The sequence below is a fragment of the Akkermansia muciniphila genome (assembly GCF_030848305.1).
In the GTDB taxonomy this organism is placed as follows: domain Bacteria; phylum Verrucomicrobiota; class Verrucomicrobiia; order Verrucomicrobiales; family Akkermansiaceae; genus Akkermansia; species Akkermansia muciniphila_A.
On the sequence record NZ_CP114598.1, the window covers coordinates 57,672 to 173,014 of the forward strand.

Consider the following 115,343-nt stretch of genomic DNA (forward strand, 5'->3'; position numbering starts at 1 on the left):
GCCCAAATGCTGGATTATTTCTCATCCGCGGGACAACAGGCCGTCCCCCTGGCAGCATTCGGCGCCGGAGCCCTGAACGTTGCCCGCAGCCTGGAAGCCAAAGGCTTCATCTCCCTGAAGGAAGAGGCCGTGCACCGGGACCCCAGCACCGGGGAGCAATTCGTCCCCACCCAGCCCATGAAGCTGAACAGCCAGCAGCAGAAAGCGCTGGAAGAAATCACGGCCATGTGCGCGGCAGAGCACAAAAAACCGATCCTGCTGCAAGGGGTTACCGGTTCCGGCAAGACGGAGGTTTATTTACAGGCCGTTTCCCAAATAGTAACATCCGGAAAATCCGCCCTGATCATGGTGCCGGAAATTTCCCTGACGCCCCAGACGGTTCAGCGTTTCAAATCCCGTTTCGCGGAACTGCCTTCCTCCGTGGCAGTGCTGCACAGCCTCCTTTCGGACGGAGAGCGCTTTGACGAATGGCATGCCATCCGTTCCGGAAAGGCCCGCATCGTCATCGGCCCCCGTTCCGCCGTCTTCGCCCCCCTCCAAAATCTGGGCCTGGTGATTGTGGATGAAGAACACGACGCCTCTTACAAACAGGAAAGTTCCCCCCGCTACCACGGGAGGGATCTGGCCGTGCTGCGCGCCCATCTGGAAAACTGCACCGTGCTTCTTGGCTCCGCCACTCCCTCCCTGGAAAGCATCCATAACGCCCTGATTGGAAAGTATTCCCTGGTAAAACTGACGGAAAGGGCGGACGGCCAGCAGCTGCCGCTCATTCGCATCCTGGACATGAAAACGGAAGGGAAAAATAAATCCGGTCCCAACGTTATCTCCGAACGCCTCAGGATGTCCATTGACCGGCGTCTGGACAAAGGGGAACAGGTTATCCTGCTGCTCAACAGGCGCGGATTCGCACGCTCCATCCAATGCCCGGACTGCGGCCACGTAGTCACGTGCATGCACTGTTCCCTGCCCCTGACCTACCACCGTACGGAAGACCGCCTCATGTGCCACCTGTGCGGATTCAAAGCCCTTCCGCCCCGTTCCTGCCCGGAATGCCGGTCCGCCAACATTCTGCTCCAGGGGTACGGAACCCAGAAGGTGGAAGAAATCCTGCGCCGCACTTTTCCTGCGGCGCGCATCACGCGCGTGGATGCGGACGTGGCCCGGCGGAAAAACGCTGTCCGGACCATTCTGAACCAGTTCCGCGCCCATAAGATAGATATTCTCCTGGGCACCCAGATGATCGCCAAAGGGCTGGACTTTCCCAACGTGACGCTGGTAGGCGTGCTGAATGCGGACCTGGGGCTCCACATCCCGGATCCTCGTGCAGGGGAGCGCACATTCCAGCTCCTGACGCAGGTAGCGGGCCGCGCCGGCCGCGGTGACCTTTCCGGAGAAGTCATTATCCAGACTTTTACGCCCCAGTCCCCCTCCCTGCAATACGCCCGGCACCATGATACGGACGGCTTCGCAGCTCAGGAACTGGAAATGCGGCGCGCGTTCGACCTCCCCCCCTTCACCCATATCGCCGTATTGACCATACGGTCCCAGCATGAAAGCATGGCGGAATTCGCCACGCAAACCCTCGCGTCCCGCCTGCGCGGCATGCTTCCCCCTCCCGCCACGATGACCGACCCCATGCCCGCCCCCATTCCCCGCGCGCACGGACAGTTCAGATTCCAGATTACGGTCAAGGGACCTTCCGCCCGCATCCTCTCCCGCACCCTACGGAAACTGGTGCAGGAAGCCGGACTGGGGGAAGACCTGACGGCCGTAATCGACGTGGATGCCATGTCATTCATGTAAGCCGCCTTGCCAAAACCGGCCGGGAACATTAGAATTCCAGCACAACACAACTTACTATTATGCTGCTTCATTTCTACAAAATGACGGGAGCCGGCAACGACTTTGTCATGGTGGACAATCGTGACCTGAGCCTTTCCTCCGTGCTGGACAAAGAAACCATAGAAGCCCTGTGCGACCGCCGCTTCGGCATTGGGGCGGACGGGTTGATCGCCGCGGAACCTTCCCAGGGCAAGGGGGGAATTGTCCGGATGCGTTATTACAATGCGGACGGGGGAGAGGCGGAAATGTGCGGCAATGGGGCCCGCTGCTTCGGCAACTTTGCCGCCGCCCTGCTTCATCACGACAAGACAACGCCTCTTCCTTTTGAAACAATGGCCGGCGTCGTCACCGCCACCTTTGAAAAAGACGGCAACGTCACCGTCAACCTGACCAATCCCCACTCCATGCAGCTCTTCGTGCTGAATGCCGACCCGGCTGTGGGAGCGGATGTCCATTTCCTGAACACGGGCGTTCCCCACGCCGTAGCATTTCTGGACAAGCTGGACGGCCTGGACATTGCCAAACTGGGGGCCTATCTGCGTTACCATGATGCCTTTTCACCCAAAGGCACCAACGCCAACTTTGCAAGAGTCCTGTCTCCGGGGCACATTGCCATACGCACTTACGAACGCGGCGTAGAAGATGAAACGCTTGCCTGCGGAACGGGGATGACCGCCTGTGCGCTGCTGCATGCCGTATTGACGGACGCTCCCTCCCCCATTCAGGTGGACGTGGCGGGTGGAAACACGCTTAAAGTCGGATTCCAACGCACAGGGGACCGTTTCACTGACGTGACGCTGACCGGACCGGCAGACCTTGTGTTCACCGGAGACATTCAGATCTAGATCTGAGCCTCCCCGGCCAGAAAAAACAGCCTCTCACCCATCAGCGGGACTGCCTGTTCAGCAGGGAACATTCCGCCCTAACGTAACCGCCGTAATTATTGCAGAACGCCTTGTACACGGCAGGGCCCATATTCGTTTCGCAATAATATTTCACGGTAATACAGCCGTTTTCACGCTCCATATTCAGAAAATGGCTGGACAGAAGAACCAGATTATTCTGGTAATTCCACAGGGCCATGTCACGCGCCATTTCCTCATGAATCCTCTCACATATAAAACTCTCCGGAGGGGGAAACAGAACGGCGCAGACAATACTGATCAGGCAGATTCCCGGGATGACCCCTACGGCAAGCCCCCTGTGGCATTTTCTGATCAAGGGGAGGTGATTCCTGAATTTCCGAAAAACGGTAAAACGGAACAAATACCCCGCCAGCAACGCCACCGGAAAGAAGACATTGACGTATTCGAAAGCCAGGCTCATTCCTCCAAGAACAAAAAACCCGATTCCCTTCCACACCTTCCGGTAAACCGGAATGCAGGCGCAAAGGAACACGTACAGAATATAGCCCAGCAGACAGAGGAAAGGCAGAAGCGTTCCCGTAAAAACATGCTCCATCATGCGGTCCCACGGATATTCCCGGCTGGGAGAGCTGGCCTCCTGAAAAAACATGCATACCATGATCATCAACACCAGCCCGACAAGAAGAAAAGCCTTTGATTTTCTTGACTCGTACAAAAGCCACAGCAAAACAGCCCCTAACGGCAATAAATAGCAACCTATACTGTTGAATACAGTAGACAGCATGGGAATATGAGGAAAGAAATTCATAGATCGGATACAGATGAGAGGCCGGTTAACAACTAAAATGCAGCAACGACTGCGGAAACAGTAATTGGAAATAAAATAAATTCAAACATTCGTTTTCAAACAACTCATAAAAAATCATGTCCTTTTCACAAAAATCCGCTTATCCGGACTCTCCAACTTGACAAAACAACTCTCCGGAAAGGATAATAATATCCTTGTGAAGCCCTCCCTTTTCATCCAGACCGTCCTCCTTCCGGTTCTTTTCTTCTTCCCCCAATGCGGCCGCAAACCGCTCCTTCCGGAATATACGCCGCTGTGTTCGGGAATGATACCGGGAGAGCACGCTTCTCACCGAGCCCTCCGGGCGCGGGAAAACAGGACCTACCGGGTCGGCCCGAAAGGCGGCGTATACTACATCAATCCCCATAATAAAAAAGTTTACATCAAATCCAGGAGGGTGCAATAGAAGATCACACAGTTTCTCCGCAATTTTCCAAAGAGGAAACAAATAACCGCCCCGGCATGCTCTTATTGTATTATTGAGAAAATATTCCATTCAAAAAAACTCATTAAACTTATTTTCTTCTTGCCAAAATGGAAGAGAGCGGGTAATGTCTGCCGCACCACAACACTAAATGGTGTCGGTAGTTCAATGGTAGAGCCCCAGATTGTGATTCTGGTTGTTGCGGGTTCGAGCCCCGTCCGACACCCCATCCCTTTCCTTTATAAAAAGAGCACTTACGGTGCTCTTTTTTACTATCCCCAGCCCTTTCCGCATGCGTAATCCAGAATTCGTCAAAGCCGCTTTTTCCGCTATTGCACCGCGCTATGTGGCTACCAACCATGTGCTGAGCATGGGCGTGGACCTGCTATGGCGCCGGCGCGTCGTTCAGCTTGTCTCCGAATGGAAGCCGGAGAACCTTCTGGATCTCGCGACCGGAACGGGAGACCTGGCCCTGGCCATCCTGAACGCGATGCCGGAAATCCGCCTCACCGGGTCCGACTTCTGCCAGCCCATGCTGGACATAGCGGCCAGACGTGGGCTGGATCATCTGGTTTGCGCAGACGCCATGAACCTGCCCTTCCCCTCCGCCTCCTATGATGCGGTCACTGTCGCCTTTGGCCTGAGGAACATGGCCAGTTATCCGGACGCCCTGCGGGAAATGGGCCGAATGCTGCGCCCGGGGGGCCATCTGCTCATTCTGGATTTTTCCCTTCCTGAAAGCCTGTTGAAAAGACCTTACCGGTTTTATCTGCACCGCATCCTTCCCGTCATTGCGGGCTGGATGACCGGCCACCGGGAAGCATACGACTACCTGGCGGACAGCATTGAAGCCTTTCCCTGCGGGCAGGCCATGAAGGCCCTGCTGCGGGAATGCGGCTACAGCAACATCACGGCGGAACCTCTGAACGGGGGAATTGCCAGCATTTACACGGCTCAGCGATGAGTGCGGGGGACGCAAGAGAAGGAATCATACGCGGCAAGGCGGCACGCGCCCGCCTGGGCGGCAAACTTGCCGGACTGTCCCTGCCCCGGCAAATCGCCGTCATTGCTTTCTGGCCTTTCCTGGAGCAGCTGTTGAGCTTTTTCGTCACTTCTTCCGACCTTTTCATCGCCACTAAGATAGGGGTGGACGCCCAGGACACCATCAACATCTCTGACGGCATGGGCGCCGTCGTCTTCATCATGTGGTTCGGCTTCGTTATCCAGGGGGCCATCATGATGGGAGCCACAGCCATCGTTTCCCGCATGACGGGCGCCAGAGACTATCCCCAGGCGCAGCATGGCCTGCACCAGGCCACCATGCTGGGGCTCCTGGCCGGCGTCGTTTCCTGCGGCCTTCTCTTCACCTGCAGCGATTTCCTGGTCACACACGTATTGACCATGAATGAAGCCGCCCGGGCCTACGCCCTGCAATATGTTTATATGGCCGCCTTTGCCGCCCCGTTCAGCGGCGTGGTCTTTGCTATCAATGCCGCACTGCGAGGCTCCGGAGACACGCGGCTGCCCTTCTGGATTATGATGAGCGTAGGCATCCTCAATGTCATCTTCAGCGTCATCTTCGTCTTTGCGGACGCTCCTTTGGGCGGCTGGCGCATTGGAGGAATTGCGGCGGGAACAGTCTGCGGCTACGGCATCAGCATGAGCATCCTCCTGTTCATCATGCTGCGGCGCAGAAAAAAAATCTTCACGGGCAGGAACAATGAATCCCTGGAAGAACTCGTCCGGGAACGGGGAGAGCACTATGCTCCGCCCCTGTACCTCAGCTTTTCCCATCTGCGGCCGGACATGGGCATGCAGAAGCGCATCCTGAAAATCGGGCTGCCGCAGGCCGTGGAAGTCTTCGGAATGTGGGGCATTCAGATGTTCTGCCTTTCCATCATCAGCGAACTGCCTGTTCAAGGCGTGCTGGGCGTCCACAACATCGCCGTCCGCATTGAATCGCTCAGTTTCCTGCCAGGCTTCGCCATCGGCATGGCCGCTTCCACGCTCGTGGGGCAATACCTGGGCGCCCGGAACGCGCTTATGGCCCGCATCACCATCTGGAAATGCATGCGGTACGCCATCATATTCATGACGGGCCTGGGAGTGCTCTTCTGCGCCTTTCCCGCCCTGTTCATGGAGATATTTTCCAACGGCAGCATGACTCTCATTGATACCGGAATCCCCGTGCTGCGCACCATGCTGGTGGTGGAGCCCTTCTTCGCCGCCTGCATCGTGATGAAAATGTCCCTGCGCGGCGCGGGAGATACCCGGAGAGTCATGCTCATTTCCTACGGCATTATGGGCTTTTTCCGTGTCGTCTGCACCTGGGTATGGTTCAGGCTGGCACCGGAAACCATGACCCTGTGGGGCATCTGGCTACTCTTCGCCTTTGAAATGGCCGTCCAATCCGCCATCCTCTATAAAATCGTCAAGGGGCGGAGCTGGACGAAACTGCAAGTCTGAATCTTCCCGTTTTTTCCTGCTTCCCGCACCCGTTCGCCAATCCAAAACGTTTACTGCAGGATAAAAACTTTGCTTTCCTCCTCCAATTCTGCTAGCATTTTTCCACGTTGTTCTGCAACGGGCTCGTAGCTCAGCGGTTAGAGCAGGGGACTCATAATCCCTTGGTCGTAGGTTCGAACCCTACCGGGCCTACCAGATAATCCCCTGCAAGTTTCTAACTTGCAGGGGATTTCCTTTTTCAGTGCAGAAGAAAAAGGCTTCTGTTGAAGATGCCTCTGCTTCCCCATACAAATACAACAATCATCCGGAAATTCCGTGGGGAACTTCCGGACAGCGGAAATTCATTCTTAAAGGGAGTCCACGAGGGCGGCTAAATCATCATCATACACGAACTTGCATTGGTCCCCCTGTTTCTTGAACAGTTCAAACAGGCGCGGCATATCCGTATCCGGAACGGAGAGGCCCAACGCACGCAGGCGCATGTTCACGGCATGCCTGCCGGAATGTTTGGTCAGGGGAAGTTCCGTGGTTCCCCAGCCTATTTCCTCCGGATCCAGGACTTCGTAAGTGCTCCGGTTCTTCAAAACGCCGTCCTGGTGAATGCCGGAACCGTGGGCAAAGGCGTTCGCCCCCACTACGGCCTTGGAACGAGGAACGGCCAGGCCGCTCATGGCGGCCACCATGCGGCTGGTGCGCACCAGTTCATTCGTTCGTATTCCGGTCCACACTTCGGAAAAGAAATCCCGCCGGGCATGCAACGCCATAATGACTTCCTCCAGGGCGGTATTTCCGGCCCGTTCCCCGATTCCGTTGATGGTTCCCTCTACCTGCCGCGCCCCGGCCCGGATGGCCGCCAGCGAGTTGGCCACGGCCATCCCCATGTCATCATGGCAATGGACGGACAGCCGGACGCGGTCCACATTGGGAACATGTGACTTCAGATAGGAAATCAGGCGAAAATATTCCTCCGGCATCGTGTACCCCACCGTATCCGGAATATTGATGACGGCGGCGCCCGCGTCAATGACAGACTCTACAATCTCCGCCAGGAATTCCGGCTCCGTGCGGGAAGCGTCCTCTGCGGAAAACTGCACTTCCCCGCACAAATCGGAAGCCATGGCAACGGATTTTACGGCCATGTTCCTGATTTGTTCCCGGCTTTTTCCCAGCTTGTATTTCCGGTGGATGGGGGAGGTAGCCACCACCAGATGGATGCGCTCCCGTTCCCCGGCGGCCTTCAACGCTTCATGGGCGGCAATGATATCCTTTTCCACGCAGCGGGCCAGTCCGCAAACGCGGCTTTTTTCCGTGCATTCCGCCACGGCCCGGACGGCTCGGAAATCGCCGTCCGAAATAACGGGGAAGCCCGCTTCAATAATATCCACTCCCAGCGTTTCCAGCTGCATGGCCACATGTATTTTCTGCTCCACGTTCATTGCCGCGCCGGGGCACTGTTCCCCGTCTCTCAGCGTCGTATCAAAAATGTGTATATGTTCTTTCATTACAATAATCATGTTAAGGGTTCGTTCCTCAGGAAACTGCGCGCGGAAAAATATTCCGATGAAGGAGCCATTCCTTCTGCGCACAACTATCAAGACCAGCCGTTTACTTCCCTCGCGCCGGAACGGCCCGCCGGCGCATATCAAGAATCTTCTCGGACTACCGTCCGAGAAGCAGCAATAGACGACCTTGAAGGAACAGGGTGTTCATCTTGCTTGTTTCAACATAACTTCACCGCAACCGGAGAAGATGGAATAAACGATGCCCTGCTGACACGGTTTTGTCAAGAGCGGCGGAATGCATAGGCTTACCCCGAAAAAGGAATGCTGATGCCCCCGGTCACGTTCCTGCAAAACCGGCTACATTTCCCGGTGGGAACGTATTTCCTGAATGGAAATGGACAGGGAGGCGCGGCCGCGGTACACGTTGCGGTCAATCGTAAAAGCGATATCCCAGGGGGGATTGGGAAGTTCCCGTTGCGCTCCGTTGAAGAAAATAGCGTCGCGCTCCACGATGCCCTGACGCATGAAAAGCTTCAGATGATTGGTTCCCACGCGCTTGGGCGGTTCCGTGGGAAAAACGTCGGAACTCATGAAAAGAGGCTGGGGATTGGAGTTGCCGAAGGGTTCCAGCTTTTCATAGCTGTCCAGCAAATCCAGAGTCAGCGCCTGGAAGGATACTTCCATGTCAATGTTGAGTACGGGGCAGCGCTGTTCCTCCGTCGTGGTCTCGGACACATAACGGTTGAATGCCCGGCGGAAGTCGTCCATGCGGGATTCTTCAATCACCAGCCCCGCCGCCATATCATGGCCGCCGCCGGAAACCAGCGTATCCGCGCAGTGGTGGATGGCCTGCACCAGGGACACGCCGGGAATGGAACGGCCGGAGCCCTTCCCCACGCCGCTTTCATCAAAGGCGATGACGAAAGTCGGCTTGTGGTACCGCCTCATCAGCTGGGAGGCCACAATGCCCACCACGCCGGGATGCCACGCGCGGGAACCCAGCACAATAACGTTGTCCCGCTCCGGATCAAAGGAGTTGTGAAGCATTTCCACCGCATCCGTCCGGATGGCCTCCTCTTCCTCCTGCCGCTTGCGGTTGTGGGAATCCAGCATTTGGGCAAGCTGCACGGCCCTCCTGGCATCCATGGTCAGCAGGAGTTCCAACGCATCCATAGGGGAATCCATGCGCCCGGCGGCATTAATGCGCGGGCCTATCCTGAACCCCACGTGGGCGGCGTTCAGGAAGCCCGCGTGGTTGACGGAGTCGGAAGGGCGGATGCCCGCTATTTCCGTCAGGGTTTTGAGCCCCGTATGGCGGCTGTGAGCCAGCCTTCCCAGGCCGTGGCGAACCAGAATCCTGTTTTCCGCCACCAGGGGAACGATGTCCGCCACGGTAGCCACGGCCACCAGGTCCAGATAAAGTTTCAGGTCAAAGGTTTTCAGCTTCCGCTCCTTCAGGAGGGCATGCGCCAGCTTGAAGACGACGCCTGCGCTGCACAGATAAGTATACGGGCTGTTTTCCTCAATTTTGGCATTGACCACCGCCGCCGCGTCCGGCCGCCCCAAAGGGCCCGCCTCATGGTGGTCCAGAATGATGACGTCTATCCCCAGGCCGTTGAGCATGTCCACCTCTTTCACGGAGGAAGTGCCGCAGTCCACCGTAATGAGCAGGCTGGGAGGGTCCGCACATTCGCAAAGGCAGCGCTTGATGCCGGCCTCGCTGAGGCCGTAGCCTTCCCGGGAACGAACGGGAATAAAATACTGGGGATCCAGGTCATAAGCCATCAAAATGGCCCGAAGAAGCGCCACGGAGGTAACTCCGTCCACATCATAGTCCCCATAAATGCACACGGTTTCCCCTTCATCCACGGCCCGGAAAATGCGGTCCACGGCTACCCTCATTTCCCCCATCAGGAAAGGGTCGCTCAGGTGGGAAAGCCTGGGTTCCAGAAAGAGTTCCGTTTCCGTTCCCCCGGTGAACCCGCGCTGCAGCAGAAGCTGCTTGACCAGCAGAGGCAGTTCCGCAGGAAACGCTTTCAAGACCGGATCATCCTCCTTCACGGAAGGGCGTAGAGTCCAATGAAAACCCGGTGTCATGGCAGTATTTTAGCCCCGCATCCAACAGGGTCAAGGTTGTTTCCACAGCAGACGGCCAAAGCGGAGAAAAGAGGTTTCCGCTTCCGTTTCCGGGAAACGGTCTGCACGCAGCGCACCCGTCCCTTTCAAAATAAAACTCCGTCCGGAACGTACCGGACGGAGTAAGATGCCAGCGGCGTCTGAGACGGTTATTTCCGGGAGGAAAAAATGACTTCATTAATGATCGCCTCCGGCTGGGGAGCCTTATAGGTCAGGCGCACGGCAGAAGTTCCGGCAGGGATGGCAAATTCAGAAACACCGGGGCCGGCATTCCGCTTGCCGACCGGCGTCCAGGCGCCTTCTCCGCGGCGGGCCTGAATGGCGAAGGCGGCGGATCCCACCACGATTACTTTGGTTGCCTTGGGATTGTCCAGGTTGGGAACGACTACGTCCAGCGGCTTGTCGGCACGGTAAACCGTTTTCAGGTTTCTGTCGCTCAGGGAAACCAGGCTGGTGCCGGGGTCAGCGGGAGGAACGTCAAATTTGAACATGTTCAGAACAATATCCTGCTCACTGCCGCTCTTATTAACCAGCTTCATCCCCTTGATTCCCTTGGGAAGCTGGTTGCCCCTGGCAATGAAGTTTTTGCCCTGTTTGTCCAGCTTCTGGACTACGGGCTTGGAAGAGCCTTCCACGTCCAGCACCACTTCCGCCCAGGAGTTGACGTCATCCCGTTCCAGGTTGACTTCCAGCCAGGTAGCGTCCGTGGGTCCATCCAGCTGCAGAGAAATAAATTCCCCGGGTTTCATCTTATGCGTTTCCATCACGCGGTTGATCCGCACGATTTTATCGGATTTTTGCACGGAAACGCCCTCCAGCCCCGCCACATTGGAGGAAGCCATAGCGGAAGGAGGCGTATTGACGGCTATTTCCCGCACGGCAGTCCAGACAGACCGGCCGTTGCCTGTTTTTTTCGGTTCAATGACGCGGTAGCGCACGGCACGGAGCAAAACCGGCTTGGGAGCCTTCCAGACCACCTGCATGCCGGAAGTTTCCGGCCCCAGCGGTTTCCAGGTTTCGAGGTCGCGGGAGCCTTCCAGCTGCCCTTTTTCTACATAGTCGCCGTCCTTGTCATTGCGGCCCATCAGCACTTCCACGCTCCGCACGGGGATGGGCATTCCGTAGTCCACGCCATACCAGTCGCCCGGCTGGCCGTAGGCGCCGGAGTGCCAGAAAGAGCCGCGATCCCCGTCACAGAAGAGTTCCGCCTTATCCATGCTGCCCCCCTTGACCAGGGGCTTGGGAGAAAGGGCCGGAGCGCCGGCAATGGCCGGAAAAACTTTTTTGGAGACAATATCCGCCAGTTCATTGACGGCGGGGGCCATCACACGGGAACCGGTCTTTACCGCAGAACGGTACAACTGCCCTTCCTGGTTATGGCGGCGGGAAATTCCATCCATGGCCGCCAGAGCCTGCGTAGCCTGCACCAGCCGGGTCACGGCTTCTCTGGCGTTGTTTTCCTCCAGCGCCGCTACAGCGTGCTGACCGGCATGCCCCAGCTGCTCAAAGGCATCCACCCACGCGCCTATTTCCTTCATCAGCCGCGGATTGTTCGCCCTGGCACGGATGACGGGCGCAGCGGCGGCCATACGGGCAAATTCCTTTTTGAGCAGGGCTGTATCCTTCTTCTCAATCTTGCCTTCCCGGGCGGCTTCCAGCACGCGCTTGACTACGGGTTCTATTTCCACGGATTCCTCACGCCGGTAACCGTGACCGTTAGGACCCTGGTCGGAGTTGTGGTTCACAAAAACCTGCATGGCTTCCGCCGCTTTCGGGAACAGGCGCCGGACTCCCTCCTTCCAGGATTCATCAGACTTGAACCCGTTGATATTCCAAGAGTAATCCGCAAGGCCGAAGAGGGAGACCTTGGAGGCCTCCGGCTTATCCATGGGGTTGGAGACGAAACCACCCATGGATTCCTTCGCCCCCGGTTCCGTGGCAAGGCCATATACGCGGCCCATGCAGAGGTTGGAACGGCAGTAGTCCGTGACGGGGAAGTTCCACCAGACGTAGGAAGGGCGCTTGATTCTCCTGTTCACCCATTGCTGGCCTTCCAGCGTAATGTCGTGGCAAACGGAGTTCCCCGTCCACATGACGTGGATGGAGGGGTCCAGACGGTCTCCCAGAATGTCCAGATAGGTTCCCGGCTTGGGATCGGCCCAGCCGCGGTTGTACTCTGTGGGGCACATGACCAGGGGGGTGACGTCTTTCTTCACCTTGACAAATTCGTCATTGATCTTGTTCAGCAGAAGGGCCTGCATGTCCCCGCGCTTGCCTTCGCCGAAGATATCGTCAAAAAACACGGCAAAGGAACGGACGCCCAGCTTGTACATCATCTCAAACTTTTTGATGACGTTGTTCATGTCTTCTTCCGTCCACTTGATATCTTTGCCGGGATGGATGGCCCACACAAAATCCACGTGGTTTTCCTTCGCCACCTTCACCAGTTCCCTGATCTGGGTAGCCTGGTCCGCAGGATAAGGATCCCGCCAGTGGGGGGAGGAATGGTAGGGATCATCCTTAGGCCCGTAGATGTATGTGTTCATCTTGTTCTGGCCGTAAAAGCGCAACTGGCTCAAACGGGCTTCATGGCTCCAGGGGGTGCCGTAAAAACCTTCCACCGTTCCGCGGAATTCAATGTCCGGCCAGTCTATGATTTCCCCAACGGGCAAAATCACGCCTTCTCCGCCGGCCTTCGTTCCCAGCTGCCGCAGCGTCTGCATGGCGTAAAACGCCCCCCGTTCGTCATGGGCTCCTATGCCTACCTTTCCCTGCGGAGAAATCACCAGTTTGTAGGCTCCGGATTTTTCCGGAACCCCATCCAGCAGCTTGCTGCCGCCCGTCTTGGCGGAACGTATGGTCACGGAAGGCTTCCCGGAGAAAGCAACCGTCTGGGAGGTGAATTTGGACTGTTGGGGAGACGGATATACGGCAGGAGTCGCCGCCAGGGAGGAACCGGCCAGAAAGGCCGCCACGCTCAAGCCACATTGGAGAAGTTGAAAACCATTCATGATGATGCGCGATAATGGAACCAGAAAACACTTTCCACCTCAAGAAAAAACCTCTCTCCGCCATCAGACCGTCGTCACCGGTGGAAGAAAGCCCCCGGAGCCCGCACGGGAACCCCGGCCGGGCTGGACGCCAAGGGCGCCGCATCCCCCTTCCCCTGCCAGGAGTTCACCACAACGCTGAAAAACAAAAAAAGAGCCGTGCGGACTCCCTGAAAAGTCAGCGTCATCCTGCTTTAGAAGACAAATTTGACCATTGCATCACTTGAAGGGAAGGTTCATCATGCGGAACATGCTCCGGCGCATGTTGATTCCTTTTCTGTGTCTTCTGGGCCTGTTCTGTTCTCTTCAGGCCCAGGATGCCCCAATATTGAAAATCGCGGCTCTGCACCCCGTTCTGGGAGACATGGCCCGCTCCATTGGCGGCAGCCGCGTGCAGGTGGCGGACCTGCTGCGCCCCAACGGCAACCTGCACAGTTTTGAACCCGCGCCGCAGGATATTGCCGCCGCGGGACAGGCGCGCCTGGTGCTGGCCTCCGGCAAAAACCTGGAGCCGTACCTTCCCAAATTAAAGGACGCCCTGGGAGGCAATGTGCAAATTCTGGATCTTGGAGCCTCCGTTCCGGACGTTCCCGTGGAAGAAGACACCGCAGACCATGACCACGAACACGACGGAGACTGCTGCGCCCACGGCCCCAACGACCCCCACTGGTGGCACACCCCGGCCAATATGAAACGCGCCGCCCGCACCCTGGCCGCAACGCTCACGCGGCTGGACCCGGCCCATGAACAGGACTACAAAGCCGGCCTGGCCCGGTGGAACAGAAAGATGGACCAGCTTTCCTCCTGGGCCAGAAAGGAGCTTGCGGACATTCCGGAAAAGGACCGCGTCCTGGTTACGGGGCATGCGGCCATGAACCATTTCTGCCGGGAATTCGGCTTCCGCAGCATCAGCATCCAGGGAATAAGCCGTGAAGACGAAGGCAACTCCGCCCAGCTGGCCTCCACGCTGAACAAGCTGAGGTCCGCCGAGGTCAAGGCCCTGTTCCCGGAATACTCATCCAACCCCAAGAGCCTTACGGAAATCGCCAAATCCCTGAACATCCCCGTTGCCAGGCCAATCAATACCGACGGGCTGGCCCCTGAAGGCCACACGTTCGAATCCATGTTCAGACAAAACACAGGCATCATCAAGGAAGCCCTTGCCCCGTCTCCCAGACCATGACCAGCACTCCCCTGCGGCAGTTTTTTCCCACTCTGGGAGTCGTCATCCTGCTGGGATTCTTCCTTTACAACATGACGGCGCCTTCCCCGGGAACACAGGGAACGGCGCATTCCGCCCCTGCGGCGCCAACCGGGGATGTTCCCACGGTCATCACGGTCAGATGCGCCCACCGTCCGGAAGCCCTTTCCATATCCTGCGGCGGCCGCCTTCTCTGGCAGCCAGAAACGCCCGGGCTGCATGAAGAAACGGAATGCGGCCTGCCGTTGAAAGACGGCTCCGTGATCCTCACCGTTTCCGCCCGCTGGCCGGAAAACACGCTGGACACCCCCGTCACGCTGGAACTGGAACCGGAGGGGAAACCTACCGTCTCCGCCACCCGCTGGTCCTTCGGCCCTACCCTGAACGACAGCTACTCCTTCTCATGGAAATGAACAGCCCAGCCCCACCCTGCACCCGGGATCACATCTGCTGGGGCGCGCACGCCATCCACCCGGACCGCCATCGCCTGGAAGTGGACAGCCTCAGCGTTTATTATGGTAGTCTTCTTGCGCTCAACGGCATCAGCTTTTCCATCACCTGCGGACACACGCTGGCTCTGATGGGTCCCAACGGCGCAGGAAAATCCACGCTGATCAAGGCTCTGGCCGGGCTGATCCGCCCCGATTCCGGAAAAATCCTGTGGAACGGACGCCCCCTGCACGACACGCCGGGAGAAATAGCCTACCTGCCCCAACGTTCCGACGTTGACTGGTCCTTCCCCATCACCGTCCGCGCGCTGGTGGAAATGGGGCGTTATCCTTCCCTGGGCCTGTGGAAAAAATTCGGGAGGCATGACCGGGATATTGTGGAAAAGTCCCTTCACGCTCTCGGTATGGAATCCCTGGCGGACCGCCAGATTTCAGAACTTTCCGGCGGCCAGCAGCAGCGGGCCTTTCTGGCGCGGGCTCTGGCGCAGGAGGCCCATGTCCTCCTGCTGGACGAACCCTTCACGGGCCTGGACGCTCCCGCCAGCCAGTCCCTGGGAAGGCTGCTGGATTCCCTGGCGGCGGAAGGGCGTCTGGTCATCGCCTCCCATCACGACTTGAATACGGCGGCGGATATCTTCGATGCCATCCTGCTGATGAACCGGGAGCTGGCCGCTTTCGGCCCCCCGAAGGAAGTGCTTTCCCCCGCACGCATCCGGGAGATATACGGAATGGACCCCCAACCGGAAACCCAAGCTTCATGATGGACGATTTTCTCCAATTCCTCCGCGAACCCATCGCGCAGCGGTCCCTGCTGGCCTGCGTCATGATCGGCTTCGCCAACGGCTTCGTCAGCGGGCTGGTAATCCTGAAAAAATCCGCCCTCCAAATCGGTACGCTTTCCTGCGCCCTGCTGCCGGGCATTGCGGTGGCGGTGCTCCTCTTCGGCCTTACCCGCTGGAGCCTGCTGACGGGGGCTGTGGTGGCCGCCCTGCTGGTGGGTCTGGGTTCCCTCTTCGTTTCCCGAACATCCCGGCTGAACCAGGACACCGCCCTCTCCATCCTGCATACCACGGCTTTCGCTACGGGCTTCATCGTGCTGGTCAGGCTGGGCCTGCAACAGAAAATTGACGACTGGCTGTTTGGCTCCATCATGAGCCTGTCCGACTCCGACCTGTGGATCGCCTTCGCCATCAGCTCCGTCAGCGTCCTGCTCCTGCTGCTCTTCCGCCGCCCCATCCTGATCTGTCTCTTTGACCCGGACATCGCCACCACGCTGGGAATCCCCTCCCGCCTCATCAGCTACGGCATCTTCACCCTGATCATTCTGGTGCTCGTTTCCTCCCTGCAGGCCGTGGGAGCGTTCCTGACACTGGGGCTGCTTGTCGGCCCCGCCGCCACGGTGTACCTGCTTACCAACAAGCCGGCCCATCTCTTCTGGGGGGGAGGAATCATCGGAGGGCTGGGTTCCCTGCTGGCTTTTTACCTGTCCTTCCCCCTGGGCTGGCATCTGGGCGCCACCATCATTCTGGTTCTGGGCGTCATTTTTTGCACAGCCTATTTGTATTCATCACGGTGCGGACGTTTGAAACAACGCGGAAAGAATTCTTCCCAAGTACAATAACAAAGCCCATTTTCATGACAATCCATGACACGCAGACTACTAGTCCGCCACAGGGAGCGCCATTATAATGCGGGTTGTGAAAAAATGTGAGATATGCTCTGCACCGGCAACGGTGTTCCTGACACAGATCATCAACGGGAAGTCCACCAAATTCTGCCTTTGCGCCAAATGCGCCCAGGAGCGGGGTCTGCTGGATCCAGATGCCTTCGATCTGGCGGAGAAACTGTTCCCGAACCTTCAGGGCCAATTCGGCAAGGAAGGCGCGGCGAGCCCCTCCGCCCTCATTCCGGCCCTGCAATCCCTGCCCCTCACAAGCTGTCCAATCTGCTCCTTCACCCTTCAGGATTACAAAAACGTAGGACGTCTGGGCTGCAGTGAATGCTACAACGTCTTTGAAGAAGAAATCCTCCCGCTTCTTACCCAGATCCAGCCTGATTCCCACCATCACGGGAAAACGCCGGAACGGGCCGAAAAACGCGAAACGGAAACCCAAACCATCAGTGATCTGGAACAACAGCTTTCCCTGGCAGTGGCAAGAGAGGACTATGAACGCGCCGCCGAACTCCGCGATCAAATCAACCAATTGCGCACGCCGACCAATTAACATACATGCTCTTTGACGACTTACTCAACAACCCCGCCAAATGGATGGTGGAATCACGGGATGAGCACGACATCGTCCTCACCTCCCGCATCCGCCTGGCGCGCAATCTGACCGCCACGCCCTTTCCCGGCTGGGCCACTCGCCAGCAGAGGGAGGAAACGCTGAAGCTCACTTCCGGAGAAGCGCGCCAAATCCCCGTCATGAAAGGAGGCTATTATGCGGAGCTTTCCGGGCTTACCCAGCAGCAGAAACAGTTGCTGGTGGAACGCCACCTCATTTCCCGGGAACTGGCGGCCCGTTCGGAAGGCTGCGCCGTCCTCATCTCCCGCAGCCAGAATGCCAGCATCCTCTTTAATGAGGAGGACCATCTGCGCCTGCAGTATATCCTGCCCGGCATCCAGCTTAAAAAAGCATGGGGGGCCATTTCCAAAATAGACTCCGAACTGGAAGCCAGGCTCCCGTACGCCTACAATACGCGGCTGGGCTATCTCACCGCCTGCCCCACCAATCTGGGCACGGGCATGAGGGCCTCCGTGATGATGCATCTGCCGGGCCTCGTCATCTCCGAACAGATGCAGCAGGTCGTTCAGGCGGCCGTGCAGCTCAACATCACCGTCCGCGGCCTTTACGGGGAAGGGACGGAAGCCACCGGCAACCTTTTCCAGATATCCAACCAGTCCACGCTGGGAGACAGTGAAGACCGGATTGTGGAACGCATGACCCGCTTCACTTCAGACCTGGCCCACCAGGAATGGAACGCGCGCAGGCGGCTGCTCCAGTCATCCTCCCTGCAGGTGAAAGACCGCGTTTCCCGCGCTTACGGACTCCTGACCAACGCCACTCTGCTTTCCACGCAGGAGGCGCTGGCGCTGCTCTCCTTCCTCCGGATGGGAGCGTCTCTGGACATCTTTTCCCGCCAGGCATTAAAAAACGTCAACAAAACCATCATGAACATCCAGCCGGCCCATCTGGCGCGCCTGTCCACCACGGACCAGACCACCTCGGAACACAGGGACCAGATCCGCGCTGATATGATCCGGAAGGAACTTTCCGGCAATTAATGCAACCATACCAATTTTTTAATCATCCATGAATAATTTTACGCCTAGGGCGCAACAAGTGCTGGCGCATGCGCGCCGGGAAGCGGACCGCTTCAATCATCATTACATAGGAACCGAACACCTTCTGCTCGGCCTGCTCAAACTGGGCAAGGGCGTGGCCGTCACCATCCTGGAAAATCTGGGCGTGGAACTTTCCGCCGTGCGCAAACAGGTGGAGGAACAAATAGGCCGGGGCACGGAACCCCAGGCGGAAGGCAACATTCCGTACACCCCCAGGGTGCGCAAAGTCCTGGCAATGGCAAACAGGGAAGCCCAGGAACTCAACCACACGTATGTGGGCACGGAACACCTGCTCCTGGGCCTCATCCGTGACGGAGACGGCGTGGCCGGACAGATTCTGCGCCACTTCGGCGTGGATTTGGAACAGGCGCGGCGCGAACTGCTGGACGTGCTGACCCCCAAATACCAGATGGACGCGGATGAAGACAACATCATCCCGGACGACGATGACGACGAAGAGGAAAATGAATCCCCCGCCATCCCGACGGACGAGCCTTCCTCCCCCTCCTATTCCAGGCAGCAGAAATCCAAGACTCCCGCGCTTCAGGCTTTCGGCCGGGACATGACCCAGCTGGCCCGGGACGGCAAGCTGGACCCCGTCATTGGCCGCGCCTCCGAAATTGAGCGCGTCATCCAGATCCTGTGCCGCAGGAATAAAAACAACCCCGTCCTGCTCGGTGAAGCCGGGGTAGGCAAGACCGCCATCGTGGAAGGGCTGGCCCAGGAAATAGCCCAGGGCCACGTTCCGGAGCTCCTGCGCAACAAGAGGGTCATCTCCCTGGATCTGGCGCTGATGGTGGCCGGCACCAAATACCGCGGCCAGTTTGAAGAACGGCTCAAGGCCGTGATGGATGAAATACGCCGGGAAGGCAACGTCATCCTTTTCATTGACGAACTGCACACCATCGTGGGCGCTGGCTCCGCGGAAGGCTCCATGGACGCCTCCAACATCATCAAGCCCGCCCTCTCCCGGGGTGAGCTCCAGGCCATAGGCGCCACCACGCTCAACGAATACAGGAAACACATTGAGAAGGACGCCGCCCTGGAACGCCGCTTCCAGCAGGTGCAGGTAGGGGAACCCTCCGTGGAGGACACCATCCGGATTCTTGCCGGCATTCAGCCCAAGTATGAAGAACATCACAAGGTGCACTATACGACGGAAGCCATTGAAGCCGCAGCCAGGCTCTCCCACCGCTATCTGACGGGCCGTTTCCTGCCGGACAAGGCCATCGACATCCTGGATGAAGCGGGCGCGCGCAAGCGCGTCTCCCAAATGACCCGCCCGGACCACATCAGCGACATGGAAACCCGCATTGCGGAAATCAAGGAACGCAAGGACAAGGCTGTGGAAACCCAGATTTTTGAGGAAGCAGCCCGCCTCCGCGACGAGGAAAAACAAGCCAGGGCGGAACTTCAGAACATGCTGGAAACCTGGCGCAATTCCTATGAGAACAATTACGTTCCCGTAACGGATGAAGACGTGATGAGCGTGCTCGCCAAATGGACGGGCATCCCTCTGGCCCGGATGGAGGAAAAGGAAACCGCCAAGCTTTTGCGGATGGAAGAAGAGTTGAAAAGCAAAGTCATCGGCCAGGATGAAGCGGCCTCCGCCATCGCCCGCGCCCTGCGGCGCAGCCGCGCGGACATCAAGGATCCGCGCCGCCCGATCGGCTCATTCCTCTTCCTGGGCCCCACCGGCGTGGGCAAAACCTATCTGGCCCGCAACCTGGCGGAAATCATGTTCGGCACCGCGGACGCCCTGATTCAGGTGGACATGAGCGAATACATGGAAAAACACACCACGTCCCGTCTCATCGGTTCTCCTCCCGGCTACGTAGGCCATGACGAAGGCGGCCAGCTCACGGAAGCCGTCCGGCGCAGGCCCTACTCCGTCATCCTCTTTGATGAAGTGGAAAAGGCCCATCCGGACGTCATGAACCTGCTTCTACAGATTCTGGAAGAAGGAAGCGTGACGGACTCCCTGGGACGCAAGATCAACTTCCGCAACACCATCATCATCCTGACCTCCAACGTGGGGGCCGCCTCCGCCAAGCGGCAGAGCGCCATGGGCTTTGGCGCCATGGCCGCCGACAACGCGGACTACGCCGCCATGAAGGGAAAGATTCTGGAAGAAGCGCGCAGGCAATTCCGCCCGGAATTCCTGAACCGCTTTGATGACATTTCCGTCTTCCGCATGCTGGAACGGGATGACCTGGAACGCATCGTGCATCTGGAAGCGGACAAGCTCATCTCCCGTCTCAAGGCCAAGAACATCACGCTGGCCCTGAGTCCGGAAGCCCTGAACCTGATCATCAAGAACGGCTACGACCCGCAGTACGGCGCACGCCCGATGCGCCGCGCCATCGAACGCCTGCTGGAAGACCCGCTGGCGGAATCCCTGCTGAGGGGAGACGTGAAACCCGGCGATAAAATTGAAGCCGTGGAAACGGACGGGACGGAGACACTCACCTTCCTGCACATCCAGGACACCCCCCCGGCAAAGCCCAAAGCGCCGCGCAAGAGAACGCCGCGGAAGCCCAAGGTGGAATAAAAGCTTTCAGGCTTTTCAACCGAGGCCCCTGCATGCTGGCATGCAGGGGCTTTTTCTTTGACGGATTACGCAAATATCCGTTTTTCGCTGAAAGAACCATTTACCAGCCTGTGATATATTATAAATATGACCTTTTACTTCTCAAAAATTCTATTCCTTTTCATGCTAACAAATCTGTTTGTCTTCGCAGAAGATATACAGAAAAACAGAGAGCGGGAAGCAGCGCGTTCAGTAATCATGCGGACCGTTCCGTCCCTGGCCAAAGCCCCGGAAAAACTGCAACTGGAAATTATTGAAAAAGAAGACGGGCACGATGTTTTTGAAACGAAAGCCTCCGGCGGAATACTGAATATCCGGGGAAGCAGCGGCACAGCCCTCTGCCGGGGATTCTATGATTTTCTGAAGACAAACCGTCTGGGAATGGTTTCCTGGGATAATAAAGATATCCGCTGGCCGGCGCAACTGCCGGATGCCGCGCCGCGCCGCATCGTTTCCCCTTTCCGCAACCACTATTACTTCAATGTGGTCACCTATGGCTATACGATGCCTTACTGGACCTGGGAACGCTGGGAAAAAGAAATAGATTGGATGGCTCTGCACGGCATAGATATGCCTCTGGCCCTGGTTGCCACGGAGGGAATCGCCGTCCGGGTATGGAAACAGCTGGGACTGACGGAGAAAGAAATAGAAGAATTTTATACGGGACCGGCACACCTTCCCTGGCAGCGGATGGGGAACATCGTCAATCATGACGGCCCCCTGCCCGCCAGCTGGCACAAGGAACAAATCGCCCTGCAGCACCGCATCCTGCACAGGATGAAATCCCTGGGCATGACCCCCATTTGTCCCGCTTTTTCCGGTTTCGTTCCCCGGGGAATCCTCCGCCTTTATCCGGAAGCGAAGCTTCACCGGCTGGGGTGGGGAGGCTGGCCTCAAAAAAACCACGCCCATTTTCTTTCTCCGGAAGAGCCCCTTTTCCTTAAAATAGGACGCCTGTACATGCAGGAATGGCAGAAGGAATTCGGGAAAAACACCTATTTTCTTGCGGACTCCTTCAATGAAATGGAACTTCCCGAAAACAAAGGAGGCGCCGAAGCCCGCAACAATATGCTCAGCTCCCTCGGGGAACAAATCTACCGCTCCATTTCCTCCACCAACCCGGATGCGGTATGGGTCATGCAGGGATGGATGTTCGGATACCAGCGCAATATCTGGAACGCAGATACTCTGAAGGCTTTGCTCAGCAAGGTTCCGGACGATAAGATGCTCCTTCTGGACCTGGCGGCGGATTACAACAAGACTTTCTGGCGCAACGGCATGAACTGGGACGTCTTCAAGGGTTTTTTCAATAAACCGTGGGTTTACAGCGTGGTTCCCAACATGGGCGGCAAATGCGCCATGACCGGGGTAATGGATTTTTACGCCAACGGCCATCTGGAAGCCTTGAACTCTTCATCCAGGGGGCGCCTCTCCGGAATGGGCATGGCCCCGGAAGGGATAGAAAACAATGACGTTATCTACGAACTGGTTACGGACGCCGCATGGAGGGACCGCCAGGAGGACGTGGAACAATATCTGGAAAATTATTGCCGTGCCCGATACGGAAATTATCCGGACAGCATGAAGGAAGCCTGGAATCTGTTCCGCCGCACAGCCTATTCCAACTTAAAGGACCATCCCCGTTTCAACTGGCAAATGAAACCCGGCACCCGCGGCTGTTCCGTAAACACAAGCGAAGATTTTCTGAAAGGCCTCTCCCTGTTCGTCAACACTCGCGGCCTGGAACAGTCCCCCCTGTTCCGCCAGGATGCCGTTGAGATGACCGCCCATTACCTTGGCATACGCATGAATGAAGCCATCCTGGCCGCTCTGGAAGCCCTGGATGAACAAGACATGGAGAATACGAAAAAATGCATGGAATATTTCCGCAAATACGCCCTTCGGGCGGATTCCCTTCTGGAAGGGCATCCCACCTGGAGACTGTCGCGCTGGTTATCATTTGCCCGGTCTCACGGAACTTCTCCGGAGGAAAAAAACAAGTATGAACAAAACGCCAGAAGGCTGGTGACCAGATGGGGGCCTCCCGTAGACGACTACGCCGCCAAAATATGGAGCGGCCTTATCAGGGATTACTATCTGCCGCGCTGGGAACACTTTATTCAGAGCCGTCTTTCCGAAAAAAATCCGGATATGGGAGCATGGGAGGAAAAATGGGTCCGTTCCACTGGCGTAAGCGCGGCGCACGCTCCCGGAGATCTGGTCAACGCCTGCCGCCAGGCTATCCGGGAGGCGCCGCCCCTGCCTTCTTCCCTGAAAAGAAAAGCAGCCGGGTCAATTATAGGGAACTGGACCTCCGCGACGGTATCCACGGAATGGAGTTATTTGGACTGGCCCGTTTCTTCCGCTGATCTTGAAAAACTCCGGGGGGTGCGCTTCGTCTTCACTTCCGGCAGCCATGCCCTGGAAATAGACGGCGTCGAACTCCTGGAAAACGGCAAAGTAATCGCCCGCGACCGGCACGCCGGATTGGCAGGCAAGCCTTCCCGCGGGAATTTCTACAAACTTTCCCTTCCCAAGGGAATCCATGCCAACAACGGATGCTCCCTCAGAGCCAGGGTCCGCTCCGTGGGCGGAAAATCCTCCAATGGGAAACTGGAACTGATTAAAGAATGAACGGCTTAAATTCCAGTTGCTTTCCGGAAAGAGCCATATGAATCCGTTCCTGTGCCGTTTCCTGACTGAGTCAGGAAACGGCATGCCCGGCGCCCCGCGGAATCCCCGCACGGAACAATCGGGATGAAAGCTACATTTCAGACCGGTACAGGTTTTCCACATGGGAATATCCCATCTTCCTGAGCACTTCCAGCGCCTTGTCCGCCCTCTTGCCCGTACGGCAATACAGCAAAATCACGGCATTCTTATCCGGAAGAAGCTGCGCGGCCCGTTGTTCCACCTCATCTGCCGGAATATTCAAGGCCCCCTCCTTATGTCCCGTGCGGTACTCCTCCGGAGTTCGGACATCCACCAGCACAATAGGGCGCGCCATGCCGCTTTCCGGAGACACCACCATGGCGGCGGGAGCAGGGGCGCGTTCCGTATTCCTGCTTTTCAGCCAGACGAAGAGGGCAGTCAGCCCGGTCACCATGACCACGTACAAAACCACATTTTTCACGCGGCCACTTCACTAAACCGCGGCGAAGTAATCAAGAGAAAATAACGCCCAGCCCCCGCACGCAGGCGTCATCTGCCGTCCGGTCCGCTCCGGCGGCCCCGTTCCACGGGAAAATAACGCTCCGTCCGCAGAAGCGGGAAGGGAAAGAACTTTCCCTTCCCCTCCATATTCGGAAAGGCCGGAGAATTGTCTCCCTACCCCTCATCATCAATCACCACAGCCTGGGAGGCGAAACCAAAAGCGGGGCTTCCCCATTCCACGACATCCCCGGGTTTCAAATATACCGGAGGCTTCATCCCCATCCCCACGCCTCCCGGAGTGCCGGTGGAAACCACATCTCCGGGCCATAAGGTCATGAACCGGGAAACATAGGCAATCAGGCGCGGAACAGGCCAGATCAAGCCGTCCGTATTGCCGTTCTGGCGCACTTCCCCGTTCACCTTCAATTCCAGGGGAATGCCGGCACCGTCCCCAAGTTCATCAGCGGAAATGAACGTGGGGCCCATTGGGGCAAAGCTGTCATAACTCTTTCCCTTGGTCCACTGTCCGCCATGTTCCAGCTGGTTGGCCCTTTCCGAATAGTCGCACATCAGCGTATAGCCGCTGATAGCCCGCGCGGCCTCCTCCGGGGAAGCGTTTTTCAACATCTCCTTAATCACTACGGCCAATTCAATCTCATAATCCAGCTTGTCGCAGCCGGGCGGATACAAAACGACATCGCTGCAGGAAGTAATGGCGGAAGGCGATTTCAGGAAAACAGCCGGCTCCTGCACGGAATCCCCATCAAACTCCTTCGCATGGTCCGCATAACTCTTTCCCAGGCACACCAGCTTGGAAGGAGAACAGGGCAGCGCGGTATCAATCATCCATTCAGGGTTGACAGCTTTGGCGGCGGCACTATCCAAAAACGCGGCAATACGCTTCATTTCCTCTCCGCAGGACCCCGTTTCCCCGCAAATGCAGGCATCCACCTCGGCAAGCACGGAATCCGCCGCCAGGTATTCTCCGCGGCTTTCGCTCCACAGAGCCATGACGCGCTCCGCCCGGTCATTCAGGTAAAATCTGATCTTCACCCTTCCATCCTACAAAGCTCTTCCTTTTAGGCAAAGGGCGGTTCCGTCATTCTTCGCTCCGGCGGTTCTCTTCCGCCGCCCGGACGCTCTGTGAAAGCATGCAGCGCGTAGGGCTTGCGTTACCGGAGCAAAACATTATCATGCCACCGCTTAACATCATTAACCTATGTCCGATCAAATCTACTTTTTTGACACTACCCTGCGCGATGGAGAACAATGCCCCGGAGCATCCATGAACCTACGCGAAAAGCTGGAAGTGGCGCGGCAAATGGAACGGCTGGGCATGGACGTGATTGAAGCCGGCTTTCCCTGCATCTCCGACGGCGACTTTGAAGCCGTGCACACCATCGCCCGCGAAATCAAAAAATGCCGCATCGCAGGCCTGGCCCGCTGCGTGAAGGCGGATATTGAAGCGGCGGCCAGGGCCCTGGAACCCGCCGGGGAACGCGCCCGCATCCACATCTTCCTGGCAACCAGCAAGCTGCACATGCAGTTCAAATTGAAAAAAGCGGAATCCGAAATCCTGCGCATGGCGGCGGAAGGCGTATCCTATGCCAGGCAATTCGTACAGGACGTGGAATTTTCCCCGGAGGACGCTTCCCGCACAGACCTGGATTTTCTGACCAAAGTCGTGGAAACGGTCATCGACGCAGGCGCCACGACCGTCAACATTCCGGATACCGTAGGCTACACTACTCCGGACGAGTTCTACCGCATTATCCGCCACCTGAAGGAACATGTGCCGAACATCGGCAAAGCCGTCATCTCCGTGCATTGCCACAATGACCTTGGCCTGGCCGTAGCCAACTCCCTGGCAGCCGTCCGCGCCGGAGCCCGCCAGGTGGAAGGAACCATTAACGGCATCGGCGAACGCGCCGGAAATGTGGCTCTGGAAGAAGTCATCATGGCCCTGCGCACCCGCGCCGGGCAATTCGGAGACGTCACGGACAACATCAACACGAAGGAAATCGTCCGCACTTCCCGCATTGTGGCCCGCATGAGCGGCATGCAGGTGCAGCGGTCCAAAGCCATCGTGGGGGAAAACGCTTTCGCCCACTCTTCAGGCATCCACCAGCACGGCATCCTTAACTGCCGGGAAACCTATGAAGTCATGGACCCGCAGGCGGTCGGCTGGGGCGCCACGGAACTCCCGCTCACCAAGCATTCCGGACGCGCCGCCGTCAAATCCAGGCTGGAACAGCTGGGCCATGTCCTCACGGAAGAGGAAGTCAACACCGTCTTTGAACGCTTCAAGAAAGTGGGCGACTCCAAAAAATTCGTTTATGATGATGATCTTTCCGCCATTGTGGACGACTCCCTGCATGCCTCCACCGGCCTATGGGAACTGGACTTCCTGCAATTCGTGGCGGGCAGCCACGCGCGGCCTACGGCTACGGTGGGACTGCTCAAGGAAGGCAAGAAATTTGAAGACAGCTCTACAGGCAACGGCGCCGTGGATGCCGTCATCAAGGCTATTGAACGCATCACTAAGCGCAAAGGCACGCTGAAAGGCTACAGCGTCAACGCCGCTTCCGAAGGAAAGGACGCGCTGGGAGAAGTCACGGTTCATGTGGACTTCGGCCAGCCCAAGCCCATTGTGGGCAAGGGAGCCTCCACAGACGTCATTGAGGCCTCCGCCCGCGCCTACCTGAACGCGGTCAACCGCTCCATCCGCATGGAAAACATGCCCCGGCCCAACAACCTGGATTCAGGAACCATCTAACACGGAAAGCGCCCCGTTCGCCCGAACGGGGCGCGACTCTGCCCGGCAGCCTATCATCCTCTACAGGGCTTGCATTTCCATTGCTCCCATGTCATAAGGATCAAGACTCCTATACCGCACCACCCCATGAAAGCGACACCACTCCTTCTCTGCCTGGCGTGCAGCGCGCTGGCCGCACCGCCAACAAAAAAACAGCCGGACCCCGCCGAACCGCTGCCCGCCCTGGAAAAAAACACCATTGCCATTGACGGCCATCCGGAAAGCGTGGCGGCGGATGCCGAGGGCAATATCTATTTCACCTGCATCGGCTCCAGGCTCACGCCTACGGAAAAAGACAAGGACGGCTATCTGGGCGTCATTCCGCACGGTTCCACAGAGCCGAAAAAAATCACGGACGTAGATACCCTGGACGCGCCGAAGGGGTTACTGTATCAGGACGGCTTTCTTTACTGCACGGATGTGGACATGGTCTTCAAGATAAACGCCAAGACCGGCGCTATTGAAGGATACGTGGACTTGTCCCCGTCCCGCATGAAATTCCTCAATGACCTGGCATTCATCAATGGCAGGCTCATGGTTTCCTCCACGGATACCAACCAGATTTTCTATGTGGACACGAATACCAGCTCCTATGGGGAACTGGTCACCAAACAGCCCATCTACAAGCCGAACGGCCTGGCCTGGGACCCGGAAAGAAAGGTCATTTACCTCTGCGAATACGCAACGGATGAAAAGGGCAAACCCAGCGGACGCCTGCTCTCCATCAACCCCGTTTCCCGGGAGGTCACGGAACTTTCCAAGGAACGGGGACAGTACGATGGGCTGGTGTACCGTGACAACGCCCTTTACTACAGCGACTGGTCCAAGGATAAAAAACCGGAAGCTGTCCGCAGGCTGGATCTGAAAACGGGACGTTCCGCCCCGGTAGCCACCGGCCCTGTTGAAGGAGCGGCGGACTTTATCCTGTATGACTCCATGATGGTGGTTCCGGGCATGACGGAAAAGAAAATCCACATCATGCCCATTGGCGGGAAAAAATAAACACGGCTGTTCCGCTTTTATTCCCCTTATCCGGGCCGCCGCGGCATTTCCTGCGCTGGCGGCCTTTTTCAATTTACGGCTTGAAGTACACCTGGGGATGCGCTTAGTTAATGGAAATATGAACAAGATTTCCGACCAAATCATGGAGGGGATGAAAACCGCCATGAAAGCAAAAGACACCGTTACCCTCAATACCCTGCGCGCCCTCAAGACGGCCCTCACGAACACGGCCATCGCCAAGGGAGGCCTGGGAACCCCGCTGGAAGAAGCGGAAGAACTGGCCGTAGTCCGCAAGCAAATCAAGCAGCGTGAGGACTCTGCGGAGCAATTCCGCTCCGCCGGACGCCCGGAACTGGCGGAAAAGGAAGAAGCTGAAATCGCCGTGCTCAAACAGTTCATGCCCGCGGAACTCACAGCAGAAGAAACGGCAGCCATTCTGGAAACCGTGATGAAGGAAACGGGAGCCTCTACCAAAAAAGACATGGGGCAGGTCATGAAACTCATGCAGGAACGCACGGCCGGCAGAGTCAACGGCAAGGAGCTGGCCCGCATGGTGTCAGCCAGACTGTCATGAAATGCTGCGCCGCCATCATCGTTGCGGCCGGGTCCTCCCGGCGCGCCGGATTTGACAAGCTGCTGGCCCCCCTGCACGGAGTCAAGGTGCTGGAACGCAGCATCCGCGCCTTTGCCAGCTGCCGGGAAATCACGGAAATCGTAGTCGTCTGCCCGGAAGAACGTTTTCATGCCATTAACGGCGCGGACCTGGAAACGGAAATACCCGTTACCCGTGTGGACGGAGGGGCGGAACGGCATGAATCCGTGCAGAACGGACTGGCAGCCCTGCTTTATACCCCGGAATTCGTGGCCGTGCACGATGGAGCCCGCCCGCTCATTACGGCGGAGCAAATCTCCCGCTGCATTCAAACCACCAGGGAATATGGGGCGGCAGCTTCCGCACATCCCGTAACGGATACCCTGAAGCGTGCGGACAAAGAACGCTTTACGATTCCGGAACAGGTGGAACGGGACGGCCTGTGGTGCATGGAAACCCCGCAGGTCTTCCAATATCCTCTTCTGCTGGATGCCTATGTGGAAGTCACAGAACGGAATATCCAGGTAACGGATGAAGTCACCGCCCTGCAGCTCATCGGCCATCCTACGCGCCTGGTGCATAATCATGAGCCCAATCCCAAAATCACATGGCCGGAAGACATTTCCCGCGCTGAAATGCTAATGGACCTCAAGCACCTCCGCAATGACTCATGACCAGCTTTCTGTGTAAAAACCCCCGCGTCATTCTCATTCTGGGCACAGGGTATCTGGGAAAAGCCCTGGCGGAAAGTCTGCGGAAAGCGGGACATACGGCCCTGACGGCGGATATTGACCCGCAAAAAGCTATTTACGAAGCCGATGTCGCAGACCGGGCCTCCATGCAGGGGCTGGCCGCCCGCATCCCCTCCCCCCAGATCATCGTCATGTGCGCCAGCACGAGAGGAGGCGGAGAGGAAGCCTACCGCAACCTTTACGCCAATGGAACGCGGAACACGCTGGAAGCCTTTCCCGGAACGCCGCTCATCTTCTGTTCCAGCACCGCCGTCTATGGAATCACGGACGGACGCTGGATTACGGAGGAACACAACGTCTATCCCTCCTCCGTGAAAAACGGTCTGTTGATTCGGGCGGAACAGGCGGTTCTGGCGGCGGGGGGCACGGTCGTCCGGCTGGGAGCCCTGTACGGGCCGGACCGCTGCGTTCTCGTCTCCCAATACTTCACGAAGGGCACGGCCCTCCCCGGAGCCATGGACAGATGGCTCAATTACATCCACCGGGACGATGCCGCAGCCGCCCTGCACCTGCTCTGCACCCTGCGGGAACCTCCCGCCGGCATTTACAACCTGACGGACCGCACCCCCATGCAAATGGGAGAAATCTACTCCTACCTTTCCAATTTGCTGGGGAAACCCGCTCCGCAGCCTGAACCGCTCCCGGCGGAAGCGCGCCGGGGCTTCTCCAACCAGAGGATTTCCTGCTCCCGCCTTCTGGCCCTGGGCTGGGAACCGCTCTACCCAAGCTTTGCGGACGGTGTGCATAACGTACTGGAGGCGCTGGAAGAGTAAATCTCACACCCATCCTTTTCCACGCTGTCCGGCTCTTTCCCGACGTTCCCTGAACAGGAGGAGGCAAACCTTCCGAACGCGTCTCGTGAGGCAGGAACATGCCGGAAAAAATCCAGCCAGCGCCCCCGCCTGCCTGTGACTCTCCCCTTTCTTGACTTGCCGGGCGCGAACAGGCAAAATCCTGCGCGCAATGCGTATCATCACAGGTCTTCAACCCAGCGGCAAGCTGCATGTCGGCAACTACTTCGGAGCCATGGAACCGGCTGTCCGCATGCAGGAAAGCGGGGAATCTTTCTACTTCCTGGCGGACTATCACGCCATGAGCACCGTTCACGACGCGAACACACTGAGGGAAAACTGCAACAGCCTCGCTACGGACTTTCTGGCCGTGGGCCTGGATCCCGAAAAATGCGTCTTTTTCCGCCAGTCCGCCGTGCCGGAAGTCAATGAACTGGCCTGGATACTCAGCACCGTCTGTCCGATGGGCCTGCTGGAACGCTGCCATTCCTATAAAGATAAAATCGCCAAGGGGTTCTCCCCCAGCAACGCCCTGTTCACCTACCCCGTGCTGATGGCGGCTGACATCCTGATGTATGACTCCGACCTGGTGCCCGTAGGCAAGGACCAAAAGCAGCATCTGGAAGTCACACGCGACCTGGCGGGCAAAATGAACGAACAATTCGGAGAAGGCACCTGCAAACTGCCGGATGCGCTCATTGCGGAAAGCACAGCCATTGTACCGGGGCTGGACGGGCAGAAAATGAGTAAAAGCTATAACAACACGCTCCCTATTTTCGGAGAGGAAAAAGCCGTCCGCAAACTCATTATGAGAATCCCCACGGATTCCACTCCCGTGGAAGATCCCAAACCGACGGAAGGGTCCGTCATCCTGCAGCTTTACAAACTTTTTGCCTCCGCGCAGGGTTATGAAGACATGGTGCGCGGTTTCCAGAACGGGGGATGCGGCTATGGAGATTTCAAAAAGCGCCTCTTTGACGCTTACTGGGAATACTTCCGGCCCGCGCGCGAACGCAGGGCGGAACTGGAAGCCAATCAGGACTATGTGCGCCGGACGCTGGAAGAAGGCGCCCGCAAGGCGCGCGAGACGGCCTCTGTCGTGCTGGACAGAGTGCGCCGCGCCGTGGGGCTGGCCTGAAACGGAATAAAACGGGACACCCAGGAAAGCCGGGGCAGCACACGTTTTTTGGTGGCATGGAAAAGTACGGAATGTTATACAGAAAGATATGAAGAATATTCTGGTAGCTATTGATTTCTCCAACGCCACGGACGCCGTCATCCATCAAATCGGCAAACTGGCCTGCCCCAACGACAGCATCATCCATTTGCTCCACATTGTGGAACCCAGCATTTGCTATGAAGTCTCCGGCGTTCTGCCGGATGAAGTGCCCGTTCCCGTGATGGACCAGACGGAAGAAAACGAAGTCATTTCCATCGCCAAAAACCATTTGAAGCAAACGGCGGAAAAACTCTCCCGGCTGACGGACGCCACGATCATCCAGGCGGTGGAAGATGAATTTGAAATCAGCGAAGCAGTCATCAATTATGCTGAAAAACACCACATTGACATGATCGTGGTGGGCAAGCATAACCACGGCTTCCTCTCCACCGTCTTTCTGGGCAGCGTAGCAAGCTCCGTGATGCGGAAATCCCCCGTGCCCGTTCTGGTAGTGCCCGTCACCAGGGAAGAACAGTAAAACCCGCCGTCTGCGCCAGCCCCGTTCCAATTCATGATTACCATACTCTTTATAGGCGATGTGGTCGGCGAACCCGGCCGCACCGCCGTGAAACACATGTTGCCGGAACTCAAACGGGAACACGGGGCGGACTTCGTCATCGTCAACGGGGAAAACGCGGCTGCCGGGAGAGGCATCACGCCCCGTCTGGCACAGGAACTGCTGCACGCCGGAGTGGATGTCATCACAACAGGAGACCATGTCTGGGACCAGGCGGAGCTGGCTCCGTGGATGGAATCCGAACCGCGGGTGCTGCGCCCCGTCAACTATCCGCAGGGAACACCTGGACACGGAAGCGTAGTCGTGGAAACTCCCAAAGGGAACATAGCCGTCATGCAGGTGCAGGGACGCTCATTCATTCAGCCGCCGCTGGAAAACCCCTTTCTCATCTCGGAAGCGGAAGCTAAAAGACTCAGGGAAGAAAAAGGCGTGCAGGTTATCTTTGTGGACATGCACGCGGAAACGACCAGTGAAAAAATCTCCACCGGCTACAATCTGGACGGACTGGTTTCCGCCGTCGTCGGGACACATACCCATGTGCAGACAGCGGATGAAACCATTCTGGAGCGCGGCACGGCCTACCTGACGGACGCAGGCATGTGCGGTCCGGCCGTCGGGGTGCTGGGACGGGAACGGGAACCTATTCTCCAGCGTTTCCGCACCTCCATGCCGGCCAAATTCCCCGTAGCGAACTGGCCCGTGCGCCTCTGCGGAGCCGTCGTGCAAATAGATGAAGCCACGGGCAGGGCGCTCAACATCGCCCGCATCAGCAAAATCGTGGAAAAACCGGCCTCCTGACATGCATGCTTCAGCAGCATTCCTCTTCCCGTGCCCGGTGACGGCGCCCTGCGGATGTTCCGGACCTAGTGGGAGCCTCGTGAAGCGCGGCCAGAATGCGGATCATAAGAAAAACCTGTTTCAGCGGGCGCCCTTCATCACACTCGCGGAAGGAAAAGACTGCCGGCGGCCTGCACTCCTTTCCTGGAATAACGGAAAATTAGCGCCCTTATTCTCCTTAAGCCCATACTCCGGAACAAACACGTGGTCATGAACTATGAAGCCAGATTCGGCGGCATAGGCCGCCTGTACGGAAACAGCGGACTATCTCTTCTCAGAAGCGCCCGCATAGCCGTCGTCGGTATTGGGGGCGTAGGTTCCTGGGCGGCGGAAGCCCTGGCCCGGTCAGGAGTAGGCACCATTATTCTGATGGATATGGACGACCTTTGCGTCACCAACACCAACCGGCAAATACATGCGCTGGCATCCACAATAGGACAACCCAAAACGGAAACCATGGCCACACGCCTCCGGGAAATCAACCCGGAAGCGGAAGTCATCCCCATCAACAGTTTCTACACGGCCTCCAACGCGGAAAAACTGTTGTCGGCGGAACCGGATGTCATCATTGACGCCATTGACTCCCTGATACCCAAGGCCCACCTCATCGCCTCCTGTTACCGCGGCAGGCAACCGCTGGTGACCTGCGGCGGCGCGGGAGGGCGCATCAATCCCGCCCGGATAGAAATAGACGACCTCTCCCGCACCAAAGGGGATCCCCTGCTCTCCAGCCTGCGCTACAGGCTGAAAAGGGATTATGCCCTCCCCCTTGGAGAAAAAGCCCGTAAACTGAAAATCCCCTGCGTTTTCTCCCAGGAAACGCCCGTGTACCCCACCTGCGACGGAAAAACCTCCTGCACTCGCGATCCGGAATTCCAGGGGAAAATGGGTTGTGACGCCGGATTCGGCTCCATCACCCATATCACAGGAACCTTTGGCTTCTTTGCGGCTTCCGCCGCCATTCAAATGCTCTTCAATAAGAAAAAAACACCATCGTCATCATGAACAAACTCCTGCTTTCCCTGCTGGGGGTCGTCCTCCTTCCCGCATTGACCCAGTGCAACACCCTGGAAAAAGACATTGCCGGCATCAACGCCCGCAATGCGGAAATAGCCCGCGAACCCAGGGGAAACTACTTTGTCGGCCGCCGTTACCATGTACCGGCAACGCGTTTCTGGGGATACCTGCGCCAGCCGGGCCAGACTTGGAGAACGGCCCAACTCGTCATCATGGATGAGAGCGCCTGCCGTAACCCGGACCGCCTGCCGGAATACACCGGGAATCCGCGCTACGCCTACGACAATAACTATGAATACAGGGTGTATGGCAAATACACGGGCAAATACGGTTACGAACCCAATTCCAATCTGAGGCTGCCCATCTTCAAACCGACCAGGTTTGAAGTGGCTAACACCAGCCCCGGCTGGCTCTTCAAACCCTCGGAAAAATATGATACCGGAGCCGTTACTCTGCGCCCTGCTATCATGCCCGCGACAACCTCCCTCCCGGTCCGGTAAGAAAAACCTGTCCGCAAAAACGGGCCTGGAAAGATAAAAAAGAAGAAAAAGCTTGATATTTTCATTTCTCTGCGCTAAAAACTCCCCGCCTTAAGGCCTCCATGCTCAGGTGGCGGAATTGGTAGACGCGCTAGACTAAGGATCTAGTGGTGATAAACCGTAGGGGTTCGAGTCCCCTCCCGAGCACCATCCTCTTTCATACCGCAAGTTGCTGATTTTCAGCTCTTGCGGTTTTTTCTTTCTTGAAACAGCAAGATACGAAAACGATTTTTATGACCACGGCCGGCCCGCGGAGGGAGCGCCAGTCCTCCGAGCATATCTCGCAAAGAACTGGAGGAAATGTCCCCAAGGGGACAGAATGCCTCTTACACCAGATAAGTTCATCATGATAGTGTTCGGCAGTTCTTCCGAAACAATTGTCCTGCGTCTTCTTGTTTTTATGATTCTCCTCTTCGGTGAGGGATGGTCTGTTTTTCATTGTTGTTTTCCTTATTGGTGGACGTTCCCCCGATAGGAACACACGGCATTCCCTACCTCCGCGAAAGCCGCCTCCGCATCAACGCCGCTTCCCAACAACGTCACCCACGCTTTGGAGAAAAAGGCACAGAAAGTCGGCATTTACAAAATCTCCTATCCGGACGGCACTCCCCGCAATCCCGCCATTTCAGATAAGACGGATTTGGGTTCTCCGGTTCAGAATAATAAATCTTTCAAATTAACGAGGTAAAAAGACAGGAAGCTTCCAATCTTCATTCAACGAGTATTCTTGAGCAAGATTCATTTTTATGCAAGACTGCTCTCCATGAAGGCCAATGCCGAAAATCTCTTGTCGCTTTTAAAAGGCCCCAGGCAGTTTGTTATCCCTATTTACCAGAGAACCTACTGCTGGTCCATTGCACAATGCCAGCAACTGCTTCAGGATATCTTGAGAATCAGCAAGGATGATTCCGTCAATGGTCACTTTATCGGCTCTGTCGTTCATTTTCAACATAGTATTACGACTATTTGCGATGTACCGGAATTACTTGTCATTGATGGACAGCAGCGTTTGACAACGGTTTCATTGCTGGTTCTTGCCGTAGCTGAATTTTTGGAGAAGCATTCCGATTTAAAAATCGACACGACTCCTACGAAATTAAGGAATTACTACCTTCTTAACAATGAAGAAACAGGGAAAAAACGCTTCAAGTTGCTACTGACCCAGGGAGACAGAACCGCCTTTTGTTCCTTGATGGATGGAACTCCGCTGCCAGAACATGTCCCTGGCAGAATCGTAGAAAATTATGAATTTTTCTGTGGGAAAATAACACGGGAAAACGTCACGGATATCTATGATGGAATGATGAGGTTGTTCGTTGTGGATGTCGCTCTTGAACGGGATAAAGATGATCCTCAGTTGATTTTTGAGAGCATGAACAGTACGGGGTTGGCTTTGTCCCAGACGGATCTTATTCGTAATTATGTCCTGATGAGACTGCCAGTTGAGCAACAAACCAGACTATATCAGAAGTATTGGTTTCCGATGGAACAAAGCTATGGCAACGAATATGAATTACTGTTCAACAGCTTCATGCGCGATTACCTGACCATCAAGCAAACAGAAATTCCTCGCAAGGATGGAGTGTACGAGGCATTCAAGCATTTTGTCGATACATGTGGGCAAAGCATTGAGGAGATTGTAGCGGATATTTTCGAATTTTCATCTTATTACAGTAAGATGACCCTTCATAAGGAAGCGGATAAAAATCTAAATGAAGCTTTCATGCGTTTATCCCAATTGAAAGTGGATGTCTGTTATCCTTTTCTGCTTCCCGTCTATCGGGATTATGTCTACCAAATCATATCTGCTGATGAATTTCTCGCTATCGTATGCCGGGTGGAAAGTTATGTCTTTCGACGCGCCGTATGCGGAATCCCTACAAACAGCCTGAATAAAACGTTCATGTTGTTGTATCGCCAAATCAATCCTGCGAAGTATATGGAGAGCCTGGATGCGGCCCTGATTTCGGCGGATAACTATAAACGCTTTCCTACCGACAGGGAATTCATGGACGCATTGCTGTCGAAGGATGTCTACAATTTCCCGAGACGTAATTACCTGTTGTCCATGCTTGAAAACAAGGACAGAAAAGAACGCATCAGCATCGGGGACTATACGATTGAACACATCATGCCCCAGAGCGCCAATCTTTCCTCGGAATGGCAGTCCATGCTAGGAGAACAGTGGCAGGATGTACATGAGAAATACCTTCATAATCTGGGCAATCTGACGCTGACAGCATATAACTCCGAATTGAGTAATCGCTCTTTCAGTGAAAAGAAAACGATTCCCGGCGGATTCAATGATTCTCCCCTTCGTCTTAATGAATATCCTCGTCAAGCAGACAAATGGGGTACGGAACAAATTGAGGAACGGGCACAAGCCCTGGCACGGAAAGCCTGTCAAATCTGGATGCGGCCAGTGCTTTCTCAGGAAGTTGTTGATTCTTATAAGAAAAAATCAGCACTGGCACCTTCGATTTATAGCATGGAAACCTATGACTGGAGCCCTGCCATGCTGGAACTGTTTCATATTTTACGAAAGAGAATTCTTAATCTCGATCCTTCTGTTCGGGAAGTTTTTCTCAAGCTTTATATTGCGTATAAAGTACAAACAAATTTTGTCGATATAGTTCCCCAAAAACGATCTCTGAGGCTTTCACTCAATATTCCGTTCAATGAAATAATTGACTCGGAGGGGATTTGCCGAAATGTCAAAGGACTGGGCCGCTGGGGCAATGGAGAAGTAGAAATAATGATGAAAGATTCTTCCCACCTTGAACCCATTATGGAGCTTATTCAACAAGCCTGTAATCGACAAATAGAAGAATAGAGTAGATTCACCAATCAATATTATCGTCAAAGACTTTAGCAAATTCGCTTCCTTATCGTACACAAAAATGATTCTTAGAATCATCTCTGGACAGAACTCCATGCATACCTGTGCTGGTAAGAATAACATCCAGCATTAAGGCGGCTATGCCAAGCTCCTCATTTTCTATCTTCCTGTTGATCAAATTTTCTTTTCTCAAATAGTTGCCTCCGACATGAAATTGGCATCAGAATAGATGCAGCTCCCTTCTAAACAGCTATTTCCATAACTGTCACAGGATTGAATATTTTTTCGATGGCCCCCCTGGATTGATTTCTCCTACGATAACAAGACCCCCTTGATGCTCTTTTCAGAAAGATACTAACCATGCTGACCTCATACCTCGTTCGGGAGGAACTCCTTTAAACAAAATTCTTTCCTGCAACACGCTCACACGGCTTTGCATACGAAGCTGTGTCCAACATTCAGACAAAAAAATCCTCCAACATCTTACTTGCCGAAACAATCCGGACGTAATCAGCAACGGATTGGCCCTTACGGCATTCGTTACAAACCTTCCGCCATCAGGGCTACGGCTTCTTCACGGGTCGGCATGGAACGGATGGCTCCCTTGCGTGTCGTCACAATGGAAGCGGCGGCATTGGCGAATAAAAGCATGTCCGCCAACTGGTCCTCCGTCAGGTTTTCCAGCCCGGTTTCCAGAATCCGGTCCAGGCAGCATCCCAAAAAGGCGTCTCCGGCTCCTGTTGTGTCAATAGTCTTGACGTTCAAGTACGTAGGCTGGTGAATAAGTTTGCTTTCATAGGCAGCCCAGCTTCCTTTTCTGCCTCCCGTCACCAGAATAAGGCGCAAATTGTCGAATTCCCTCTGCAAAACCCTCACCCCTTCTTCCATGGAGGCGCAGCCGGTGAGAAAGAGAAGTTCCTCCATTTCTATTTTCATGACGCCGCATGCCCCGCATCCGTAGAGCATTTGTTCCCGGGCCAGTTCCATATCGGGCCACAGGGGCGGCCGGAGATTGGGGTCAAAAGAGATGAGAACCCCTTTTTCCCGGGCATGGCTGACGGCATGCCTGGTGGCCCTCCGAACATCATCATGCGTCATGGAAATCGTCCCGAAATGGAAGACGCGCGCGTGTTCCACCAATTCAAGGTTCACTTCTTCTGCAGTCAGCTTCATATCGGCGCCGGGATTGCGGTAAAAGGAAAATTCACGGTCTCCGCGTTCGTCAATCTGAACGAAAGCCAACGTCGTATTGACTTCCCGGGATGAAACGAGCCCCGAATCTCCGATGCCTTCTTCCTGAAGCGTGCGGCGAAGCATTTTCCCGAACATGTCGTGCCCCACTTTGCCGATAAAGGAGGTTTTGCGCCCAAGCCTGGACAACATGGACAGGACGTTGCAGGGCGCTCCCCCCGGATTAGCCTGGTAAATGGGCAGCTCCCGGTCATTTATCCCGCAGGGAGTGAAGTCTATCAGCAATTCTCCGAGAGCTACGACGTCATACATACTTTTTCAAATGTTGGAAGTGAACCTTCCGGCGAAATAGTAAACCGGGAGAGATGGCCAAGCATAGAACGCGGCGCCCTGGCGGGAAAAGGAAAAAGAGATTCATTCCAGTCATGGCGGAAAAGGATTTTTCCCTTTTATCCCGCCTTGCAGAAGTTTCGAAGATTGAAGGGAAACCCAAATGTGAACAAGTCAGGCATATATCCCTAACGCCCTCTGCTCAGGAATGCCCATGAAGATGAGACGGCAAAAACAATCCTGCATGAGGCAGACACGGAACGCAGGACTCCCATTCCTCCGCAACAAGCACGCATTTTCAAGGCATTTCAGGCTTCTTGAAGAGAATTTAGCCCTGTTCAAGCATGTATGGAGGTTACAGTACTCCGCATTTTTCTTCATGATTCCCCTCCCATCCTGTAATATGCGCTCATGCAAGAAAAAAGCCGCGGCTTTCAATGGCCCGCACAGTGGACCCCCGATATTCTCGCCACATTGATGTTTGTGGTGCAGGAAGGAAGGATTCTCCTGATACGCAAAAAGAGGGGAATTGGCGCGGGCAAGGTGAACGGCCCCGGCGGAAAATTTGAACCGGGGGAAACGGCCCTGCAATGCGTTTTGCGGGAAGTACGGGAAGAACTTCACATTGACATTGAGGATGCCCGGGAAATGGGCGTGCTGAATTTTTCCTTTGTCTGCGGCACCATTCCGGAAATCCGCTGCCACGTGTTTATGGCGTCGTCTTTTACAGGCGCTCCCACGGAAACACCCGAGGCGGAGCCTTTCTGGTGTCCGGTGGACGGGATTCCCTATGATCTCATGTGGCAGGATGACCGGTTCTGGCTGCCAGCCATGTTGGACGGGAAACGGTTTGAGGCGTATTTCACGTTCGAGGGGGACCGAATGCTGGAATTTTCCCTGAAAACCGGGGATTAAACCGGCAAGGACTCCCAGGTTGCGGACTCTTCCCTTTAAGCCGGACGGGGAATGCTGCATTTTTTATTCTTCCCTTCAGATATCCTGAAACGCATCATAGGAATTGTTCCGGCCACCTCTTTCCGATGCCGCCGCCCAGAAAAGCGAGGGTTCTTCCTGCCGGAAACCGGTTCCGGATTGGGGTTCATGCGAAGGGCTGGAATTCAGATCAATCCGCGCTCCGTGAAAAAACGGGAGAAGAGGTCATACCCGGGGCCGGGAATGGTGGTTCAAGGCAGTAAATCAGCTCCGGCCTTTATTTTTTCCAAGCGTGTCCGAATATCATTTGGTACATCAAATTCCTTTTCCGTAAACAGGCGGAAGCCTTTCTTTTTGGCCCGGTCTCCGGGAAATGATGATTTTCCGATGTTTTGTTTTCTTTTTCAGTCAAATGCGCGAATGCCTACGCCCTGGCCTCTTTGTTACTTTGCACGGGAAAAGGACGGCTCCCGCTTCCGGGCATCAGGCCGGATTCTTTAAGCTTTTCCTCCCGCCTCCGTTATGATAATGATGCGGGAGCAACCGTGTGATCCTTGATCGTTCACTTGCTGACTATTTCAATTCATATTCCATTATTCAACATGTATACCCCCGAATTCAAAAATATTCTCACTTCCACCCTGGACGGACTGCGCGCGGAAGGACTTTACAAGGAAGAACGCTTTATCGCCTCCCAGCAGTACTCCCAGGTGACGCTGAAGGACGGACGCTCCGTCATCAACATGTGCGCCAATAATTATCTGGGCCTGGCCAATAATCCGGAAGTGATGGAAGCCGCCAAGAAGGCCATCGACCAGTGGGGTTTCGGCATGGCGTCCGTGCGTTTTATCTGCGGCACGCAGACCCTGCACCGCCAATTGGAAGAACGCCTCACCCAATTTCTCGGCACGGAAGACACAATTCTGTTTCCCTCCTGCTTTGACGCCAACGGCGGGCTGTTTGAAGGCCTCCTGACTGCGGATGACGCTATCATTTCCGACTCCCTGAACCACGCTTCCATTATTGACGGCGTGCGCCTCTGCAAAGCCAAGCGCTTCCGCTATGCCAACAACGACATGGCAGACCTGGAAGCCAAGCTTCAGGAAGCGGACGCTGCCGGAGCGCGCGTGAAGCTGATTTCCACGGACGGCGTCTTTTCCATGGACGGCATCATTGCCCAGCTGGACAAGATTCACGAGCTGGCTGCCAAATACAATGCCATTGTCCACTTTGACGACTGCCACGCTACGGGGTTCCTGGGCGAAAGGGGCCGCGGCACGCATGAATACCGCGGTTTGTTCGGCCGTATAGACATCACCACCGGCACCCTGGGCAAAGCACTGGGAGGCGCCTCCGGCGGCTACGTCTCCGGCCCGAAGGAAGTGGTGGACGTCCTGCGCCAGAAGGCGCGCCCGTACCTGTTCTCCAACAGCGTGGCTCCGGCTATCGTAGCCGCTTCCATCAAAGTGCTGGACCTGCTTGAACAATCCACGGAAGCGCGCGACCGCGTAGAAGCCAATACCAAGTATTTCCGTGACGCCATGACGGGAGCCGGCTTCACCATCGGCGGCAAGGACCACCCCATTTCCCCGGTCATGCTGGGAGACGCCGTCCTGTCCCAGAAATTCTCCGCCCAGCTCCTGGATGAAGGAGTGTACGCCGTCGGCTTCTTCTATCCCGTCGTGCCCAAGGGACAGGCCCGCATCCGCACGCAAATTTCCGCGGCCCATACCCGCGAACAGCTGGACAAGGCGATTGAGGCTTTCTGCAAGGTAGGCAAAAACCTGGGAGTTATTTCCTGATTCCCGCGCTTTCCATGGCTTCGGACGCATCACCCATTCCCGGCGGCAATCTGCCGACGCTTCCCGTCAAGCGGGTGGTGCGTCCCACTCCTTCCATTCCGGACCATGAAGTTGTGCGCCAGATAGGGAGCGGCGCGTATGGAGAAGTATGGCTGGCGAAATCCCTGACCGGGGCATGGCGCGCCGTAAAAATAGTCTGGAGGGAGGATTTTGAAGACGAGCGCTCTTTCAACCGGGAATTCGAGGGCATTCTCCAGTATGAACCCATCGCCCGCAACCATCCGGGGCTGGTCCATATCCTGCATGTAGGAAGGCATGACCAGGATTCCCCGTTTTATTATTACGTCATGGAACTGGGCGACGACGCCCGCACCGGAGTCCATATTGCACCGGACGAATATATTCCGCGTACGCTTCAGACGGACAAGAAGTTTTCCGGCAACAAGCCTCTGCCCCTGGACTATTGCCTGGAGGTAGGCAGCCAGCTGGCCCACGCCCTGCTGTACCTGCACAGCAAGAACCTGACGCACCGGGACATCAAACCGGCGAACGTCATCTTTGTCAACGGACGCCCCAAACTGGCGGACATAGGCCTGGTGGCCCATCTGGACCAGCGCAGCTTTGTAGGAACAGAGGGATTCATCCCCCCCGACGGCCCCGGCACCCGGCGGGCGGACGTTTACGCGCTGGCCAAGGTTCTGTATGAAATCAGCACGGGGAAGGACCGCATGGATTTTCCCGAACTCCCGGATGAGCTGCCGGAAGGCACCGTACGCAAGAAGTGGCAGGCCTTCAACACCATCATTTGCCAAGCGGCGGAACCCCGCATTGAGGAATGCTCCATTGATTCCGCAGAGGAGCTGGCGGAAAAAATAGACGCTCTCCGGGGGTATGAAGTGCCGTCCCGTTTTCGTCTTCAGAAGAAAAAGAAACGCCGCAAACTCAGACGGGCCCTCCAGCTTCTGGCCGCAGCCGTCGCCGGAGCCCTGACTGCCTACTGGGGGGCTTTATGGCTCAACAACAGCCAGAACCCGCCGGAGGGACCTGCCGCGGATATTCATCCGGATATCCACCCATCCGCTCCGGAAGAAGAATCCCGGACAGGGTACGTGCTGGTGACCAGCTCACCGGCGGGAGCGTCCGTATATGACGCGGACGGCAACTATCTGGATGAAACTCCCTACGGCCCCATTGAGCTGCCTTCCGGCTCTCCGGTGGCCTATACCATCAAGAAATCGGGGTTTGCGGACAAGGAGGAGGCGGGAACCGTCAAGGGAGGATCCACGCTGGCCCTGGGCGGCGTGCTGAAGGAGTACCATCCCCCTACGGACAGTCGGCCCTGGAAGGATACGGAGGGTGTTACCTACCTCCCCGCAGAAACGCGCCATGTAGCGCAAGGTCCCCTTACCGCCGCCCTGTTCAACAAATTTCTGAAGGAGGACCGCCAGAAGGGGAATTTCCAGATGAAAAAGGAACAGACGGAACCGGGGCATCCGGAGAAGGATGTGGCCCTGCTCACGCAGGACGGCATTACGGCCTACCTGGCGTGGCTGAACAAGAAATGCGAGCGGGAGGGGCTGCTGGGCAAGGAATTCTCCATCACCGCGGACCCGCTTCCGCAGGCTTCCGGCAGCACGGGAAACCACAACGCCTACGTTCTGAACGTCACCCGCGTGTTCCAGGTGCCCATTACCGTCACCACCAACCCGCCGGGAGCCAGCGTTTTTTTCAATAACAGGCTCATCGGGCGCACCCCCATTGAAGAATACGTCAACCAGGTTCCCTACGTCATTGAAATCAAACTGCCGGGGCACGCCACCATGCGCCGCAGGGGGCTGGACCCGCAGGACTTATACCTTTCCCTTCAGTTGGAGCCGGACAAATCCGTCGTCTTCGGATCGCCCTGGACCAATAGCCTGGGCATCAAACTGGTCCCTGTGGGAGGAAATGCTCTGGTCATGACCCACGAGGTGCGCGTAAAGGACTTTCAGGAATTCCTGAAAGCTACCGGAAGGAAAGCTCCGGACCGGCCCGGCTTTCCACAGGGAGAGGACCACCCGGTGGTAAACGTCAGCAGACAGGATGCGCGCGCCTTCGCCAGATGGCTTACCAACAAGGAGCGGACCCTGGGCCTGATTGACCAGAACGACTCCTACCGTCTTCCCAAGGATGAGGAATGGAGTTCCTGGGTGCGCCTGACGGATGAACAGGGAGCCTCCCCCTATGAAAAGACGCTGCCTCATGAAAACTCCCGGGAAGCTTTTCCGTGGGGGTATTCATGGCCGCCGCCGGATAAAACGGGAAATTTTGCGGACCAGTCCGCCCTGATTTACCTGCCGTCCTCCCGCGTTATCGTAGGATATAACGACGGACAGCCGTACACGGCCCCCGTAAAAACCTTCCCGCCCAACCACCTGGGCCTGTACGACCTAGAGGGAAACGTCATGGAATGGGTAGACGATTCTTACGGGGGGCCGGAATCCCTCCCCATCCGCAACTACGGTGTCGCCCGCGGAGGCAGCTACCTGTCCTTCCGCCCCAAACAGCTCACCACTTCCATCCGCACTCCCCTGCCGGAAAATACGAGGGATAACGCGCTGGGCTTCCGTCTTATCCTGTCTTCCGAGCGCCCCGCCACTCCAACAGCTCCCTGACGCCTTATCTGCGGCAGCGGGTTCCCCCGCACTCCCCACCCTGAACACACCGTTCCCCGAGGGGAAAAAACCTGAGGCCTGACGAGAGCTTCCGGATCTCCGGGAAAATGATTGAAAGGGCCTCCCGTTATGCTACCATTTTTCCGCATCCTTTTCCTGAATGAAAATCATCGCTATCGCCAACCAGAAGGGGGGAGTGGGAAAAACCACTACGGCCATCAACATGGCTGCCGCCCTGGCTCAGCTGAAAAAGAAAATCCTTGTCATTGACCTGGACCCGCAGGCCAATGCCACCAGCGGCATGGGCATTGACGGAAAAGACGTGCCCAGCCTGTATCCGGCGCTGCTCGGCCAAATCCCGGCGGAAGAGTGCATCCTGCCTTCCGGCAGGAAACGGCTGGATATCATCCCCTCCACCATGGATCTGGCCGGCGTGGAAATAGAATTGGCCCGTTCCGGCAACCATCTGACCCGCCTCCGGGAAACGCTCGCCCCCCTGAGGGAGTCGGACGCCTATGATTACTGCATCATGGACACGCCTCCTTCCCTGGGCGTTTTAATGACCTCCGCCCTGGCCGCCTGCGACGAAGTGCTGACTCCCCTCCAATGCGAATGGTTCGGGTTGGAAGGGCTGGCCAAGATTCTGCACGTGACGGCGCAAATCTGCGCCAGCGGCGCCAATCCCCGCATTCGGCATGAAGGAGTACTCATGACCATGTATGACGGCCGCACTAACCTTTCCCGCCAGGTCATCGACCAGGTGGAACGGCATCTGCCCCGGATGCTGTACAAAACGGTTATCCCCCGCTCCATCCGGCTGGGGGAGGCGCCCAGTTTCGGCCACACCATTTTTGAACACGATCCTTCCGGCGCGGCGGCGGACGCCTATCTGAAAGCAGCCCGGGAATTCATCAAACGCCACAAATCCTGAGCATTTGGAGGAACAAGTTTCCCGGAATGCCGCCCCCCTATGAAAAGAACAGGCAGAAAGGCGCCTCTGAAAACTTCCTCCTTCATCTTGCCTTCCGGGTTTGTTGCGTCCATTTAACGTCAGGGAAATCTATTCAACACCGGCCTCCCCCGGAGACGGAGGAAAACAGGCATTCCCCTTGACTTGACTTCCGCGGCATATAAGAATGCCTCAGCTCCGTTTCAGGAACTTTCCCCCCTCATGCCAGCAGAAGAAGGCCAGCCAGACGACCAGCCCCGGGAGACAGGGCAAGTCCCGCCTCCCGCTCCGACGACAGGCCTGGAACAGATTCTGCCCGGGCGTCCTCCTCTCCCCCACGCGGAAGAAAAAGGGGCCTTTTTCGTTTACCAGCGGGAGCTGGCTCCCGGCACGCGCCTGGAACAATATGAAATCATCCGCGTCCTGGGCAGCGGAGGTTTTGGCATCACGTACCTGGCGAAGGATCTGTTCCTGAACCGCAACGTGGTTATCAAGGAAAACTTCCCTTCAAGATACTCCTACCGGGACCCTCTGACCGGGCATATCCAGCCTAATAATGAACACGATCTGGAAAATTACACCTGGGCTCTGAAAAGCTTTCTGAGCGAGGCTCAGACGCTGGCGGAGCTCAACAACCCCGGCATCGTCAGAATCCTTTCCGTCTTTGAAGCTAACGGCACAGCCTACTTCGCCATGGAGCACATTACCGGCCTCTCCCTGGATTATCTGGGGGAAAAGCTCCACAGCACCGGGCACCGGTATACGGAAGACGAACTCAAGGGGCTGCTGACGCGCCTGCTCCGGATTCTGGACTATCTCCATTCCCGGCACATTTACCACCGGGACATCAAACCCGGCAATATCCTGCTGACGGAGGAAGGCACGCCCGTGCTGATTGACTTCGGAGCGGCACGGCATGCCCTGAAACTTCATTCTGCTACCGTCTTGACCACCCAGGGGTATTCCTCCCCGGAACAGGCGCTGGGCAAAGCGAATATCGGCCCCTGGAGCGACCTCTATTCCGTAGGAGCCACCTTTTACGCCCTGCTTACAGGACACCCGCCGGACCGGGCGGAAGCGCGCCTGGCGGAAGACGAAATGCCGCCGCTGCACAGCGATCCCGTGCTCACCCGCTATTACTCACGGCAGTTCCTGCTCTCTCTGGACAAGGCGCTGGCGCCCCAGATTAATTGCCGTTACCAGACCGCCCGCGAATGGATTCAGGATATTTGCGCCATTTCAGGGGAGGAATCATCCGCCACTATTCAAGTCCCCCCGGCAGACCTTCGCCATGCCCATCCGGAAGGAACGCCAACTCCCGGCACCGGGCAAAACATCAGCAGCAGGAAGGCAGCAACCGGAACGGACGGCCTTCATTCCGCTTCGCACAGGCAGTCCGCACGCGCTCTTCGTCGCAACCGCCACATGATGTCCCTGCTGGTGGGCAGCGCGTGCACCATCCTGCTGGGGGCGGGAGCATTTTATCTGCTGGACTACATGAAAAAAGCCCCTATGGGCACCACCATCAATACCATCAAGGTAGCCATCCAGCAGCCCGCGGCAAACCCTAACGAGGGAGAACTGAAACCGCCGCCACGGGATCTGGCATCCATCCGTATTCCGGAACTCAAAATAACGGAAGATGCGGCGCTGGAACCGCGAACGCTGACGGAGTTCCGTTTGCGCCTTGACGACACCATCCTGACCCGTTCCGGGCTTCCTCCCATCCTGCCGGAAAAACTGCGCATCTCCTGCGTTTATCTCCAAATCATTTCTCCGGCCGCAAACGGGGAAAAACTATACCTCACCATTCGGGACTCCAACGGCGTTCTGGTGGACCGTTCCGTCAATGCCGTTCCCTCCTTCACAGTGCCAGGGCAATCCACCTCCACCTTTTTCTTTCCTGCACTTCCGGAACTGTTCACGGACCGCACCTACACGTACTCCTTTGAAAATGCCGCCCACCAGGCCGTTCCCATGCAAATGGCATGTTTCAAAAACGAGACGAAACGCACGGAGGAAGCCTTCCCGAAAATCCGTTTCATTGCCGCGCCTCCCGTGCCGGAACCGGCCCTGCTGAATGATCCTGCCTACAAAAAACTTGTGGCGGCAATCTCTGCGCCCTCCCCGGAGAACAGAAATATTCTCGACCAGGCAAGTTCCATGCCGGGCATCCTGCCGGCCCTGGAGCAACTTTCCAAAGCCGGCTATCCGGTAGCCCAGCAGGCACTGGGAAAAATCCTCATGTCTCCGGACTGTCCCGGCGGCTCCAGGCCGGAAGAAGGCGTGGAATGGCTTTACCGTTCCGCCACGGGAGGGTGCTATGAAGCCATGAAGGAGCTGGGAATCCTGCTCATGGACATCCCCTCCTATTTTCCCCGCCTTCCCCAGCAGCCTCCCCTTGCCTCCCGGGATTACGCCCAGGCAGCGCGTTTCCTGAGAATGGCGGTCCAATACCGGGACCAGGAGGCCCTGTACCTGCTTTCCCTCATGTACTCCCAAGGCTGGGGCGTACCCGCCTCCCCGGAACTTTCCAGCCTGATGATGGAACGCCTCAACGGGTCCTCCTACTCCACGGACAGCCTGAACCCCAACGCGCCTATCGCGGCGTACTGGCTTCCCCTTCCGCTTGCTGGAGAAAAAGCAACCATCCTGCGCTTCACTATTCCTGGTCCGTTCGCCCCGTCCCAGCTCAAAGGCGTTACTCTGCACAACACAAGCCTGAAGGACGCCTTTTCCATCAGTAAAATCAATATTCTCCAACATGGGCGCCTCATTCTGGACATCATTTCCCCCCAGGAAGTACTGCCCGGCAAAAGCTCCGCTCCCATAGGCATCTCCATCCCGGAAGGGCTGCTGGCGGATACGACCCTGCCTCTGGAAGTGGAAATTTTGCTGAACCCCGGAAACAGCAGCGGCGTGGTGGAAATGCCCCCTCCGGTGGAAAAGAAAAACTCAGGAATTGAAATCAATTAAGCTTCACCGCTTTTCAACGCGAACAGCCACAGAGGAAACGGAAAACATCCTTGATTCCCACCGGGGGCATGCTACAAAAGATAAATGAATGCCTCTGCTTTCCTGCGGCGCATACTCCCCATGCTGGCCGCGTTCCTGATGGCCTCCTGCGGTGATCCTACCGTCTCCTACTGGAAAAAGGCGGCGGATATCAATACGGAATACTCGGAAAAAAGCAACGCACTGGTGCAGCGCCTCCTGAAACTGAAAAAGAACCCTAATCTTCCGGGCCTGGAAGAAAGCAGCAGGGATGCGGCGGACCTGTTGCGGGAAAGGGACGAAGAACTGGCGGACCTGAGCACGAAAAACGTGGATCCCGCCGTGACGGCCTATGTGGAAGAAGACCGCAAGCTTTTTGCCAGAGGAAGAGAATTGGCGGAACGCTACCGGCAATACTTTGAAAAATATCTTAAGGGAGGGCCGGGATTCACTCCGGACCCAGTCCGGGCCGCCGCCCACATCGGCCGTGGCCGGCAGGAAATACGCAACATTCTGGCAGAAGCCCGAAAACTGGAAAAACGGGCGGAAATGCTGAGAAAAGAAAAGTTAGCTGAGCTTGAGCAGGAACTTCCTCCGCTGCACTTTCGCCTTCCGGAGTTGAAACAACTGTTATCCAACCGTTAAAAACGCGCACGAACCATTTGCATCAATGCTGAGTCACGGCCAGTCTGACAACGGACTTTCCACAGCACGGGCGGACACAACCGGCTCCTGAAACTTTCCCCGTCCCTGTTACGGAAATGTCCTTTTCCTGGATTTACAGGAAAAATGAGTTGCTCTGCTACCATCATCGTTTATTTCAGCATTCAAAAATCTCCCCTAAGGCCCCTTCCGCACAAGCTCCATAGTTTAAAATCCCAAAGCAGGGGAACGGACCTCCTCCACAAAAAAGCCCCGTTCATATTTCATGAATGGGGCCGTATCAATTTTTCAAATTCACCTGGAGGTTTGATCCATGACGATAAAATCCTTTTTCCCCACATACTCCCTCCGGGTACCCGGATCTCCATATCCGTCCCGGAAACGTACTTCCAGTTCGTATATTTTTCCGCTGGCCAGAGGTTGTAAATAGGTCAGCAGCAGGTATGCATCCTTGACGGGCACTTCATATTTTTCTCCGGGGTTCAGGGTAATAAAGCGCATAAGATCCGCGACACGTTCCATTTGATAGGAGGGAAGATACCATGCCGTTGGCCTTTCTCCCTTCCTTCCGTTTCCCTGACTCCATATCTTGATGATGATATTCGGCCCGCGTTCCTTGAGAGGATAGAAGTCGTTGAAAAGACGCACAGCCTTTTCTCCCTTGTTGGCAAACACCAGCTTGAAATCCGGAAAAGCGGCTCTTGGATCAAACGAGGTCTTTTCCATCACCACGGAACATTCAATTCCGTTATCAGCCTTGTCCCCCCATGCGGGAGCATGGAGGGACAGGATGACCAGAAGGCCTAATATCCGGGATATTTTTTTCATTACAGCACAATTCGGGAAACCCCATGAAGAGTCCCCAGGAAACAATCCTTACCCTATTGATTATAGGAGAGCGTTTCCAGCTCACAAGAACATTGTTTCCTATCTTCCAACTCGACATTATCCAGACAAACTGGAATTGTCACCTGGTATACCCCTCCGGGAGCAAGCTCTCGATAGTTCAAGGAATGATGAAACATTATTGTTCTCATCTTACGATCAAAAAACAGGCACGGACGGTGTCCCGCCAAAGAAAAAGCTGTCTCCAAAGAGCCCTTCACTTAAAAAACAAAGCATCTTTTCCAAAAACGAGATTGACACCCGCGGTTCTTTTCCCTAGTATCCGCGCACAACATCAGCGGCGGGGTAGCCAAGTGGTAAGGCGACGGTCTGCAAAATCGTTATTCGCGGGTTCGATTCCCGCTCCCGCCTCCAAGATGTTGTCAAAACCGGTTCAAGTCGCGTTCGTCTAGCGGTCTAGGACTCCCGCCTTTCACGCGGGCAACACGGGTTCGAGTCCCGTACGCGATGCCAGTTTTCTTTTCTTTCCGCCTTGATTCGGAATCTTTTTTACGCCATCCCCACGGGATGTTTCTGGATTTTTTCTTCTGTTGTGGTACAGTAGCTTCCGTCATGGCAGCCCAGAACGATATTATGCTGAACGGAGCCCCGTACGAACTGGCGGAACCCTGTTCCGTCTCCCGGCTTCTGGAACTTTTGAACATGAACGGCAACCCCGTCGTTGTGGAACACAACGGGGCCGCGCTCCTGCCGCAGGATTTTTCCCAAGCGACGGTTTCTCCCGGCGACCGGGTGGAAATCGTCTCCATCGTTGCCGGCGGCTAGGGGTTCCGCTTTTTGGAACAGTCTTTTCCAATCCGTCATCGCCATGCCATCCATCCACGTCATGTCTCCCACTCTTGCCAGCCAAGTGGCGGCAGGAGAAGTAGTGGAGCGCCCCGCCTCCGTTGTGAAGGAACTGGTGGAAAACAGCTTGGATGCAGGCGCCAAATTCGTGCGGGTGGAGATACGCCGCGGAGGCGTGGGCATGATCAAGGTGACGGACGACGGCAGCGGCATGTCACGGGCAGACGCCGAACTATGCACCAAACGACATGCCACCAGCAAACTTTCTTCCCTGGAGGAGCTTTTTGAAATCACCCATCTGGGATTCCGCGGAGAGGCTCTGCCCAGCATTGCCAGCGTTTCCCGCTTCAAACTCTGTACCAGGCAGCAGCAGGAGCTGGAAGGCTGGGAAATACGCATTGACGGGGGCCTGGAGCACGAACCGAGAAGCTCAGGCGTCTCTCCCGGCACCGCCATTGAGGTGGCCGACTTGTTTTACAATACTCCAGCGCGCCGCAAGTTCCTCAAATCCGCAGAAACGGAAGCCTCCCATGTGGAGCATCAGATACGCCTGCATGCCCTGGCTTATCCCCAAGTACGATTTGCCTATAAGCGGGATGACCAGCTTGTTTTCGACCTTCCCGCCACAGCGGATCTGCGCGTCCGCATTTCCGCACTGACGGATGCCGCTACAGCAGCGGCCCTGATTCCGATAGAAACGACCATCGGTCCCGGCATTTCCATCACGGGATTCCTGCTTCCTCTTTCCGAAGCCAGACGCACCAGAAAAGGGCAGTACGTTTTTATGAACACGCGTCCCGTGGAGGACCAGCTCATTAACCGGGCCATTCGGGACGGCTATGGAGGCTTCCCTACCGGACTGCATCCGGCGCTCTTTCTGTATATGGAGGTGGAGCCCGCTCTAGTGGACGTCAATGTGCATCCCGCCAAGAAGGAGGTGAGATTCCGCCGTTCCGCAGACGTGGTCAATACCATTGTGGAAGCCATAGCCACTACCCTTCAAAAGCACGCCCGGCAGGAAATTCACGCTGCCGCCGCGCCGGAGCCGGAGAGAATTCTTCCTGCCCCTTCCACCACCGCGCCACATTGGGAAATACCCGCCCGTTCCACCAATCCCGGTTCTGTTTTCCCGGCCGCCGCCAGACCGGCCCCTGCTTCTTCCGTCGCCCAACCGCCGCTTTCCTCATCTGCCAGACAATCTCATGGGCCTGTCCCTGCACCCACCCTCCGTGCCATTCCCCTGAAGCAGGTTCCCGCCACCCAGGGAAAACTGGATTTTCACCGTCAGGAGGATGAAGAAACGGCACGAAACACCCATGAAAACGCAGCTCTAGCGAGGGATGCCTCTGCCGGATTTTCCTATCTGGGAACACTCCGCCAGCAATTCGCCCTGTTTGAAACGCCGGAAGGCCTGGTTTTGATGCATCCCAAAGCAGCCCGGGAACGCATCATTTTTGAACGGCTGCGCGCGCACCGGGAAGCCCCCATGCCGTCTCAGCAGCTTCTGGACCCGGTGGTGCTGGATCTGGATCCGCGGGATTTTGCCGTCATCCGGCAGTTCGCCCCTCATTTTGACCAGGCTGGCATGACCATTACGCCCTTTGGCCAGAATACCATCAGAATAGAATCCATCCCAGCCCTGCTGGAACTGGAAAACGCACGCGCTTTTCTCCTGGAGCTGGTGGACCGTCTCACCCAGTCCGAATTCAGCCGGAATGCCAAACGCATGGCTTATGAAACCTTCATTGGGGAATTTGCCAGAAAATCCGCCTGGAGGGAGCGCATTTCCCCTCACCGGGCCCCTGCCATCCTGAAGGATTTACTTGCCTGCGAAGTGCCGTACTGCACCCCGGGCGGCAAGCCCACGCTGGTGAATTATTCCATCCCGGAAATTAAACGCAAATTCGGCATACAGGCATGAGGAACTTTGTTTTCCGGAAAACAGGCTGAAGCGTTGCCAGATTTTGCGGCAAACGGAAAATATGCAGCCAACGGCGGGTTAATTTACCCTGACCGACAAGTACTCTGTCATTCGGACGTCCCCTCCCGCACACAACAGGGAGCTTGCTCTTGGCAAGGAAGTTTCCCGCGTTTATACTGCCGCCTTTCAGACAAATCCCAGCCATGCCAGCCTCTCCCCCCAGTACCGCTCCCGCTCCGCGCATTGCTGAAACTGCCGCCGGAAAAGCGCTGGCGGTTCTGCTGGTCCTTTTTTATATTTTCCTGGTAACGACGGCGGCAGGTGGGGAATGGCACACCCTTTTCCTTCCCGCCTGCTTTCTGGCGGCGGCTCTCCTGCTGTTCTGCTTCTGTATTCTCCGGGGATACAAGATTCCCAGCCCCGGACTGCCGGGCTGGCTGGCCCTGGGGCTGGGCGGCGGTTATTTCCTTGTCCGGGCATGGTTTTCCCCCTGGTTTTATTATGAGAGCGTCGCGGATCTGGGCCTCATCGCCACGGCCGTCGTCATGTTCGCGGCGGGAACGTATGCCGGAGCCGGAAACGGGGAAAAGAGCATTCTCCCCATACTGGCTGCGTCATTAGGGCTGCTGAATGCCCTGTTGTGGGGGTACCAGAACATAACGGGAACGGAATCCTCCTGGTTCAGACCGGATTATTCCCTGTTCGGTTCGGAAATCCGCAATATCGGATTATTCGGATACAAAAATTTTTCCGCTCATTTCCTGTCCGTCACCGGTTTTTTCCTTTGCTCATACAGCATGGCTTCCGCCAGAAAATGGGGCATCCGCCTGTTTACGGGGGTGGCACTCATCCTCGTGTCCTTCACGTGCGGCTCCCGCTCCGCCTTCCCGAACGCCCTGGCGGGCGTTACCCTGTGCTTTTTTATTTATACCTCCAGCGTTTTCCGCAATAACAGAAAATTTTACACGGCGTCCATCCTGTTTATTATCCTGCTCCTCCTGGGGACGTCCTATGCCGTGCTGGATTTGTCCCGCGGGGCAGGCAGGCTGGCAGTCCTCCTGGATACGTTTTCCTTCGGCAACCGGCTGGACCTGTCCAAACTGGCCTGGGCGCTGGCGGACCAGTCTCCGCTGTTCGGGCACGGCAGCCGGATGTTCACCAATCTTTCCACGGAGTTTTTCTCCGGAGCCAACCTCCCCAATTTCGCCCACCACGAATATGCGCAAGCCGCCTGCGACTACGGTTATGCCGGGCTGGGGCTGATGCTGGCTCTGCTGGCTCTGTTCCTCATTTCCGGGCTCCGGAGCGTTCTGAAATTGTCGGGAGAACATCAACGGTCCAATCCCCTGGGGCCGGCGGCGTTCTGCGTATTGTGCATCGCCGCTTTCCATGCCTATGGGGAATTCATCTGGCATAACCCTGCCTTGCTTGGAGCCAGCGCCCTATGCGGCGGCATTACCTGCACAGCCCCTCTTTCCAGGGTGAAAGCTTCGCGCCGGGCCGGACGCTGGCTTCAAGCGTCCGCCGCACTGCTTCTGGCCATATTGGCCCTGTGTTATGCGTTTCTGGCTTTTCCGGTCTGGAAAAACTCTCTTCAAGCCGTTCCGGCTTCCTCCAGCAAACGGCTTCCCATGCTGGAAGAGGCCGCCTCCCGCAGTCTGGATCCGGATTTGGTGCGGCGCAACATTCTGCATGCCGCAGGCAGTTCTCCCCTCCCAAGCCCGGTTCAGCTCAAAGCATTGGAATATCAGGAAGAAAAAGCGGAACTCCTGAGCCCCGGGAACCACGGTCTGACGGCGGCCAAAAGCCTCCTTTATATCCTCCAGGGACGCCTTACGGAAGCGGAACAACTGCTCCGCCCGTACGTAGAGAGCCCCGGCAGGTTTGATGACCGCATGTTCGCCTGGACCACCATTTACAATAATATGCTGTATTCCTGGAGTACGGCCATTGCGGCCCAGTCCCCCGGACGCGCCCTGTCCATGGCCATGACGGCCCAACGCCTGATGTCCGCTCAAACAAATCAGTGGCTGTATTACGGTGCTCTGGACCCCGAAGTCAGAAAACAACACTACTCGCGCCTCAATGAGCTCAAGATGCTCATCATGACGCTTCAGTCACGCGGAGCGGTCCCGGACACCTCCTGGCGGCAATAGTATTTTTTGGCGGCCAGCTATCAAGATTGTAGCATTTGATGATTGAACAGGATGCATCTCATGCTGAACAGATGCACCGGCAACCATCTCTGCAAACATTATTGCCAAGACAAAAAATGGACAACACATGGCGCTTGAACAGGCGGAACACATTTGCTATACTATGAAACCGTACACCGGCTGATATTAGAATTTATGCCGGAGGAGGCAACACAAAATGCCCGATAAAGAATTGAAGAAGCTGAAGGATGATCTTTGGCATTCCGCGGATATACTTCGTGCGAGCGCACACCTGGCTACCAATAAATACGGACAGCCTATCCTTGGTTTGATTTTCCTGCGTTATGCCGCCATCCTTTACAAGCAGTACAAGGAGGAAATTGAGGCTCGTTATAACAAACTCAAAGGCATCCGTATGGAAAAATCTATTAAAGAGATTTCCATCGAGGTTTGTGGTTTCTATCTGCCGCCGGAGGCATATTACGATGCCATCAACGACGCTCCTGATGATGCCAACAAAGCCACACTTGTAAAAAAGGCAATGACCGCAATCGAGGAAACCAACGATAAAATAGACGGAGTTCTGCCCAAGGAAAGTGTATGGACAGCTTGTGCCGGAGGAAGAGCCGGATCTGCTCTCCAAAATCGTTCGTGTATTTAAGGACATCCCCGAAAATATCAGCGTTGACCTTTTCGGGGAAATTTACGAATATTTCTTGGGCAATTTCGCCTTGTAGGAAGGTAAGGCCAGCGGCACCTTCTATACCCCCGCCACGGTTGTTCGATATATGGTGGAGGTTTTGCAACCAACTTCCGGCGACAAGATGTCCCTCGACCCCGCCTGCGGTTCTGGAGGTATGTTTGTCCAGGCAACTCGATATATGCACAACCACAATGCCAGAGCTACGGATATGATGAAATTCCGTTGCTACGGCGTAGAAAAAGAGCCGGACACCGTTAAGCTGGCAAAAATGAATTTACTGCTGAACAATGTGCGTGGTGAAATCACTGAGGCCAACTCCTTCTATGCCGCCCCCCTATGATGCCGTTGGCAGATTTAAAATCTTCCCACGAACTTTAATACAATGCCCTGCATACAGAAGTGCAGAAAATGGCTTAAAACAAAGGCTTTTAGCGAACTTTAATGTTCAGACGAAAGCCTTCTTTTTTGTATGCGATGATTTTGCTGATGAAACGGTCTGCGGATTTGAACCCGACCGTTGTTCTGTTTTTGATGGGTTCAAAATCAAAGTGAACCCGCAAGGAAAAATAAAAAGGTTACAGTCCATCAAAAGCAATCAAACGTAGCGTCCTTGCTGTTGGAGACACGATATCATCTGCTATCGCATCTGTTATTTCTGGGAGCACAGAAATATGAATAAAAATATCGCTGCTTTTAAGCAGCGATATTAAAAAAAGCACTTGACAAATCGCAGCGTATGTGTCACACTGATAAAGTGAGCATGATCCTATGCAGAATTTAGGTCAGTTTTTTAAAGCTAAGAGGAAATCCGCAGGACTTTCTCAAAGGACGTTAGGCAACATTAGTGGTGTCAGCGATACTACAATTCATAATATTGAAATCGGAAAAACGAAAAATCCTGGATGGGATCTCCTCTGCCAGATAGCAAAAGCACTTGAATTCCATCCGTTTGAGATTATGAAAGCCGCAGGTTATATTACGGAAGACGATATCAATCCCGCGTTTCTGATGAAAGGCTTAGATAAGCTGAACAAGAACGAGCGAGAGAGTGTTCAGCTGTTCATAGATTTTATTTTATCAAGAAGAGGCACTAATGAGATGCGAAAGGAGGACTGTAATCCATGCAATATCGGTTAGGTGAATTATTCTGCGGTCCCGGAGGCATCGCATGGGGGGCAACAAACGCAGATATAGGCAATCCGGAATATACTATCATACATCAATGGGCAAATGATTATGATGCAGACACCTGTGAAACTTACCGTTATAATATTTGTCCTGAAGCAACGCAAACAGTGTATCATGAAGACATCCGCAAATTTGATATGTCAAAGTTGGCGGAAATTGACGCATTAGCCTTCGGCTTTCCGTGCAATGATTATAGCGTTGTAGGTGAACAGAAGGGAATGAATGGCGTTTATGGACCGCTCTACTCATACGGTGTCAAAGCATTAAAGAGGTTTAGACCGTTATGGTTTCTTGCGGAAAATGTCGGAGGCTTGCGTAACGCCAACGAAGGGAAGGCATTCACGAAAATTTTATCTGAATTAAGAAATGCTGGCTATGTCATTACGCCTCACCTTTATAAATTTGAAGAATATGGCATTCCACAGGCTCGGCACAGAATTATCATTATCGGTATCCGAAACGACCTCGACTTTACTTATCGAGTACCATCGACTGCTCCATATGCCGGTATTGACAACTCTTGCCGAACAGCGATTGAAGTGCCGCCTATTGCTGGAGATGCGCTTAACAATGAGCGAACTAAGCAGTCACCGATGGTGGTGAAAAGATTAAATCACATTCTCCCTGGACAGAATGCGTTTACAGCAGATTTGCCGGAAGAACTCCAGCTGAACATAAAAGGCGCGCGCATCAGTCAAATTTACAAGAGGCTTGATCCTGATAAACCGTCTTATACAGTCACAGGAAGCGGCGGCGGCGGAACACATATTTACCATTGGGAAGAACCCAGAGCGCTAACAAACCGCGAAAGGGCACGACTTCAAACGTTCCCTGATGATTATGAGTTCATAGGAAGCAAAGAAAGTGTGCGCAAACAGATAGGAATGGCAGTTCCGTGTCGAGGAGCTAAGATTATTTTTGAGGCTGTCTTGAAAACCTTTGCCGGAATACCATACGAATTTACCGAACCAAATATTAACGAGTAAAATAAAAAGCCAGACACATCCTTTGTGAATATAGTCTGGCTTTTTATTTATTTCTCGATAATTTTGTTGTACAGAGCATCAAGTTCTTTATCTCTCATGTTCTTCTTTAATTGACACTCCCAGATGATCAGAACCTTCCAACCTTGTTCGGCAAGAAGCGCATAATTCTCCTTATCTCTTTTTACATTATTCTCTATTTTACTTCGCCAGTACGAGATGTTTGTTGATGGCCATACGAATCTGCAACAACCATGGTGATGCCAGAAGCAACCATTCACAAATACAACGGTTTTATATTTTTTGAAAACAAGATCTGGTGTACCCAGCAATTGGCGGACGTTTTTACGATATCTCAATCCACGCGAAAACAAATATTTACCCACCATGATTTCAGGCTTTGTGTTCTGGCTACGGATATGAGACATATTCATGCTCCGCATTTCTTTAGAATGTTTGTCAGCCATAGTTATGTTCCTTTATGAACAGAGAAATCAAGGAAAAACACCTCATCGTCTATCTTATAAAAGGTCACATCTGTTCGGCCATAATTTATCAAATCCTGCTTTGTAACATATGCGCCGTTTGCAAGACCGAGACGATTTCTAAAATACTCTCCGAGCTGAGCATTACTTAAAGGAGTCGTTATAGCTTTATTGCCCTGTTGTTCAACACGCAGAACCAGCGTGTGTCCATCATCAGTTCTTGCCGTAAAATGCTGCTTGTTGAGTGGGAAAAACCCGTTCTTTGCGATAGAACTTGGCACCGGTATATATGCCTGGTTCTTATTTCGTTTGTTCCTCTGCCCCCAATTCAGACCAGATTTTTCACCCGTCTCTCCATTCCTTGAAAGCAACGGAAGTGTTGCTTTGACTATTCCTTCTCCTGAAAGTGTTAATTTTCCTTCGTCATCAAGGATATCGTGCTTCCCATGCAGTACAATATGCTCTTCAACTTCGCTGTGATTGCAAAAAATGGATTTTTCCTCTATTTCGTTGAAATAATCAAGCGCATCAGATGGATCACAGTTTTCTACAAGTTCCATCCGGCCCGAAAGAAATGCACTTTGCATAAAATCAGCAGAACCAGTGAATGCAAGGATTGGAGCATCCTGTTTCGTCCATATATACAAATTTGCGTGGACTGGAACCTCGGAATCATATACATAACTGCATTGAAAGCGAGACATACTGTTCCCATAATTTTTGCCGTGCAGTGCCTTAAAGCCTTCATGAACGGAAAGGCTTATTCCATCATAGGATGTCATTCCTACCACAAGCCTGATGTCAATAGGACGAAGATGGCGGTCATGCTGACTTTTTATAAGCCAAGAAGCCATATTTGGTGAAGCATAGCCAGAAAGAATCAATAACGCATCTGCGCCATCATCAATAGGAGAAAACAGCAATCGCTGTGTCAAGTTGTGACTTATCATCAGAATTCCTCCCGTCAATCAGATTCATCTCTGTTTTCCAAGACATCATAATACATGATGCCTGATGGCAGTTTAATGTTTGGAATCCATAAGGGCTTTCCTCCCCATCCTTTATTTCCAGTTACCTGGTACATGGTCAAGACTGTTATATCGGCAAACCTTCCTCCGAGATTCCAATCGTTAGGCGACAGTAACGCACCGGTTCCTTGGGCAACATTTCTATTACGCCTGACAATGAGAATTCCCTGTGCAGTCGGATGCTCTGCAAGTATGGTATTCATCACCGACTGAAAAGCATCAATCTTGAAATCCGGACTTGAAATGATATGCGAAAGAATATCTTTTATCAATCTCAAGCTGACTTGATAGAAAGTCTCCTCATCTGTAAATGGCGCAAGCATCCTGGAGATATCCTCGATTGAGTCGTTATCGGGATAAAACGGATAATAGTTAGTTCCTCCGGATAGAATTTCTACATGGTCGTTGTCCAGAACATTTTTTCTTGTAGGATTCAGACCTTCTGGATAATAGAGCTTCACATCCTCTATTCCACGTTCAACCTGTGAAATAATAGAATTGTTTGTAGCATTAATATCAGAAAACAGTTTATACAGGCGTTCATCGATGTAAACCATCATCATTCCCGAATCTCTGTCATAGCCAAACATTCGGCTATGCTGCCACATAGTATCAGCCTGCGGCTTCTTGCTTGTTCGTGTGTAATAAATAGTTTGAAGGCTTGGGAAAGTAACTCCTCTGCCCAGCGTATTTCCGCCAATCACAAAATTGCAACCTTCGGAGTATTCCGTACTATCAATGTCTGATTTGCCGTTCATCACGAGGACTTTTATCGCATCGCTAAGCAATAAATCCTTTGCTTTAGCAAACAGCTCATTAAAAGAAATCTTTCTACTTTTTACAGGTTCAAAAGAGTCATACTGTATTTTTAGCTCCGACTGAAATCCGCCATCTATATTAGCAATACACCAGGCGAGTTCCTTTGACACATCTTCGGCAAATCGTTTGTGTGCAGATACACGGACACTTGGGTGAAAAAGGCAATTTGAAACTTTGCCTCCCGCACACAGAATCTGTGAAGAGACAGCAAGATGTCTTACAACGACTGACCTTGTCGGATGCTCCATTGTATCTAAATATGATACGCACTGCGGCTTTCCTGTGGCGGGGAAGAAGAAGTCTCCACCAAGATATGCATCTCCTGGCTGAAAATAATAAGTAAAATAGGGATGCCATCCAGAGACTATTGTTTGCAGAAAAATAGCCTGCGGAGTACCCGTAACCTGCAAATACAGACTACTGGAGGCACCGTTTTTGATAATATCAAGGTATCGATTAATTGATGATTGACGATCTTTATTAACTAATGTGTTAAGTGAAGCGGCATCAGCCTCGTCATCAATTACAAAAAGCGGATTTCCTTTCATAAAACCCGTAGAGTTTAGAATATTTGCCCAAAGTTTCAGAATGCGCACATTTTTCTTGAGCACAATTATTGCAGGCTGAATCAAACTATTGTTGGTAAAAAGACCAGCATCATTTTCACCGCATATACAAAAACCATCGAGATCAGACCTCACACGATCCAAGGTTTGCTGTTGAAGAACTACATTATCCGTGGTTAAAAGCACAAAAGCCGGAAAGCCTAAATCAGCCGCTTTGCACATTATCCCAAACATCTGACCAGTTTTTCCAGACTGCACGTTACCGAACAAAAGACCAATCTGGTGATCAGAAAAGGAAAATGTTTTGATATAGCGATTCCCAACATCTTCCGAAGTTTTAAGAATGGATTCTGCGAGCTTTTCGTTTCCGCGGCTTGCAATTTTATTCAGATAAGTCTTTAAATACTCCATATCTGTCACCTCTGCTCTTCGTCATTATTTCCGATAAACGACAACATCCATACATCAAGAGGAGTGCCGTCCTTATCCAGAGCGGTTTGTCCAGTTTTCTCAAACAAAAGCCTGTCGCATCCATATTCGTCCAGCATCTCTTCTGTAATCATTCCAACTCGGTTAACATCCTCAGCGGTGTTATTTATAGGTTTGACGATGCCAGCAGCAACAAGACGGCCCTTGAGCCATCTGCCCATTATCAATTCGTCACCAACAGCACTAAACTGCTTATTATTATCACTCGTAGTGTGTGCTTTGAACCAGTAACCATCGTCTGTTACCACAAAGAAGGGTTTATTCTTTTCGGGATAACCTTCCATGTGGTACACTTCTGCACCTACTGTTAGCTGTGTTTCAAACCAATCACGAGACTTGCGCTTGCTCCTTGGCGCGGCGTAGCAGACATTGATGTTTGATTTAGTGAAATGCTTTCCGTCATCCATATGCCGTTCTTCAGCTTTCGGCACTTTCAGCTGAAGGAAAAACGATACATTGGCCTGGCACTGCTTGTAAAAATCGACATTTGACTGAGGGACGGAGGTCACAAGCTCGATACCGTTAAGAGCCGTGTTCTTTTCACGAATAAGCGGCATATCATGTACCTCCGCAATATTCGAAGAAATAATCGGCTGATTTAGTTTTTCTATGTGGGCGGCAATTTCCGACACCTCATTTGTGTCTGTCGTAATAGCGGAAAGTTCATATTGCCTTCGGTTTGTTGCTTCGAGTTTGATTGCACCAAGGTTAGCTGATCCGATAATTGCTGAGATGGGCTTACCGTCCTTGTAAAAGCAGTAAACTTTCCCATGGTATTTAAATGTTTTTACTATGCGAATTTCACCGATTCCATCATCGCGCCACTTCTGATTTAATTTGAGGGCTATGTGATATGCACTTTCCGGCATTCCCTCAATGTAATACATCCCGATTATTAGACGAATATTCTTGATGTCCGCCTTAATCACCATGCGTTCCAGTTCGGTAATAGATGCTGCAGATGTATAACCAACCGCAATGTCAACACGGTCAGCCAGCAACATTTGCTGATTAAAGCTGTCTATGATAGTGTTCTGACCGTTTTTTGTAGCAAGAGGCAATATATTTGAATATAAAAAATTCATGTGAATTATCCTTTCAGTCTTTCACCGTTTCCATGATATCCTCCAATGTACAGTCCAGGGACTCACATATTTTTAAGAGAACATCAGTCGTGATATTATCTCCTTTTCCCAACTTGGCGATTGAAGCGGAACTGACACCGCTGACCTCTTTTAGGTCGTGTTTGTTCATTCCTTTGTCAATCAACATTTTCCACAGCTTGTTGTAACTGATGCGCATTTTAAACCTCCTCCATAATTTCTCTTGTTTATATGGTTCACACATCTTTATGTAGTGCTGTTCCTGTTTCATGAGCTTGAATATCATGGCATTCCCGGATGTCCATGCAGTCGTCCACATGGTACATACCGTCATTGATTCCTACCGAACCCGCACTGATGTACGAGAGCATCGAAGAGGCAAGCTGGATTATGTCATGGCAAACCCGCCTTTCAATGTGGATGAAGTGGTGTATGAGCGTGTGAAGGACGATGCCCGTTTCAACACCTACGACATTCCGAAGAATAAATCCAAGTCCACCAAAAAGGCAAGTGATAAAAAGGAAACGGTGCCGAATACCAACTACCTGTGGATTTCCTATTTTGCCTCCGCCTTGAAGGACAACGGCAAGGCTACCCTCGTTATGGCGAACTCCACCTCCGATGCCGAGAACAGCAAATATGACATCCGTAAAAAAATGATTGAGGAAGGCATCATCAGCCAAATGGTAACGCTACCCTCCAATATGTTCTTCTCGGTGACGCTACCTGCCACCCTGTGGTTCTTTTACAAAGCAAAGGCACACACCGCCAAAAAATATGAAATTCTGTTTGTAGATGCCAGAAATGCGTTCACGCAGATCGACATCCCAACAAGCCTTGCGGTATCATCGTGGACTATGTGAATGTGTTTAAGTACATGAAAAAGGCACTTTCCGATTATGCCGTTCCCGATGATGAAACTCTTATGCCAGCGAAAATGTGGATGAACTGATTGATCTGCTCAACTCCTGCATTAATGAGGGAGATGCATTTTTGCAGACGCTTGGCGTGTCCCTGGACAGCATTCTTGGGGAAAGCAGTACATTCGATAAACTTGATGCCTTCCGCAGCGCATACGATACAGTGGTCGCAAATGACGAAAGCAAGGATAAATTTAAGGTTATCACAAATAAGATGATTAACCTATACGAAGCATCCAAGCCGGAAATCTTTGAGCGCCATTGGGATAATGAGAAATTCTCACCCCTTGCCTATATCCACGGCCTGCTGCATAACAAGATTGATGATGAGAAAATCCAGCGTGCCAGAAATCGCATGACTACCGTCCTTGACAGCAGCGTTACCTCTGCTACGGCGGAGGACAAGCAGAGGGAATATGCCATCCACGGCACGAAGGTGATTGACCTCTCCAAAATCAATGTGGATGAACTGCGGGCAGAAATCAAGAAAGCCGTTTATAAAGCAGTGGAAATTGATGACCTCAAGGCATTCATGGAAACGGCTTTGCAGAAGATGATCAGCCGGAACTGTACCCGTCAGAAGTTTTCACAGCGGTTTAAGGGCATTATTGACCGTTATAACGCAGGTGGCTCGGAAAATGAGGATTATTACGAGCAACTTGTAAAACTGCTTGAGGAAATGCAGAAGGAGCAGGAGCGCCCCAAGGCGGAAGGCCTGTCCGAAGAGGAACTGGAAGTTTATGACCTGCTCGTCCGTGGTAAAAAACTGACACAGGAAGAGGAGCAAAAAGTCAAACTGGCTGCGAAAAATCTGTTCAAGAAACTGACAGAGGAGAAAACCGAATTGCTCGTTGTGGACTGGTACAAGGATGACCAACCAAGAATGAAGGTGAAATCCGCCATTGAGTATGCCTTGAATGAGGATTTGCCGGATAGCTATGACAAGGATTCCTTTGATGCCAAAACCAACCTTTTGCTCAATCACTTTATAGATATGGCAATCCAAGGCTATGGATGGATTGCTGCATAGTACAAACAGAAAAAGTCCACACTCAAGGTTTTATCCTTTGGCGTGGTCTTTACTTCTGTTGCCGCCCGAAGAAAATCGGTTAAAAATCAGTTTTTTGCGCTCATCCCTAACCGCAACTCCCTTTATTCGGTTTCTTTTTTACCGGATTCCATGTCAGCTTATTCATCCAGGAAACACAGTGCGGACTGCAGCTAGAAAGACGGAAAGCCGACAGTTGGCGCAGCAAAGCCGTACAGGCGTTACACTGGAATTTTAAGCGGCTTCAGCCTCCTTCCTCCGGAAACGACCGTCTCTCCGGAACAGAATTGTTTATTTCTTTTCCCCCAACCGCGAACCGCCTTTGTTTGCGGCCCCGTAAGGCGCATGTCCCGACGCGGCTCAACAGAGAAAAACTTTCCCGGCTCTATTCCTTTATCAAATCTTTTTGCATGAACATAACCATCAAACGAATTTATGACCCAAAGGCCCCCGGAGACGGCTACCGCGTTCTGGTGGACCGGCTCTGGCCCCGCGGCATTTCCAAGGAAAAAGCTTCCTGGGACGAGTGGCTGAAGAACATCGCTCCATCCACGGCGCTCCGCCAGTGGTTTGCCCATGATCCAGTCAAATGGGACGCATTCCGCAAAAAGTACGACGAAGAGCTGGATGAGAACGGAGAAGCCGTCTCCCATCTGCTCCAGCTGGGGCAGAAAGGGAAGGTTACGCTGCTGTACTCCGCCAAAAATACGGAGCACAATGAAGCTGCGGCTTTGAGAGATTACCTTCTGCAGCGGTCCGCTTCATAAGCAGAAGCATCTTTTGCACAAGCTCCATCCGCAAGATCCAAATGCTGTCACGGGAACCTATGATAGGGCAGGCTTTCTTCTCTCGTTCATGAATAAGCGAAGAAAATGGAAAGGAGGTGAATACAACATGGCCAGCAGTTCCCACATGGGCGGAAGTCACAAGGGCAGTTCCAAAAAACGCTCTGTGACCACCACCAGCAAAACCGGGCGGCGCGTTAAACGCGATGCTTCAACCGGGCAGTTTATGAGCGATAAAAGCTCAGGCTCCAAGGAAAAACATTAATGTCCGCGAGTTTTCCGCCTGATTCAGGATCCGGACCGGAGTCCGGATCCTTTTTTTATCTTTCTCCGTACCCGGAACAAGAGGCAGGCTTTTGCCATCAACGCAGGCCCAATTCTTCAAAAGCCCGAAGGCCAAGCGCTTCAGGAGCTTTCCGGTCTCCGCGCACCACAACGGCGAAAGGCTCTTCCCTGCCCGGAGCATAATACGCGGCCCGCAAAACCAGTTCCTCTCCATCCAGATGGGCGTAAACACCCACAGGCGTAGAACAGTTCGCACCCAGACGCACCAGGAAAGCCCGTTCCGCCAGCGCACAGGCAAAAGCTTCCGGATCATTGATTCCTTTCAGCATTTCCTCCGTCTCCCTGTCCGAGGAACGGCATTCCATTCCAACAATGCCCTGCCCCACGGCAGGAATAAAAACTTCCACCGGCAGGGAACGCATGTAAAGTTTTCTTCCCTCCACAAGGGTTTCCGGAGCGTACAGCCCCAGGCGCTCCAAACCGGCCCTGGCCAGAATCACGGCATCCCAACCGGGTTGTTCCACCAGTTTTCCCAAACGCGTGGGCACATTCCCCCTCAGGTTTTCAAATCTCAGGCCGGAGCCCCAGTACGTGCGCGCCATCAGGCGGCGGCGCACGCTTCCGGTAGCCAGTGTTCCTGAACCGTTCCAGTCCGGTTCCTTCGTAATGAGCACATCCTCCACGGCGGCACGGGGCAGAACGGCGGCCAGCGTGAAGCCGGAAGCAAGCTCGCTCGGCACATCCTTAAGGCTGTGCACCGCGACGTCAATGCGGCCAGACCGGAGAGCGGTTTCCAGTTCCTTAATGAAGATTCCCTTGTCCACCATGCCGGAAACGCGGGCCACATCCGCCAGAGGGACATCCGTGCGGCGATCGCCGATGGTATGGATGATTTCACGGCGCACGTCCAGTTCCGGGTAACGGAGGGAAAGGGCAGCACGGACCATGTCCGCCTGGGCCAGGGCCAGGGCGCTCCCGCGGGTGCCGATGATGAGGGTATTTTTACTGGTCATAAAGAGCGGAATCCGGGAAATATCTGGAAATGCTGTCACGGATGATGGCCTCGCACCGGGAGACCTCCTGCTCCCGGCTGCGCTTGGCTTCATCCGCCAGCTGGGTGAGGGTGTCAATGTCGTAGAGATACACTTCCTCAATATCCGCCACGTCTGGAGAGATGTTGCGCGGCACGGAAATATCAATCAAAAAGAGGGAGCGGTATTTACGGGAGGCGCGCAAAGGCAGCAGCGTTTCCCGGGTGATGATGCAGTGGGGGGCAGCGGTGGCGGCCACCACCACGTCAATATCCCTGAGATAGTTTCCCCACACGTCATACCGGATAGCCTGGCCGCCGATCATGCCCGCCAGCTCCACCGCACGGTCAAAAGAGCGGTTGGCCACATAAATGCCCTCAGCACCCCGGGCATGCAGGGCGCGCCCCGTAACGCGGCTCATCTCGCCCGCCCCCAGAATAAGGACGCGGGTGCCGGAAAGGTCTCCGAAAATTTGTTCCGCCAGCTCCACAGCCACAGATCCCACGGAGGTAGCCCCGGCATGAATCTGGCTTTCCGTCCGCACTTTTTTACCGATCGTGAAGGCTTTCTGAAAGGTCTTGTTGGCGCAGGCCGCAGTTACTCCGGCATCCAAAGCCGTCTGGTAGGCCGTTTTTACCTGGCCGAAAATTTCCGTTTCCCCCAGCACCATGGAATCCAGGCCGCTCAACACGCGACACAGATGCCCTAAAGCCTCTTCTCCCTGATGGCTGTAAAAATAGGAAGCCATATCCAGTTCCCCGCGTCCGTCTCCCAGGAAATGGGACAGAATATGCTCCTGCGCATTTTCCGGAGCATTGGACCAATAGTAGATTTCCATGCGGTTGCATGTGGAAAGCACAACGCACTGATCCACTTCAGGAAGGGAGCGGATGCGCCTTCCCTCCTCCCGGAGCTTATGGGCCGGCACGGCAAACCGCTCCCGTATTTCCACAGGGGCGGTCCGGTGATTCAAGCCTAAACAAACCATTCTCATCAGCTTACCAAGAAAATGCTCATGGATGCAATAAAGAGGACCACGCAACAGCACGCCAACATCCGTCCCGGCATGCCGCGGCGGTAAATAAACCACAGCAGGACGCTGTAGCCTGCCGTGAGAAGAGAGACAATGGAGGTCTTGGCTGCATTGATGGGGAGATGCCCCCGCCATCCGAGCCATTCCCCGAGCAGAAGAAGGAGGAATGCCACAAGAATCAGGCGCTTCATGCTGGCTTCCAGTGTACGGATGGGAGGAAGCATACGGCAGGTACCGGGAATCCGGCGGCTTTTGAGACATTCATTCTGCATGCAGAACGCCGCTCCCGCAGCAGCAGCCAGGCCGCCGGCTCCGTAGGACATCATGGCTATACCCACGTGCGCCGTCACCCAGAAGTCATGCGTGCCCTGCACGTCCGCGCCGGCACGGCCTATCAGCAGAGAGAGAGCCGTCAGCACGGCAATAGCCGGAGCCGTAAAGATGCCAAGCATGGACATTCGGTAAGCACGTCCCAGCATCAGATAAAAGAGGTTGATGCTCCAGGAAAGAAAGAAAAGCACCTCCGAAGCGCCGCGGATGGGGCACATTCCCGTCTGGTACGCTTTGACGCATAGCGCCCCTGTCTGGAGAACAAAGAGGCACGCCATCCAAAGATGGGCATATAAAAACCGTTGTCCGGAAGCCAGCAGGCGCCATCCCAGCCCTGTGAAAGCCAGGGAGAGGATGAGAGAGGCAATGGCCCACCAGTTATCGTTCATAAATCCGGCGCGGAAATGGTTCAGGAACGCAGATCGCGTTCAATGACGGCGTATGCCTGGTGGTTATGAATAGATTCAAAATTTTCCGCTTCCACCCGGTACCAGCTGAAGGCGGAATGACTCTGCGTTTTCAACGCCACGTTGCGCACCAGGTCTTCCACAAAGACAGGGTTTTCGTAAGCCTTTTCCGTCACCCATTTTTCATCCGGCCTTTTCAGCACACTGAACAGGGAACAGCTCGCGCAGGATTCCACCAGATCAATCAGGTCTTCAATCCAGACGGGCCTGGAGGCGAAACGCACGGAATAAGTAACCAGCCCGCGCTGGTTGTGGGCTCCGTAAGAACTCATAGCTTTGGAACAAGGGCAGAGCGTCGTCACGGGGACGATGACTGTCAGTTTGAAATCAGCCAGTTTGTTGTTCGCTTCCGCCTCCATCTCAAACCGGACGACGTAATCCATAAGCCCTTCAATTCCGGTCACAGGAGCCTTTTTGGAGCGGAAAAACGGGAATTCCATTTCCACATGGGAACGGCGGGCGGACAGGCGGCGAAGCAGTTCCCGCGGAATAGCCAAGGCCGTATGCACATCCAGCAAGGGACCATGCTGGTGCAACGCCTCCACAAAACGGCTCATATGGGTGCCCTTGAATTCTTCCGGCAAATCCACCGCCAGAGAAACCGTCGCCACGGTGGACTGGATGCGGTTGAGCTTGTCCTGTATCTGGATGGGGAAGCGCAGCCCTTTAACGCCCACCCGGTCAATGGAAATATTGCGCGTATCCGCCTCGGACTGGGTATCTTTCAGTTCCTGCATGGGGAAAGAGAATGATGGGTGGAAATAAAGCGGGAGTCTGCCCTGTTACCGGACAAACTCCCGCCTGCAAAGACAATTCTACCGAAAGAGATTTTCCTTGGGGCTTGTTACGGCAGAAGGTTGATGGAACGGGCCCGCTTGATTTCACGGGTTACCTTGCGGTGCATTTTAGCGGACAGCCCAGTCACACGGCGGGGAAGAATTTTGCCGGTTTCAGAGGTGAACTTGGACAGGAAATCAGGGTTGAGCAGGTTGACCTGATCCATCGGGATGTCGAGACGACGGCGCGGCATCTGACGATTGCACGTGCGGAAACGAATACGGCGTTCTACAGTCTTGGGTTCAGTGGACATAATAATGAAAATAATCGATAAGCTGAACGCGGTTAGCGCATTTCACGATGAAGCGTGCGACGCTTCAGGAAAGGATTGTACTTAATCTTTTCCAGGCGGCCGGGAGTACGCAGGCTTTTTTTATTGCGCGTGGTGACGTAGCGGGACGTAGGCTTTCCTTCGGCTTTGGCCTCGGTGCATTCGAGGATGATGATGTCTCTTGGCATGATGAAAATGTGTTACGGGGGAGGATTTATACACTATTCTTCGTCATCGTCAAGAGAAACAGATAAATCTACATCATTTTGTCCTCCCGCAAAGCCCAGGGCCACTCTGGGGCGGAACCTGGCATTCTGGCCTTTTTCCTTTTCCCACTGGGCCTGGCATTCCACAGTAAGCCGCGCAAAGGGGATGGCCTCCAGGCGCAGAATGGGAATGACTTTGTATGACATTTCGCAGATGCCATATGTTCCGCTGTCAATGCGGGCAAGCGCCTGTTCGATTTCATACAGGCCGTCCTGCTCCTTGGAAAGCAGGCTGAGCGCAAAATCACGGTCATAGGCGTCGCTGCCGGCATCCGCCTGGTGCTCCCCGGAGCCGGAAGCCTCACTGCCTTCCGGATGATTCCGGAGAGTGTCGCGGGCCACGCCGCTCATGCTGTCCAAAGCCCTGTCGCGCAAGTCCATCAGATGCTGACGCTGCATCTGCACGAAGGGCTCCCATTCAGGATTGGCGGCCAGTTCCGCCTTGGCGGCGGCAATGGCTTCCGCCTGTTCGTCCGTCAATTCATTTTTTGCGGGAGCCGGAACCGGGGCAACGGGAGCGGAAGCGATTTTTTTAACCGGAGCTTTTTTGACCGTTTTCGGCGCCGGCTTTTTTTCCACCTCAACCGCGGCGGAGGCGTTGCTCTTGGCGGGGCTGGCGGCTTTTTCCGGTTCAGACGCCTTTTTCCTGCAGCACTTCTTCTTGGCGGGAGCCTCCAGGTCTACAGCGGTCTTGCAACCGGACTTCCCGCAGGTCTTTTTCTTGGGAGCCGGAACTTCCTTGGCGACGGTCTTGCTATTGGTTTTCTTGGGAGTAGGCATAGGAGGTATCTCTATGGGCTGAGGTTGACAATATTTCACGAACAGAGGGCGGAACCAGCCCCGCTGACTAGACTATGAGACATTACAAACGCCCAAATGTTCATTCAAGAAAATTCAGCTGTGAAACAAGTCATTTTTCCCCTTCCCGCACCCGTTATTTTCCTGTCGGGATTTTAGGGGAAACATACCTCTTTTAACCTTTTCAACGCCCGGTAAAATTCTATATTGGCATTATATGACAGCTTCAACCATTCCCTCCATCGGCATTGACTTCGGAGGCACCTCCATCAAAATGGGGGTCGTCAAGGGCGCGGAAGTAATCGCCCACGCTCCTTCGATAGCCACTCAGGAATACGGCAATCCCGATCAACTGATTGAAGCCATAGCCCAGTTCGTGAATATGCTGCGGCTGAACCACCCGGAAGTGCAGGCCATCGGCATGGGAATGCCGGGGTTCGTCAATTTTTACCAGGGGACCGTTTACACGCTTACCAACGTTCCCGGCTGGAACAACGTTCCGGTAAAGGACATGCTCCAGGCGGCCTGCGGACTGCCCGTATACGTGGAAAACGACGCCAACTGCATGGCTTATGCGGAATGGAAGCTGGGCGCCGGAAAAGGAAAAAGGCATCTGGTCTGCCTGACCCTCGGCACCGGCGTCGGCAGCGGCCTGATCGTGAACGGAGAACTTCTGCGCGGGGCTACCTGCTCCGCCGGGGAGCTGGGGCAGACGAGCATCGACTACCGGGGGCGCCTGGGCCATTACGGCAACCGCGGCTCCCTGGAGGATTATGTGGGCAACCGGGAAATAGCTGCGGATGCCCGCACGCTTTACGCCAGCCACGGCATTGACAAGGCCATTGTGGACTGCAACCCCATCGCTTTGGAACGGGCCGCGTTGGCGGGTGATGAAGTGGCTGAACAAGTATGGCGGGACCTGGCCGTAAAACTCTCCTGCGCCCTGATGAATTGCTGCTATCTCCTGAATCCGGAAGCCATCATCATCGGCGGGGGCGTGGCCAAGGCCAGAACCCTGCTTTTCCAGCCCCTTCAGGAAATCATGAAAGCCCAGCTCGCCGCCCCTCTGGTGGAATACCTTGAAATCCTTCCCGCCCAGTTCGGTACGGAAGCGGGTATCCTGGGGGCCGCCCATCTGGCTCTCAACACCCACTTCGGAGAAACATTCCGGCCCTGATCTCGTGTCTTCCTCCCAAATACTCAAACTCGCCTGCAAACTGGAATTGACGGCGGAACAGGAACGGGATTTTCTGGACGCCATGCAGGCCGGGGACCGTTCCAGAAGTGCGCTGGTCATCACTCCGAAGGCTCCGAAAAGCTACCGGCCGCCCCTGCCGGCAGAAAACACGCCGCAGGAATGGGGGCATCCCTCTATCCTGGCGCTCCCTCCGGGAGAGGCGGAAACCAAACCCGGCTCCCTGCCGGACTACGAACGCGGCTATTACTATCCCCTGGATCTCTCATCCGTCTGGGAAACAGCCCCTCTGGCGCATCTTCCGTTTCGTCCGGAACGCTGCCTGGACATGTGCGCAGCTCCGGGAGGAAAAAGCATTCTGGCGCAGACGCGGGTATCTCCGCAGGAGCATGTTTCCAATGAGGTGCATCCGAAGCGCCTGGGCATCCTGCGCCATAACCTGCTTCGCTGCGGCTTCACCAATTTGTACACCCAGCGCCTGCGCCCGGACCAGTGGGCGGAACTGGCCCCCGGCTGTTTCGATCTTATCCTGGCGGATGCCCCGTGCAGCGGACAGTCCCTGCTGGCTAAAGGAATTCCCAATCCCGGCTGTTTCAATTCCTCCGTCACCGGAGGCAACGCCAAGCGGCAGCGGGGCATTTTACTGGCCGCCCTCCAGTGCCTGGCTCCCGGCGGTTTCCTGCTGTACACCACATGCACCTACGCTCCGGAGGAAAATGAACGCAATGTCCTGTACCTCCTAAAGCGCCATCCGGACCTTCACACCGTAACCGTACCGGAGCTGGAGCATTTCCGTTCCTCCCTGACGCAGGAAGCCTGCTACCGGCTCATGCCCTTCCACGGAGCAGGAGCGGGAGGGTTCACCTGCCTGTTGCGCAAGGATGGAGACCATTCGCGCCCTCTTTCCCTGCCGGATGAATTGAAGGCATGGCCCATTCACGCCATGAATTGCTGAAAAAAAGATGAAGATAGGCATTTTTTCCGACTTGCACGACCGCACAGACCATCTGGAACCAGCCATGCACCGGATGCGCCTGCTGGGCTGCGGGCATTTCATCTTCCTGGGCGACTGCACCACCCCGGAGAGTTTCCGGCGCCTGATTGAACTGACGGAGGATTTTCCTCTGGACGCCGTTCCGGGCAACAATGACTATGATGTGGAAATCATGCGGCGGATGGCCGCCGGTTCCCCGGCGGCGCGCCTGCATCCGGAACATGCCCTTATCACCCGGTACGGCATGAAATTTTCCCTTTCCCATTACCCCAAATACGCCCTGCGGGAAGCGCGCAACGGAGGCGCCGACGTCGCCCTGTACGGCCACACCCACCAGGCCGTGAGCGAAAAATACGGCAGCTGCCTGCTGGCCAATCCCGGAGAACTCCAGGGCAGAACCGGGCACATCGGCTTCGGCGTTCTGGATACGGAAACCCGCACCATCAACCTGCATACCCTGGATTTTCACGAGCCATGAACACGCTGGACGTCTGCTGCGCCCTGATTGAACTGCCCACCGCCCGGGGCCCCCTCCTTCTGGGCGCTAAAAAGAAAACGGGGCAGTCCAACGGGCTTCTTTACGAATTCCCGGGCGGGAAAGTGGAACCCGGAGAAAACGCCCGGAATGCCGTCATACGGGAAATACGGGAAGAACTGGGATGCGCCGTTGTCCCCGTCCGCAGGCTCACCCCTGTACGGCACCAGGAGCCTAAACGCGTTATCCGCCTCATCCCTTTTTGTGCCGTCTGGAACATTGCTCCCTGCCCCGCCCCCTGGAACATGAAAACCTGGGGTTCTTCTCCCGCAGTACGCTGGAAGAACTGCCCTGGGCGCCTGCGGACCGCCTTGTGTTAACGGAATGGCTGGAAAAACACCGCTGAAAGCGCATTCCCTTCAAAATCAGCCGTTCCGAGGAAAAGTCCCCGCCCATGTCTGAAAAGATTGCAAAAACACCTTGGAACATTTTCTTCCATGAGGTATACAAGGCGGTGGCTGCTGCACTCGTCATTACCTGGCAAAGTGGCCCGGACCGATATTACAACCTAATGGGGGCAGCCCCGACGCAGGGCTGACTACGTCCTATACCGGAAAAGTCAAAACAGCGGCGGAAGTCCCCGCTCTATTGAGGCACGGGAACGTGGCTCACAGCCAGAGACGGTGCAGCGGTGTCTTTCCTTTTTCTCTGCAGAACAGCCGGGATTCTCCCCCCCTTTGGAGCAATACTCCCGGCCGTCAGATTTAACCGCCTTTTCCCGCTCTTTTCACTCCGCAGCATTTGCAGACACGGAGAAGCCATGTCTCAAGATTGAATGCGGGCGGAGGCAACTGCCTCCTTCAGATATTTCGGGAGCTTCCATTCCCGTTCTTTCCGTCTCACTGGACGAGAAAGAAAAAGGGCAAAGAACGCAATATTATTAGTTAATAAACAGCAACTGTTAACAAACATAATAATCCCTTAGACATTTCCGGAAATCATGATAGGATCACGCTCTGTTGCGGAAAAGTTTTTAACATCCGTGCAACTTTTTCATTATTGCGAAGTATAATATAGTCGTGAAGGGATTCATCAAACTCATCATTGTCATTGCCGTTCTCGGAGGCCTCTGGGTTGCCTGGGAACAGTGGAAAGGAAATGAAGCCATCCAGGTGGACTATCAGACAGAGCCCCTTGAAAAGGGAGACCTGATGATCACCATTGAAGCGACCGGCGTCACGGAGCCTGATGAACTGGTAGACGTGGGCGCCCAGGTCAGCGGAATCATCATGGAGTTCGGCAAGGACCTGAACGGCAAGGTGGTGGATTATTCCAGCCCTGTAAAGGCCGGTCAAATACTCGCGGAAATCGACAAACTTCCCGTGCAGCTGGACGTTCAGAGGGCGGAAGCCTCCAAAGCGCAGGCCATTGCCGGCATCGCCCGCGCCAAGGCGGACATTCAGCAGGCCAAAGCCAAGCACCAGCAGGCCAGACTGGACCGGGAACGCGCGGAAAAACTGGGGCCGGGGGATGCCCTGTCCAAATCCAGCTACGACCAGTATATTGCGGATGAAGAAACCGCCCGCGCCAACGTAGCCGTGGCGGAAGCCTCCCTGCAGGAAGCGGAAGCCTCCCTGAAACAGGCGGAAGCCGCGCTGAAAAAGGAAATGCGCAACCTGGAATACACCACCATCAAGTCCCCCGTGGATGGCGTCGTGGTCAAACGCCTGGTCAACATAGGCCAAACGGTGGTTTCCAGCATGAGCGCCTCCAGCCTGTTTTACATCGCTACAGACCTTTCCAAGCTGAAAATCTGGGCTGCCGTGAACGAGGCGGACATCGGCAGCATTCGCAAGGGGCAGGAGGTACTGTTCACCGTAGACGCTTTCGCCGGCCGCAAATTCAAGGGAACGGTGGACAAGATACGGCTGGACGCAACCATGACGTCCAATGTAGTCACTTACATCGTGGACATTGATGTTCCCAATCCGGACAAGCTTCTTATCCCTTATCTGACGGCAAATGTCCAATTCGTGGTGGAAGACATACGAAACGCCTTCCTCGTTTCCAATGCGGCCCTCCGCTTCCGCCCGGAAACAGAACTGGTCAGCGCTGAACAAAAAGCGGCTTTTGACCGGATGCAGCCGGAACTGGCCGCTCCCGTCCGGGACGGTCAGAAGAAAAAAGCCGTGGTTTGGGAATTGCGGGACAATCTTCTTTATCCCCACCTGGTCACCAAAGGGGAAAGCAACGGCATGCTGACGGCCATTGCGGGAGAAACGCTCCGGGAAGGAATGAAAATCGTTTCCACAGCGCAGATATTGAACCGCTCCGAAAGTTCGGAAGACGGCTCTTCCGCCTCCGCCGGCGGGGAAAACCCGTTCGCGCCCAAGATGCCCCCGCGCCGCAAGCCGAGCACAGGCAACACGAAGACGCCCGCCCCGACTGGCAACGGCGGCCCTCCCCCGCCTCCCTAACCCGGAGAATCGCCCTCATTCGACCTCTTAATTACTCTTTTTTACCGCATCAAGCATTACAGCAACGTGATCCGCTTACGTGACATAACCAAGGTATACCACCTGGGAGAAATAGACCTTCAAGTGCTCAAGGGCATCACTCTGGATATCAATGAAGGGGAATTCGTCTCCCTCACGGGGGCTTCCGGTTCAGGAAAATCCACCCTGATGAATATCCTGGGCTGTCTGGACCGCCCGACCTCAGGCCATTACTATATTGCCGGGGAAGACGTCGCCAAATTCAACGCCGCAGAGCGCGCTACCCTCCGGAACAAGCGCATCGGATTCGTCTTCCAGAACTTTAACCTGCTCTCCCGTACCACGGCCCTGGAAAACGTGATGATGCCTGCCGTATATGCCCACCCTGCCCTCAGCATGAAAGCCATGCGCGAACGTTCCGTGGAATTGCTGAATTTGGTAGGGCTTTCCGACCGCATGGACCACACCCCGGCCCAGCTTTCCGGCGGGCAGCAGCAGCGCGTAGCCATTGCCCGTTCCCTCATCAACAACCCCAGCATCCTGCTGGCGGACGAACCAACGGGAAACCTGGACTCCACTACCTCCAAGGAAGTGCTGCACATGTTTAAGGACCTGAACCGCCAACAGGGAATCACAGTCATCCTGGTGACGCACGACCCCAAAATAGCCGCCTTCACGGACAGGGCCGTCAACATGGCGGACGGTCTTATCTGCGAAGGGATTTCCGATATGCTTAGCAAGGACGACGTATGAAATTCCTTCCTCTCCTTAAAACCTGCATCAGGGCCCTGGTACGCAATCCCATGCGCGCGGCCCTCACCATCCTGGGCATCATCATTGGCATTGCCGCAGTAATCGCCATGGTGGAAATCGGCCAGGGCTCCACGCTTCAAATTAAAAATACCATTGCCTCCATGGGGGCGGACACGCTGAATATCCGCCCCGGAGCCATCTCCAAAAGCGGAGTCAATACCGGCGCGGGCGGACGGGCCTCCCTGACCAACGCGGACTGCGAAGCCATCGCGAAGGACTGCCCCATGGTTCTGCGGGCTACGCCCGTGGTGCGCGCCAGCGGCCAGGTCATTTACGGCAACAAGAACTGGAGCCCGGAAACTGTAGAGGGCGGTTCCGTGGAATATCTGAAAATCAAAAGCTGGTATGACATGGCGCGGGGCCAGCCCTTCTCCGAGGAAGATGTGGAACAGGCCAGGCGCGTATGCGTCATCGGCCAGACGGTGGCCAAGGAACTCTTCGGGGAGGAAGACCCGCTGGGCAAGGATATCCGCATCAAAAATGTCATGTTCAAAGTCATCGGCATCCTTCAGAAAAAAGGGGCCAATATGATGGGACGCGACCAGGACGACTCCATCATCCTCCCGTGGACAAGCATCCGTTACCGCCTCCAGGGTCTGGGCGGCGGTTCCGCCACCGCTTCCTCCGGCAAAAGCGCCACCACCTTCAACCGGGCGGATAAATACACCGCCAATTCCGTGGATTATTACACGGAAACTACGGACCAGCCCTACACGGACGCTCCCCATCCGCGGCGCTTCAACAACATTGACTTCATCATGGCGCAAATTTCAGACCCGGAACGGTCCTCCGAGGCGATTGACCAGATTACGGAAGTGATCCGCGCCAAGCACAACCTCAAGGACGGCCAGCTGGACGATTTCCGGGTATGGGACATGGCGGAAATGTCCCGCGCCATGAGCAGCACCACGGAAGTAATGACCAATCTGCTGATGATCGTGGCCATGATCTCTCTGGTCGTCGGCGGCGTCGGCATCATGAATATCATGCTCGTTTCCGTCACGGAACGGACCAAGGAAATTGGCCTGCGCATGGCGGTGGGCGCCCGTCCGCAGGATATCATGCGCCAGTTCCTGCTGGAAGCGGTTCTGCTCTGCGTGGTAGGCGGCGCGCTGGGCATCATGCTCGGCAAGGCTATCTCCATCATCGTCAGCCGCACCATGAACTGGGCCACCGCCTCCTCCCCGGAAGCCATGGCTCTGGCTGTAGGCGTCTCCGTGTTCATCGGCCTGGCCTTCGGATGGTACCCCTCCTGGAAGGCGTCCAAGATGGACCCCATTGACGCCCTGAGACACGAATAACTCCTTACTCCTTCTTTTCCCATGTCATCCACGTTCAAGCACCTCCCCCTTCTGGCCGCCTGTTTCCTTGGCTCCTGCATGGTGGGCCCGGATTTCCGGACGCCGTCCAATGACCTCCCCGCCACGTGGGAAGCGAACAGGCCCCCCCACAGTTCGGATAAAGATTTGCGTTCCTGGTGGAATATCTTTGGAGACCCCCAGCTCAACCGCCTGGTCTCCGCTTCCCTCAACAACAATCCGGACATGACCGTGGCCCTGCTCCGCATCCGGGAAGCCAGGGAAAAGCTCCGCGTCTCCCAGGCCTCCCTGCTTCCCGCCGCAGACGCCAGCGCCGGATGGAGCCTGTCTCCGGACAGAGGTTTCCGCAGCTCCTCTTCCCAGAATTTCTCCCTGGGAGCATCCACCTCCTGGGAGCTGGACCTCTTTGGCGGCAACCGGCGTTCCATTGAAGCCTCCCGCGCCACCCTCATGTCCACGGAAGCTTCCGCCGGGGCCGTGCGCACGGCCCTGCTGGCGGACGTCGCCACAGCCTACTTTGACTGGATTACCGCCTGTGAACAGCTCCGCATCGCCCGGGAACAACTGGAAATCCAACGCAGCACCCTCACCATTGCGGAAAAACGCTACAAAACGGAATTCGCTCCCCGCCTGGATGTGGAGCAGGCCACCTCTACCGTCGCCTCCACGGAAAGCCGCATCCCCGCGCTGGAAGCACAGGTGGCCTCTGCTAAAAACCAGCTCGCCGTGCTGCTGGGCACCTACAATTCCCGTGTGGAACTGACGCTGCCCAAGGCTTCCGTCTTTGAAAAAACGCCCGTCGTTCCAGTAGGCCTCCCCTCCGAACTCCTGCGGCGCAGGCCCGACGTTATCGCCGCTGAGGCGGACCTGCACGCGGCCGTGGCCAACGTGGGCGTAGCCGTAGCGGATCTGTACCCGCGCTTCAGCCTGACGGGTTCCCTTTCCAGCCGCGGCGGAGATTTCGGCCAGCTTTTCAGGGAAAACAACAACGCGTGGTCCCTGGGAGGGAATCTGCTCCAGCCCCTGTTCCGGGGAGGAGCCCTGAGAGCCACGGTACGCGCCCAGAAAGCCGCGGCGGAACAAGCTGCGGAAACTTACCGTAAAACGCTCATCACCGCCGTCTCCGAGGTTGAGGACGCCCTGATCGCCTATGGCAGCTATACTTCCCAGATGCAATACCTGCACAAGGAAAACAACGCCAACAGAGAAGCGTTCCAGCTCTCCCGCACCCTGTACATCAACGGCGAGACGGACTTCCTGAATGTGATCACCGCCCAGCGTTCCTGGCTCAGTTCGGAGGAATCCCTGGTCACCATGAAGCAGAACATCCGCAAGGCCGTCGTCCAGCTCGCGCGCGCCCTGGGCGGAGGGTGGTAACCGGCAGCTCCCTCCAAAAGTCCGGGGTTACCATCCCCGGCAAATGGAATACTGATTTTTCAACAGGGGACAGGGCAACAAGGGAATGACTGAAGAATCATTCTTTTGAGCCCTCCACGTTCAGATTAGAAAAGGCCGCAAGAATGGAAACGAATAAACTATCCGGAAACTTCCGAGGGGATTTGAACAGATAGCCAGGGTTCAGGTTAAGAACACTTTTCAGCCACTTCTTTCATGACTGCGCTGATCAGGTTCCGGGTTTTCACGCCGGGCAGCACATTCAGGTCCATGCGGTTCATCGCGTAGCCGAAGGAAAGTCCGTAAGCCGGATCCGCAAAGGCATGGGACCCGCCCGCCCCGGCATGCCCGAAACCGCCGGAACCGAACAGATGACGCAGCTTGCGGCCCGTGGCGGGATCTGCGGGATCGTGCATGAAACCGCAGGAAAAGGCGGTGGGCGTTTTCAGCGTCAGGTCCGGCCCGTCAATGACGACGTTCCGCATCCAGCCGCGCACGGCGGACGGGAATACCCGGAGTTCATCCAGCCCCAGGCAGGCCTGGTAGAACTGCGCCATGCCGCGGGCGGAAGCCACGCCGCCGAAGGCCGGAGCTCCGGACGACCACGCTTCCGGCGCGTTCATCTGCCGCACACTGTTCAACCCTATCAGAGTGTTGAACGCACGGTGCACGGGCGTGCCCTTGTTCATGTATTCCAGATAAAACGGCGTCCCCATGTTGGACATGTCCATTTTGCCGGGATACAGCGTCGCCACGCGGTTCCATTCGGATTCCGGCAACTTGATGTAAAAGTCCAGATTCAACGGTTTGCGGATGTATTCCTCCCAGTAACGCCACAGGCGTTCCCCGGTCAGCCGGAGCATGAGTTCATCAAGCATCACCCCGTAAGTATGCGGATGATAACCGTGCTCCGGCGGCTGCCACGCCGGAACGGTTTCCTCCAGGGCGCGCGCGCAATCCTCATGGTCAAACACGTTTGCCGTCCGGGAAAAGGCCGCCAAACCGCATTGATGGGACATCATCTGCGCAATGGATGCATAAGGAAGCGGGAATTCCGGCCACAGTTCCCCCATGCTCATCTGCGGCGAGGCTCCCTGCTGGTGCAGGGCCAGCAGAAGGGCGGCGGATGCGGCTCCCTTGGTGGCGGAGTAAACAGGCACCAGCGAATGTTCCGTCCACGGACGCGTTTCATCCGCTGCGGCAAACCCGGAATGCAGGGAAACAATCTCCCTTCCCTCCTGCCAGACAGAAACGGATGCGCCCAATTCTCCGTAATTACGAAAGTTTTCCTGAAAAGCTTCGGTTATCTGCCGGTAATCATTCATTCCCTTAAAAGGCCCGGCGTTACTCCCAGGGTCCAAACAGGAACATACTCCCCTCCGGCTCCGAAGGCAAGCTCCGGCGCAGCCCATCCAGGAGAGGCTGCGAAAGTAAGCATTCGTCTTTCGCATGAGCGGCCAGGCATTTCCCGGCTCCCACTTCATCCGGCTCCTCCTTCGGAGAGAATTAAGAAAGCCGGAACCATGTCACCTTCTTTCCAGGGACAATACGCGCAGCCGCTTTTCCTCTACCCTGAACTTCACCTCCCAGCCAGAGAACAAAAGGCCGTAAACCCGTTCCGGATCGTCCTGATACTGGGGGCGGGGATCCAAGGACAGCGTATCTTCCAGCGCAACTCTCTCTTCCGGAGACATGGAACTGCCAAAAGAATCGGGGATTTCCACGTCCAGCCGTTCATAGGGGACGGCCGTAAACCCTTCCGACGCCCCCGGGATGCAGTCCGCCAGAGGAACATAGGGTTTGATGTCCAGAATGGGGGTGCCATCCACCAAATCCACGCCGGAAAGATGCAATACCGGCCCGTCCAGAGGATGCAGTTCCACTTTTTCCAGCCTGACGGCAGACAATCCGATGGGATTGGGGCGGAACGGCGCACGCGTGGCAAACACCCCCATGCGCACATTACCCCCCAGCCGCGGCGGCCGGACCGTAGGACTCCACCCCTTATTCACGTTTTCACTGAACACCCAGACCAGCCACAGATGGGAAAACCCTTCCAGCCCGCGAACGGCGTCCGGATGACGGAACGGAGGCTCAAATACCAGCCGCGCCCGCGCGCCCGGAACCAGGCCGCTCTGGCGCGGCACGCCAAATTTGGCCGGATAACACGTGCTGACGCGGGCGACGGGCTGCAAGCGGAAGCTGACGGTTAATCATTAATAGTTGCCGGCCTTTCTCCATCACGCTCTCATCAGAAGCAGTGGAGCTGTTCTCCGAGCACTACGGCATCCACCTTCCCCTTCAGGGTTTTGCCCAGGAATGGGGTGTTGCGGGCGCGGCTGCGGAGCGTTTCATCCGTGACGGGCGTTTCTCCTTCCGGGTCAAACACCACCAGATTGGCCGGAGCCCCCTCTTCCAGAGAGACGGGGGCCAACCCCATCAGCCTGCGGGGAGAGTCGCTGCAGGCGCGCACCACCGTCCGCCAGGACATCTTTCCAGGTTCCACCAGATACTGGTAAATAGCGGGCAGGAACGTATCCAGCGCAATCATGCCCTGCGGGGCGACAATGAAATCCTGAAGTTTGGAAAACGGCGTGCAGGGCGTGTGATCGGAGACGATGCAGTCAATGGTGCCGTCATTCACGGCGGCAATCAGGGCATCCACATCCGACTGGTCGCGCAGGGGCGGCAGCGTTTTGTAGCAGGTATCGTACCGGCCCACGTCCTCATGCGTGAACAGGAGATGGTGAAGCGCCGCTTCCGCGCTCAGCCCGGCGGTTTTCGGCTTGCACCGGCGCAGGATATCCACGCTGCCGGCCGTAGAGACGGTCTGCACATGCAGGGAGTTGCCCGTATCCACGGAAAGGCGGATGATGGTTTCCAGCCCTATTTCCTCCGCACAGGAGGGGGACCCCATCAAGCCCAGACGGTAGGAGGTAGTGCCCGGGTGCATGGCCGCCCTGGCCGTCAGGGACGGCACGTCTCCGCGCAGGGCGAAAGTGAGGTTCAGATTGCTGGCGTACTGCATGGCGCGGTACAGCAGAAGCATGTTGTCCGGCGCGCGGTCCCCGTCCGTAATGAAACGGACGCCCTTGGCCCGCAGGGAATCATAGGAGGCCTGCTCTTCCCCGCCGTCCCCCTTGGTCAGGCACCCGGAGGGGATCACCTCCACCAGAGCATCCGTCCGGCATATTTCCATGAACGTGGTAATCTGGGCGGCATTGTCCATCACGGGTTCGGTATCCGGCATCGCCATCAGTCCGGTCACCCCGCCATGCAGGGCGGCGGCAGTAGCCGTAGCCACACGCTCCTTGTCCTCCCGGCCGGGCTGGCACAAATGGGCATGGATGTCAAACAGGCCGGGCAGAACAAGCTTTCCGGAAGCGTCCAGCGTCTTTTCCGCGGCGCTTTCCAGAAGCGTTCCGGCAGGAGCTTTGGCTGTAATCACTCCCCCGGAAACCAGAAGATCCACCGGGGCGGAACCATCCGTCAGCCGGGCATTGCGAATAAGTACGGAAGTTTTCATGAACAATCAGTGCTGGGTTTGCGGAGTGAGATGGTAAAGGATGGACATGCGGCAGGCGATGCCGTTTTCCACCTGGCGGTTGATCAGGCAGCGCTCGTAGTCCATCGCCAGGTCACAGATTTCCACGCCGCGGTTGACCGGCCCCGGATGCATGATATACAGCCCTTCACCGGAAATACGCTTCAGGCGCTCTTCCGTAACGCCGTAAATCTTGTTGTACTCCCGGGCGCTGGGGAAGAAGGGGGCGTCCTGCCGCTCCTTTTGAACGCGCAGCAGGTAAATTACGTCCGGTTTCCAGGCAAACGCCTCATTGAAATCGGAAAAGCGGGGAATGCCGGAATGTTCGGTGCGCGGCACCAGGGAACCCGGCCCCAGGAAGGCCACTTCCATCCCCAGCCTCTTCATCAGCAGGGAGGTGGAACGTGCCACGCGGGAATGCAGGATGTCCCCCACAATCAGAACGCGCTTTCCTCTCACCTCCGGAAACACCTCCCGGATGGTAAAGGAATCCAGCAGAGCCTGGGAAGGATGGGCATGCGCTCCGTCTCCGGCGTTCACCACACTGGCGCAGGTATGGCGAGCAATCACGTTCGGCAAGCCGCTGTTGTAATGGCGCACGATCACATAATCCACTTTCATGGCCTGGAGCGTGGCGATCGTGTCCTGTACGGATTCCCCTTTCACCACGGAAGAGGTGGACACCGTAAAATTGGTCACGTCCGCAGACAGGCGTTCCGCCGCTACCTCGAAGGAGGAACGGGTACGGGTGCTGGGTTCATAAAAAAGCGTCAGGACGGACTTGCCTTTCAGAGCGGGCACCTTTTTGACGCTTTTGGTAAAGAGCTCTTTCATCGGGCCGGCCGAATCCAGCAGCGTATGAATTTCCTCATCAGTCAATGAGGAGATATTAAGAAGATCCTTGCGGGGATTCATGGGAAATGGAGAATGAATTGAAAAATTTTCAGTGGGAGGGAATGACTACGCAGTCCTCGCCGTCGGACTCCTTCATGCTTACGATGACCTTGGCTCCGGCATGGTCCAGCACATGGCCCGTGTAATCCGGCTGGATGGGAACTTCCCGGCCGCCGCGGTCAATCAGGCACGCCAGCTCAATGCGGGCCGGACGGCCGTAGTCGAAGAGGGCGTTCAGGGCCGCACGTATGGTGCGTCCCGTATAAAGGACGTCGTCCACCAGCACCACCCTCATGTCATCCGTGGAAAACGGCAAATTGGAGGAACGGAGGGAGGGCCGGGCTTCCAGCTTGAAGATATCATCCCGGTACAGGGAAATATCAATAGAGCCGTACTGGGCTTCCACACCCAGCTTCTTGACCTTGTCCACCAGACGCCGGGCAATCACGTCCCCCTGGCTGAGCAGGCCGACGATGGCGAGGGGTTCTCCTGGAAAACGGGCCACAATGCCGTGGGCCATGCGCTCAAGAGCACGGGAAATTCCCGGACCGTCCAATACGATTTCCTGTGAAGGAGGAGTCATCTGCCGGATGGGAAAAAAAGTTCACGTTACAGCCCCGCCAGCTTTAAAATGCGGTGGGCAGCCATGGCGGCATTGACGGGGGTTTTCTTATGCAGGCCAACCGTGGTGCAGGGCACGCCGCCGGGGCACTGGGCAATCGCCAGCAGGGCGTCAATACCGTTCAGGGGGCCTCCGGGAACCGGCACGCCGATAACCGGGAGGGAACAGCTCATCACCACCACGCCGGGAAGGGCGGCGGACAGGCCGGCCACAGCCAGAATAACCGCCTTTTCTCCGCTGGCTTCCAGATCCCCCAGAAACCTGATCAGCTCCGGAAGGTCGCGGTGGGCGGACAGAACGGTTTCTTCATAAGGAACGTTCTCCTGAGCAAAATACTCGCGGGCCGGTTCCATAAAGGGCTTATCATTCGGGCTGCCGTAGATGACGATGACTTTCATGGCTGTATGTGCTGTTGTGAAACTTGCGGATTATGACCCCAAGCCCCCTGCCCTGGCAAGACTTAACCTGCAAAAAAATGAAGAACCCCGGTTGGAAATGAAAAACGGGAAGAAGAAAACGCCGGAGTCCCGGAACCGTTCCGGGGAACCGGCCCGGCATCCTTGTCATTCCTCCATTCCGGCTTCCCCCGTCCCTTCATCCTCTCCGGGAATCTTCAGTTTTCCGGAGAGGATATCCTTCCTGATCCGGTGAAGAGCCTTCAGCCTTTCCGCTTCACCCAATCCTTCCGTTTCCCGCATCAAGAATGAAGAAAACTGTACGGAACAATTCTCCAGCCGGTATTTTTCCAGAATACTTCCCCCCATCTTCATGTATTGGCCTCCGCACTCCCCGTAAGCATTCAGTATTTCATCCGCAGTCATCTTCTCCTTTTCCACCCGTTCCTGCAATTTCCTGAACTCCCTAATCATCTTCAGATGCATGGCGCGGTAATCGGAAGGGCATTTATCCAGCATCCCAATCCATTCGGGAGATTGAATATACTTGAGCGTGGCCACCAGAACCGCACGATTGTCCTTTTCCTCCAACTCCACAATGCACGTCCAAATAATACCCAGCTGCAAGTGTCTGGCTATAGCCTCCCTGTACGCCGCCACTTTTTTCCCTTCCTCCATTTCCAAATCCACATTAGCCATGGAGGGCGCCGCAATATCCTGGGACATGCCGGAAAGCGTCATCAAAAACGCAGGAAGGATTCCCCACCGGAACAGATTTAACATGAAAACACGTTACAGAAATCTTTTACGCATGGTCAACAATATTCTTCCCTCCCGGGAAAAACAAGCCGGCTTCCATTTCCCGGCCTGATGATCCGGTTCCGGTATAATACAGAGGGGGGGGCGCAGGCGCGTACATCTATCCGGAAAAGCAGAAAACCTGCACCGCACTGATGACTGCCGACCGCTTGGGAAAAACCTAGCGGGCCGCCTGCTGCGCCACGGCTTCCGCACAACGGCGTCCATCCAGGGCGGCGGAAACAATGCCTCCGGCGTAACCCGCCCCTTCGCCGCACGGATACAGGCCCTCCAGACCGGAATGCTCCAGCGTGGCAGGGTCCCTTGGAATGCGCACGGGAGAGCTCGTGCGCGTCTCACAGCCAATGAGCTGGGCGGAAGCTCCGGCAAATCCCCGCCATTTACGGTCAAACTGCCGCAGCCCCTCCCGCATGCGCCAGACGATCCCTTCCGGGAGCAATTCATGAAGGGGATGGGATACAATGCCGGGATGATAGCTGGTAGGCAGCAGGGAAGAAGAAACGCGCCCTTTCAGAAAATCCTCCACCTTCTGGGCCGGGGCTTTCTGCATGCCTCCTCCGGCACGGCAGGAAGCCGTCTCCAGCGCCTTCTGGTACGCCACGCCCGCCAGCGCTCCGTGTTCCCTGCAAAACGGTTCCGTATCTTCCGGATGCACGCTGACTACAAAACCGGCATTGGCAAATGGGGAATCCCTCCGGGCCAGAGACATGCCGTTGACCACCACCTCATCGTTTTCCGTGGCGGCGGGAACGATGAACCCGCCGGGGCACATGCAGAAGGAGTGGACGCCGCGGTCCTGAATGGTGGTCGTCACGGAATAACGGGCCGCCGGAAGCTGCTCCGGACGCTTCTGCTCCGGCTTCAGGTGGTACTGACGCGCGTCCACAAACGCCTGGGGGTGCTCAATGCGTACCCCCACGGCAAAGGATTTCTGTTCCAGAGCCAGCCCCTCCGCCAGCATCATGCGGTACACGTCCCGCGCGCTGTGCCCGGTAGCCAGCAAAACGGAATCCGCCGCGAATTCCCGGCCATCCGCACAGGCCACGCCGCGTATGCGGCGGCCGTCCGCAGAACGGAGCAGATGCTCTACACGGGTATTGAAATGAACTTCCCCGCCCGCGCGAAGAATGGATTCCCTGATGGCTTTGACGACATTGGGCAGCAGGTTGGAGCCGATATGCGGATGAGCGTCCGTTAAAATTTCCCGTGGCGCCCCGTGGGCTACAAAAATCTCGTAAACCTCCCGCACGGGGCCTCTCTTGGTCGCGCGCGTAAACAGCTTTCCGTCGGAAAACGTGCCTGCCCCTCCCTCTCCAAAACAGTAATTGGAATCCTCCATCACCGTGCCGCGGCGCAGGATGGGTGCCAGGTCAAACCGGCGGGAAGAAACGTCCTTTCCCCGTTCCAGCACCACAGGCTTTATGCCCAGCTCCAAACAGCGGAGCGCGGCGAACATTCCGGCCGGCCCGAACCCGATGATCAGCGCCACAGGGGAGCCGGGACGGACGGGCGGATAGTCCCGGGAAGGAAGACGTTCCGGCGGCAGCTGTTCATCCACCCCGACCAGCAGGCGAAGCTGGAAGAGAATTTTTTTCTGCCGGGAATCAATGGATTCCTTCACCAGCCGCAAATCCCTGATACGGGAGGGGGAAATACCCAGCTTCCGCGCCACGGCGGCGCGGCGCGCGCGCTCGCTGCCGGCCTTTTCCATCGGCAGAATCACATCCACCGTTATTCCTTCCCCTCCGCTCACAGTCCCTCCTTCCCCGGCCGGGGCTGCTGCTGGGTGATGCAGTGGATGGCGCCGCCTTCCAGCACCAGCTTGCGGGCATCCACCCCTATTACCTGTTTTCCGCTGAAACACTCACGCAGAATGCCCAGGGCACGATCGTCATTCCGGGGCTGGTTGAATACGGGAACAATGACGGCCTCATTCACAATGAGGAAATTGGCGTAACTGGCAGGGAGCTGGTCCAGCCGCCAGTCCTCCGCATGGAGGGGGTCCGGCATCGGCAGGGGGATCACCTCCACGCCGGAGCCGTCCACGCATCTCAAATCCTGAAGGCGTTCATTATTCTCCGCCAGAGCGCGGTAATGGGGAGAGGAAGAATCCGTCTCCACAATGGAAACTACGGCATCCCGGCACACAAAACGCACCATGTCGTCAATATGGCCGTCCGTATCATCCCCTTCAATGCCGGAACCGAGCCAGAAAACGGCTCTGACGCCCAGCATGCGCTTCAATTCCTCTTCAATCATGGCCCGGCTCCAATCCGGATTGCGGTTGGGATTCAGCAGCACGGACTCCGTCGTCACCAGCAAGCCGTCCCCATTGCCCTCAATCGCCCCCCCTTCCAGAATCATGGAAGAACTGCGCAAGGGAAGCCCCAGCGCCGCTCCAATCAGGGAGGGAACTCCGTTGTCCAGATCCCACGGAGCAAATTTGCCGCCCCATGCATTAAATTGCCAATCCGCCAGCATCAGGGAACCGTCCTTTACATCCTGAACGAAAACGGGGCCGTGGTCCCGGCACCACACGTCGTTGGTCGGGTGGTCGAACAGGCGGAATTGCTCCTCCCGCACTCCGGCAGCCTGCATCGCCCGCCTGATGCCGGGATAAAGGGGCGCCGCGGCATTCACGCACACAAGGGCATGCGGGGCAATGGCAGCGGCCACGCTCCCATAAGTCCTCTGCAATTCATCCAGCCCTCCTTGCCACAAATCCCTGCGGTGGGGCCAGGACAGCCAGACAGCATCCTGGGGCTCCCATTCAGCGGGCCAGCGTACATCGGGTTCCTTGTTCATGGAGGTATCGGGCGGTTTAACTGGGCTGGTCCTGAAATTCATAAGGCTCTTCAAAAGCTCTGCGGAAATTCATGAACCCCTTGAAATCATCCAGAGAGTCCTCCGGCTGTTTGGAAAAAACGTCTTCCTCAATCAGTAAAAAAACCATTTCCCCCACATTCTTTCCGTTCCTAATCCCCCATTCCTTCATCACGGTGGAAGCCATAGGCCCGAACTGGGCGAGAGCGTAATCCCGAAATCCTTCCAGCAGTTCCTGTCCGCTGACATGCCTCTGAGAGCCGTTTTCCCGCTCTTCAACACGCTGCATGGTAAAATCCAGCGCATCTTTCAGAAAGGAATACGCCCGTTCCGCAAAACGGGGATCCTTCCGTACAATACGGCTCACGGCATCTTCAAACGTAGGGGCGGTCATAGCGGCTCGCCGCTACCCTATACGGCTCCTTGTGAAAATCAAGATTTTTGGGAGCGTGCCGGCTTCAGAACCGCCCTCAGGGAAAGCATGGGAAAACGAAGGCGGCCGCACCTCCGCAGGAGCTGAAACGCCAGACGCCGCAGACGGAAAAACGCCCAGCCATGTTACAAAACCTTAAAAAACGCACGCGCCCGCATCCTGAATATCATGCTTTTGCACGGGATGCTCTCCGGCTGGCGGCAGATTTCACATGCTGATGCCGTCAAAAAGCCCTGTAAGCAGGAAGGAAACCTTGCCAGCTTCTGGTCCGTTTGTTATGAACGGAATACTTTATGTTCCGTTCCTCCATCATGCTTCTGGCAACCATGCTGTGCGTTTCCTGCGTATCGCACCGGCCTATCCAGGACAGCAGTTCCCCGCCCATTGACGCGGCCAACCCCCTGGACGGCACCCCCGTGGCGCTGGCGTGGAGTTCCGGAACGCAATTAATGATGGGCGTGGACACGGGAGCAGTCCAGACCTCCCTGCTTTTCTCCCCCGCAGTGGAATCCATCGGCGCCCGCCTTCGCGGCAGGGGAGCCATGCGCACGGCCAACGTGCCCGTTTCCCTGAAAGATGACGAAGAACCCATTTCCCGGAAACAGGACGTGGTGATGGCGGACCAGGCTCCGTATGACGGGTTGCTGGGCTGGGAATGCATCCGGAAATATGTGTGGAACATCAACTACCCCAAACGCTCCCACCGTTTTTTCAATAAACTTCCCTCCAGGATAAAAAACTGGAACAAGCTTTCCCTGATCCCCGGGTCCGACTACCCGCAAATCGCGGACAAGCACGGAAGGCGCATCATTCTGGATACGGGAGCCCCCCACGCCGTCTATATTTCCAAAAAACGCTGGAACGCCATTAAGCAGGCCTACCCGGACGCGTTCGTCAGCGTCTATTCCGGCTACAGCCCCGCCGCCGGCGGCTTTTACGCCCATGAATGCATGCATGTAAGCTCCTTTCAGCTGGGCCCCCTGGAATTAAAAAACATCCTGCTCTGCGAAAGCTTCGCCAACCCGGAAGTAATGGGCATCCCCGATGACATAGACATTATCCTGGGGTACGGCGCTCTGGCCGCGCGCCAGTTCTGGCTGGACGGCCCGGGGAACGCCCTTTATTTCAGCTCCACCAGCCACCGGATGCCCGCCCCCGCCTCCTTCAACCTGATGGGAGGAACCTTCATCCAGGACCGCAACGGGAACGGCCCCATGAAAGCTTACGTGGCTGAGTGGTCGCCCGCATGGGACGCCGGCCTCAGAACGGGGGACGTGCTTATTTCCATTAATGGAAGAAAGAATCCCTATCCGGACCTCGTAGAATACGTTACCACCCAGCGGGGGGCTCAGGCCAGCGTGGTGGTCCAGCGCAGGAACAGGCTGGTGCGCATCCAATGGGAAGTTCCGGCCGCCCCCCCCGCAGGGGACTATTACCCCACGCCCCAGGCCATTACGGAACAGGAATTCGAAAAACACGTCAGGCAGCAGGAAAAAAAAGAACAAACCCAGCCACCCGCAGACGGCCAGCAGCCCCCGGCTACTGCCGGAGAAACTCCGGATGAAGCCGCTCCCGCACCTGACGGGAAAACGGACAAAGCCTCCGCTGCCTGAGCCAGACCAGCCAACCAGCCCTTTCTCCACACCGGCATGAACAACGCGCAACACCAGAATACCCAGCCTTCCGCCGTCCCCGCCATTCCTTCCCCCTTCCAGAAAAAAACCTGCTGGCATGCCCTGACAGGCGCCTCCATTCTGGTGATGCTGTGCATCGCGGCTTTCGTCATTTTTGAAGTAGTGGAAGTTCTGGGGTTCCTGGAACCGGTGCTCCTGCCCATCCTGATTGCCGCCGTCGTGGCGTATCTGCTGGAACCTATCGTTTCCTGGCTGGTGCATTTCAGATTCTCCCGCTCCTGGGCCGTAGTCACGGTCATGTTTGCGGCTCTGGCTGTCCTGGTAGGCTTTGGAGCCACGATTCTTCCTCCCCTGATCAGGCAAACGGACGAACTGATCGACAACCGGATGGAGCTATGGGACAAAACCTCCGAACTGATTGACTCCACCATTGAAATACCTTTCATTTCCCGCACCATTGACAGTGTTTACAGAACCAGTCTGCGGGAACTGAATACCAGCCATTATACGGAGGCGGAAATCCATGACCTGAGAAACGCCCGGACCGCCCGGGAAAAACTGGGAGCCTACATGACCATCAACTCCTCCTTTTACCAGGACAAGCTGATGAGCTGGCTCACTTCCGGAGGGCGAGCCCTGTACAGCACCATAGGAATCATGGTCAGTATCCTGATCACGCCCATCTTCGCTTTTTATTTTCTGCTGGAGGCGGACAAAATCAAAGAAAAATGGCCCAGCATTCTGCCCCTGAAAGTCTCCAAATTCAGAAAAGACGTGGTGGAGACCATGGAGGAAATCAACGGATACCTGATTTCCTTCTTCCGCGGACAGATGCTGGTGAGCATCATTGAAGGCATTCTGATCGCCATCTGCCTGAAACTGCTCGGTCTGCCATACGCCATCACCATCGGCGCCGCGGTCTGCGTGCTGGGCATTGTTCCCTACCTGGGAATTATCACCGCCTTTATCCCTGCGGTGCTGCTGGCCTGGTTCACATGGGGAGATTTCCAGCACGTGCTGATTGTTTCCGGCATCTTCCTGGCCGTCAACCAATTTGACGGATGGGTCATTCAGCCGAAAATCGTGGGGGATTCCGTAGAACTCCACCCGCTCACGGTCATGTTTTCCGTGCTGATCTGGACGCTCATTCTGGGCGGCCTGGTCGGTGCCCTGCTGGCTGTCCCCCTGACGGCAGCCATCAAGGTCCTCTACAAGCGGTACATCTGGCAGAATGCCAGCATGCGCCCCATGACGGAACCCGTGCTTCCGCCGGAACAGCCCGGCGAACAGCCTCCGGACAATCCCGAAGGTCCGGCCCGCGCCTGAACAGCCGCATCCTTCCAACCTCCTTTTCCAGAAAATATCATCACACACCTGGCAACATGAATAAACCCGCATTACACCTGATGCTTGCCCTGGCAGCGGCGGCGGCCTGCCCGGCCGCAGTCACGCCCAAGGTCAAGCCTCCCAGAGCCATCGTCATGATTTACGCTGACGACCTTGGCTATGGAGACGTAGGCTGCTATGGAGCCAAAGGGATTCCCACCCCCTCTATCGACAGGCTTGCCGAGCAGGGCTGCCGCTTCACGGACGCCTATTCCACCACATCCGTCTGCACCCCTTCCCGCTATGCCCTGTTCACCGGGGAATACCCGTGGCGCAAGGAAGGCACGGGCATCCTGCCGGGAGACGCCGCCCTCATTATCGATACCAAGAAACCCACCCTGCCCAGGATGCTCCAATCCCACGGCTACAAAACCTACATGGTGGGCAAATGGCACCTGGGCCTGGGGGAAAAGGGGAAGAAAATTGACTGGAACAGGCATATCTCTCCCAGCCCGAACGAAATCGGATTTGACGAAAGCTTTATCTTCGCCGCTACGGGCGACCGCGTTCCCTGCGTGATTCTGGAAAACGGCAATGTCCGCAATCTGGACCCGAACGACCCCATTGAAGTATCCTACAAGCACAACTTCCCCGGGCTTCCCAATGGCAAGGACAATAAGGACCAGCTCAAACTCATGTGGAGCCACGGGCATAATCAGGCCATTATCAACGGAATTGGACGCATCGGCTTCATGAAGGGAGGAAAAAGCGCCTTGTGGAAGGATGAGGAAAACGCCGATGTAATTACGGATAAAGCTATTGAATACATCCAGAAGAGCGCCAAAGCCAAGGAACCGTTTTTCCTGATGTTCGCCACGCATGACATCCACGTGCCGCGCTGCCCGGAAAAACGCTTTGTAGGCAAAAGCCGGCACGGCGTGCGCGGTGACGTGACCGTGGAACTGGACGACTGCGTGCGCCGCATCACGGACGCTCTGCAACAGGCCGGTCTGGAAAAAGACGCCCTGGTGATCTTCTCCAGCGACAACGGCCCCGTGCTGGATGACGGCTACAGGGATTTCGCCGTCCGGGACAATGCCGCCCATTCCCCTGCCGGCCCCTTCCGCGCAGGCAAATACAGCATTCTGGAAGGAGGTTCCCGTATTCCGTTCATCGTCAAATGGCCCGGCGTGGTCTCCCCCGGAACCACAAGCAAAGCCCTGCTCAACCAGATGGATCTGGGAGCTTCCCTGGAACAACTGCTGGCCTCCGGCAAGGCCAATTCCTTCCGTGACTCTGAAAACGTGATGCCCGCCCTTCTGGGCAAATCCGCCAAGGGCCGTGACTACCACGTCATCAACAGCACCGGCAAGGCGTTGGCGATACGCCACGGCAAATGGAAGTTCATTCCCGCCGGCGTTGCCATCCGCGACGGCATCAACGGGGCCTCCGCGAAAATGAGCAAGTCCCCGGAAGGAGGAAGCCTCTTTGACCTGGAAAAAGACCCGAAGGAACTTGACAACGTAGCCGCCCGGCATCCGGACATTTGCGAGCAGATGAAAGCCAAGCTTGAGGAAATCCGCCAGAGACCCGAAACCAAGGCTGACCGGGAGGATCTGCTCCCCTTGGACGACTAACATCTATCCGAGCCAGACCATGAGAGAATCCGCCACATGCTCCCAATGCGGCCACGGGTACACCTACCCGGCCGGGATTGACGCCAAAACCGGCATGCGCTGCACGGCGTGCGGCGTTCTGATTCACGTCACAACGGGGCTTCCCTTCGGGGAAGCCCCCTCTTCACTATCCGGCCGCAAACCGGAAAACGCCATGAAAACGCAGTCCTCCCTGCCTCCCGTCAAGAAAAAGCGGCCGTCCTTCTCCGGACGCGATACTGACGAGCGCGGCATCCGGCAGGAACGTCTGCCGCAGCTGCCACCCGCTCCCCCCGGAGGCCGGATTCCCGCTGCATCATGGCTGGCGTGGGGGCTGTCCCTGATCGCGTTGATTCTGGCCTTTATCTTCCCCTCCTACGGGAACGGTTCCACAGATCCGCTGTACATGCTTCAACTCCTGCCCTCCATGATCTTCGGCTGCTCTGCGGCCATCCTTTTCATCCAGGGCCTGGCGGCCTTGCGCCGCTGAAAAGAGGCAACACCTCTGAAACCATCCGGCTCAATACATCAGCGCTCCATCCCTAAAACAGACTGCCGGACCCCATACCTCTTTCCGCAAAACCGGGCTTTTAGACTTGCCTGTCAAATTGACAGATTTTAAGTTACGTTCCGGTAAACGTTATGGAACGGGAAACAGAGGCAAAGGAAAACCTGTGGAGAACCAGACTGGATGCCGTCCTGATGCACAGAATATGGGGGTCCCTTATTTTCCTGGGCATTGTTTATATTATTTTCTTTCTGAGCTTCGCTATCGGGGATCCGCTGGTCAGGCTCATCCAGACGGGCACCCAGCTGTTCAGCGTCTGGGCCTGCCGCATGCTGGAACCGTGGCCCCGCCTGCAATCCCTGCTGGGGGAAGGCGTGGTAGGCGGCGTGGGCGGAGTACTGGCCTTTCTGCCCAACGTGGTTCTCCTCTTCGGGGCCATTACTGTGTTGGAAAACAGCGGATACATGATGAGGGTTTCCCGCCTGATGGGCCGCATCATGAAAATCATGGGATTGAACGGCAGCAGCTTTGCCCCCCTCCTGCTGGGATTCGGCTGCTCGGTTCCCGCCATCCTGTCCACCAGGAGAATTGAAACGCGCAGCGACCGTCTGGTCACCATCGCCGTGCTGCCCATGATGAGCTGTGCGGGCCGCCTGCCGATCTACATGATGTTCGTCTCCGCCCTGTTTCCCTCCCGCCTGCAGGCCCCCGTTCTGTTCGGGATTTACGCCAGCGGCGTCCTGCTGGCGCTGTGCTGCGCCCGGCTTCTGAAAAACACGCTTTTCAAGGCGCCCCAGAGGGATTCCCTCCACCACATGAAACGCCTGCGCCTCCCCTCCCTGCGGAAGGTGGGCATCTTGATGTGGTCGCGGGCCTTCATGTATGTCCGGAAAGCGGGCACCTTCATCCTTGGGGCCTCCATCATCCTGTGGTTCCTGAACACCTACCCCAGGCCGGAAGAAGACACGGCGCCGATAAACGCAGCGGCCATGGAACGTTCCTACGCCGGACAAATAGGCCATTGGATGGAACCCGTCACGCAGGTGGCCGGATTTGACTGGAAAATCAATTCCGCCCTGGTGGGAGCCTTTGCCGCCAAGGAAATCTTCGTCACCCAGATGGGCATCCTCTATGCGGTGGAAGACGGGAATTCGGGCCCGGCGGCCCAGCAGACATTGAACGCCCGCCTTAAAGCCAGCTACACCCCTCTCCAGGGCATCAGCATCATGATATTCTGCCTGATCGCCCTGCCCTGCATCGGCACCGTTACCGTCGCCAAAAGGGAAGCGGGCACCTGGTGGTTCGCTCTGGCGCAATTCGGCGGATTGACCCTCCTGGGTTTTGCAACGGCCACGCTGATCTACCAGACAGGGCTCCTTCTGTAAGGGCCAGCCATAAAAAACCGGGAGCAGGACGCGCCGCTGGAACCTTCCCTGTTTTTGCAAGTCGCCCGGGTATCCTTTTCCGTTTCTCCCCGGGAATCCCTCAGGCAGCCCCGCATTCCTCCGCGGGCCGGAAGGACGATATTCATTTCATCCCATAGCATGGCCGGCCTTTCCCCGGGTCCTTCTCCGTCAATCACCGTACCGTATTCTTTCCTGTCCGCGGCAGCGTCCTCAATGTGGAAGATAACGTGGCCGCCTTTGGGGGCTGGATTGACATTGGAGGCTTGCCTCCCCCCTGTCCTGTTGATGGTTGGCCTCGTCATCTCCTGCCGCTGCCAGCTTTCAGGCTCTTTAACCCCTAATTCACCCTATTTCAACTATACTGCCCCCTTTCATCATCACGGTTATCACTTCCACACATAAAAAAAACGGAGGGATTATTTTCCCTCCGGTTTGCGGATGCGATTGATGAAACCTCTTAAATGGTCTTAATCACGGAAGACTCGTCATCTTCCCTGTCCTCGGCAGAAGCGGCCTTCTTGGCGGGAACAGGCGTCTTCTTGACCTTTTCCAGAGCCTTTTCCACCGCCGTAATCACCTTGTCTTCCCCGGTTTTCTGGCTGGACAACTCATTATAAATCTTTTCCTTGGCCTCATAATCAGCCTTGGCGGCAGCATCGCCGGGGTTGGCCTTGAACTTGTCCTCCGCCTTGAACAAAGCTTCCTCCGCAGCCTGGAATTTTGGTTCCACCGCGTTTCTCTGGTCTTCCGCCGTCTGCTTGATGCGGCCCAGCAGGCGAATCACGTACGGGCGGTTGCTGAGCCTCTTGAATGCGGAAACCAGAAACTGGCGGCGTTCGCTCGTTTTGGCATCCGCAATAAGGGGATCAAACAACTTGAGCGTGGCGTTGTCATCCCGGTCACGGTCCACGGAAAGTACGCGGAGAATGGAATCATGAGCCTGAGAACGCACCCGTTCATGCAGGGATTCGTCTTTCCATGCCTTGAACAGGTACGGCACGGCGTCATCCGTATTCCAGTCCCCCCAGGCCGTAATGATGGCAAGCGCCTTTTTGGGATCCTCCTTATAGCTCTGTTCCATCATGTCCAGCACCTTGGGATCCCCGGTGCGGGCCAGCAGCTTGTAGAGCATTTTAACATTTTCCTCCGGCATGTTTTTCTGATGCTGGAGCAGTTTGGAGGAAAGAGCCTTGCGCTTGGCCGGAGGAGCTCCGTCAATCAGGTAGCGGGCCGTACGGAAAGCGGAGGAAATCAAATCCGGGGAAGCATCCTTCTTCTGAAGGATTTCCATAACGTCGTCAAGGTCGTCCAGCTTCATGGCAAAGCGCATGTACTTGAGCACTACGGCCTGCTTGTCCTGGATCTTCTTGTTCTTGCTGTTGCTGATGGAAGCGTACAGGTCTTTCAGCATATCGCGCATGGCGGGGCTGGAAGACTTGGCCAAGAGGGTCACCATCATGGAATATTTTTCCTTGCTGTACCTGCCGACATTTTTTTTCATGTCTTCCACCACCTGACGGGCAATATTGTCATCCATCTGGGCCATGATGGAAACCAGGTGGGCGGCTCCGGGCCAGTTTTCCCTGTTGCCCTTGACTCCCCTCACATTGGCGAGCAGCAAAGCGGCATCCTCGGCATCGGGAACGACTTTCACATCCGGAACGCGGCTGAGATTCTTGGAATCAAACAGACGGCTGCGGCCCAGTTTCCCGCCTTCCACTACCAGCGCATTCAGTCGGGCGTTCTCTCCTTCCACCTTTTCTTTCTTGCTGTTGGTGCTCCAGGCATAAATTCCTACGCCGGCAGCGATGACAACCAGGGCGCATACCCCATAAATAACCCCCCGCAGCAGGGACCTGGATTTATCCACGGAATCGACCATATCCCGGGCGGATTCCGTTCCGGCGGGAGGCTGAATACCGCCGTCGCCCGCCAGAGGGGCGTCGGCGGCTGGGGAAACTTCTGCGGTATTGACAGGCTGGGGAACCGCGGCGGGAGACACGGAAGAAGCGGGAGCGGCCCCCACAGGGGTTTTCAACACTTTCAGCTTGGGAACGGCGCTTTCCGGAGCGGCTACTGGCGGTTTCTCCGCCGCAGCGGGAGCGGCGGCCGTTTTGAAAACTTTCAGTTTGGGAGCGGTGCCCGCTGAAGCGGGTTCCGGAACAGACGGTTCCGGAGTCTGCACAGCCGCGGGCGCTACCCCTGCGGCCTGGGCCAGGGCAGCGGCCTGGGCCTCTGCCAGGGCTTTCTGGGCCTCCGCCACCTTGGCGAGGGCATCCTGAATCTGGGCATCCACGGACGGATCAGGCAAGGGGGCGGAAGCGGCTTCCTTTTTCTCCTGTTCCGCCGCAAGGCGCGCTCTTTCCTCTTCAGCGGCTATACGGGCTGCTTCCTTTTCCGCGGCAATGCGCGCGGCTTCGGCAGCCTCCTGTTCCGCCCTGATTCTGGCGGCTTCCTCCTCGGCAGCTATTCTTGCCGCCTCCTTTTCTGCGGCGATACGGGCGGCCTCCTGCTCGGCGGCCGCTTTTTCCGCAGCAATCCTGTCCGCCTCCGCCTGTTCCGCTGCACGGCGGGCGGCTTCCTCCTGTTCCTGAGCCAGCTTGGCCTGCAACTCAGGAGTGAGAAAACGCGGCTTGACAACCTCCACGCCTTCCGCGGCGGGAGAAACAAATTTTACCTTGGGCCCAGCTGCGGGGGCTGCCGTTACTAAACGGCGCCGCAGCTTGGGAGGTTCTGGCGAAGACGGAGTTCCTGTCTGATCGGTCATCATGATAAAATGGCTGGGAAATTGGGATGATTTTATACGATTCCGCTTCTCCCTGCAACCTCAAAATCCCGGCTGGAGAACGGGCGCGGGAACAGCGGCCGCATCCGGATCAACAGGAAAATTGCGGAAAAGGCTTCACCCGGGATATAACATGGAAACGCGTTTAAATATCCCTCAATTTCTCCTGCAAAATCATCAAAAAATCAATCCGTTAGCAATAAAAATCAGGAATAAAGTAAAGAGAACGCGACAGAACTTCAACAACATGCGCCCGTCATTTAAACATCCTCTTAAAAGATATTAAAATATATATACTTTTTTCTTGCCAGACCAAAAATAATTGGTTAAGTAAATAATCACTCGTCAACATCATGAATTCCAACGACAGTACCAAAAACAGGAGGCGCTACACGCCCGAAGAAAAACAATCCGTTCTTGATTTCATTGCTGAACGGAAGACTCAAAACAAAAGGGGCGCCCAGAAAGAAGCCTCCGAACGGTTCGGCATCAGCACGGTGACCATCTCAAGCTGGATGAAGGCATCCAAGGTCAAGCGCGGCCGTAAACCCGGCACCAAAAATACAGCCGCTCCCAAAGCGCAGCCTCTCGCAGCCGCCCAGCCCGCCGACCTGCGCCGCCTGGCGGCCGTTCTGGAAGAAATCGCCGAACTTGAAGCCCAGACAGCCAAACTCGACACCCTGCGCGCTGAAGCGGAGGAACTCAGAAACAGGCTGACTGCCAAGCAGGCCTGATTGCTTTTACCGCTTTCTTTCTCCGGAAAACCGGCTTTCCCCAAAACGGGAAGCCGGTTATTTTCTTTATGGAGATCGCGCTTGCCCCCCCGGAACAATTCCTTTAATATCCGCCGTTGTGACTCAACCCGCCCACATCGTTCCCGCGAGTCAGTCTGTGGAAGGCATGTATGCCGACTACTTTCTGGATTACGCCTCGTACGTCATTCTGGAACGGGCCGTACCCAAGATTAATGACGGGTTTAAACCTGTGCAGCGCCGTATTCTGCACGCCATGGACCGCCTGGACGACGGGCGTTATAATAAAGTGGCTAACATCGTGGGAGACACGATGAAATTCCACCCGCACGGCGACCGTTCCATTGCAGACGCGCTGGTGGGTCTGGGACAAAAAGGGCTGCTTATCGACACGCAGGGAAACTGGGGCAATATTCTGACAGGCGACCCCGCAGCGGCCTCCCGCTATATTGAAGCCCGCTTCACCTCCTTTGCGCGTGACGTAGTATTCAGCCCCAAAGTCACGGAATGGCAGCTTTCCTACGACGGCAGGAACAAGGAACCGGTCAGCCTCCCCGTCAAATTCCCCCTCCTTCTCGCTCAAGGGGCGGAAGGCATCGCTGTGGGTCTTTCCAGTAAAATTCTCCCCCACAATTTCAATGAACTGATTGAAGCCTCCATCGCCTACCTGCGCGGCCAGCCCTTCCAGCTTCTGCCGGACTTCCCGACCGGAGGCGTGATGGACGCCACCAACTACCGTGACGGGGAACGCGGCACGGGCCGCGTCCGCATCAGGGCGCGCATCCTTACGGAATCGAAAAAACTTCTCCGCATCACGGAAATCCCGTTCGGCGTCACCACGGAAATTTTAATTGATTCCATTGTCTCCGCTGCGGAAAAGGGAAAAATTAAAATCGCCCGCATTGAGGACAATACGGCCCAGCATGTGGACATTCTGGTCCATCTCCCGGCCGGGACGGACCCGGAGCAGACGAGGAAAGCCCTGTTCGCCTTCTCCGCCTGTGAAGTCAGCATCTCCCCGAATGCCTGCGTCATTGTGGAGGAAAAACCCAGGTTCATGTGCGTCAGCGACATCCTGCGCTACAACACGGACTCCACCAAGGAAATCCTGCGCCAGGAGCAGGAAATACGCCTCAGGGAACTGAACGAGGCGTGGCACCAGGCAAGCCTGGAAAAAATATTCATTGAAAACCGCATCTACCTCTCCATTGAAGATTCCGAAACGTGGGAAGACGTGCTCGGCACCATTGACCGGGAATTGCAGCCGTTTGCATCCCAACTGCGCGCCCCCATTACCAGGGATGACCTGGTGAGGCTGACGGAAATTAAAATCAAGCGCATTTCCAAATTTGACGCCTTCAAGGCGGACCAGCACATCCGCCAGCTTGAAGAGGACATCGAACAAACGCAGAAGAACCTCAACCAGCTTACCAAATTCACTATCCGCTGGTTTGAAGCCCTGCGTAAAAAATACGGCGCCGCCTATCCGCGGAAAACGGAAATTTCCTCCTTCGGTTCCGTAAACCGCGCGCAGGTGGCCGTGGCCAATGAAACGTTGTATATTGACGAAGAAGGCTTCGCCGGCTACGGCGTCAAGAAGGGGAATCCCGTCTGCAAATGCTCTACGCTGGATGACGTGTTGATCATCGACAATGCTGGGGTGCTCAAAATCGTGCGGATTCAGGACAAATTTTTCGCCGGTAAAAATCCCCTTTATATTTCCGTCATCAAAAAAGGGGATGACCCCGTGTTCAACCTGATCTACCGGGACGGAAAAGACGGCCCCGTGTACGCCAAGCGCTTCCGCATAGGAGGGTTCACCAGGGACAAGGAATATCCGCTCACCCGGGGCGCGAAGGGAACGCGCATCTTCCATTTCTCCGTGCATGAAACGGAAGAAAACAGTTCCCAGATAAGCGTAAACGTTTACCTGAAAGCCGTTCTGAAACTCCGTAACCTGATCAGGCCCTTCCACTTCGCGGACCTGAGAATCAAGAACCGCGGAGCCCAGGGAAATATCATTACCAGGCATCCTGTGGAACGCGTCTCCCGCATCATGCCTCCGCCCAGATCCGGAAATGAGGAAACGGAGGGACAAACAACCGCTCCTTCCGCAACAGCGGAACGCCCGGAAAGCCCCCCCTCCACGGAAACGCTGCATACGGAAACAGCCCCCCATTTGGAGGAACCGCCAGCCGATCCGCCGCTGGAACAGGGCTCCCTGTTTGACTCCTGAAGCGTTGTGAATCGCTAAAATGGAGACATCCATGCCTGCTGATCCATTTTCGGCTTGCCACAACGGGCCATCTTCTGTAGATATGGGCACCTCATTACCATGCCGCTTTAGCTCAGTGGTAGAGCACCCGCCTTGTAAGCGGACGGTCGTCAGTTCAAATCTGACAAGCGGCTCCATCATAACCCGCTCAAGGTCAACCCTTGAGCGGGTTGCTTATTGTCAGGCGGGCGTCATTGGCCGTTCCCGCGAATTCCGGCGTGCCGCTTTTTAACGTTCATTATTCGTTAATATTTCCAGCGGAATGCAGCAGCAGACGGAAATAAAGCAGATGCAACATCTGGCATGAGAACCATTCCACTCACGGCCATATCCGTCAGCTTCCAGCAGCGAAGGGTCACTCCACTTTTGGAGCGGTAAGGAGGTTCCGTTGGCAACAACGCCGCCTCAGGAAGCCGTTTTCCCCCTTGAATACGCCTTTATTGCCGTTCCGCCCAACTGAAACCATGATTCGACCCAATGAACACTACAGAAAGAACCATGGCTGCGGCCACCCTGCGCCTGGAAGACAGCCGCGTCACCGGGCCGGATTCCCTGCGCGTTTCCCGCCTTCCCGCCGCCGACAAGGGCGGCAAGTGGGAGATTTGCGGCATTTGCGACGGTATTGAACCGTCCGTGTTTAACAGATTGAAGGCCCTGCTGGATGCCGGAAGACGTGAAGAGGCCTGGGAAGGTTGTCTCCAGTACGTGCTGGATAATACCGCCGCCGTGCGTTCCTGGCTGGGTTCCGCCGCTTATCCTGGCGTTGAATTCATCCTGCGGGATCATTTTTTCAATTCCGGGAGCAGGAATACCGGGAAGATTTTGCAGCGCGCTCTGAATGTCCACGGAGCCGGTCTCACGGTGGACGGGATTCCGGGAAAACAAACCCGTCAGATGCTGCAAACCGTTCTCGCCCGGACTGGAGAGTCCGCGTTTCTTTCCACTCTCTATGAACAGCGCAAGTCATTTTACCATTCTTGCAAACAGTTTCCCGTGTTCGGCACAGGCTGGCTGAACCGCAGCAATGAGGCGTACCGGTTCGCACAATCCCTGGTTTAGGGGGAACCTGCAAAAAACTCCCGGAAAAGGAGGGCAGGAGAATTCAACCATCGTTGCGGCAACCTGCTTCCATGACATCCGGGCAAGGAAAAGCCTCCGTGCAGACATCCGCACGGAGGCTTCCTTTTCATCAACAGGATCAGGAAAACGCCCCGCCTCCCACAAACACTCCCAGCAGACGGCAAAACCGGGAAGCAGGCAATTTTACCAATCTACCGTCCCCCCGCTTGCCATGCTGGGTCAGAATCCAGGGCAGGGAAAAAATCTCCCGTTCATAAGCCAGCAACTCCCGTACATCTCCCGCCAGGAAATGGAGATGCCAGGCATCACACCGGCCCGGTTCAAACCGGAATCGGACATCGACAATCTTTCCGAAAGGCGCGGAGGAATCCACCCTGCGCGCCATCAGGACAAGTTTGGGAGTACGGATATAGACATCCTGGAAGCGTCCGTCCTCCTCCATTTCCTCCACCTTCCGGCCTGCAGCCAAATAATAGGAGGCGGCGGCAAATAAAGCGTTCATAACCAGATTTTATGCCATCACATCCGCCCTGGGCGCTGAATTGATCCCCCCGGAACGGCTCCTGAAAAGCCGTTTTTCCTGAAAACGCCGGGGCAAAAGATTGGACGGCGCCTAGTCACTTGCCCTGCCGGACTTTCCGGATAACCGGAGGGATCTCCGTTTTCGGCTGTTTCTGGAAGTAGGACAGATGCCCCGGTTCCAGCACCAGGCAGGAGCCGTCCCCGCATATCCGTGCCCGCTCCGCAGTCACGTCTACGGTATGCCCGCAGCCGGAGAGGAGGGAGGACGCCGCATAAGCCGCTCCGGTCAGAACCACCCACAAGAGCCGTTCCCACCAGGTCAGTCCGGGGCGGGTTCCGCTTTTTTCATAAGCGTCTTTCATGCCCTGTTTTCCTGCTTCCAGAGCTGCTTTCTTTTGTTCTTCCGTCAAATTGAGTTTCATTTGAAAGAGGGGGTGAGAGGTTCCAGGAATTCTCGCGCGTATTGCGCCGCAACGACTCCGCGGGAGAAAACGGCGTCACGGCCGGACTGTTGATTGCTATTCATTTTGTTCATTTTTTTGTTCATTTCCCGGAAACGGGCCTTTGCCGGAATGGGGCCGGCCCAACGGCATCAGGCCGCTCCCGGACACAAACCATCCTTGCCCTCCCCCTGGGACGGGAGCAACACGCCTGACACGTCCGGAAACAGGAAATATTCCGCCAGATGCAAACGCCGGAATTTCCGCCGCGGATAATAAAATACCCTGTTGAAAACGGAACCGGTTCATGCTAGTCTCTTCCCTGCTATGGCAAAACCGGCTCTGGGGAAAGGCTTTGACGCCCTTATCAATCAAAATCTGTCTCGTGAATCCTTGGCGGCTCCCCAGGCGGGAGACGTTGTGCATCAGCTATCCCATGCCGCCATTATTCCCAGCTCCCTGCAGCCGCGCGCCATCTTCACGCCGGAGCAGCTGGCGGAACTTGTAGATTCCATCAAGGAACACGGCATTATCCAGCCTCTGATCGTCCGTGAAACGCAAAGCGGCAAATATGAACTGATTGCCGGAGAAAGGCGCTGGCGCGCCTCCGGCATCCTGGGGCTGTCCACCGTGCCCGCCATCATCCGGGAGGCTTCCGACAAGGACGTGCTGGAACTGGCCCTGATTGAAAACCTCCAGCGGGAAAACCTCAGCCCGCTGGAAGAAGCCGCCGGCTACATGCGCCTGAAAACGGAGTTCCGCATGAAACAGGGAGACATCGCCAAACGCGTAGGCAAATCCCGCGCCGCCGTGGCCAACAGCATGCGGCTGCTCGATTTGCCCCAGCCGGTTCAGGACATGCTGGGCAATACCTTTATCAGCGTAGGGCATGCCAAGGTACTTCTCTCCCTCAAAAACAAGGACCAGCAAATCCAGCTTGGGCGCGACATCGTCAACAAGGGCTACACCGTCCGCCAGACGGAAAAAGCCATTCAGAAGATGCTCAACCCGCCGGAGCCGGCTCCCGCTAAAAAGCCGTCCTCCCCTCAGTACAAAAAAATTTCCGGCATTCTCGCCAAACAATTCGGAACTCCGGTGAACATCTCCGGCCAGGGTAGCCGGGGTTCCATCGAAATCACCTTCTCCAGCAAAGCGGAATTCATCCGCATTCTTGAGCTTCTGGGCCAGGACGAATGGCCTGATTCCAAGTAAATTTCCTTCCCCCTTTTTTCATGACGCCCCGCATCGGACTTATCCTGTTTACGGCCCTGCTGATGCAGTGCGAAAATCCCGTAAAAACGCCCCTGCCCGGCGCGGAAACCATTCCCGCGCAGATCCGGCAGACGGACTGTTTCAATGGAGGAAATGCTCTGTTCCACGCCGCGCGGATAACGGAAATGGGGAACCGCGCTTCAGGCACCCCCGGCTACCGCAGGCAGATGGACTACCTGAAGGAGGAACTGGCCAAATACGGCTGGACCTGCCGGGAACAGGCTTTTGAGAAGGAAACGCCCCAGGGTCCCGTCCGCTTCGTCAACCTGAGGGCCCGTTTTGGCAAGACGCCCAACTTCCTGGATCCGGTGCGGGGTCTGCTGACCTGCCACATTGACACCAAGCAGGGCATTGACGGATTCACCGGAGCCAATGACGGGGCCTCGGGAGCTGCGGCCATTCTGGAAACAGCCCGTATTCTGTCCGGAGAACCCGCACGCGCCGGAAATTTGGAGCTTGTGTTTTTTGACGGGGAAGAAAGTTTTGCGGAACATATGGACAGCGACGACGGGCTGTACGGTTCCAGGCATTACGCCTCCGCCATGCAACAGCCGCTCCCCAAATGGATGATCAATCTGGACATGGTGGGGCGGCAGGGTAAAAAGATACGCATCCCGTCCATGACGCCCCAATCCATGTACCGGGTTTATTCCCGCGCCATCCGTGACCTGGGTTATTCCACGGAGGAATGGGGGGTATCCGGCTATGCCATCCTGGATGACCACGTTCCCTTCATGGAACGCGGCGTGGATACGCTGAACCTGATTGACGACTTCCAGGACGGCAACTGGTGGCACACTTCCAAAGACAACATCGGCATTCTGGGAGAAAAATCCTTCCAGCAAACCGGGGAAATGACCCTTCATATCCTCCGGCAACTGCTGCCTGACCAGCCCGCCACCTGACCAGACAGCTCTGACCCTCCAATTATCCCTATCCCGCCATGTCCTTCAACTCTCCCTGGCTGCTGTGGGCTCTCTTTGCAGCCTCCATTCCCATCATCATCCACCTGGTCAACCGGTGGCGGCATCGTTCCGTCCCCTGGGCGGCCATGGAATTTCTGCTTCGGGCGGCCAGGGAAACACGCGGAACGAAAAAACTGCTGCACTACCTGATTCTGGCGCTGCGCGTGATGGCCGCAGCTGCACTGGTAACGGCTTTTGCGCGGCCCCTGCTTGGAAGCTTCTTCGGCTGGGGAAGCTCCGGCTTGAACGAAGTCCTGCTGGTTCTGGATCGTTCCGCCTCCATGGATGCCCGTCCGGACAAAACCAGCTCCCTGCGGGATGCCATCCCCCCTCTGGTGGAATCCACTTTCGCGCAGCTCGGCCACTGCCGCCTTTCCCTGCTTGATTCCGCCACCGGAACCGTTACCCAGATTCCCGCTCCGGAAGCCCTGACGGACCTGACTGTAAGCAAGACGACGGATGGCGGCGCAGATATTCCGGCACTTCTGCAAAAAGCCATCCCGTACCTGGAAGAATCAGGCTCCGGAAAGACGGAAATCTGGATTGCCTCGGACATGCAGGCCTCTTCCTGGAAGCCGGACTCCCCACTCTGGCCCGGTGTGCGCCAGAGGCTGGCCGCTCTGCCTCTGCCCCCCTCCGTCCGCATCATGGCCCTCCGCGACAGGCCGGCAAGCAACCGCGGCATCAGAGTCCGTCAGGCTCAGGTGAACAACGGAAAACTGGTGCTGGACCTGGAAGTGCTGCGCCAGGGGTTCAACCCCAACCAGCCGGAGAATGTGCCGGTGCAACTCTCCGTGGACAACTCATCCGCCTCCTCCACGCTGCAACTGGCAGGGGAAAGCGCCTCCATCCGGAAAGAGATCCCCCTGCCGCAGGGCAAGGAATCCGGCTTCGGCTTCGTTGCGCTGCCTCATGACGACTTCACCAGGGATGACATTTCCTTCTTCACCTTCGCCCCCAGGCCTCTCGCCAACATCCTGATTTTCGGCCCTTCGGGAGAAGTGGGGAAAACCCTTTCCCTGATGTCCGCCCCTCCCGGCCTTACCAACAGGAAAGCCACGATGCCCGGCAATACGCGGGAGGCTCAGTCTCATCTGGCCACCCAGTCCATGGTCGTCTGGCATGGGCCGCCGCCGCGCGCGGAAATGGAGAAAAAACTCCAGACCTTCATTGAAGAAGGAGGAATAGTCCTCTTCCTGCCTGACGATACGGAACACGGAACACGGCATTCCTTCCTGGGCGTTTCCTGGGGCGCCACGGAGACGGCTGCGCCCGAACAATACTACCGTCTGGAAACGTGGGACCGGCAAAGGGGATTCCTCCGCGACGGTTCCGATCAAACGCCCATCCCCGCCAACCGTCTCCGCGCCGTGCGCAGGAAGCCCCTGCTGGGCAAATACCGTACCCTGGCCTCCTGGGATGACGGCTCCTGCGCCCTGGCCCAGGTCAGGGCCGGGACAGGTTCCGCCCTGTTCCTGGGGACGCTGCCCAGATATTCCTGGTCCAACCTAGCGGACGGCCACCTGCTGCTCCCCCTGCTCCAGCGTATGGCGGACCGGGGGGCGGAACGCTTTTCCACCTCCATTTCCCTCCGGGTGAATGACGCCTCCCTGCCGCAATCCGCCACAGACACCCCCGTGCGCCTGGATAATGCCCAGGGGAGCCGTCCCTCCGGCTCTCCGGCCGATACGGCGGGCGTGTACCGCCTGGGAGCGCAGACCTACGCCGTGAACCGCCCCTGGACGGAAGACATGCCTGACCAGATTACGGATGAAAAACTCCGCCTCCTTCTGCCGGAAGCTTCCATCAATTCCATGCAGAGTGCGGCGGAAGCCCCCTCCCTGGTGCAGGAAGCATGGAAGCTCTTCCTGTTCTTCTCCCTCGCCAGCCTGCTGCTGGAAGCCCTCCTGTGCCTGCCCGGGCAGACGTCCAAACGCCCCTCCCCCACCACCCGCCCATGAACCTGAGCCTCCACCCTACCGCATCAAGCGTCATCCTGACCGTCCTGGTTATGGCGGCCGGCATCTGGATAAGCCATATCGCCAGCAAACGCAACCGCCGGCCGCTGACATTCAAACTGGAAATCCTTCGCCTGGCAATCCTTGGCTTCATCTGCTTCCTGCTCTTCCAGCCGGAATGGGTCATCACCTCCGCCCCGCAGGAAAAACCCAAGGTTTCCATTCTGGAGGACCGCTCCGGCTCCATGGAAACGCAGGATGTGGAAATATCCCCCCAGCATGTCGTCACACGCACGGCCTACGTGCAGGAACTGCTCAAGGGCAACAGTACGGAATCCCTTAACGACACGCATGTAGTGGAATACGCTACCTTCAGCGCATCTCCCTCTCCGGACTCCCCGGATTACGCTATGTCCGGTACAGACCTGGCCAAACCGCTGGAGGACGCCATGCAATCCTCCGACAATCTCCGGGCGGTCATCATGTTCACGGACGGCAGCCACAACGCATCATCCTCCGTGCTGACGCAGGCCCAGCGCATGCGCACCAGGGGCATCCCCCTGTTCATCATTCCCGCAGGCAGCCCATCCCCCCTGCCGGACCTGGCCCTCCAGGACGTGAAAGCCCCCACCTACGGCATCATTGGGGAAACAGTGCAAATACCCTTTACCATTAAAAGCACGCTGGGCAAGGAAACGCGCGCCACGCTTGCCATGACTTCCAGGGATACAGGAAAAACCGTCACCCGCACGGTCACTATTCCGGCCCAGGGGGAGGTGTCCGACGCCGTTCTGTGGAAAATAGAAAAAGAAGGGGCGGAAACGCTGGAACTCAAACTCCCCGTCCAGCCCCAGGAACGGATGCACAATAATAACGCCTCCTCCTTCAGCATCTCCGGCAGGAGGGAATCCATCAAAGCGCTGGTCATCGACACCCTGCCGCGCTGGGAATACCGCTTCATCCGGAACGCCCTGTACCGGGATCCCGGCGTGGACGTGCATACCCTGCTCTTTCATCCGGGACTGGAAGAAATGGGGGAAGGCCCCGGGTACCTGGTCAAATTCCCGGACAAGATGGAAGACCTGGCCCGGTATGACGTCATCTTCATCGGCGACGTGGGGCTGGGCTCCAAAGGTTTGACGGCAGAACAGGCCTCCCTGCTCAAAGGCATGGTAAAAAACCAGGCCTGCGGCATCGTCTTCCTTCCCGGCTATCAGGGCAGGCAAATGGAACTCCTGAAATCCGAACTGGGAGATCTGATACCCGTTACATTCCTTAACGCCAAACCGGAGGGGACAACCCAGCCCTCCCCCTCCCCTCTCATCCTGACGCCGGAAGGCCGCGGCTCCCTGCTCACCATGCTGGCGGATACGGAGGACGAAAACGAAGAAGTATGGCGCAATCTGCCGGGCTTCAACTGGTACGCCCCCGTGGAACGGCCCAAAGCGGGAAGCACTGTCCTGGCCGTGCATGCGGCGGATAAGAATGCCTATGGCCGCATTCCCCTTATTGTCACCCAGTCTTACGGCCACGGGAAAGTCCTCTTCATGGGCACGGATTCCGCCTGGCGATGGCGGCGCGGGGTGGAGGACAAATACCATTACCGTTTCTGGAGCCAGGTAGCCCGCTGGATGAGTTACCAGCGCAACATGGCCGCCGGGGAAAGAATACGTCTGATTCCCACCCCGGAACGCCCCCGGCCGGGAGACACGCTGACCGTCACCGCCATGGTTTCCGACAAACTGGGGGCCCCCCTCCAGAATGGAGAGGTTTTCCTGGACATTACGGCTCCGGAAGGGAGCTCCAGCCGCGTGCAAATGGACACGATGGACCATACATGGGGCTCCTTTACCGCCTCCGTTAAAATCAATCGCCCCGGCACCTGGAAACTCACCGCTTCATCTTCTGCGGAACCGGATAAATCCGTTACGCTTTCCGTCATCACCATGAGTGAAACGCTGGAAAAAATCGGCAGCCCCGTCAATACCGCGCTCATGGAGGAAATGGCCTCCATCACACGCGGGCGCATGGTGAAAGCTGAGGAAATACAGCGGCTCATTAAGGAAATCAGGGATCTCCCGGTGCCGCCGCCCATGGAAACGCGCATCCTGCTCTGGTGCAGCCCGTATACGCTCTTCACCCTTCTCCTTCTGCTTACCCTGTTCTGGATAGGGAGAAAACTCAACGGCACCATTTGAACCGCAGGTTTCCCGCATCTGCCCGGCAGTTTTTTTCCCTTCCTTTCCCGTCATTTTTCCGCGGACTTCCCGTCCGCGGCAGCAGAAGCCGGCTGAGAAAATCTCAGCCTCAATCCCATTTTTTTCCAGGCGGCCGCCATTTCCCCCTGTACCTCTTCCGGAGTTTTGCCATCCAGCAAAACAGCACGCGCCTTCCCGCCGCCCTCCGCATCACGGACCTTCAAATAGCTTCTGAGGCGCTCCGCCTTTCCGTTCCCTTCCAGATGGCTCCAGTAAACCATCCATAACAAATCGGCCCAATACTGAAGCTTTCCTTCCCTGGTGGGAACGCCATGCTCCGCGGCGGAATGCACGGCATCCCTGTCCAGCATGTCCGCCAGGGCCGGCAAAGCCTCTCTGCCCGTGCGGACGGCGCGCGGGACCATCGTGGCCAGCCTTTCCGGAATCTTCCGGAGTACCAGCGCTTCCTTCTCCATGGGAAGAAAAGCCATGTACGCGGAAAAGCCGTCCACCAGCCAGTGGTCCCAATCCATGGACTGCGCCGCCCAGTGCGTGACGGCAAAGCGCGGATCCAGTTCATCCGGTTTCAGCAGCCTTCCCTTTTTATCGCGCAACAACAGGGCCGTAAAACTGGTAGGGGAAAACTTGAGATGCCCGTTCCGCAGGCCAGGCGCCCCGTTGAAATCCTCTTCCCGGAAACATACCCTCACCAGATACTTGCGGGAAGGCCGGCGGGCCACCGCCAGATTCAACGGAACAGACGCCAGGGCAGACAGAACGGTTTCAAAGCGCCGGGCCAGGGCCATACGCTCCGCTTCCGGCAGCTTTCCGGGAGACTCTATAATGAAATGATCCGTTTCATACATGCTCAATTCCTCCGTCTCCTGTACGGTTTTTACCAGCAGGAAACCGGGAACGGCCACCCTCTCCGGCCAGGGAACATCCCAATTCGGCTCCAGAGGAACGTATCGGCTGCCGGAATCTCCCTGCGCAGGAGGGTTCTCCGCCCCTGCATCCGTATCCGGAAGCGTCCCGTCAGACTTTGCCCATTCCAGAATATATTCCTGATCGGCTCCGGAAAAAATATTCCGGGGAACAGCCACCACGCGCCCGTCCTGAAGCTTCAAATCCACCTCCGCATCACGGACGGCCACCAGCACGGCTACGACGGTAGCGCTCCGGTCATTCGTCCAAATACGCGCCCGGGCGCTTCCAGCCAGGCTCAGCCCCGCCAATACGGACAGTATCTTTACAGGTACGGTCATAGGGTTCCCTTTGCCCGCACAAGCTATCACATTGTCCCGCAGACGCAACCCTTTTTCCATCCCCCTCTCTTCCAGAACCTGTTCCTTGAAAAGAATATGGGAAAGGAATCCTCCGCAGCCTGTCCCCCGGAGGGGTTGACACGCTCCGGCAAAACCCATAATCTTAGGGAAGGAAGGAAAAGAAAGCATGCATATCAGTCCCCTCAGAAAAAATATTCCGTTGACTGTCGTCACCCTGGCGGCCCTGGGCATCATGTTTTTCCTGTTCTTCATGCATCCCGCCTCTACGGAAGAATCACTGGAATTCTATGCGCCGGACGGCAACATCGCAGGCTCCTTCCGGGTGGAAATCACGCATGCGCCTTCCAACCCCGCCTATACGGAAGTAACAATCATCCCGGAAGATATGGAATCCTTCCAGCGGTTTTTGACCCAGTTCCGCAATAAACCCGTTACCGCAAAAATTCCTTCCTGCGGCAGCCACATCATTGTTCCGGGCCGGGACATGCAATACGACGGCGTCCTGCGCCTGACCGGACACTGAGAGGGCGGGCAGACAAAGGTCCTCTTAAAGTTGCTCCCCTTTTCCCACATCCTTCGCCCACTTCCGGGCCAGGAAGGAGCAGACCATTAACTGGAGCTGGTGGAACACCATGATGGGAATCACCAGCAGTCCGATGGGGGCTCCGGCAAAAATCACGTTCATCATCGGAATGCCGGTAGCCAGGCTCTTTTTGGAGCCGCAGAAAATAATCGCAATGCGGTCCTCGCGGGAAAAATGAAGCCTGCGGGAAAGGAAAGCCGTCAGCCACAGGGCCGCGGCCAGAAGGAGGCCGCAAAAAGCCAGGACCTCCACCAGGGAAAGCCAAGGCAGATTTTTCCATACGCCGTTAATCATCGCATGGCTGAACGCCGTGTAAATAACCAGCCAGATGGTGCTGTGGTCTGTCCAGGAAGTAAGGTTCCGGTGCGCGACCACCCATTTGCCGATCCAACGCTGGGCGAACTGGCCGGCCACAAAAGGCACCAGAATAATATAGCAGATGTTCAGAAAAGTGGAAAAATCCACGCCTCCTTCCCCTCCGCGAGACCACACCAGCCCCACCAGCAAGGGGGTGAGGAACACCCCCAGCAGGCTGGAAACGGAGGCGGAGCAAATGGCCGCGGCCACATTGCCGCCCGCCATGGAAGTGAACGCTATGCTGGACTGCACGGTGGAAGGCAGCATGCACACGTACAGCATGCCCATGCACAAATCCGGCCCCAGCACACGACTCCACAAGGGCATGCTGACCATGCCCAGCAGGGGGAAAATGACAAAGGTGCTCGCAGCCACCAGCCCCTGAAGGCGCCAGTGCATCAACCCTTCCCATACGGAACGGCGGGAAAGCTTGGCCCCGTACAGGAAAAAAAGCAGAATGATGGCTGCATCGCTCAGGCGGCTGAACACTGTATCCCATACTCCGGAACAGGGAACCAGAATCCCCGCGCCCACACTGACGATGAGGCCGATAGTGAAGCGATCCAATTTGGCAAGGAATCCCGGCATGGAAAAGGGAAAAGGTCAATGCCGCCTCCGGCGTTCTATTTGAAACGCACAGCATGCTTCTTGCTCAGGCGCAGGACGCTGCCCGGAGCCAGTTCCAAAACGGCGGAGGGATCTGTCATTTTCACATCATTCAACTGGATGGCGCCGGGCGCGAAATGCTCCTTGCGGAGAACACCATTGGATTTTTTCACCTGGAAAACGTTTTCAAACAGGAAGGAAACCAGGGCCAGGGCATTCATGCCGGCAGGCAGGGAGGCAATCTCCACTTCCGGCAAATCCGCGGCGGCCAAGTCCCTCTTGGAAAAACGGGTTTCCCAGTCAGAACGCGCGGCATCCGCAACGGCGGAATCATGATAGCGGGCCGTGATTTTCCAAGCCAGGAGCTTTTTGGCTTCCATCGGATGCAATCCCATGTCCCGCTTCTCGCCCAGCAGCACCAGGTAATAGCGGTCCATCAGTTCGTCGCTGGCGCTCATCATCTTGCCGAACATCATCTCCGGCGCCTCATCCACGCCCACGTAATTCCCGTAGGACTTGGACATCTTCCGCACGCCGTCCAGACCTTCCAGAAGAGGCATCGTCATGGCGATCTGCGGCAGCATGCCTTCCTCCTTCTGAAGGTCGCGGCCCACCAGAATGTTGAAAAGCTGGTCCGTCCCGCCCAGTTCCACATCCGCGCGGATTTCCACGGAATCCCAGCCCTGCATAATCGGATACTGCATCTCATGCAGACGTACCTCCCTGCCGCTCTCCACACGGGCCTTGAAATCCTCCCGGGCCAGCATCTGCTGCATGGTCACGCGGGAATTAAGCCTCAGCACTTCCTCATACGTCATCTTGCGGAACCAGTCCCCATTGTACACGATCTCCGTTTTGTCACGGTCCAGAATCTTGAACGCCTGCTTGGTATATGTCTTCGCATTCTCCAGCACCTGTTCACGGGAAAGGGGGGGGCGGGTCACGGAACGTCCGGAAGGGTCGCCGATCGTGGCGGTGAAATCCCCGATGAGCAAAACAGCCTGGTGGCCAAGTTCCTGGAACTGGCGCAATTTCTCAATAGCCACGGTATGGCCCAAATGGATGTCCGGAGCAGTAGGGTCCACGCCCAGCTTCACGCGCAGGGGGCGGCCCAGCTTGAGGCGCTCCTTCAGCTCTTCGCGGCTGATCACGACGGCGGTACCGCCCATCAATATGTCTAATTGCTCATCTATAGTCATTGATCTGGCGCATAGAGTGCCGGGGGCGCCGCGCCTTTTCAAGCCTATATCCTGTGCACGGCTCATCGAACGCGATCAGGGAGTTCCCGCCACCGGTCCCGACAGGAGGAAAAAGGAACGGAAGAACAGGAGCGGATTCCACCCCGGAGAGCGGAATAAACGACACCCCGGTGCAGGATTTTTCCCCGCGCGGCCCTCCCGCCTGTTCCATATCACAAGAATGATACCCGGCCTCCTTCCTGCTGCGGAAGCTCCCCGCAAACTCTACAGAAGCTGGTACAGGCGGGGATAGGAAGCGTGGTTGGCGGTTATGTAATGCGGGCGCGGCTTGGGAACCGGCCTTGTCCGCCTGTGATTCCAGCCGTCACGATCATGATGATCATGGCGCGGCGGCCCGGAACGGTAATAATCATGCTCGTGGTGGCAGCCTGCGGCCAGAACGATTGAGGCTGCCGCGGCAAAAACAGGAATGATGTTCATCTTCATCTTTCTTCATGGTAAGACAGCCCGGCGACGGGAATGCGAACGGAAAAAGTCTGTCACCCGAGCAAACGCTCCCTGTTAACGAAGAAAACGGCCCCCAATACACATAAAAACGCCCACAGGTAATCCCACTTCCATTTTTCTCCGATGTAGAACAGGGCGAAAGGAATAAACACGCACAGGGTAATCACCTCCTGCATAATCTTGAGCTGGGCCACGTTAAGCCCGCCCGCACTGCCCAGGCGGTTGGCGGGAATCATGAAGCAATATTCAAAGAACGCCAATCCCCAGCTCATCAAAATAATCATCAGCAGAGGCTTGTCATCCGCCCCGGAACCCTTCTTCAGATGGCCGTACCACGCCCACGTCATAAAAACGTTGGAGACCACCAGCATGGAAATCGTTAACGCAATCTTCATGATTTTTACTTAAAAATATCAATCCCTGGAGGACTTGGGATCCAGAGCGTCCCGCAAGCCGTCCCCCAGGAAATTCAGCGCCAGCAGGGTAGCTGAAAACAGGAGCGCCGGGAACAGAAGCAATTCCGGACTAACCTCCATGCGGTCCGCACCTTCCTTAATCAGCGTTCCCCATGAGGAATTGGGAGCCTTCACGCCCAGCCCCAGAAAGGACAGAACGGCTTCCAGCAGCATGATGCCGGGAACGGCCAGCGTCGTGTACACGATGACGGTTCCGAACAAATTCGGAGCAATATGGCGGAACAGAATTTTCATGTGACCAATGCCCAGGGAGCGGGCGGCTTCCACGAACTCCTGCCCTTTCAGCTCCATCGTCTGCGTGCGGACAATGCGCGCCAGCGTCAGCCAACCCAAAGCGCCGATGGCGATGAACAGGGGAATCAGCCCGGTCATGGGGCTCACCATTTCCACAGACCAGCCCGTCATGCCGGAAACCCACTGCGTCAGCCTCCGGGCCGGCTCCTCCACGGACAGGGAAAAAATAATCACCAGCACAATGAACGGCAGGGCAAAAAGCACATCCACCAGGCGCATCATCAGGGCGTCCAGCCTGCCTCCGGCATAACCGGAAACCAGTCCGTACGCCACGCCGATCACCAGGGAAACGCCCGTGGCGACCACGCCCACCAGCAGGGAAATGCGGCCGCCGTACAACACGCGCGCCAGCAGATCCCGCCCAAGCTGGTCCGTGCCGAACCAATGCCCCCAGGAAGGGCTTTCCGCAATCCGGGACAAATCCTGCACATTAGGATGCGGAAGCCACGGCAGCAGGGGCCCCAGAAAACAGACCGCCGCAATCAGCGCCAGCGCCAGCAGGGAAAACATGGCCGCCCGGTTGCGGGAAAGACGCAAAAAGGCGTCCTTCCACAGGGAGGAACCCTGTTCCTCCGTCCTGTTCCATCCTCTTCTTCTCATGATTCCTTTCTCAATCTCGGGTTGACGGCCATTTGCACCAGGTCCACACCCAGATTGGCCGCGACGATCAGAATACCGTAAAACAGAACAAGGCCCTGGATGAGAAAATAATCCCGGTCCGTTGTCGCGTTCACGAAATGCTGGCCCATGCCGGGAACCTGGAAGCAGGTCTCCACCACAAAGGAACCGGTAATCATGGCGGCAAAAGCAGGCCCCAGATAGGAAAGGGCCGGAATCAGGCCGCCTCGCAAAGCGTGCTTCCAAACCGTACGGAAAGGCCCCGCCCCCTTGGCCCGAGCCGTCCGGATAAAATCCTGCCCCAGCACTTCAAGCATGCCGCCGCGCGTCAGGCGCGCCAGATATGCGGCATTCACCAGACCCAGCGTCAAAGCCGGGAGCACCACGCAACCGGGAGAATCCCATCCGGCTACACTCAAGCCGGGCACATGCATGCCCAGAGCCACGCCCAGCACCGGAGCCACGACAAAGGCGGGAATGCAGATGCCGGCCATGGAAACCAGCATCACCCACCAATCCATCCACCGGTTCTTGTACAGAGCCGCCACGATTCCGGCGGGAATCCCCGCCAGAATGGAAATAGCCATGCCTATGACGCCAAGCTGGAGGGAAACAGGAAATGACTGGCCGATCATATCCGCCACGCTGACGCCTTCCTTCACCAAAGACGGTCCCAGGTCGCCATGCGCCAGCATGTTCCACCAGTAACGCCCGTATTGAACCAGGGAGGGCTGATCCAGCCCGTAACTGGCCTGAAGCTGCTGGAGGACATGCTCCGGCAGCTTCTTTTCCCCCATGAAGGGGTGCCCCGGCAACAGGCGTATCAGGAAAAACGTCACGGTCTCCAGCACCAGCAGGACCAGAAGCCCCTGCCCCAGGCGTTTCAGAATCATCCTGGTCAAGGCGCGGCCTC

The 115,343-nt window shown here is 56.0% G+C and carries 103 protein-coding genes, 6 tRNA genes and 1 pseudogene (2 of these 110 cut by a window edge); 69 read left to right on the plus strand and 41 right to left on the minus strand.

Annotation, left to right across the window (positions count from 1 at the left end):
* Together priA and dapF are read left to right on the plus strand one after the other, a co-directional pair.
* A protein-coding gene (priA, locus tag O4G22_RS00225; protein WP_306701870.1) for a replication restart helicase PriA crosses the window boundary here: on the plus strand, window positions 1-1,803 show its 3' portion. Its footprint begins 414 nt before the window's first position; 1,803 of the gene's 2,217 nt are visible here — the last part of the coding sequence; the start codon falls outside the window, past its left edge; its stop codon occupies window positions 1,801-1,803.
* 59 nt (window positions 1,804-1,862) lie between these two features.
* Window positions 1,863-2,687: a diaminopimelate epimerase gene (dapF, locus tag O4G22_RS00230; protein ID WP_306701871.1), complete on the plus strand. Its 825-nt coding sequence runs from the start codon at window positions 1,863-1,865 to the stop codon at window positions 2,685-2,687.
* 40 nt (window positions 2,688-2,727) lie between these two features.
* Here the strand turns inward: dapF and O4G22_RS00235 are convergent, their stop codons facing one another.
* Window positions 2,728-3,357 carry a hypothetical protein gene (locus O4G22_RS00235; protein ID WP_306701872.1) on the minus strand — a complete coding sequence of 210 codons (630 nt, stop codon included), beginning with the start codon at window positions 3,355-3,357 and terminating at the stop codon, window positions 2,728-2,730.
* A 776-nt stretch (window positions 3,358-4,133) separates the two neighbouring features.
* Between O4G22_RS00235 and O4G22_RS00240 the strand changes: the two genes are divergently transcribed.
* The 4 genes from O4G22_RS00240 to O4G22_RS00255 all read left to right on the plus strand — a co-directional run bounded on the left by O4G22_RS00240 (window position 4,134) and on the right by O4G22_RS00255 (window position 6,640).
* Window positions 4,134-4,208, plus strand: a tRNA-His gene (locus tag O4G22_RS00240).
* A 63-nt stretch (window positions 4,209-4,271) separates the two neighbouring features.
* Window positions 4,272-4,943: a ubiquinone/menaquinone biosynthesis methyltransferase gene (locus O4G22_RS00245; RefSeq protein WP_297545964.1), complete on the plus strand. Its 672-nt coding sequence runs from the start codon at window positions 4,272-4,274 to the stop codon at window positions 4,941-4,943.
* Window positions 4,940-6,445 (plus strand): MATE family efflux transporter, encoded by a 1,506-nt coding sequence (locus O4G22_RS00250; protein WP_306701873.1) that lies wholly within the window; start codon window positions 4,940-4,942, stop codon window positions 6,443-6,445. Before O4G22_RS00245 ends, O4G22_RS00250 begins: the two co-directional genes overlap by 4 nt.
* Window positions 6,446-6,564: 119 nt before the next feature.
* Window positions 6,565-6,640: transfer RNA gene (locus tag O4G22_RS00255), tRNA-Ile, on the plus strand.
* Between the two features lie 152 nt (window positions 6,641-6,792).
* Here the strand turns inward: O4G22_RS00255 and O4G22_RS00260 are convergent.
* The 3 genes from O4G22_RS00260 to O4G22_RS00270 all read right to left on the minus strand — a co-directional run bounded on the left by O4G22_RS00260 (window position 6,793) and on the right by O4G22_RS00270 (window position 13,094).
* Window positions 6,793-7,947 carry a 2-isopropylmalate synthase gene (locus tag O4G22_RS00260; protein WP_306701874.1) on the minus strand — a complete coding sequence of 385 codons (1,155 nt, stop codon included), beginning with the start codon at window positions 7,945-7,947 and terminating at the stop codon, window positions 6,793-6,795.
* A gap of 357 nt (window positions 7,948-8,304) precedes the next feature.
* Window positions 8,305-10,044, minus strand: coding sequence for a single-stranded-DNA-specific exonuclease RecJ (gene recJ / locus O4G22_RS00265; RefSeq protein WP_094139749.1), 1,740 nt, complete (start codon window positions 10,042-10,044; stop codon window positions 8,305-8,307).
* Window positions 10,045-10,232: 188 nt separating this feature from the next.
* Window positions 10,233-13,094 carry a beta-N-acetylglucosaminidase domain-containing protein gene (locus tag O4G22_RS00270; protein WP_306701875.1) on the minus strand — a complete coding sequence of 954 codons (2,862 nt, stop codon included), beginning with the start codon at window positions 13,092-13,094 and terminating at the stop codon, window positions 10,233-10,235.
* A gap of 301 nt (window positions 13,095-13,395) precedes the next feature.
* On the opposite strand from O4G22_RS00270, the gene O4G22_RS00275 reads away from it, so the two are divergent.
* The 8 genes from O4G22_RS00275 (at window position 13,396) to O4G22_RS00310 (ending at window position 23,353) form a co-directional block, all read left to right on the plus strand.
* Window positions 13,396-14,316, plus strand: a complete 921-nt coding sequence (locus O4G22_RS00275) for a metal ABC transporter substrate-binding protein (protein ID WP_306701876.1) — start codon at window positions 13,396-13,398, stop codon at window positions 14,314-14,316.
* The gene (locus tag O4G22_RS00280) at window positions 14,313-14,747 is read left to right on the plus strand and encodes a hypothetical protein (protein ID WP_306701877.1); all 435 of its coding nucleotides are present in this window, start codon (window positions 14,313-14,315) and stop codon (window positions 14,745-14,747) included. The genes O4G22_RS00275 and O4G22_RS00280 overlap by 4 nt, the downstream gene beginning before the upstream one ends.
* Window positions 14,744-15,544: a metal ABC transporter ATP-binding protein gene (locus O4G22_RS00285; RefSeq protein WP_182916284.1), complete on the plus strand. Its 801-nt coding sequence runs from the start codon at window positions 14,744-14,746 to the stop codon at window positions 15,542-15,544. Before O4G22_RS00280 ends, O4G22_RS00285 begins: the two co-directional genes overlap by 4 nt.
* Window positions 15,541-16,404, plus strand: coding sequence for a metal ABC transporter permease (locus O4G22_RS00290; protein WP_306701878.1), 864 nt, complete (start codon window positions 15,541-15,543; stop codon window positions 16,402-16,404). Before O4G22_RS00285 ends, O4G22_RS00290 begins: the two co-directional genes overlap by 4 nt.
* Before the next feature lie 112 nt (window positions 16,405-16,516).
* Window positions 16,517-17,008 carry a UvrB/UvrC motif-containing protein gene (locus tag O4G22_RS00295; protein WP_306701879.1) on the plus strand — a complete coding sequence of 164 codons (492 nt, stop codon included), beginning with the start codon at window positions 16,517-16,519 and terminating at the stop codon, window positions 17,006-17,008.
* 5 nt (window positions 17,009-17,013) lie between these two features.
* A complete protein-coding gene (locus tag O4G22_RS00300; RefSeq protein ID WP_094136033.1) occupies window positions 17,014-18,069 on the plus strand; it encodes a protein arginine kinase in 1,056 nt (351 codons plus the stop codon).
* Window positions 18,070-18,097: 28 nt separating this feature from the next.
* Window positions 18,098-20,680, plus strand: a complete 2,583-nt coding sequence (locus tag O4G22_RS00305; protein WP_306701880.1) for an ATP-dependent Clp protease ATP-binding subunit — start codon at window positions 18,098-18,100, stop codon at window positions 20,678-20,680.
* 162 nt (window positions 20,681-20,842) lie between these two features.
* Window positions 20,843-23,353 carry an alpha-N-acetylglucosaminidase gene (locus tag O4G22_RS00310; protein ID WP_306701881.1) on the plus strand — a complete coding sequence of 837 codons (2,511 nt, stop codon included), beginning with the start codon at window positions 20,843-20,845 and terminating at the stop codon, window positions 23,351-23,353.
* A gap of 130 nt (window positions 23,354-23,483) precedes the next feature.
* On the opposite strand, the gene O4G22_RS00315 is transcribed toward O4G22_RS00310, so the two are convergent.
* A complete protein-coding gene (locus tag O4G22_RS00315; protein ID WP_298084314.1) occupies window positions 23,484-23,852 on the minus strand; it encodes a rhodanese-like domain-containing protein in 369 nt (122 codons plus the stop codon).
* Window positions 23,853-24,046: 194 nt separating this feature from the next.
* Window positions 24,047-24,925, minus strand: coding sequence for a fumarylacetoacetate hydrolase family protein (locus tag O4G22_RS00320; RefSeq protein ID WP_297545989.1), 879 nt, complete (start codon window positions 24,923-24,925; stop codon window positions 24,047-24,049).
* 166 nt (window positions 24,926-25,091) lie between these two features.
* Here O4G22_RS00320 and O4G22_RS00325 point away from each other — a divergent pair, with 166 nt between their 5' ends.
* The 12 genes from O4G22_RS00325 (at window position 25,092) to O4G22_RS00380 (ending at window position 36,786) form a co-directional block, all read left to right on the plus strand.
* Window positions 25,092-26,648, plus strand: a complete 1,557-nt coding sequence (locus O4G22_RS00325) for a 2-isopropylmalate synthase (RefSeq protein WP_094136038.1) — start codon at window positions 25,092-25,094, stop codon at window positions 26,646-26,648.
* 126 nt (window positions 26,649-26,774) lie between these two features.
* The gene (locus tag O4G22_RS00330) at window positions 26,775-27,689 is read left to right on the plus strand and encodes an SMP-30/gluconolactonase/LRE family protein (protein ID WP_306701882.1); all 915 of its coding nucleotides are present in this window, start codon (window positions 26,775-26,777) and stop codon (window positions 27,687-27,689) included.
* 118 nt (window positions 27,690-27,807) lie between these two features.
* Entirely contained in the window at window positions 27,808-28,263 is a 456-nt protein-coding gene (locus tag O4G22_RS00335) for a GatB/YqeY domain-containing protein (RefSeq protein WP_295979520.1), read from the plus strand.
* The gene (ispD, locus tag O4G22_RS00340) at window positions 28,260-28,955 is read left to right on the plus strand and encodes a 2-C-methyl-D-erythritol 4-phosphate cytidylyltransferase (RefSeq protein WP_306701883.1); all 696 of its coding nucleotides are present in this window, start codon (window positions 28,260-28,262) and stop codon (window positions 28,953-28,955) included. The genes O4G22_RS00335 and ispD overlap by 4 nt, the downstream gene beginning before the upstream one ends.
* Window positions 28,952-29,806 (plus strand): NAD-dependent epimerase/dehydratase family protein, encoded by an 855-nt coding sequence (locus O4G22_RS00345; RefSeq protein ID WP_102735110.1) that lies wholly within the window; start codon window positions 28,952-28,954, stop codon window positions 29,804-29,806. Before ispD ends, O4G22_RS00345 begins: the two co-directional genes overlap by 4 nt.
* A 190-nt stretch (window positions 29,807-29,996) precedes the next feature.
* Window positions 29,997-30,962 (plus strand): tryptophan--tRNA ligase, encoded by a 966-nt coding sequence (gene trpS / locus O4G22_RS00350; protein WP_094136043.1) that lies wholly within the window; start codon window positions 29,997-29,999, stop codon window positions 30,960-30,962.
* Window positions 30,963-31,050: 88 nt separating this feature from the next.
* On the plus strand, window positions 31,051-31,521 hold the full coding sequence (locus tag O4G22_RS00355) for a universal stress protein (RefSeq protein ID WP_012419131.1): 471 nt from the start codon (window positions 31,051-31,053) through the stop codon (window positions 31,519-31,521).
* A gap of 33 nt (window positions 31,522-31,554) precedes the next feature.
* Window positions 31,555-32,358 (plus strand): TIGR00282 family metallophosphoesterase, encoded by an 804-nt coding sequence (locus tag O4G22_RS00360; protein ID WP_295979509.1) that lies wholly within the window; start codon window positions 31,555-31,557, stop codon window positions 32,356-32,358.
* A 249-nt stretch (window positions 32,359-32,607) separates the two neighbouring features.
* Window positions 32,608-33,402 carry a tRNA cyclic N6-threonylcarbamoyladenosine(37) synthase TcdA gene (gene tcdA / locus O4G22_RS00365; RefSeq protein ID WP_306701884.1) on the plus strand — a complete coding sequence of 265 codons (795 nt, stop codon included), beginning with the start codon at window positions 32,608-32,610 and terminating at the stop codon, window positions 33,400-33,402.
* Entirely contained in the window at window positions 33,399-33,914 is a 516-nt protein-coding gene (locus O4G22_RS00370; protein WP_306701885.1) for a hypothetical protein, read from the plus strand. Before tcdA ends, O4G22_RS00370 begins: the two co-directional genes overlap by 4 nt.
* A 103-nt stretch (window positions 33,915-34,017) precedes the next feature.
* A tRNA-Leu gene (locus O4G22_RS00375) sits at window positions 34,018-34,103 on the plus strand.
* Between the two features lie 613 nt (window positions 34,104-34,716).
* A complete protein-coding gene (locus O4G22_RS00380) occupies window positions 34,717-36,786 on the plus strand; it encodes a DUF262 and DUF1524 domain-containing protein (RefSeq protein ID WP_345784524.1) in 2,070 nt (689 codons plus the stop codon).
* A 546-nt stretch (window positions 36,787-37,332) separates the two neighbouring features.
* Here O4G22_RS00380 and O4G22_RS00385 read toward each other — a convergent pair.
* Complete coding sequence (locus tag O4G22_RS00385; RefSeq protein WP_295979503.1) at window positions 37,333-38,295, minus strand: carbohydrate kinase family protein; 963 nt, start codon at window positions 38,293-38,295, stop codon at window positions 37,333-37,335.
* Between the two features lie 429 nt (window positions 38,296-38,724).
* Here O4G22_RS00385 and O4G22_RS00390 point away from each other — a divergent pair, with 429 nt between their 5' ends.
* From O4G22_RS00390 to O4G22_RS00415, 6 genes are all read left to right on the plus strand, one after another.
* Window positions 38,725-39,228, plus strand: coding sequence for an 8-oxo-dGTP diphosphatase (locus O4G22_RS00390; protein WP_094136059.1), 504 nt, complete (start codon window positions 38,725-38,727; stop codon window positions 39,226-39,228).
* 620 nt (window positions 39,229-39,848) lie between these two features.
* Window positions 39,849-41,048, plus strand: a complete 1,200-nt coding sequence (kbl, locus tag O4G22_RS00395; RefSeq protein WP_094136060.1) for a glycine C-acetyltransferase — start codon at window positions 39,849-39,851, stop codon at window positions 41,046-41,048.
* A gap of 14 nt (window positions 41,049-41,062) precedes the next feature.
* The gene (locus tag O4G22_RS00400) at window positions 41,063-43,702 is read left to right on the plus strand and encodes an SUMF1/EgtB/PvdO family nonheme iron enzyme (protein WP_094136061.1); all 2,640 of its coding nucleotides are present in this window, start codon (window positions 41,063-41,065) and stop codon (window positions 43,700-43,702) included.
* Between the two features lie 160 nt (window positions 43,703-43,862).
* On the plus strand, window positions 43,863-44,633 hold the full coding sequence (locus O4G22_RS00405; protein ID WP_290487609.1) for a ParA family protein: 771 nt from the start codon (window positions 43,863-43,865) through the stop codon (window positions 44,631-44,633).
* A gap of 240 nt (window positions 44,634-44,873) precedes the next feature.
* Window positions 44,874-47,627: a protein kinase domain-containing protein gene (locus tag O4G22_RS00410; protein ID WP_295979499.1), complete on the plus strand. Its 2,754-nt coding sequence runs from the start codon at window positions 44,874-44,876 to the stop codon at window positions 47,625-47,627.
* A gap of 84 nt (window positions 47,628-47,711) precedes the next feature.
* On the plus strand, window positions 47,712-48,290 hold the full coding sequence (locus tag O4G22_RS00415) for a hypothetical protein (protein ID WP_306701888.1): 579 nt from the start codon (window positions 47,712-47,714) through the stop codon (window positions 48,288-48,290).
* Window positions 48,291-48,602: 312 nt separating this feature from the next.
* Here O4G22_RS00415 and O4G22_RS00420 read toward each other — a convergent pair whose 3' ends face one another.
* A complete protein-coding gene (locus O4G22_RS00420; protein ID WP_290487616.1) occupies window positions 48,603-49,136 on the minus strand; it encodes a hypothetical protein in 534 nt (177 codons plus the stop codon).
* 357 nt (window positions 49,137-49,493) lie between these two features.
* Between O4G22_RS00420 and O4G22_RS00425 the strand changes: the two genes are divergently transcribed.
* The 10 genes from O4G22_RS00425 to O4G22_RS00465 all read left to right on the plus strand — a co-directional run bounded on the left by O4G22_RS00425 (window position 49,494) and on the right by O4G22_RS00465 (window position 56,954).
* A tRNA-Cys gene (locus O4G22_RS00425) sits at window positions 49,494-49,568 on the plus strand.
* A gap of 23 nt (window positions 49,569-49,591) precedes the next feature.
* Window positions 49,592-49,667 (plus strand) — tRNA-Glu (locus O4G22_RS00430).
* Between the two features lie 99 nt (window positions 49,668-49,766).
* Complete coding sequence (thiS, locus tag O4G22_RS00435) at window positions 49,767-49,979, plus strand: sulfur carrier protein ThiS (protein WP_290487617.1); 213 nt, start codon at window positions 49,767-49,769, stop codon at window positions 49,977-49,979.
* Window positions 49,980-50,022: 43 nt separating this feature from the next.
* On the plus strand, window positions 50,023-51,921 hold the full coding sequence (gene mutL / locus O4G22_RS00440; protein WP_306701889.1) for a DNA mismatch repair endonuclease MutL: 1,899 nt from the start codon (window positions 50,023-50,025) through the stop codon (window positions 51,919-51,921).
* Between the two features lie 203 nt (window positions 51,922-52,124).
* Window positions 52,125-54,077: an O-antigen ligase family protein gene (locus O4G22_RS00445; protein WP_306701890.1), complete on the plus strand. Its 1,953-nt coding sequence runs from the start codon at window positions 52,125-52,127 to the stop codon at window positions 54,075-54,077.
* 217 nt (window positions 54,078-54,294) lie between these two features.
* Window positions 54,295-54,738: a type I restriction-modification system subunit M N-terminal domain-containing protein gene (locus O4G22_RS00450; protein ID WP_306701891.1), complete on the plus strand. Its 444-nt coding sequence runs from the start codon at window positions 54,295-54,297 to the stop codon at window positions 54,736-54,738.
* A 127-nt stretch (window positions 54,739-54,865) separates the two neighbouring features.
* The gene (locus tag O4G22_RS00455) at window positions 54,866-55,120 is read left to right on the plus strand and encodes an N-6 DNA methylase (RefSeq protein WP_345784510.1); all 255 of its coding nucleotides are present in this window, start codon (window positions 54,866-54,868) and stop codon (window positions 55,118-55,120) included.
* Complete coding sequence (locus O4G22_RS11535) at window positions 55,104-55,385, plus strand: hypothetical protein (protein WP_345784763.1); 282 nt, start codon at window positions 55,104-55,106, stop codon at window positions 55,383-55,385. Before O4G22_RS00455 ends, O4G22_RS11535 begins: the two co-directional genes overlap by 17 nt.
* Before the next feature lie 163 nt (window positions 55,386-55,548).
* Window positions 55,549-55,917, plus strand: coding sequence for a helix-turn-helix domain-containing protein (locus O4G22_RS00460; protein WP_306701892.1), 369 nt, complete (start codon window positions 55,549-55,551; stop codon window positions 55,915-55,917).
* On the plus strand, window positions 55,902-56,954 hold the full coding sequence (locus tag O4G22_RS00465; RefSeq protein ID WP_306701893.1) for a DNA cytosine methyltransferase: 1,053 nt from the start codon (window positions 55,902-55,904) through the stop codon (window positions 56,952-56,954). Before O4G22_RS00460 ends, O4G22_RS00465 begins: the two co-directional genes overlap by 16 nt.
* Window positions 56,955-57,001: 47 nt before the next feature.
* Here the strand turns inward: O4G22_RS00465 and O4G22_RS00470 are convergent, their stop codons facing one another.
* From O4G22_RS00470 to O4G22_RS11540, 5 genes are read right to left on the minus strand one after another with little or no spacing between them, the layout of a single operon-like run.
* Window positions 57,002-57,418, minus strand: coding sequence for a very short patch repair endonuclease (locus O4G22_RS00470; protein ID WP_306701894.1), 417 nt, complete (start codon window positions 57,416-57,418; stop codon window positions 57,002-57,004).
* A gap of 2 nt (window positions 57,419-57,420) precedes the next feature.
* Window positions 57,421-58,371 (minus strand): restriction endonuclease PLD domain-containing protein, encoded by a 951-nt coding sequence (locus O4G22_RS00475; RefSeq protein ID WP_306701895.1) that lies wholly within the window; start codon window positions 58,369-58,371, stop codon window positions 57,421-57,423.
* 29 nt (window positions 58,372-58,400) lie between these two features.
* A complete protein-coding gene (locus O4G22_RS00480; RefSeq protein ID WP_306701896.1) occupies window positions 58,401-60,260 on the minus strand; it encodes a Z1 domain-containing protein in 1,860 nt (619 codons plus the stop codon).
* A 5-nt stretch (window positions 60,261-60,265) separates the two neighbouring features.
* Window positions 60,266-61,423, minus strand: coding sequence for a restriction endonuclease PLD domain-containing protein (locus tag O4G22_RS00485; RefSeq protein ID WP_306701897.1), 1,158 nt, complete (start codon window positions 61,421-61,423; stop codon window positions 60,266-60,268).
* 13 nt (window positions 61,424-61,436) lie between these two features.
* Complete coding sequence (locus O4G22_RS11540; RefSeq protein WP_345784525.1) at window positions 61,437-61,640, minus strand: helix-turn-helix domain-containing protein; 204 nt, start codon at window positions 61,638-61,640, stop codon at window positions 61,437-61,439.
* Between the two features lie 178 nt (window positions 61,641-61,818).
* Between O4G22_RS11540 and O4G22_RS00495 the strand changes: the two are divergent.
* The 4 genes and pseudogenes from O4G22_RS00495 to O4G22_RS00510 form a co-directional block, all read left to right on the plus strand.
* Window positions 61,819-62,265, plus strand: a pseudogene (locus O4G22_RS00495) (HsdM family class I SAM-dependent methyltransferase); the annotation flags it as partial.
* Window positions 62,266-62,380: 115 nt separating this feature from the next.
* On the plus strand, window positions 62,381-63,391 hold the full coding sequence (locus tag O4G22_RS00500) for a type I restriction enzyme endonuclease domain-containing protein (protein ID WP_306701900.1): 1,011 nt from the start codon (window positions 62,381-62,383) through the stop codon (window positions 63,389-63,391).
* A gap of 428 nt (window positions 63,392-63,819) precedes the next feature.
* Window positions 63,820-64,176: a DUF488 domain-containing protein gene (locus O4G22_RS00505; RefSeq protein ID WP_295980715.1), complete on the plus strand. Its 357-nt coding sequence runs from the start codon at window positions 63,820-63,822 to the stop codon at window positions 64,174-64,176.
* Between the two features lie 13 nt (window positions 64,177-64,189).
* Window positions 64,190-64,459 carry a hypothetical protein gene (locus O4G22_RS00510; protein ID WP_143245534.1) on the plus strand — a complete coding sequence of 90 codons (270 nt, stop codon included), beginning with the start codon at window positions 64,190-64,192 and terminating at the stop codon, window positions 64,457-64,459.
* Between the two features lie 97 nt (window positions 64,460-64,556).
* On the opposite strand, the gene hemC is transcribed toward O4G22_RS00510, so the two are convergent.
* From hemC to O4G22_RS00545, 7 genes are all read right to left on the minus strand, one after another.
* Entirely contained in the window at window positions 64,557-65,492 is a 936-nt protein-coding gene (hemC, locus tag O4G22_RS00515; RefSeq protein WP_306701901.1) for a hydroxymethylbilane synthase, read from the minus strand.
* Window positions 65,482-66,483, minus strand: coding sequence for a glutamyl-tRNA reductase (hemA, locus tag O4G22_RS00520; RefSeq protein WP_256943521.1), 1,002 nt, complete (start codon window positions 66,481-66,483; stop codon window positions 65,482-65,484). Before hemA ends, hemC begins: the two co-directional genes overlap by 11 nt.
* Window positions 66,484-66,503: 20 nt before the next feature.
* A complete protein-coding gene (ccsA, locus tag O4G22_RS00525; RefSeq protein ID WP_306701902.1) occupies window positions 66,504-67,262 on the minus strand; it encodes a cytochrome c biogenesis protein CcsA in 759 nt (252 codons plus the stop codon).
* A gap of 20 nt (window positions 67,263-67,282) precedes the next feature.
* Window positions 67,283-68,077, minus strand: a complete 795-nt coding sequence (gene folE2, locus O4G22_RS00530) for a GTP cyclohydrolase FolE2 (RefSeq protein WP_094135713.1) — start codon at window positions 68,075-68,077, stop codon at window positions 67,283-67,285.
* A 107-nt stretch (window positions 68,078-68,184) separates the two neighbouring features.
* Complete coding sequence (gene rpsR / locus O4G22_RS00535) at window positions 68,185-68,430, minus strand: 30S ribosomal protein S18 (RefSeq protein WP_012419154.1); 246 nt, start codon at window positions 68,428-68,430, stop codon at window positions 68,185-68,187.
* 32 nt (window positions 68,431-68,462) lie between these two features.
* Window positions 68,463-68,636, minus strand: a complete 174-nt coding sequence (rpmG, locus tag O4G22_RS00540; protein ID WP_012419155.1) for a 50S ribosomal protein L33 — start codon at window positions 68,634-68,636, stop codon at window positions 68,463-68,465.
* Window positions 68,637-68,669: 33 nt separating this feature from the next.
* Entirely contained in the window at window positions 68,670-69,494 is an 825-nt protein-coding gene (locus tag O4G22_RS00545; protein WP_306701903.1) for a TraR/DksA family transcriptional regulator, read from the minus strand.
* A gap of 235 nt (window positions 69,495-69,729) precedes the next feature.
* Between O4G22_RS00545 and O4G22_RS00550 the strand changes: the two genes are divergently transcribed.
* From O4G22_RS00550 to O4G22_RS00585, 8 genes are all read left to right on the plus strand, one after another.
* Window positions 69,730-70,689, plus strand: a complete 960-nt coding sequence (locus O4G22_RS00550; RefSeq protein WP_290487633.1) for an ROK family protein — start codon at window positions 69,730-69,732, stop codon at window positions 70,687-70,689.
* Between the two features lie 4 nt (window positions 70,690-70,693).
* Window positions 70,694-71,662 (plus strand): RsmB/NOP family class I SAM-dependent RNA methyltransferase, encoded by a 969-nt coding sequence (locus tag O4G22_RS00555; RefSeq protein WP_306701904.1) that lies wholly within the window; start codon window positions 70,694-70,696, stop codon window positions 71,660-71,662.
* Window positions 71,663-71,669: 7 nt separating this feature from the next.
* Window positions 71,670-72,179: a metallophosphoesterase family protein gene (locus O4G22_RS00560; RefSeq protein ID WP_306701905.1), complete on the plus strand. Its 510-nt coding sequence runs from the start codon at window positions 71,670-71,672 to the stop codon at window positions 72,177-72,179.
* Complete coding sequence (locus tag O4G22_RS00565; protein WP_306713891.1) at window positions 72,176-72,556, plus strand: NUDIX domain-containing protein; 381 nt, start codon at window positions 72,176-72,178, stop codon at window positions 72,554-72,556. Before O4G22_RS00560 ends, O4G22_RS00565 begins: the two co-directional genes overlap by 4 nt.
* A gap of 699 nt (window positions 72,557-73,255) precedes the next feature.
* Window positions 73,256-74,653, plus strand: a complete 1,398-nt coding sequence (locus tag O4G22_RS00570) for an efflux RND transporter periplasmic adaptor subunit (protein ID WP_306701906.1) — start codon at window positions 73,256-73,258, stop codon at window positions 74,651-74,653.
* Between the two features lie 66 nt (window positions 74,654-74,719).
* Window positions 74,720-75,424: an ABC transporter ATP-binding protein gene (locus O4G22_RS00575; RefSeq protein ID WP_094135701.1), complete on the plus strand. Its 705-nt coding sequence runs from the start codon at window positions 74,720-74,722 to the stop codon at window positions 75,422-75,424.
* Window positions 75,421-76,785 carry an ABC transporter permease gene (locus O4G22_RS00580; RefSeq protein WP_094135699.1) on the plus strand — a complete coding sequence of 455 codons (1,365 nt, stop codon included), beginning with the start codon at window positions 75,421-75,423 and terminating at the stop codon, window positions 76,783-76,785. Before O4G22_RS00575 ends, O4G22_RS00580 begins: the two co-directional genes overlap by 4 nt.
* A 21-nt stretch (window positions 76,786-76,806) precedes the next feature.
* A complete protein-coding gene (locus O4G22_RS00585) occupies window positions 76,807-78,180 on the plus strand; it encodes an efflux transporter outer membrane subunit (protein ID WP_297407631.1) in 1,374 nt (457 codons plus the stop codon).
* Window positions 78,181-78,386: 206 nt separating this feature from the next.
* Here O4G22_RS00585 and O4G22_RS00590 read toward each other — a convergent pair whose 3' ends face one another.
* The 10 genes from O4G22_RS00590 to O4G22_RS00635 form a co-directional block, all read right to left on the minus strand.
* Window positions 78,387-79,523 carry a serine hydrolase domain-containing protein gene (locus O4G22_RS00590; protein WP_306701907.1) on the minus strand — a complete coding sequence of 379 codons (1,137 nt, stop codon included), beginning with the start codon at window positions 79,521-79,523 and terminating at the stop codon, window positions 78,387-78,389.
* 201 nt (window positions 79,524-79,724) lie between these two features.
* Window positions 79,725-80,393, minus strand: a complete 669-nt coding sequence (gene tsaA, locus O4G22_RS00595) for a tRNA (N6-threonylcarbamoyladenosine(37)-N6)-methyltransferase TrmO (RefSeq protein WP_306701908.1) — start codon at window positions 80,391-80,393, stop codon at window positions 79,725-79,727.
* A 56-nt stretch (window positions 80,394-80,449) separates the two neighbouring features.
* On the minus strand, window positions 80,450-81,724 hold the full coding sequence (locus O4G22_RS00600) for a dihydroorotase (RefSeq protein ID WP_306701909.1): 1,275 nt from the start codon (window positions 81,722-81,724) through the stop codon (window positions 80,450-80,452).
* Window positions 81,725-81,730: 6 nt separating this feature from the next.
* Window positions 81,731-82,657 carry an aspartate carbamoyltransferase catalytic subunit gene (locus O4G22_RS00605; RefSeq protein WP_094135690.1) on the minus strand — a complete coding sequence of 309 codons (927 nt, stop codon included), beginning with the start codon at window positions 82,655-82,657 and terminating at the stop codon, window positions 81,731-81,733.
* Between the two features lie 28 nt (window positions 82,658-82,685).
* Window positions 82,686-83,219 carry a bifunctional pyr operon transcriptional regulator/uracil phosphoribosyltransferase PyrR gene (pyrR, locus tag O4G22_RS00610; RefSeq protein WP_094135688.1) on the minus strand — a complete coding sequence of 178 codons (534 nt, stop codon included), beginning with the start codon at window positions 83,217-83,219 and terminating at the stop codon, window positions 82,686-82,688.
* A 26-nt stretch (window positions 83,220-83,245) separates the two neighbouring features.
* Window positions 83,246-83,656 (minus strand): AIR carboxylase family protein, encoded by a 411-nt coding sequence (locus O4G22_RS00615; RefSeq protein ID WP_012419174.1) that lies wholly within the window; start codon window positions 83,654-83,656, stop codon window positions 83,246-83,248.
* A gap of 165 nt (window positions 83,657-83,821) precedes the next feature.
* On the minus strand, window positions 83,822-84,436 hold the full coding sequence (locus O4G22_RS00620) for a hypothetical protein (protein WP_306701910.1): 615 nt from the start codon (window positions 84,434-84,436) through the stop codon (window positions 83,822-83,824).
* 196 nt (window positions 84,437-84,632) lie between these two features.
* Window positions 84,633-86,183 (minus strand): NAD(P)/FAD-dependent oxidoreductase, encoded by a 1,551-nt coding sequence (locus O4G22_RS00625; RefSeq protein WP_345784526.1) that lies wholly within the window; start codon window positions 86,181-86,183, stop codon window positions 84,633-84,635.
* A gap of 38 nt (window positions 86,184-86,221) precedes the next feature.
* A complete protein-coding gene (locus tag O4G22_RS00630; protein WP_306701912.1) occupies window positions 86,222-87,277 on the minus strand; it encodes an agmatine deiminase family protein in 1,056 nt (351 codons plus the stop codon).
* 16 nt (window positions 87,278-87,293) lie between these two features.
* Entirely contained in the window at window positions 87,294-87,689 is a 396-nt protein-coding gene (locus O4G22_RS00635) for a Minf_1886 family protein (RefSeq protein ID WP_094135683.1), read from the minus strand.
* A gap of 332 nt (window positions 87,690-88,021) precedes the next feature.
* Between O4G22_RS00635 and O4G22_RS00640 the strand changes: the two genes are divergently transcribed.
* The 5 genes from O4G22_RS00640 to O4G22_RS00660 all read left to right on the plus strand — a co-directional run bounded on the left by O4G22_RS00640 (window position 88,022) and on the right by O4G22_RS00660 (window position 94,236).
* Window positions 88,022-89,341: a PDZ domain-containing protein gene (locus O4G22_RS00640; protein ID WP_094135681.1), complete on the plus strand. Its 1,320-nt coding sequence runs from the start codon at window positions 88,022-88,024 to the stop codon at window positions 89,339-89,341.
* A 36-nt stretch (window positions 89,342-89,377) separates the two neighbouring features.
* A complete protein-coding gene (locus O4G22_RS00645; RefSeq protein ID WP_306701913.1) occupies window positions 89,378-90,688 on the plus strand; it encodes an AI-2E family transporter in 1,311 nt (436 codons plus the stop codon).
* 56 nt (window positions 90,689-90,744) lie between these two features.
* The gene (locus O4G22_RS00650; RefSeq protein WP_306701914.1) at window positions 90,745-92,325 is read left to right on the plus strand and encodes a sulfatase family protein; all 1,581 of its coding nucleotides are present in this window, start codon (window positions 90,745-90,747) and stop codon (window positions 92,323-92,325) included.
* A 19-nt stretch (window positions 92,326-92,344) separates the two neighbouring features.
* Entirely contained in the window at window positions 92,345-92,833 is a 489-nt protein-coding gene (locus O4G22_RS00655) for a hypothetical protein (RefSeq protein ID WP_306701915.1), read from the plus strand.
* 152 nt (window positions 92,834-92,985) lie between these two features.
* The gene (locus O4G22_RS00660; RefSeq protein ID WP_306701916.1) at window positions 92,986-94,236 is read left to right on the plus strand and encodes a ferrous iron transporter B; all 1,251 of its coding nucleotides are present in this window, start codon (window positions 92,986-92,988) and stop codon (window positions 94,234-94,236) included.
* Window positions 94,237-94,714: 478 nt separating this feature from the next.
* Here O4G22_RS00660 and O4G22_RS00665 read toward each other — a convergent pair whose 3' ends face one another.
* Entirely contained in the window at window positions 94,715-97,027 is a 2,313-nt protein-coding gene (locus O4G22_RS00665; RefSeq protein ID WP_306701918.1) for a hypothetical protein, read from the minus strand.
* On the opposite strand from O4G22_RS00665, the gene O4G22_RS00670 reads away from it, so the two are divergent.
* The 5 genes from O4G22_RS00670 (at window position 97,026) to O4G22_RS00690 (ending at window position 101,128) form a co-directional block, all read left to right on the plus strand.
* Window positions 97,026-97,328, plus strand: a complete 303-nt coding sequence (locus tag O4G22_RS00670; RefSeq protein ID WP_295978167.1) for a hypothetical protein — start codon at window positions 97,026-97,028, stop codon at window positions 97,326-97,328. The genes O4G22_RS00665 and O4G22_RS00670 overlap by 2 nt on opposite strands.
* Window positions 97,329-97,395: 67 nt before the next feature.
* A complete protein-coding gene (locus tag O4G22_RS00675) occupies window positions 97,396-97,776 on the plus strand; it encodes a hypothetical protein (RefSeq protein WP_094135669.1) in 381 nt (126 codons plus the stop codon).
* A 118-nt stretch (window positions 97,777-97,894) separates the two neighbouring features.
* Entirely contained in the window at window positions 97,895-100,030 is a 2,136-nt protein-coding gene (locus O4G22_RS00680; RefSeq protein ID WP_290487659.1) for a DNA gyrase/topoisomerase IV subunit A, read from the plus strand.
* A 101-nt stretch (window positions 100,031-100,131) separates the two neighbouring features.
* Window positions 100,132-100,206, plus strand: a tRNA-Thr gene (locus tag O4G22_RS00685).
* 340 nt (window positions 100,207-100,546) lie between these two features.
* Window positions 100,547-101,128, plus strand: a complete 582-nt coding sequence (locus O4G22_RS00690) for a putative peptidoglycan-binding domain-containing protein (protein WP_306701919.1) — start codon at window positions 100,547-100,549, stop codon at window positions 101,126-101,128.
* Between the two features lie 139 nt (window positions 101,129-101,267).
* Here the strand turns inward: O4G22_RS00690 and O4G22_RS00695 are convergent, their stop codons facing one another.
* Window positions 101,268-101,651 (minus strand): hypothetical protein, encoded by a 384-nt coding sequence (locus O4G22_RS00695; protein ID WP_300771223.1) that lies wholly within the window; start codon window positions 101,649-101,651, stop codon window positions 101,268-101,270.
* Between the two features lie 115 nt (window positions 101,652-101,766).
* Complete coding sequence (locus tag O4G22_RS00700; RefSeq protein ID WP_306701920.1) at window positions 101,767-102,093, minus strand: hypothetical protein; 327 nt, start codon at window positions 102,091-102,093, stop codon at window positions 101,767-101,769.
* Between the two features lie 345 nt (window positions 102,094-102,438).
* On the opposite strand from O4G22_RS00700, the gene O4G22_RS00705 reads away from it, so the two are divergent.
* From O4G22_RS00705 to O4G22_RS00720, 4 genes are read left to right on the plus strand one after another with little or no spacing between them, the layout of a single operon-like run.
* On the plus strand, window positions 102,439-103,323 hold the full coding sequence (locus O4G22_RS00705) for a ParB/RepB/Spo0J family partition protein (RefSeq protein WP_102748988.1): 885 nt from the start codon (window positions 102,439-102,441) through the stop codon (window positions 103,321-103,323).
* 20 nt (window positions 103,324-103,343) lie between these two features.
* On the plus strand, window positions 103,344-104,288 hold the full coding sequence (locus tag O4G22_RS00710; protein WP_306701921.1) for a M28 family peptidase: 945 nt from the start codon (window positions 103,344-103,346) through the stop codon (window positions 104,286-104,288).
* A gap of 38 nt (window positions 104,289-104,326) precedes the next feature.
* Window positions 104,327-106,309: a vWA domain-containing protein gene (locus O4G22_RS00715; protein ID WP_306713892.1), complete on the plus strand. Its 1,983-nt coding sequence runs from the start codon at window positions 104,327-104,329 to the stop codon at window positions 106,307-106,309.
* Window positions 106,306-108,504 (plus strand): hypothetical protein, encoded by a 2,199-nt coding sequence (locus O4G22_RS00720; RefSeq protein WP_306701923.1) that lies wholly within the window; start codon window positions 106,306-106,308, stop codon window positions 108,502-108,504. The genes O4G22_RS00715 and O4G22_RS00720 overlap by 4 nt, the downstream gene beginning before the upstream one ends.
* 50 nt (window positions 108,505-108,554) lie before the next feature.
* Here the strand turns inward: O4G22_RS00720 and O4G22_RS00725 are convergent, their stop codons facing one another.
* Window positions 108,555-109,769: a hypothetical protein gene (locus O4G22_RS00725; protein WP_306701924.1), complete on the minus strand. Its 1,215-nt coding sequence runs from the start codon at window positions 109,767-109,769 to the stop codon at window positions 108,555-108,557.
* A gap of 187 nt (window positions 109,770-109,956) precedes the next feature.
* Between O4G22_RS00725 and O4G22_RS00730 the strand changes: the two genes are divergently transcribed.
* Window positions 109,957-110,313 (plus strand): hypothetical protein, encoded by a 357-nt coding sequence (locus O4G22_RS00730; protein ID WP_094135651.1) that lies wholly within the window; start codon window positions 109,957-109,959, stop codon window positions 110,311-110,313.
* Between the two features lie 24 nt (window positions 110,314-110,337).
* Here the strand turns inward: O4G22_RS00730 and O4G22_RS00735 are convergent, their stop codons facing one another.
* The 7 genes from O4G22_RS00735 to O4G22_RS00765 all read right to left on the minus strand — a co-directional run.
* Window positions 110,338-111,318 carry a bile acid:sodium symporter family protein gene (locus O4G22_RS00735; RefSeq protein ID WP_022198683.1) on the minus strand — a complete coding sequence of 327 codons (981 nt, stop codon included), beginning with the start codon at window positions 111,316-111,318 and terminating at the stop codon, window positions 110,338-110,340.
* Window positions 111,319-111,353: 35 nt separating this feature from the next.
* A complete protein-coding gene (gene tyrS, locus O4G22_RS00740; protein WP_306701925.1) occupies window positions 111,354-112,535 on the minus strand; it encodes a tyrosine--tRNA ligase in 1,182 nt (393 codons plus the stop codon).
* Window positions 112,536-112,799: 264 nt separating this feature from the next.
* Window positions 112,800-113,015 carry a hypothetical protein gene (locus O4G22_RS00745; RefSeq protein WP_297405708.1) on the minus strand — a complete coding sequence of 72 codons (216 nt, stop codon included), beginning with the start codon at window positions 113,013-113,015 and terminating at the stop codon, window positions 112,800-112,802.
* A gap of 59 nt (window positions 113,016-113,074) precedes the next feature.
* A complete protein-coding gene (locus O4G22_RS00750) occupies window positions 113,075-113,440 on the minus strand; it encodes a DMT family protein (RefSeq protein WP_164917489.1) in 366 nt (121 codons plus the stop codon).
* Window positions 113,441-113,455: 15 nt separating this feature from the next.
* Window positions 113,456-114,412 carry an ABC transporter permease gene (locus tag O4G22_RS00755; RefSeq protein ID WP_297405707.1) on the minus strand — a complete coding sequence of 319 codons (957 nt, stop codon included), beginning with the start codon at window positions 114,410-114,412 and terminating at the stop codon, window positions 113,456-113,458.
* On the minus strand, window positions 114,409-115,323 hold the full coding sequence (locus O4G22_RS00760) for an ABC transporter permease (RefSeq protein WP_094135640.1): 915 nt from the start codon (window positions 115,321-115,323) through the stop codon (window positions 114,409-114,411). Before O4G22_RS00760 ends, O4G22_RS00755 begins: the two co-directional genes overlap by 4 nt.
* Before the next feature lie 5 nt (window positions 115,324-115,328).
* Window positions 115,329-115,343, minus strand: the end of a protein-coding gene (locus O4G22_RS00765) for a peptide ABC transporter substrate-binding protein (RefSeq protein ID WP_306701926.1). The gene runs 1,845 nt beyond the window's last position; only the last 15 of its 1,860 coding nucleotides appear in the window; its start codon lies off the right edge, out of view; its stop codon occupies window positions 115,329-115,331.

Excerpts from the sequence above, each read along its gene's own strand:
- recJ (WP_094139749.1), bottom strand. The coding sequence starts at position 10,044 with ATGACACCGGGTTTTCATTGGACTCTACGCCCTTCCGTGAAGGAGGAT.
- O4G22_RS00760 (WP_094135640.1), bottom strand. The coding sequence starts at position 115,323 with ATGATTCTGAAACGCCTGGGGCAGGGGCTTCTGGTCCTGCTGGTGCTG.
- O4G22_RS00275 (WP_306701876.1), top strand. The coding sequence starts at position 13,396 with ATGTTGATTCCTTTTCTGTGTCTTCTGGGCCTGTTCTGTTCTCTTCAG.
- hemC (WP_306701901.1), bottom strand. The coding sequence starts at position 65,492 with ATGACCAGTAAAAATACCCTCATCATCGGCACCCGCGGGAGCGCCCTG.
- rpsR (WP_012419154.1), bottom strand. The coding sequence starts at position 68,430 with ATGTCCACTGAACCCAAGACTGTAGAACGCCGTATTCGTTTCCGCACG.
- O4G22_RS00450 (WP_306701891.1), top strand. The coding sequence starts at position 54,295 with ATGCCCGATAAAGAATTGAAGAAGCTGAAGGATGATCTTTGGCATTCC.
- O4G22_RS11535 (WP_345784763.1), top strand. The coding sequence starts at position 55,104 with ATGCCGCCCCCCTATGATGCCGTTGGCAGATTTAAAATCTTCCCACGA.
- O4G22_RS00415 (WP_306701888.1), top strand. The coding sequence starts at position 47,712 with ATGAATGCCTCTGCTTTCCTGCGGCGCATACTCCCCATGCTGGCCGCG.
- O4G22_RS00370 (WP_306701885.1), top strand. The coding sequence starts at position 33,399 with ATGAACAAACTCCTGCTTTCCCTGCTGGGGGTCGTCCTCCTTCCCGCA.
- O4G22_RS00465 (WP_306701893.1), top strand. The coding sequence starts at position 55,902 with ATGCAATATCGGTTAGGTGAATTATTCTGCGGTCCCGGAGGCATCGCA.
- O4G22_RS00250 (WP_306701873.1), top strand. The coding sequence starts at position 4,940 with ATGAGTGCGGGGGACGCAAGAGAAGGAATCATACGCGGCAAGGCGGCA.
- mutL (WP_306701889.1), top strand. The coding sequence starts at position 50,023 with ATGCCATCCATCCACGTCATGTCTCCCACTCTTGCCAGCCAAGTGGCG.
- O4G22_RS00725 (WP_306701924.1), bottom strand. The coding sequence starts at position 109,769 with ATGACCGTACCTGTAAAGATACTGTCCGTATTGGCGGGGCTGAGCCTG.
- O4G22_RS00600 (WP_306701909.1), bottom strand. The coding sequence starts at position 81,724 with ATGAAAACTTCCGTACTTATTCGCAATGCCCGGCTGACGGATGGTTCC.
- pyrR (WP_094135688.1), bottom strand. The coding sequence starts at position 83,219 with ATGACTCCTCCTTCACAGGAAATCGTATTGGACGGTCCGGGAATTTCC.
- O4G22_RS00385 (WP_295979503.1), bottom strand. The coding sequence starts at position 38,295 with ATGTATGACGTCGTAGCTCTCGGAGAATTGCTGATAGACTTCACTCCC.
- O4G22_RS00455 (WP_345784510.1), top strand. The coding sequence starts at position 54,866 with ATGGTGGAGGTTTTGCAACCAACTTCCGGCGACAAGATGTCCCTCGAC.
- O4G22_RS00670 (WP_295978167.1), top strand. The coding sequence starts at position 97,026 with ATGATAAAATGGCTGGGAAATTGGGATGATTTTATACGATTCCGCTTC.
- O4G22_RS11540 (WP_345784525.1), bottom strand. The coding sequence starts at position 61,640 with ATGCGCATCAGTTACAACAAGCTGTGGAAAATGTTGATTGACAAAGGA.
- O4G22_RS00470 (WP_306701894.1), bottom strand. The coding sequence starts at position 57,418 with ATGGCTGACAAACATTCTAAAGAAATGCGGAGCATGAATATGTCTCAT.
- O4G22_RS00635 (WP_094135683.1), bottom strand. The coding sequence starts at position 87,689 with ATGACCGCCCCTACGTTTGAAGATGCCGTGAGCCGTATTGTACGGAAG.
- O4G22_RS00280 (WP_306701877.1), top strand. The coding sequence starts at position 14,313 with ATGACCAGCACTCCCCTGCGGCAGTTTTTTCCCACTCTGGGAGTCGTC.
- O4G22_RS00485 (WP_306701897.1), bottom strand. The coding sequence starts at position 61,423 with ATGAATTTTTTATATTCAAATATATTGCCTCTTGCTACAAAAAACGGT.
- O4G22_RS00655 (WP_306701915.1), top strand. The coding sequence starts at position 92,345 with ATGAGAGAATCCGCCACATGCTCCCAATGCGGCCACGGGTACACCTAC.
- O4G22_RS00715 (WP_306713892.1), top strand. The coding sequence starts at position 104,327 with ATGTCCTTCAACTCTCCCTGGCTGCTGTGGGCTCTCTTTGCAGCCTCC.
- O4G22_RS00605 (WP_094135690.1), bottom strand. The coding sequence starts at position 82,657 with ATGAATCCCCGCAAGGATCTTCTTAATATCTCCTCATTGACTGATGAG.
- O4G22_RS00650 (WP_306701914.1), top strand. The coding sequence starts at position 90,745 with ATGAATAAACCCGCATTACACCTGATGCTTGCCCTGGCAGCGGCGGCG.
- O4G22_RS00300 (WP_094136033.1), top strand. The coding sequence starts at position 17,014 with ATGCTCTTTGACGACTTACTCAACAACCCCGCCAAATGGATGGTGGAA.
- O4G22_RS00735 (WP_022198683.1), bottom strand. The coding sequence starts at position 111,318 with ATGCCGGGATTCCTTGCCAAATTGGATCGCTTCACTATCGGCCTCATC.
- O4G22_RS00580 (WP_094135699.1), top strand. The coding sequence starts at position 75,421 with ATGAAATTCCTTCCTCTCCTTAAAACCTGCATCAGGGCCCTGGTACGC.
- O4G22_RS00550 (WP_290487633.1), top strand. The coding sequence starts at position 69,730 with ATGACAGCTTCAACCATTCCCTCCATCGGCATTGACTTCGGAGGCACC.
- O4G22_RS00645 (WP_306701913.1), top strand. The coding sequence starts at position 89,378 with ATGAACAACGCGCAACACCAGAATACCCAGCCTTCCGCCGTCCCCGCC.
- kbl (WP_094136060.1), top strand. The coding sequence starts at position 39,849 with ATGTATACCCCCGAATTCAAAAATATTCTCACTTCCACCCTGGACGGA.
- O4G22_RS00480 (WP_306701896.1), bottom strand. The coding sequence starts at position 60,260 with ATGGAGTATTTAAAGACTTATCTGAATAAAATTGCAAGCCGCGGAAAC.
- O4G22_RS00505 (WP_295980715.1), top strand. The coding sequence starts at position 63,820 with ATGAACATAACCATCAAACGAATTTATGACCCAAAGGCCCCCGGAGAC.
- O4G22_RS00630 (WP_306701912.1), bottom strand. The coding sequence starts at position 87,277 with ATGAACAAGGAACCCGATGTACGCTGGCCCGCTGAATGGGAGCCCCAG.
- ispD (WP_306701883.1), top strand. The coding sequence starts at position 28,260 with ATGAAATGCTGCGCCGCCATCATCGTTGCGGCCGGGTCCTCCCGGCGC.
- O4G22_RS00345 (WP_102735110.1), top strand. The coding sequence starts at position 28,952 with ATGACCAGCTTTCTGTGTAAAAACCCCCGCGTCATTCTCATTCTGGGC.
- O4G22_RS00285 (WP_182916284.1), top strand. The coding sequence starts at position 14,744 with ATGAACAGCCCAGCCCCACCCTGCACCCGGGATCACATCTGCTGGGGC.
- ccsA (WP_306701902.1), bottom strand. The coding sequence starts at position 67,262 with ATGAACGATAACTGGTGGGCCATTGCCTCTCTCATCCTCTCCCTGGCT.
- O4G22_RS00235 (WP_306701872.1), bottom strand. The coding sequence starts at position 3,357 with ATGTTTTTTCAGGAGGCCAGCTCTCCCAGCCGGGAATATCCGTGGGAC.
- O4G22_RS00710 (WP_306701921.1), top strand. The coding sequence starts at position 103,344 with ATGACGCCCCGCATCGGACTTATCCTGTTTACGGCCCTGCTGATGCAG.
- O4G22_RS00410 (WP_295979499.1), top strand. The coding sequence starts at position 44,874 with ATGCCAGCAGAAGAAGGCCAGCCAGACGACCAGCCCCGGGAGACAGGG.
- O4G22_RS00615 (WP_012419174.1), bottom strand. The coding sequence starts at position 83,656 with ATGAAAGTCATCGTCATCTACGGCAGCCCGAATGATAAGCCCTTTATG.
- O4G22_RS00700 (WP_306701920.1), bottom strand. The coding sequence starts at position 102,093 with ATGAAACTCAATTTGACGGAAGAACAAAAGAAAGCAGCTCTGGAAGCA.
- thiS (WP_290487617.1), top strand. The coding sequence starts at position 49,767 with ATGGCAGCCCAGAACGATATTATGCTGAACGGAGCCCCGTACGAACTG.
- O4G22_RS00720 (WP_306701923.1), top strand. The coding sequence starts at position 106,306 with ATGAACCTGAGCCTCCACCCTACCGCATCAAGCGTCATCCTGACCGTC.
- O4G22_RS00620 (WP_306701910.1), bottom strand. The coding sequence starts at position 84,436 with ATGTTAAATCTGTTCCGGTGGGGAATCCTTCCTGCGTTTTTGATGACG.
- O4G22_RS00325 (WP_094136038.1), top strand. The coding sequence starts at position 25,092 with ATGTCCGATCAAATCTACTTTTTTGACACTACCCTGCGCGATGGAGAA.
- O4G22_RS00705 (WP_102748988.1), top strand. The coding sequence starts at position 102,439 with ATGGCAAAACCGGCTCTGGGGAAAGGCTTTGACGCCCTTATCAATCAA.
- O4G22_RS00565 (WP_306713891.1), top strand. The coding sequence starts at position 72,176 with ATGAACACGCTGGACGTCTGCTGCGCCCTGATTGAACTGCCCACCGCC.
- dapF (WP_306701871.1), top strand. The coding sequence starts at position 1,863 with ATGCTGCTTCATTTCTACAAAATGACGGGAGCCGGCAACGACTTTGTC.
- O4G22_RS00380 (WP_345784524.1), top strand. The coding sequence starts at position 34,717 with ATGAAGGCCAATGCCGAAAATCTCTTGTCGCTTTTAAAAGGCCCCAGG.
- O4G22_RS00640 (WP_094135681.1), top strand. The coding sequence starts at position 88,022 with ATGTTCCGTTCCTCCATCATGCTTCTGGCAACCATGCTGTGCGTTTCC.
- O4G22_RS00585 (WP_297407631.1), top strand. The coding sequence starts at position 76,807 with ATGTCATCCACGTTCAAGCACCTCCCCCTTCTGGCCGCCTGTTTCCTT.
- O4G22_RS00545 (WP_306701903.1), bottom strand. The coding sequence starts at position 69,494 with ATGCCTACTCCCAAGAAAACCAATAGCAAGACCGTCGCCAAGGAAGTT.
- O4G22_RS00290 (WP_306701878.1), top strand. The coding sequence starts at position 15,541 with ATGATGGACGATTTTCTCCAATTCCTCCGCGAACCCATCGCGCAGCGG.
- O4G22_RS00405 (WP_290487609.1), top strand. The coding sequence starts at position 43,863 with ATGAAAATCATCGCTATCGCCAACCAGAAGGGGGGAGTGGGAAAAACC.
- O4G22_RS00665 (WP_306701918.1), bottom strand. The coding sequence starts at position 97,027 with ATGATGACCGATCAGACAGGAACTCCGTCTTCGCCAGAACCTCCCAAG.
- trpS (WP_094136043.1), top strand. The coding sequence starts at position 29,997 with ATGCGTATCATCACAGGTCTTCAACCCAGCGGCAAGCTGCATGTCGGC.
- rpmG (WP_012419155.1), bottom strand. The coding sequence starts at position 68,636 with ATGCCAAGAGACATCATCATCCTCGAATGCACCGAGGCCAAAGCCGAA.
- O4G22_RS00695 (WP_300771223.1), bottom strand. The coding sequence starts at position 101,651 with ATGAACGCTTTATTTGCCGCCGCCTCCTATTATTTGGCTGCAGGCCGG.
- O4G22_RS00625 (WP_345784526.1), bottom strand. The coding sequence starts at position 86,183 with ATGGAAAAGGCCGGCAGCGAGCGCGCGCGCCGCGCCGCCGTGGCGCGG.
- O4G22_RS00245 (WP_297545964.1), top strand. The coding sequence starts at position 4,272 with ATGCGTAATCCAGAATTCGTCAAAGCCGCTTTTTCCGCTATTGCACCG.
- O4G22_RS00445 (WP_306701890.1), top strand. The coding sequence starts at position 52,125 with ATGCCAGCCTCTCCCCCCAGTACCGCTCCCGCTCCGCGCATTGCTGAA.
- O4G22_RS00305 (WP_306701880.1), top strand. The coding sequence starts at position 18,098 with ATGAATAATTTTACGCCTAGGGCGCAACAAGTGCTGGCGCATGCGCGC.
- O4G22_RS00675 (WP_094135669.1), top strand. The coding sequence starts at position 97,396 with ATGAATTCCAACGACAGTACCAAAAACAGGAGGCGCTACACGCCCGAA.
- O4G22_RS00335 (WP_295979520.1), top strand. The coding sequence starts at position 27,808 with ATGAACAAGATTTCCGACCAAATCATGGAGGGGATGAAAACCGCCATG.
- folE2 (WP_094135713.1), bottom strand. The coding sequence starts at position 68,077 with ATGCAGGAACTGAAAGATACCCAGTCCGAGGCGGATACGCGCAATATT.
- O4G22_RS00690 (WP_306701919.1), top strand. The coding sequence starts at position 100,547 with ATGAACACTACAGAAAGAACCATGGCTGCGGCCACCCTGCGCCTGGAA.
- tcdA (WP_306701884.1), top strand. The coding sequence starts at position 32,608 with ATGAACTATGAAGCCAGATTCGGCGGCATAGGCCGCCTGTACGGAAAC.
- tyrS (WP_306701925.1), bottom strand. The coding sequence starts at position 112,535 with ATGACTATAGATGAGCAATTAGACATATTGATGGGCGGTACCGCCGTC.
- O4G22_RS00660 (WP_306701916.1), top strand. The coding sequence starts at position 92,986 with ATGGAACGGGAAACAGAGGCAAAGGAAAACCTGTGGAGAACCAGACTG.
- O4G22_RS00755 (WP_297405707.1), bottom strand. The coding sequence starts at position 114,412 with ATGAGAAGAAGAGGATGGAACAGGACGGAGGAACAGGGTTCCTCCCTG.
- O4G22_RS00745 (WP_297405708.1), bottom strand. The coding sequence starts at position 113,015 with ATGAACATCATTCCTGTTTTTGCCGCGGCAGCCTCAATCGTTCTGGCC.
- O4G22_RS00355 (WP_012419131.1), top strand. The coding sequence starts at position 31,051 with ATGAAGAATATTCTGGTAGCTATTGATTTCTCCAACGCCACGGACGCC.
- O4G22_RS00560 (WP_306701905.1), top strand. The coding sequence starts at position 71,670 with ATGAAGATAGGCATTTTTTCCGACTTGCACGACCGCACAGACCATCTG.
- O4G22_RS00400 (WP_094136061.1), top strand. The coding sequence starts at position 41,063 with ATGGCTTCGGACGCATCACCCATTCCCGGCGGCAATCTGCCGACGCTT.
- O4G22_RS00270 (WP_306701875.1), bottom strand. The coding sequence starts at position 13,094 with ATGAATGGTTTTCAACTTCTCCAATGTGGCTTGAGCGTGGCGGCCTTT.
- O4G22_RS00590 (WP_306701907.1), bottom strand. The coding sequence starts at position 79,523 with ATGAATGATTACCGGCAGATAACCGAAGCTTTTCAGGAAAACTTTCGT.
- O4G22_RS00330 (WP_306701882.1), top strand. The coding sequence starts at position 26,775 with ATGAAAGCGACACCACTCCTTCTCTGCCTGGCGTGCAGCGCGCTGGCC.
- O4G22_RS00260 (WP_306701874.1), bottom strand. The coding sequence starts at position 7,947 with ATGAAAGAACATATACACATTTTTGATACGACGCTGAGAGACGGGGAA.
- O4G22_RS00360 (WP_295979509.1), top strand. The coding sequence starts at position 31,555 with ATGATTACCATACTCTTTATAGGCGATGTGGTCGGCGAACCCGGCCGC.
- O4G22_RS00460 (WP_306701892.1), top strand. The coding sequence starts at position 55,549 with ATGCAGAATTTAGGTCAGTTTTTTAAAGCTAAGAGGAAATCCGCAGGA.
- O4G22_RS00730 (WP_094135651.1), top strand. The coding sequence starts at position 109,957 with ATGCATATCAGTCCCCTCAGAAAAAATATTCCGTTGACTGTCGTCACC.
- O4G22_RS00420 (WP_290487616.1), bottom strand. The coding sequence starts at position 49,136 with ATGAAAAAAATATCCCGGATATTAGGCCTTCTGGTCATCCTGTCCCTC.
- O4G22_RS00310 (WP_306701881.1), top strand. The coding sequence starts at position 20,843 with ATGCTAACAAATCTGTTTGTCTTCGCAGAAGATATACAGAAAAACAGA.
- O4G22_RS00390 (WP_094136059.1), top strand. The coding sequence starts at position 38,725 with ATGCAAGAAAAAAGCCGCGGCTTTCAATGGCCCGCACAGTGGACCCCC.